This is a genomic window from Paenibacillus sp. FSL H7-0331 (genome assembly GCF_001956045.1).
In genome coordinates this window covers 57,672-173,014 of the sequence record NZ_MRTH01000014.1, presented here as the reverse complement: position 1 = coordinate 173,014, position 115,343 = coordinate 57,672, and the positions used below count along the sequence as shown (strand labels likewise).

The 115,343-nt window shown below is 44.7% G+C and carries 113 protein-coding genes, 1 pseudogene and 2 riboswitches (2 of these 116 cut by a window edge); of the genes and pseudogenes, 110 read left to right on the top strand and 4 right to left on the bottom strand.

Translation table 11 applies throughout. The features are described from left to right. From BK127_RS21530 to BK127_RS21495, 8 genes are all read left to right on the top strand, one after another. A protein-coding gene (locus tag BK127_RS21530; protein ID WP_076233579.1) for a sensor histidine kinase crosses the window boundary here: on the top strand, nucleotides 1–1,391 show its 3' portion. It extends 442 nt beyond the left edge of the window; 1,391 of the gene's 1,833 nt are visible here — the last part of the coding sequence; its start codon lies off the left edge, out of view; its stop codon occupies nucleotides 1,389–1,391. Then, the gene (locus BK127_RS21525) at nucleotides 1,369–2,889 is read left to right on the top strand and encodes a response regulator (protein WP_076233578.1); all 1,521 of its coding nucleotides are present in this window, start codon (nucleotides 1,369–1,371) and stop codon (nucleotides 2,887–2,889) included. Before BK127_RS21530 ends, BK127_RS21525 begins: the two co-directional genes overlap by 23 nt. A gap of 111 nt (nucleotides 2,890–3,000) precedes the next feature. Beyond that, nucleotides 3,001–4,290 (top strand): ABC transporter substrate-binding protein, encoded by a 1,290-nt coding sequence (locus BK127_RS21520; protein ID WP_076233577.1) that lies wholly within the window; start codon nucleotides 3,001–3,003, stop codon nucleotides 4,288–4,290. A gap of 94 nt (nucleotides 4,291–4,384) precedes the next feature. Then, complete coding sequence (locus tag BK127_RS21515; RefSeq protein ID WP_076233576.1) at nucleotides 4,385–5,308, top strand: carbohydrate ABC transporter permease; 924 nt, start codon at nucleotides 4,385–4,387, stop codon at nucleotides 5,306–5,308. Continuing rightward, nucleotides 5,305–6,132 carry a carbohydrate ABC transporter permease gene (locus tag BK127_RS21510; protein WP_076233575.1) on the top strand — a complete coding sequence of 276 codons (828 nt, stop codon included), beginning with the start codon at nucleotides 5,305–5,307 and terminating at the stop codon, nucleotides 6,130–6,132. The genes BK127_RS21515 and BK127_RS21510 overlap by 4 nt, the downstream gene beginning before the upstream one ends. A gap of 17 nt (nucleotides 6,133–6,149) precedes the next feature. Then, nucleotides 6,150–6,884 (top strand): glycerophosphodiester phosphodiesterase, encoded by a 735-nt coding sequence (locus tag BK127_RS21505; RefSeq protein WP_179097558.1) that lies wholly within the window; start codon nucleotides 6,150–6,152, stop codon nucleotides 6,882–6,884. A 182-nt stretch (nucleotides 6,885–7,066) separates the two neighbouring features. Then, nucleotides 7,067–7,357: a hypothetical protein gene (locus tag BK127_RS21500; protein ID WP_076233573.1), complete on the top strand. Its 291-nt coding sequence runs from the start codon at nucleotides 7,067–7,069 to the stop codon at nucleotides 7,355–7,357. 224 nt (nucleotides 7,358–7,581) lie between these two features. After that, nucleotides 7,582–8,340: a class I SAM-dependent methyltransferase gene (locus BK127_RS21495; RefSeq protein WP_076233572.1), complete on the top strand. Its 759-nt coding sequence runs from the start codon at nucleotides 7,582–7,584 to the stop codon at nucleotides 8,338–8,340. Nucleotides 8,341–8,355: 15 nt separating this feature from the next. On the opposite strand, the gene BK127_RS21490 is transcribed toward BK127_RS21495, so the two are convergent. Next, a complete protein-coding gene (locus BK127_RS21490; protein WP_076233571.1) occupies nucleotides 8,356–9,000 on the bottom strand; it encodes a response regulator transcription factor in 645 nt (214 codons plus the stop codon). 2 nt (nucleotides 9,001–9,002) lie between these two features. Beyond that, nucleotides 9,003–10,229, bottom strand: coding sequence for a sensor histidine kinase (locus BK127_RS43805; protein ID WP_179097557.1), 1,227 nt, complete (start codon nucleotides 10,227–10,229; stop codon nucleotides 9,003–9,005). 172 nt (nucleotides 10,230–10,401) lie between these two features. On the opposite strand from BK127_RS43805, the gene BK127_RS43800 reads away from it, so the two are divergent. The 6 genes from BK127_RS43800 (at nucleotide 10,402) to BK127_RS21460 (ending at nucleotide 16,078) form a co-directional block, all read left to right on the top strand. Continuing rightward, the gene (locus tag BK127_RS43800; RefSeq protein ID WP_179097556.1) at nucleotides 10,402–10,614 is read left to right on the top strand and encodes a hypothetical protein; all 213 of its coding nucleotides are present in this window, start codon (nucleotides 10,402–10,404) and stop codon (nucleotides 10,612–10,614) included. A 790-nt stretch (nucleotides 10,615–11,404) separates the two neighbouring features. After that, entirely contained in the window at nucleotides 11,405–11,617 is a 213-nt protein-coding gene (locus BK127_RS21480) for a hypothetical protein (RefSeq protein WP_076233569.1), read from the top strand. Between the two features lie 354 nt (nucleotides 11,618–11,971). Next, complete coding sequence (locus BK127_RS21475) at nucleotides 11,972–13,711, top strand: methyl-accepting chemotaxis protein (protein ID WP_076233568.1); 1,740 nt, start codon at nucleotides 11,972–11,974, stop codon at nucleotides 13,709–13,711. A gap of 101 nt (nucleotides 13,712–13,812) precedes the next feature. After that, complete coding sequence (locus BK127_RS21470) at nucleotides 13,813–14,415, top strand: RNA polymerase sigma factor (RefSeq protein ID WP_256711395.1); 603 nt, start codon at nucleotides 13,813–13,815, stop codon at nucleotides 14,413–14,415. Then, nucleotides 14,412–14,951, top strand: coding sequence for an anti-sigma factor (locus tag BK127_RS21465; protein WP_076233567.1), 540 nt, complete (start codon nucleotides 14,412–14,414; stop codon nucleotides 14,949–14,951). Before BK127_RS21470 ends, BK127_RS21465 begins: the two co-directional genes overlap by 4 nt. After that, nucleotides 14,951–16,078, top strand: coding sequence for a hypothetical protein (locus BK127_RS21460; protein WP_076233566.1), 1,128 nt, complete (start codon nucleotides 14,951–14,953; stop codon nucleotides 16,076–16,078). The genes BK127_RS21465 and BK127_RS21460 overlap by 1 nt, the downstream gene beginning before the upstream one ends. Here the strand turns inward: BK127_RS21460 and tadA are convergent. After that, nucleotides 16,075–16,536 (bottom strand): tRNA adenosine(34) deaminase TadA, encoded by a 462-nt coding sequence (tadA, locus tag BK127_RS21455; protein ID WP_256711394.1) that lies wholly within the window; start codon nucleotides 16,534–16,536, stop codon nucleotides 16,075–16,077. The genes BK127_RS21460 and tadA overlap by 4 nt on opposite strands. Nucleotides 16,537–16,671: 135 nt before the next feature. Beyond that, nucleotides 16,672–17,115, bottom strand: a complete 444-nt coding sequence (locus BK127_RS21450; protein WP_076233565.1) for a thiol-disulfide oxidoreductase DCC family protein — start codon at nucleotides 17,113–17,115, stop codon at nucleotides 16,672–16,674. Between the two features lie 173 nt (nucleotides 17,116–17,288). Continuing rightward, nucleotides 17,289–17,382: riboswitch (cyclic di-GMP riboswitch) on the top strand. A 125-nt stretch (nucleotides 17,383–17,507) separates the two neighbouring features. Here BK127_RS21450 and BK127_RS21445 point away from each other — a divergent pair. The 96 genes and pseudogenes from BK127_RS21445 to argC form a co-directional block, all read left to right on the top strand. Continuing rightward, the gene (locus BK127_RS21445; protein WP_076233564.1) at nucleotides 17,508–18,221 is read left to right on the top strand and encodes a PilZ domain-containing protein; all 714 of its coding nucleotides are present in this window, start codon (nucleotides 17,508–17,510) and stop codon (nucleotides 18,219–18,221) included. A gap of 134 nt (nucleotides 18,222–18,355) precedes the next feature. After that, the gene (ychF, locus tag BK127_RS21440; protein WP_076233563.1) at nucleotides 18,356–19,456 is read left to right on the top strand and encodes a redox-regulated ATPase YchF; all 1,101 of its coding nucleotides are present in this window, start codon (nucleotides 18,356–18,358) and stop codon (nucleotides 19,454–19,456) included. 97 nt (nucleotides 19,457–19,553) lie between these two features. Continuing rightward, nucleotides 19,554–20,627 carry a peptide chain release factor 1 gene (gene prfA / locus BK127_RS21435; RefSeq protein ID WP_076233562.1) on the top strand — a complete coding sequence of 358 codons (1,074 nt, stop codon included), beginning with the start codon at nucleotides 19,554–19,556 and terminating at the stop codon, nucleotides 20,625–20,627. A 4-nt stretch (nucleotides 20,628–20,631) separates the two neighbouring features. Next, nucleotides 20,632–21,663 carry a N5-glutamine methyltransferase family protein gene (locus BK127_RS21430; RefSeq protein ID WP_076233561.1) on the top strand — a complete coding sequence of 344 codons (1,032 nt, stop codon included), beginning with the start codon at nucleotides 20,632–20,634 and terminating at the stop codon, nucleotides 21,661–21,663. A 162-nt stretch (nucleotides 21,664–21,825) separates the two neighbouring features. After that, entirely contained in the window at nucleotides 21,826–22,557 is a 732-nt protein-coding gene (gene spoIIR / locus BK127_RS21425) for a stage II sporulation protein R (RefSeq protein ID WP_076233560.1), read from the top strand. Between the two features lie 108 nt (nucleotides 22,558–22,665). Then, on the top strand, nucleotides 22,666–23,736 hold the full coding sequence (locus tag BK127_RS21420; protein WP_076233559.1) for an L-threonylcarbamoyladenylate synthase: 1,071 nt from the start codon (nucleotides 22,666–22,668) through the stop codon (nucleotides 23,734–23,736). Between the two features lie 84 nt (nucleotides 23,737–23,820). Next, nucleotides 23,821–24,384 (top strand): manganese efflux pump MntP, encoded by a 564-nt coding sequence (locus BK127_RS21415; RefSeq protein WP_076233558.1) that lies wholly within the window; start codon nucleotides 23,821–23,823, stop codon nucleotides 24,382–24,384. A 108-nt stretch (nucleotides 24,385–24,492) separates the two neighbouring features. Further along, nucleotides 24,493–25,071 (top strand): low molecular weight protein arginine phosphatase, encoded by a 579-nt coding sequence (locus tag BK127_RS21410; protein WP_076233557.1) that lies wholly within the window; start codon nucleotides 24,493–24,495, stop codon nucleotides 25,069–25,071. Between the two features lie 85 nt (nucleotides 25,072–25,156). After that, a riboswitch (ZMP/ZTP riboswitch) is annotated at nucleotides 25,157–25,237 on the top strand. Between the two features lie 162 nt (nucleotides 25,238–25,399). After that, nucleotides 25,400–25,858, top strand: a complete 459-nt coding sequence (gene rpiB, locus BK127_RS21405) for a ribose 5-phosphate isomerase B (protein WP_076233556.1) — start codon at nucleotides 25,400–25,402, stop codon at nucleotides 25,856–25,858. Between the two features lie 35 nt (nucleotides 25,859–25,893). Then, nucleotides 25,894–26,463 carry a TIGR01440 family protein gene (locus tag BK127_RS21400; protein WP_076233555.1) on the top strand — a complete coding sequence of 190 codons (570 nt, stop codon included), beginning with the start codon at nucleotides 25,894–25,896 and terminating at the stop codon, nucleotides 26,461–26,463. Between the two features lie 69 nt (nucleotides 26,464–26,532). After that, a complete protein-coding gene (gene glyA / locus BK127_RS21395) occupies nucleotides 26,533–27,780 on the top strand; it encodes a serine hydroxymethyltransferase (protein WP_076233554.1) in 1,248 nt (415 codons plus the stop codon). A gap of 342 nt (nucleotides 27,781–28,122) precedes the next feature. After that, nucleotides 28,123–28,752 (top strand): uracil phosphoribosyltransferase, encoded by a 630-nt coding sequence (upp, locus tag BK127_RS21390; RefSeq protein ID WP_076233553.1) that lies wholly within the window; start codon nucleotides 28,123–28,125, stop codon nucleotides 28,750–28,752. A 56-nt stretch (nucleotides 28,753–28,808) separates the two neighbouring features. After that, complete coding sequence (gene wecB, locus BK127_RS21385) at nucleotides 28,809–29,951, top strand: non-hydrolyzing UDP-N-acetylglucosamine 2-epimerase (RefSeq protein WP_076233552.1); 1,143 nt, start codon at nucleotides 28,809–28,811, stop codon at nucleotides 29,949–29,951. Nucleotides 29,952–30,125: 174 nt separating this feature from the next. Continuing rightward, the gene (locus tag BK127_RS21380; RefSeq protein WP_076233551.1) at nucleotides 30,126–30,347 is read left to right on the top strand and encodes an AtpZ/AtpI family protein; all 222 of its coding nucleotides are present in this window, start codon (nucleotides 30,126–30,128) and stop codon (nucleotides 30,345–30,347) included. Further along, a complete protein-coding gene (locus tag BK127_RS21375) occupies nucleotides 30,348–30,743 on the top strand; it encodes an ATP synthase subunit I (protein ID WP_076233550.1) in 396 nt (131 codons plus the stop codon). It abuts the gene before it with no gap. A 33-nt stretch (nucleotides 30,744–30,776) separates the two neighbouring features. After that, nucleotides 30,777–31,475 carry a F0F1 ATP synthase subunit A gene (atpB, locus tag BK127_RS21370; protein ID WP_076233549.1) on the top strand — a complete coding sequence of 233 codons (699 nt, stop codon included), beginning with the start codon at nucleotides 30,777–30,779 and terminating at the stop codon, nucleotides 31,473–31,475. Nucleotides 31,476–31,549: 74 nt separating this feature from the next. Further along, nucleotides 31,550–31,774, top strand: a complete 225-nt coding sequence (atpE, locus tag BK127_RS21365; protein ID WP_076233548.1) for a F0F1 ATP synthase subunit C — start codon at nucleotides 31,550–31,552, stop codon at nucleotides 31,772–31,774. Between the two features lie 78 nt (nucleotides 31,775–31,852). Continuing rightward, a complete protein-coding gene (atpF, locus tag BK127_RS21360) occupies nucleotides 31,853–32,338 on the top strand; it encodes a F0F1 ATP synthase subunit B (protein ID WP_076233547.1) in 486 nt (161 codons plus the stop codon). Next, the gene (locus tag BK127_RS21355; RefSeq protein WP_076233546.1) at nucleotides 32,335–32,886 is read left to right on the top strand and encodes a F0F1 ATP synthase subunit delta; all 552 of its coding nucleotides are present in this window, start codon (nucleotides 32,335–32,337) and stop codon (nucleotides 32,884–32,886) included. Before atpF ends, BK127_RS21355 begins: the two co-directional genes overlap by 4 nt. Before the next feature lie 16 nt (nucleotides 32,887–32,902). Continuing rightward, nucleotides 32,903–34,420 (top strand): F0F1 ATP synthase subunit alpha, encoded by a 1,518-nt coding sequence (atpA, locus tag BK127_RS21350; protein ID WP_076233545.1) that lies wholly within the window; start codon nucleotides 32,903–32,905, stop codon nucleotides 34,418–34,420. A gap of 122 nt (nucleotides 34,421–34,542) precedes the next feature. After that, nucleotides 34,543–35,403 carry an ATP synthase F1 subunit gamma gene (atpG, locus tag BK127_RS21345; RefSeq protein ID WP_076233544.1) on the top strand — a complete coding sequence of 287 codons (861 nt, stop codon included), beginning with the start codon at nucleotides 34,543–34,545 and terminating at the stop codon, nucleotides 35,401–35,403. A 136-nt stretch (nucleotides 35,404–35,539) separates the two neighbouring features. Then, a complete protein-coding gene (gene atpD / locus BK127_RS21340; RefSeq protein WP_076233543.1) occupies nucleotides 35,540–36,946 on the top strand; it encodes a F0F1 ATP synthase subunit beta in 1,407 nt (468 codons plus the stop codon). A gap of 142 nt (nucleotides 36,947–37,088) precedes the next feature. Continuing rightward, nucleotides 37,089–37,490 carry a F0F1 ATP synthase subunit epsilon gene (locus BK127_RS21335; protein ID WP_076233542.1) on the top strand — a complete coding sequence of 134 codons (402 nt, stop codon included), beginning with the start codon at nucleotides 37,089–37,091 and terminating at the stop codon, nucleotides 37,488–37,490. Nucleotides 37,491–37,776: 286 nt separating this feature from the next. After that, nucleotides 37,777–38,142: an NADH-quinone oxidoreductase subunit A gene (locus tag BK127_RS21330; RefSeq protein ID WP_076233541.1), complete on the top strand. Its 366-nt coding sequence runs from the start codon at nucleotides 37,777–37,779 to the stop codon at nucleotides 38,140–38,142. Further along, entirely contained in the window at nucleotides 38,127–38,645 is a 519-nt protein-coding gene (locus BK127_RS21325) for a NuoB/complex I 20 kDa subunit family protein (protein WP_076233540.1), read from the top strand. The genes BK127_RS21330 and BK127_RS21325 overlap by 16 nt, the downstream gene beginning before the upstream one ends. Next, the gene (locus BK127_RS21320; protein WP_076233539.1) at nucleotides 38,642–39,691 is read left to right on the top strand and encodes an NADH-quinone oxidoreductase subunit C; all 1,050 of its coding nucleotides are present in this window, start codon (nucleotides 38,642–38,644) and stop codon (nucleotides 39,689–39,691) included. Before BK127_RS21325 ends, BK127_RS21320 begins: the two co-directional genes overlap by 4 nt. A gap of 6 nt (nucleotides 39,692–39,697) precedes the next feature. Beyond that, the gene (locus BK127_RS21315; RefSeq protein ID WP_076233538.1) at nucleotides 39,698–40,798 is read left to right on the top strand and encodes an NADH-quinone oxidoreductase subunit D; all 1,101 of its coding nucleotides are present in this window, start codon (nucleotides 39,698–39,700) and stop codon (nucleotides 40,796–40,798) included. Beyond that, nucleotides 40,798–41,808 (top strand): NADH-quinone oxidoreductase subunit NuoH, encoded by a 1,011-nt coding sequence (nuoH, locus tag BK127_RS21310; protein ID WP_076233537.1) that lies wholly within the window; start codon nucleotides 40,798–40,800, stop codon nucleotides 41,806–41,808. Before BK127_RS21315 ends, nuoH begins: the two co-directional genes overlap by 1 nt. Before the next feature lie 46 nt (nucleotides 41,809–41,854). Then, complete coding sequence (gene nuoI, locus BK127_RS21305) at nucleotides 41,855–42,298, top strand: NADH-quinone oxidoreductase subunit NuoI (protein ID WP_076233536.1); 444 nt, start codon at nucleotides 41,855–41,857, stop codon at nucleotides 42,296–42,298. Between the two features lies 1 nt (nucleotide 42,299). Beyond that, the gene (locus BK127_RS21300; RefSeq protein ID WP_076233535.1) at nucleotides 42,300–42,824 is read left to right on the top strand and encodes an NADH-quinone oxidoreductase subunit J; all 525 of its coding nucleotides are present in this window, start codon (nucleotides 42,300–42,302) and stop codon (nucleotides 42,822–42,824) included. Nucleotides 42,825–42,835: 11 nt separating this feature from the next. After that, nucleotides 42,836–43,147 (top strand): NADH-quinone oxidoreductase subunit NuoK, encoded by a 312-nt coding sequence (gene nuoK, locus BK127_RS21295; protein WP_076233609.1) that lies wholly within the window; start codon nucleotides 42,836–42,838, stop codon nucleotides 43,145–43,147. 110 nt (nucleotides 43,148–43,257) lie between these two features. Beyond that, nucleotides 43,258–45,141: an NADH-quinone oxidoreductase subunit L gene (gene nuoL, locus BK127_RS21290; RefSeq protein ID WP_076233534.1), complete on the top strand. Its 1,884-nt coding sequence runs from the start codon at nucleotides 43,258–43,260 to the stop codon at nucleotides 45,139–45,141. Next, nucleotides 45,131–46,753, top strand: a complete 1,623-nt coding sequence (locus BK127_RS21285; protein WP_076233533.1) for a complex I subunit 4 family protein — start codon at nucleotides 45,131–45,133, stop codon at nucleotides 46,751–46,753. Before nuoL ends, BK127_RS21285 begins: the two co-directional genes overlap by 11 nt. A gap of 43 nt (nucleotides 46,754–46,796) precedes the next feature. Next, nucleotides 46,797–48,272 (top strand): NADH-quinone oxidoreductase subunit N, encoded by a 1,476-nt coding sequence (locus BK127_RS21280; protein ID WP_083689463.1) that lies wholly within the window; start codon nucleotides 46,797–46,799, stop codon nucleotides 48,270–48,272. A 342-nt stretch (nucleotides 48,273–48,614) separates the two neighbouring features. Continuing rightward, on the top strand, nucleotides 48,615–51,149 hold the full coding sequence (locus BK127_RS21275) for a S8 family serine peptidase (protein ID WP_076233531.1): 2,535 nt from the start codon (nucleotides 48,615–48,617) through the stop codon (nucleotides 51,147–51,149). A gap of 50 nt (nucleotides 51,150–51,199) precedes the next feature. After that, entirely contained in the window at nucleotides 51,200–51,451 is a 252-nt protein-coding gene (locus tag BK127_RS21270) for a DUF1146 family protein (protein WP_076233530.1), read from the top strand. Between the two features lie 180 nt (nucleotides 51,452–51,631). Next, entirely contained in the window at nucleotides 51,632–52,954 is a 1,323-nt protein-coding gene (gene murA, locus BK127_RS21265) for a UDP-N-acetylglucosamine 1-carboxyvinyltransferase (protein ID WP_076233529.1), read from the top strand. Nucleotides 52,955–53,119: 165 nt separating this feature from the next. Then, nucleotides 53,120–54,187 (top strand): stage II sporulation protein D, encoded by a 1,068-nt coding sequence (gene spoIID / locus BK127_RS21260; RefSeq protein WP_256711393.1) that lies wholly within the window; start codon nucleotides 53,120–53,122, stop codon nucleotides 54,185–54,187. Nucleotides 54,188–54,244: 57 nt separating this feature from the next. Next, nucleotides 54,245–54,982 (top strand): M23 family metallopeptidase, encoded by a 738-nt coding sequence (locus BK127_RS21255; RefSeq protein ID WP_076233527.1) that lies wholly within the window; start codon nucleotides 54,245–54,247, stop codon nucleotides 54,980–54,982. A 171-nt stretch (nucleotides 54,983–55,153) separates the two neighbouring features. Beyond that, nucleotides 55,154–55,441, top strand: coding sequence for a sporulation transcriptional regulator SpoIIID (gene spoIIID / locus BK127_RS21250; RefSeq protein ID WP_076233526.1), 288 nt, complete (start codon nucleotides 55,154–55,156; stop codon nucleotides 55,439–55,441). A 190-nt stretch (nucleotides 55,442–55,631) separates the two neighbouring features. Then, nucleotides 55,632–56,630, top strand: coding sequence for a rod shape-determining protein (gene mreB / locus BK127_RS21245; protein WP_076233525.1), 999 nt, complete (start codon nucleotides 55,632–55,634; stop codon nucleotides 56,628–56,630). A 48-nt stretch (nucleotides 56,631–56,678) separates the two neighbouring features. Then, nucleotides 56,679–57,578 (top strand): flagellar hook-basal body protein, encoded by a 900-nt coding sequence (locus tag BK127_RS21240; RefSeq protein WP_076233524.1) that lies wholly within the window; start codon nucleotides 56,679–56,681, stop codon nucleotides 57,576–57,578. A 119-nt stretch (nucleotides 57,579–57,697) separates the two neighbouring features. After that, nucleotides 57,698–58,564 carry a flagellar hook-basal body protein gene (locus tag BK127_RS21235; protein WP_076233523.1) on the top strand — a complete coding sequence of 289 codons (867 nt, stop codon included), beginning with the start codon at nucleotides 57,698–57,700 and terminating at the stop codon, nucleotides 58,562–58,564. A gap of 29 nt (nucleotides 58,565–58,593) precedes the next feature. Then, nucleotides 58,594–58,845, top strand: coding sequence for a DNA-directed RNA polymerase subunit beta (locus BK127_RS21230; RefSeq protein WP_076233522.1), 252 nt, complete (start codon nucleotides 58,594–58,596; stop codon nucleotides 58,843–58,845). 105 nt (nucleotides 58,846–58,950) lie between these two features. Next, nucleotides 58,951–59,475 (top strand): CDP-alcohol phosphatidyltransferase family protein, encoded by a 525-nt coding sequence (locus BK127_RS21225; protein ID WP_076233521.1) that lies wholly within the window; start codon nucleotides 58,951–58,953, stop codon nucleotides 59,473–59,475. A 174-nt stretch (nucleotides 59,476–59,649) separates the two neighbouring features. Then, complete coding sequence (gene fabZ / locus BK127_RS21220) at nucleotides 59,650–60,087, top strand: 3-hydroxyacyl-ACP dehydratase FabZ (RefSeq protein WP_076233520.1); 438 nt, start codon at nucleotides 59,650–59,652, stop codon at nucleotides 60,085–60,087. Between the two features lie 11 nt (nucleotides 60,088–60,098). Continuing rightward, the gene (locus tag BK127_RS21215) at nucleotides 60,099–61,802 is read left to right on the top strand and encodes a phospho-sugar mutase (RefSeq protein WP_076233519.1); all 1,704 of its coding nucleotides are present in this window, start codon (nucleotides 60,099–60,101) and stop codon (nucleotides 61,800–61,802) included. Then, on the top strand, nucleotides 61,792–63,882 hold the full coding sequence (locus BK127_RS21210; RefSeq protein WP_305954316.1) for a DUF5693 family protein: 2,091 nt from the start codon (nucleotides 61,792–61,794) through the stop codon (nucleotides 63,880–63,882). Before BK127_RS21215 ends, BK127_RS21210 begins: the two co-directional genes overlap by 11 nt. Then, the gene (csaB, locus tag BK127_RS21205) at nucleotides 63,852–64,991 is read left to right on the top strand and encodes a polysaccharide pyruvyl transferase CsaB (RefSeq protein WP_076233517.1); all 1,140 of its coding nucleotides are present in this window, start codon (nucleotides 63,852–63,854) and stop codon (nucleotides 64,989–64,991) included. Before BK127_RS21210 ends, csaB begins: the two co-directional genes overlap by 31 nt. A 47-nt stretch (nucleotides 64,992–65,038) precedes the next feature. Further along, nucleotides 65,039–65,737 carry a WecB/TagA/CpsF family glycosyltransferase gene (locus BK127_RS21200; RefSeq protein ID WP_083689461.1) on the top strand — a complete coding sequence of 233 codons (699 nt, stop codon included), beginning with the start codon at nucleotides 65,039–65,041 and terminating at the stop codon, nucleotides 65,735–65,737. A 123-nt stretch (nucleotides 65,738–65,860) separates the two neighbouring features. Next, nucleotides 65,861–66,961, top strand: coding sequence for a glycosyltransferase family 4 protein (locus tag BK127_RS21195; protein ID WP_076233515.1), 1,101 nt, complete (start codon nucleotides 65,861–65,863; stop codon nucleotides 66,959–66,961). Between the two features lie 474 nt (nucleotides 66,962–67,435). After that, nucleotides 67,436–70,984 (top strand): S-layer homology domain-containing protein, encoded by a 3,549-nt coding sequence (locus tag BK127_RS21190; protein ID WP_076233514.1) that lies wholly within the window; start codon nucleotides 67,436–67,438, stop codon nucleotides 70,982–70,984. Nucleotides 70,985–71,081: 97 nt separating this feature from the next. Continuing rightward, entirely contained in the window at nucleotides 71,082–71,693 is a 612-nt protein-coding gene (locus tag BK127_RS21185) for a hypothetical protein (protein WP_076233513.1), read from the top strand. Between the two features lie 82 nt (nucleotides 71,694–71,775). Continuing rightward, the gene (locus tag BK127_RS21180) at nucleotides 71,776–72,048 is read left to right on the top strand and encodes an alpha/beta-type small acid-soluble spore protein (protein ID WP_076233512.1); all 273 of its coding nucleotides are present in this window, start codon (nucleotides 71,776–71,778) and stop codon (nucleotides 72,046–72,048) included. Between the two features lie 199 nt (nucleotides 72,049–72,247). Further along, nucleotides 72,248–73,456 (top strand): methionine adenosyltransferase, encoded by a 1,209-nt coding sequence (gene metK, locus BK127_RS21175; RefSeq protein WP_076233511.1) that lies wholly within the window; start codon nucleotides 72,248–72,250, stop codon nucleotides 73,454–73,456. Between the two features lie 223 nt (nucleotides 73,457–73,679). Next, the gene (locus tag BK127_RS21170) at nucleotides 73,680–76,277 is read left to right on the top strand and encodes a stalk domain-containing protein (protein WP_076233608.1); all 2,598 of its coding nucleotides are present in this window, start codon (nucleotides 73,680–73,682) and stop codon (nucleotides 76,275–76,277) included. A 128-nt stretch (nucleotides 76,278–76,405) separates the two neighbouring features. Next, nucleotides 76,406–77,560: a sensor histidine kinase gene (locus BK127_RS21165; protein ID WP_076233510.1), complete on the top strand. Its 1,155-nt coding sequence runs from the start codon at nucleotides 76,406–76,408 to the stop codon at nucleotides 77,558–77,560. A 2-nt stretch (nucleotides 77,561–77,562) separates the two neighbouring features. Further along, nucleotides 77,563–78,291 (top strand): response regulator, encoded by a 729-nt coding sequence (locus BK127_RS21160; protein ID WP_076233509.1) that lies wholly within the window; start codon nucleotides 77,563–77,565, stop codon nucleotides 78,289–78,291. Between the two features lie 55 nt (nucleotides 78,292–78,346). Continuing rightward, nucleotides 78,347–78,745, top strand: coding sequence for a glycosyltransferase family protein (locus BK127_RS21155; RefSeq protein ID WP_076233508.1), 399 nt, complete (start codon nucleotides 78,347–78,349; stop codon nucleotides 78,743–78,745). Between the two features lie 24 nt (nucleotides 78,746–78,769). After that, the gene (locus BK127_RS21150) at nucleotides 78,770–80,680 is read left to right on the top strand and encodes an ATP-dependent helicase ComFA (protein ID WP_076233507.1); all 1,911 of its coding nucleotides are present in this window, start codon (nucleotides 78,770–78,772) and stop codon (nucleotides 80,678–80,680) included. After that, nucleotides 80,677–81,561, top strand: a complete 885-nt coding sequence (locus tag BK127_RS21145; RefSeq protein WP_256711392.1) for a ComFC family protein — start codon at nucleotides 80,677–80,679, stop codon at nucleotides 81,559–81,561. Before BK127_RS21150 ends, BK127_RS21145 begins: the two co-directional genes overlap by 4 nt. A 122-nt stretch (nucleotides 81,562–81,683) precedes the next feature. Further along, entirely contained in the window at nucleotides 81,684–82,094 is a 411-nt protein-coding gene (locus BK127_RS21140) for a flagellar protein (RefSeq protein WP_305954315.1), read from the top strand. Nucleotides 82,095–82,200: 106 nt separating this feature from the next. After that, a complete protein-coding gene (gene flgM / locus BK127_RS21135; protein ID WP_076233505.1) occupies nucleotides 82,201–82,473 on the top strand; it encodes a flagellar biosynthesis anti-sigma factor FlgM in 273 nt (90 codons plus the stop codon). A gap of 33 nt (nucleotides 82,474–82,506) precedes the next feature. Then, on the top strand, nucleotides 82,507–83,010 hold the full coding sequence (locus BK127_RS21130; RefSeq protein ID WP_076233504.1) for a flagellar protein FlgN: 504 nt from the start codon (nucleotides 82,507–82,509) through the stop codon (nucleotides 83,008–83,010). A 57-nt stretch (nucleotides 83,011–83,067) separates the two neighbouring features. Further along, nucleotides 83,068–84,654, top strand: coding sequence for a flagellar hook-associated protein FlgK (flgK, locus tag BK127_RS21125; protein WP_076233503.1), 1,587 nt, complete (start codon nucleotides 83,068–83,070; stop codon nucleotides 84,652–84,654). Nucleotides 84,655–84,690: 36 nt separating this feature from the next. Continuing rightward, nucleotides 84,691–85,584: a flagellar hook-associated protein FlgL gene (flgL, locus tag BK127_RS21120; protein ID WP_076233502.1), complete on the top strand. Its 894-nt coding sequence runs from the start codon at nucleotides 84,691–84,693 to the stop codon at nucleotides 85,582–85,584. 21 nt (nucleotides 85,585–85,605) lie between these two features. Continuing rightward, entirely contained in the window at nucleotides 85,606–86,175 is a 570-nt protein-coding gene (locus BK127_RS21115; RefSeq protein ID WP_076233501.1) for a DUF6470 family protein, read from the top strand. Between the two features lie 47 nt (nucleotides 86,176–86,222). Beyond that, a complete protein-coding gene (gene fliW, locus BK127_RS21110) occupies nucleotides 86,223–86,678 on the top strand; it encodes a flagellar assembly protein FliW (protein ID WP_076233500.1) in 456 nt (151 codons plus the stop codon). Further along, the gene (csrA, locus tag BK127_RS21105; RefSeq protein ID WP_076233499.1) at nucleotides 86,678–86,911 is read left to right on the top strand and encodes a carbon storage regulator CsrA; all 234 of its coding nucleotides are present in this window, start codon (nucleotides 86,678–86,680) and stop codon (nucleotides 86,909–86,911) included. The genes fliW and csrA overlap by 1 nt, the downstream gene beginning before the upstream one ends. Before the next feature lie 153 nt (nucleotides 86,912–87,064). Beyond that, nucleotides 87,065–89,905: a flagellin N-terminal helical domain-containing protein gene (locus tag BK127_RS46090; protein WP_076233498.1), complete on the top strand. Its 2,841-nt coding sequence runs from the start codon at nucleotides 87,065–87,067 to the stop codon at nucleotides 89,903–89,905. A 109-nt stretch (nucleotides 89,906–90,014) separates the two neighbouring features. After that, a pseudogene (locus tag BK127_RS46085) lies at nucleotides 90,015–90,434 on the top strand (flagellin N-terminal helical domain-containing protein); the annotation flags it as partial. Nucleotides 90,435–90,908: 474 nt separating this feature from the next. Beyond that, nucleotides 90,909–92,834, top strand: coding sequence for a flagellin (locus BK127_RS45560; protein WP_445667544.1), 1,926 nt, complete (start codon nucleotides 90,909–90,911; stop codon nucleotides 92,832–92,834). 128 nt (nucleotides 92,835–92,962) lie between these two features. Beyond that, nucleotides 92,963–93,547 (top strand): DUF8042 domain-containing protein, encoded by a 585-nt coding sequence (locus BK127_RS21090; RefSeq protein ID WP_076233496.1) that lies wholly within the window; start codon nucleotides 92,963–92,965, stop codon nucleotides 93,545–93,547. Continuing rightward, nucleotides 93,547–95,436: a motility associated factor glycosyltransferase family protein gene (locus BK127_RS21085; protein ID WP_076233495.1), complete on the top strand. Its 1,890-nt coding sequence runs from the start codon at nucleotides 93,547–93,549 to the stop codon at nucleotides 95,434–95,436. The genes BK127_RS21090 and BK127_RS21085 overlap by 1 nt, the downstream gene beginning before the upstream one ends. A 44-nt stretch (nucleotides 95,437–95,480) precedes the next feature. Beyond that, nucleotides 95,481–96,482, top strand: coding sequence for a polysaccharide biosynthesis protein (locus tag BK127_RS21080; RefSeq protein ID WP_076233606.1), 1,002 nt, complete (start codon nucleotides 95,481–95,483; stop codon nucleotides 96,480–96,482). Nucleotides 96,483–96,515: 33 nt separating this feature from the next. Further along, nucleotides 96,516–97,151 (top strand): pseudaminic acid biosynthesis-associated methylase, encoded by a 636-nt coding sequence (locus BK127_RS21075; RefSeq protein WP_076233494.1) that lies wholly within the window; start codon nucleotides 96,516–96,518, stop codon nucleotides 97,149–97,151. 16 nt (nucleotides 97,152–97,167) lie between these two features. Continuing rightward, entirely contained in the window at nucleotides 97,168–97,893 is a 726-nt protein-coding gene (locus BK127_RS21070) for a cytidylyltransferase domain-containing protein (protein ID WP_076233493.1), read from the top strand. A gap of 10 nt (nucleotides 97,894–97,903) precedes the next feature. Next, nucleotides 97,904–98,953, top strand: a complete 1,050-nt coding sequence (pseG, locus tag BK127_RS21065) for a UDP-2,4-diacetamido-2,4,6-trideoxy-beta-L-altropyranose hydrolase (protein ID WP_076233492.1) — start codon at nucleotides 97,904–97,906, stop codon at nucleotides 98,951–98,953. A 4-nt stretch (nucleotides 98,954–98,957) separates the two neighbouring features. Next, nucleotides 98,958–100,013, top strand: a complete 1,056-nt coding sequence (locus tag BK127_RS21060; RefSeq protein WP_076233491.1) for an N-acetylneuraminate synthase family protein — start codon at nucleotides 98,958–98,960, stop codon at nucleotides 100,011–100,013. Next, nucleotides 100,013–100,474, top strand: coding sequence for an acyltransferase (locus BK127_RS21055; RefSeq protein ID WP_076233490.1), 462 nt, complete (start codon nucleotides 100,013–100,015; stop codon nucleotides 100,472–100,474). Before BK127_RS21060 ends, BK127_RS21055 begins: the two co-directional genes overlap by 1 nt. Before the next feature lie 6 nt (nucleotides 100,475–100,480). After that, nucleotides 100,481–101,155, top strand: a complete 675-nt coding sequence (locus BK127_RS21050; RefSeq protein WP_076233489.1) for a WbqC family protein — start codon at nucleotides 100,481–100,483, stop codon at nucleotides 101,153–101,155. A gap of 6 nt (nucleotides 101,156–101,161) precedes the next feature. Beyond that, the gene (locus BK127_RS21045) at nucleotides 101,162–101,827 is read left to right on the top strand and encodes a class I SAM-dependent methyltransferase (RefSeq protein ID WP_076233488.1); all 666 of its coding nucleotides are present in this window, start codon (nucleotides 101,162–101,164) and stop codon (nucleotides 101,825–101,827) included. Between the two features lie 33 nt (nucleotides 101,828–101,860). Continuing rightward, nucleotides 101,861–102,526, top strand: a complete 666-nt coding sequence (locus BK127_RS21040) for a class I SAM-dependent methyltransferase (protein WP_076233487.1) — start codon at nucleotides 101,861–101,863, stop codon at nucleotides 102,524–102,526. A 4-nt stretch (nucleotides 102,527–102,530) separates the two neighbouring features. After that, on the top strand, nucleotides 102,531–103,223 hold the full coding sequence (locus BK127_RS21035; protein WP_076233486.1) for a PIG-L deacetylase family protein: 693 nt from the start codon (nucleotides 102,531–102,533) through the stop codon (nucleotides 103,221–103,223). Nucleotides 103,224–103,263: 40 nt separating this feature from the next. After that, nucleotides 103,264–104,211, top strand: a complete 948-nt coding sequence (locus tag BK127_RS21030) for a dTDP-glucose 4,6-dehydratase (RefSeq protein WP_076233485.1) — start codon at nucleotides 103,264–103,266, stop codon at nucleotides 104,209–104,211. Between the two features lie 91 nt (nucleotides 104,212–104,302). Next, nucleotides 104,303–105,508, top strand: coding sequence for a UDP-4-amino-4,6-dideoxy-N-acetyl-beta-L-altrosamine transaminase (gene pseC, locus BK127_RS21025; RefSeq protein ID WP_076233484.1), 1,206 nt, complete (start codon nucleotides 104,303–104,305; stop codon nucleotides 105,506–105,508). Nucleotides 105,509–105,562: 54 nt separating this feature from the next. Beyond that, entirely contained in the window at nucleotides 105,563–105,958 is a 396-nt protein-coding gene (locus BK127_RS21020) for a flagellar protein FlaG (RefSeq protein WP_076233483.1), read from the top strand. Between the two features lie 21 nt (nucleotides 105,959–105,979). Next, nucleotides 105,980–107,494: a flagellar filament capping protein FliD gene (gene fliD, locus BK127_RS21015; RefSeq protein WP_076233482.1), complete on the top strand. Its 1,515-nt coding sequence runs from the start codon at nucleotides 105,980–105,982 to the stop codon at nucleotides 107,492–107,494. 19 nt (nucleotides 107,495–107,513) lie between these two features. Further along, complete coding sequence (gene fliS, locus BK127_RS21010) at nucleotides 107,514–107,915, top strand: flagellar export chaperone FliS (protein WP_076233481.1); 402 nt, start codon at nucleotides 107,514–107,516, stop codon at nucleotides 107,913–107,915. Further along, nucleotides 107,912–108,253, top strand: coding sequence for a flagellar protein FliT (gene fliT / locus BK127_RS21005; protein WP_076233480.1), 342 nt, complete (start codon nucleotides 107,912–107,914; stop codon nucleotides 108,251–108,253). Before fliS ends, fliT begins: the two co-directional genes overlap by 4 nt. Nucleotides 108,254–108,599: 346 nt before the next feature. After that, complete coding sequence (locus BK127_RS21000; RefSeq protein WP_076233479.1) at nucleotides 108,600–108,797, top strand: cold shock domain-containing protein; 198 nt, start codon at nucleotides 108,600–108,602, stop codon at nucleotides 108,795–108,797. Nucleotides 108,798–109,014: 217 nt separating this feature from the next. After that, nucleotides 109,015–109,560 (top strand): ribosome hibernation-promoting factor, HPF/YfiA family, encoded by a 546-nt coding sequence (hpf, locus tag BK127_RS20995; protein ID WP_076233478.1) that lies wholly within the window; start codon nucleotides 109,015–109,017, stop codon nucleotides 109,558–109,560. Nucleotides 109,561–109,780: 220 nt separating this feature from the next. Beyond that, a complete protein-coding gene (gene secA, locus BK127_RS20990) occupies nucleotides 109,781–112,291 on the top strand; it encodes a preprotein translocase subunit SecA (protein WP_076233477.1) in 2,511 nt (836 codons plus the stop codon). 111 nt (nucleotides 112,292–112,402) lie between these two features. Further along, a protein-coding gene (prfB, locus tag BK127_RS20985) for a peptide chain release factor 2 (RefSeq protein WP_144026519.1) occupies nucleotides 112,403–113,522 on the top strand; the annotation gives its coding sequence in 2 pieces (ribosomal slippage) (nucleotides 112,403–112,474 and nucleotides 112,476–113,522; 1,119 coding nt in all). Nucleotides 113,523–113,798: 276 nt separating this feature from the next. Next, nucleotides 113,799–114,689, top strand: a complete 891-nt coding sequence (locus BK127_RS20980; protein WP_076233475.1) for a YitT family protein — start codon at nucleotides 113,799–113,801, stop codon at nucleotides 114,687–114,689. Nucleotides 114,690–114,963: 274 nt separating this feature from the next. Further along, on the top strand, nucleotides 114,964–115,343 hold the 5' portion of the coding sequence (argC, locus tag BK127_RS20975; protein ID WP_076233474.1) for an N-acetyl-gamma-glutamyl-phosphate reductase. It continues 670 nt past the right edge of the window; 380 of the gene's 1,050 nt are visible here — the first part of the coding sequence; its start codon is at nucleotides 114,964–114,966; the stop codon falls past the right edge of the window.

Here is a 115,343-nt window from a genome sequence, read left to right as displayed (position 1 = left end):
AGAAAATGAGCAGGCAGGAGCTGCTGAATGGCAACCTGGTCATCTCCTCTCCCTACGAGAACAACACGAGAGGCAACAAGGACAAAATCATTTCGATAGTCCGATATTTGACGGATATCAATATGAATAAAACGTTTGAAAGCTATGTGAAAATAGATATTCGCTTCAAAGCTTTGCAAAATATTTTTGGCGGTATTGCCAATACCAACAATGAGCTGGGCACGATTGTCATCGTAGATGGCAAGGTCATTTACCATTCCAACCTTCCGTCTGAAGCTTTGGACAATAAGGAAACTCAGGCAATTGCAGCCCTGTTTAATGATCAAATGAACAATGGGAAAAAATTTCTGAAGCTCAATATGAACCAAGAATCGTATTTATTTAGCGCTCGGGTTAACGATATGACCCAATGGAAGGTTATTCATTATATTCCGACAAGGCTTATTGACCAAGCATTCCTCAATAACACTAGGAACTATATGCTGTTAAGTTTGGTTTCTCTGATCGCGGCCATCATGCTCGCCTTGTTTTTTTCCAAACGCTTTATTAAACCGATTCACAAATTGAACAGCGAAATGAAGCTGGTCGACTCTGGATATTTGGACAGGGTGCCGATGCATGAGAACCGAATTGATGAAATCAGTCGATTGGTCACCAGCTACAACGATATGATTCACCGTCTACGGGAAAGCAGAGAGCTTGAGATTGTTTCCGGGCAGCTGCAGAAGCGGGCGGAAATGAACATGCTTCAGGCACAAATCAATCCGCATTTTTTGTACAATACGTTAAATGCTATACATTCCGTAGCGGAGCTGAACAGAGTCAGCGATATTTCGACGATGGCAAGATCTTTATCCGATATGTACCGTTATAATATCAAAACCGGTGATGAAGCAACCCTGCACAATGAACTGGAGCAAATCAAAAATTATATCAGGATTCAGCAAATCCGGTTTCTCGGCAAATTTCAAGTTGTATACGAAATTGATGAGGTGCTGCTTCCCTACAAAATATTAAAGTTTTTGCTGCAGCCGTTGGTCGAAAACTCGTTCTATCATGGGCTGGAGCCCAAGGGCGGTAAAGGTACGCTGATCCTGTCTATCACTCAAAAGGGGCATCTGCTTCATATTCGCGTCGAGGATGATGGGGTGGGGATGGATGAGCACAAGCTGGGTGAGCTGAACGAGATCTTTTCCAATCCGTTTCAGGCTGCGAGCCTGGATTCGAAGGATAATTTTGCTTTGCGCAATGTGCATGCCCGTATCAAAAATTTTTATGGTGAAGATTATTGGATCAAGCTAAGCAGCCAACAGCAGGCAGGGACCTCTATTGAAATGACCATACCGGTAGTAAAGGAGTTGGAGGCAAATGAGAATACTCGTGGTCGATGATGAATATTTCTCCAGGAAAGCACTGGTTCAGATCGTCCAGGACTGGAACCCGCAGGCTCATGTCTATGAAGCCGAGGATGGCCAAGAAGCGATAGAGCAGCTGCAAAATGTGAATCCTCACCTGGTTTTGTCCGATATCCGCATGCCTATTCTTGACGGTATTGGACTGGCGGCCTACATTCATGAGCACCATGAGGACACCATCAATATCATTATTAGCGGCTATGATGATTTTAAATATGCGCAGCAGGCGATTCGTTACAAGGTGGAGCATTATTTACTTAAGCCTGTAGATAAGGAGCATATATGGTCATTGCTGAAGCAATATAGTCATCAAACGGAGCTGTCCTCGGAAAAAAGAATGGAAGAGGGCTTCGCCGCTTTATTGTATGAAGGTACGACAAGTAAGCTTGATCCGGTAGACATGGATGATATCGGCAGTTATGCCATTGCGATCCTGCGGGTCAATGCGGATTATAAAGAGCCAGTCAAACAGCTCATAAAAAAGACGCTGTCAGCCTGCAGCTTGCGATTTGTTACGATTGTTGACAGGCGGTATTCCGATATGCTCCTCGTATGGATGTATGAGCAGAATCCAGGCTCAGCAGCAGGAGCAGCTGTAAATCAGGAAGGTTTGAAACACATCATTCGAGATGCACTGCATATGGGCGAATGTCATATATGCGTCGGAATAAGTGGAGTACATACAGATATCAAGGAGCTTACGGCTTGTTATAAAGAGGCTAAGAGTGCGCTGCTGTACAGGCTGATCTCAGGGAATAACCGCATTTATGACGCGGAATATGCAGCTATGAACCGGGCCTTCAACTATGGAGCTATCGATGAATGGATTTCGGGCTTATACCACAAGCTGGTGAAGTATCAGACCAAGGAGGCTGTCGAAACTCTAAGCCATTTTTTTGCAAATGTTGTCCAATCCACGTTATCTGTCAATGTGCTCCATGATATGTGCGCCAAAGTAACAACGATGCTCAATTCGGTCATTGAACTGACGAATGCACGAAGCGATACGGCCGAAGCTTATCTGGAGCAGATAGACCTGCATGAAGTTGATGCTGTACAGGACATTATCGATGAATTTACCCAGGTGATGATCAGGCTCGGCGAAAGACTGGCACAGAACCGAGCCAAAACGGATATGATCGAGGACATTCAATACTATGTGCAGCATCATTATCAACAGGACATTATGCTTGAGGATCTGGCAAAAACGATGTATTATACGGACCCGACTTATTTAAGTCGCCTGTTCAAGAAAAAAACCGGAATGCGCTTTTCACAATTTCTGCTCTCGGTACGGATGCAAAACGCCAAAGCCATGCTCGAAAACGATACTTCCCTGAGCATATCCGAAGTATCAAGCGCGGCGGGCTTTAACGATTATTCCTATTTTATCCAAATGTACAAAAAATGCTTCGGGGAAACGCCCGGGAAATATAAAAGCAGCAATCACAGTAATAAGCCTACAGATTGTTGAACGGACTGTAATAGTCATTTTTATCATATTCAAAAAGTCAGCTATCTCCTATTTTACGTGAAAGCCCTTAAGTATACTTGAATGGTCAGACAACGAAAGGGGTCAATAGAAATGAATACAGCAGGAAAATGGACTTCTGTGCTATTAGCTTCAACTTTAGCAATTGTAACCGCTTGCTCGAATGAAAATGCGGGCGGAGCCGGTGCAGGTAAGGATGGAAAAGCTGAAAGTCCGAGCACAACACCCGCAGGACAAAAGGCGAAAATTGAATATTTTCAGATGAAATCCGAAATGGTCGATGTGGTTAATGAGCTCATCAAAGATTTTCAAAGCAAAAATCCTAACATTACCGTAGAGCAGAACAATGTCCCTAATCCCGAAAATGTATGGACTATGCGTGTTTCTACGGATGATGCTCCCGCAGTATTCACCCACTTCCCTCACAATGCGGTGTTCCAGCAAATGTCCAAGGAGGGCAGAGTCGTTGATTTGACTGGCGGCCCCCTAATGGCTAACGTTTCTCCAGCGCTCGCTGATTTAAGTAAAATTGATGGTAAAAACTATTTGGTGCCAATAGCGGTAGCTACTTTGGGCGTACATTACAATGTCGATATGTTTAATGAGTTAGGTCTGAAAATTCCACAAACCTACGATGAGCTGATTGCAACCGCTGACAAAATCAAAGCAGCTGGCAAAACGCCTTTCTACTTCCATGATAAGGATTGGAATGGAATCCGTCAGGAGGTGGTGTCCCGGATGGGGCTGCAAATTCCAGATGTTCAAAACTTCCTGGATAGCGTGATGAAGGGCAAGGCTCATATTACAGATAACGCTGCCTTCAAGCCTTTTGCCCAGAAATTATACGACCTTCGCAAATATTCGCAAAAGGATGCTTTGGGTACGGGGTACGATGACGCGCTTCGTGAGTTTGCCAACGGTAAATCAGCGATGTGGTACACGGGCATCTGGGCTATTCAACCGATCAAAAAGTCCAATCCTAACTTAAAATTCTCGATGTTCCCAATGCCAGCGGCGGATTCAGCCAATACGAAGGTTCAAGTATCTGTGGATACAGCTATTGGAATTCCGACCAAAGGGAAAAACCAGGCTGAGGCCAAAAAGTTCATTGAATATATGTCTTCGAAGGAAGTTGTTCAAAAGTACGTCGATTTGAGTGGTTATCCTGCAGCGATTAACGGAGTTACCAATAATAACAAAGAAATTACCAGCTTGAGCGATCTGATTACTGCGGGCAAGGTGTATCCGACAATTGAAAGGGTATGGCCGCCGGGAGTTAATGGAGATGTAGGCAAGGCCACTCAGGAAATGTTGGCAACAGGTGATATTGATGGTTATCTGAAAGCTTTGGATAAAATCTTTTACAATAAGCTGAATCAATAACAATAAGGGTACAAACGATGACCCCGCGGCGATGGATATACAGTCGTGGGGTTTTCTATCCCTATCATTCAATTAGAAAGCTTGGAGGTGGACTATGGAGATTGTCAATCATACAGGACTCGCTGTAAAAAAGAAAAAGTCGCTAACCGCTAATAAAGCCAGTCTCATTTTCTTTTTGCTTACATTGCCCACCCTGTTGTTATATATCGTTTTCTTTTTATTTCCGGTAGGTATGGGTTTTTACTACAGCATGACGAACTGGGACGGCTTCTCTTTGACTTACCGCTTCATCGGTCTGAAAAACTACATCAATATCATGAAGGATGACCGGTTCCTCGATTCCATGCAATTTACGTTCATCTATACGGCACTGGTCGTGGTCATTAAGCTGTCCATAGCTTTATTGCTGGCTATCCTGCTAAGCGGTAGTCTGAGACTGCGTGGTTTTTTTCGATCTGTATTTTTCTTTCCTGCCGTATTGAGTATGCTGACGGTTGGGCTCATCTTTAATCAAGTCTTTTATGCGGTGCTTCCGCATGTGGGAGAGGCACTTTCACTGGATTGGTTGTCCAAAAATATCCTGGGAAGCAAAAATACGGCGATGTACGGAATCGCACTCACCAACATCTGGCATGGCATTGCAACGCCGATGGTTATTTTTATTGCAGGGCTGTCCAGTGTGCCCAAGGATTTAAAGGAGGCTGCTGTCATTGATGGAGCCAGCCCGCTGCAGCGATTTTTCTCGGTAACGATCCCATTCCTGATTCCCATGTTAACCGTTAACTTGGTTATTTCCATCAAAGGCGCGCTCACTGTATTTGATTATATTGTAGCGATGACAGATGGAGGTCCGGCACATGCGACAGAGTCGATGGGCTTTCTGATCTATAAGCATGGGATGACGGAGATGAAATTTGGTTACGGTACCGCCGAGGCCATTTACGTATTTCTAATGATAGCTATAATTTCGTTTATCCAAATCAAGCTGCTTAATCGGAAGGAGGCTGGACAGCTATGAGAATAAGCGGAATCTCTCGAACGGTTTCCTACCTCGTTCTGGCAATCGGAATGTGCCTGGTACTCGCACCGATGTATTTGACCTTGACCATTGCCATGAAAACACCGGCCGAAACAGCCAAAAACTTTTTTGCACTGCCTTCTGGATTTTATATGGGAAATTTTATAGAGGTCATTCAAAAGGCTAATTTCTTTAAATTTCTCGGCAATTCCGTCTATGTAACGGTTGTTTCTATTCTGCTTATGCTGCTGCTGATCCCCATGGTCTCGTATGCAATATCGCGTAATTTTTCCAAGCGGTATTATAAGCTCCTGTATCTGCTTGTGATGTCCGGTATATTCGTCCCCTTTCAAGCTGTCATGCTGCCAATCTATAGACATATGAGCAACCTGAAGATGCTGGATCAGAATGGTCTGATCGTGATGTATGTGACGTTGGCATTTGCGCAGGGACTTTTCTTGTGTGTCGGGTTTTTGAAAAACATTCCGATGGAGCTGGATGAAGCCTCGAAAATAGATGGAAGTGGTGTATGGACAACGTTTACACGAATTATTTATCCATTGATGCTGCCGATTATAGCTACGGTCATTATTTTGAACAGCTTGTGGATCTGGAACGATTTTCAGCTGCCTTTAATTATTTTGAACCGCCATCCCGATTTTTGGACGTTGCCGCTCTTTATTTATAACTTCAAAAGCGAATATTCGTCCAATTTCAATTTGGCATTCGCCGGGTTCTTTATTTCCATGCTCCCTATTATAATTTTATATGGGTTTACGCAAAAATATATTATTGGTGGACTTACGGAAGGAGCGCTTAAATAATGGTATCATCCAATAGGATGAAAACAAATCGTGTTCTGAACATCGCACATCGGGGAGCTTCAGGTTATGCGCCCGAGAATACAATGGCAGCCTTTGCACGTGCCATTGCGATGAATGCTGATTATTTGGAGCTGGATGTGCAGCTTAGCCGGGATGGACGACTCGTTGTCATTCATGACCAAACCGTTGATCGTACAACTGACGGAACCGGCCGTGTGACTGACTTGACCTTGGAGCAGCTCCGTGGGGTGGATGCCGGCAGTTGGTTTAATAAGAAGTTCACGGGTGAGCGTATTCCAACGCTGGCTGAGGTGCTGCACTTAAGCCGTGGCAAAGCAGGTCTGCTGATCGAAATCAAGTGGGCTTCGCTGTACCCGGGTATTGAGCACAAGCTCGCGGATGAACTAATCGCACATGGTTTGGATAAGCCGAATGCGAGCAAGATTATCGTTCAATCCTTTGATCAGGAATCACTGAAACGGTTCCATGCGATTCTTCCGAACGTTCCCATCGGAGTGCTTGTTGAAAATCAGGCCGATTTGGTCACAAATAAGCTTGTGGAGCTGGCAACTTTTGCCGACTATATCAATCCTTACATGGGTCTGGCAACCAAAGAAATCGTCGAGGACATCCACAGTCAAGGGATGAAGGTATGCTTATGGACGGTCCGTTCACCAGGTGTAGTTAAACCGCTAATAGAGCTGGGAGTTGACGGACTTATATCAGATTATCCGGATTATATTCGCAGTTAATATTACAAGCATATTTTATTTCCCGCGCAATATCCAAGATGAATAACGGGTCGGAGGGTGTAGCAGGAATAAGTTTCAAATCCCATTCATATATACTGGTAATGGCATCTATGTTGAGCCGGAGATCACCTATACCCATAGGGGAACGCATGTAATCATTTAATGAATGGGAGTGGTAATGGATGAAACTGCTTAAAACGAAAGTGGCTGTGCTCGCGATATGCACAGCGGTGATGCTTCCGAATGTAGTGGGTGCTGCGACGGCAGCCGATCCGCTGAATACCCCTAATGTAAGCACAACCCCATCCAAGATTCCCCCTATAACAGGTGAAACGAATGTAAACGGTGTCTATGTTCCGGGATATTATGCGATTAATAAAGACTCGAGAGTGGCTTTCATTTATGGAGGCATCGGTGTTGTGGTTGTAAATAAAGGAACGGCATTACCGAAAGGCTCTTATTACATCAATTAAAATTAGAATTTTCATTGATTGGCATCAGGAGAACCAAGCTTTTAATCAACAGGAAAGACGCATAGTTACGGTTTTAAATCCGTAGCCCTGCGTCTTTTTTGTGCTGAATCGATATCTAGCCCATCTTGTCACTATGCTTCGCGTACGGTAATATATTAACAGATAAAATTGGAATCTTGTACCATTCATATCATCAATAAGGCATTTTCGAAGGAGTCCGAGATATGGAAAAAGGTCAAACAAATGGGGATTTTCAGGGATTTGTAGCGCGTCATTACGATGTATGGTTTAAAGATACATACAATGTAATGGATTATCTTTTTTATAAAGGATATGTGATCGACAATCAGGGACCAGCTTTGGAAGTAGGCTGCGGTACCGGTCGGATGCTGCTGCCCTTTGTGCAGGAAGGTCTGGATGTAGAGGGCGTCGATTATTCGGAAGATATGTTGAAGGTATGTAGAAGTAAAGCAGATCAGCTTGGAATCGTGCCCACCTTGTATCATCAGCCTATGCAGAATCTAGATTTGCCACGGCAGTATCACACCATCTTCATACCTGGGAATACGTTCAATCTACTGACGAAGCATGAGGAGGCGTTAGAGGCGTTGCGGCGTCTGCATACACATTTAGTTGATGGGGGTCAGTTAATTTTGACGCTAACCGTGCCGAGAGAGCATATATTGAACGAACAGCCCTATATATGGAAACACATCGCTGAGGCTCAACGTGAAGATGGGGCTATAATCAGGTTGAGCGAACGGGTTATGTTGGACTATTGGGAGCAGCTCAAAACGAATTACAATAAATATGAAGTGTTCATCGAACATACGCTCGTTGAAGTGCATGAGGACACGATTCAACTGCGTTGGTTTTATCAATTGGAATTTGAGTTAATGCTGAAGGCTGCTGGGTTTAATAGTATCGAGGTCACCTATTCACAAGGAAACCGATCCTACATGATGATAAGCGCACGTAAGTAAGGGTGAAATATCCGATTATCCATTTTTGTCCGAGTCGGTATAGTAGCTGCTTTGAATAAACTTTTCCATTGCCTGAACCCGCGATTTAACTCCTAATTTTGCATAGATTTTTTTTAAATAATTATCGACCGACCGCTTGCTTACGAAAATTTCATTAGCAACCTGCTCTTGGGTCGCCCCTTTGACGACCAAAGTCATAATTTGGATTTCATCTTTGGTTAGCAGTACTTCTTGAGTGGGCAGACTCTTCATCAGCCGCATGCCGCGGTACAGGGACAAGGGGATCATTGTACAGTCGTCCATAATACACCGAATCATATTTTGGATCACACGCTCGCTCGATTCCTTGGAAATGATACCGCTAACGCCAAGCTCAATCAAATGATTATAAAGGTCAGACACATCAATACCCGTAAAAATAACAATGTGCGTATCTGGAGAGATATCCTTAATTTGTTTGGCTACGCTGCTTCCAAATTGATCCGGGAGGTTGTAATCCAGTATGATCATGTTCGGCTTGTGAAGCGCGGTCATCTCCAGACATGACTTGCCGCTCGCTGCGATGCCTATTACCCGAATATGTTCAATTTGCTCCAATATCGTTTGCGTTGCCTTGGCCATAACGGGATGGTCATCGACAATGAGTATACTTCTTTGCATCTTCAGGCTACCTTTCTCATCGGTATGGTCACAGATAGGTAGACTCCGCTTTCCATATCCTTTCTAATGTTCAACTGTCCATTTAAAGAAAGAATCCGGCTTCTCATTTGCTCAAGACCTGTTCCGGAGGATCCAATTTCTCTGCTGGTTTCTGACTGGGCCTGCAGCCCAATACCATCATCCTTATAAACGAGCAGGAAATTATTGCCTTCAGCTGTTAAGGTGATGCTGACTATAGAAGCAAGTGAGTGTTTTTTGGCATTATTCAATAGCTCCTGAACAATCCGGAATACGTGTCTCTTGGCATCCAGATCCCGATCTTCAATCCTTTCGGCTCCTTGGGCCATGAATTCAAGCTGGAATGGACATATGGGAGTCTCGTGCTCTACCAGCTTGCGCAGCGTGTTAATCAGTCCGATTTCATGAAGCAAATGCGGATGCAGCTCAAAGCAGTTTTGACGCAAGTTCGTATTAATAATTTCCACGTAATCGAGAATGCCCTTCATTTGCTCGATGTCTTGTTGAGGGAATTCGGGTTTCTCGATCAAGGAAGCAAATCGCTTTTTGAGAAAAAACAAATCCTGCATGGTCGTATCGTGAAGATCCGTTGCAATCCGCCTGCGTTCGTCCTCTTGAAGTTCAAACATCAGCTTACGGAACCAGACCAATTCCTGCGCACTCTGTTCACTGGGCATTTGTGAAGCCAATTGCTGCAATCTCATATTTAGCTTATGAATCAAATGCATATTTTCCAGACTGACGGCAAGATAAGAAATAATAAAATTTAACCACTGCATGTCTTCCTTGCTTAGTGCTGTATTTGTCTTTTTGTCGGTCATTATCAGATAACTGGTGTACTCCTCATGACGATTAATTTCAAAACGCAGTAAGGAGGGATAATTCCACGCTTCCACATCGGCAGAGCCCTCGATAGCAGGCAAAGAGATTTGGCCTTCAATAACCGTTTCGATCCTATCTTGATACTTGTAAACGATAGCGGCGCCAAATACTTGCAGCGTATTGACGATATCGACCAGAACCATTTCTTTAAGCTCCCGAAAGCTGGAGATCGAACATAGGTTGTTGGCAATCTTTTTCATGGCACGATTCAAGTAATATTTGCGGGGAAATATAATAAACTCCAGCTTTGTCGTAAAATATTCAAACGAATACAAGATGAAGGTGATGGTTATTACTGTAAAAATAAAGCTGAATACAACATGTTGCATAGTAACATGATATTGAACGATAAGAGCATGTCCTGTAACAAGGACAATACTTGGAATGATGGATAGGGCTACATTTAATAAAACGCGACGCAGGACAAGGTCTATATCGTATAGTTTCTTAGCCAAGATTAGGTAAGCGAATGATAAAGGGAAAAACAAAACAAGCCATGAAGTGTATAAGGAATTAACCCAATGTCCTCCAAAAAAAGTTTGGGGAATAATGGACAGGAAAATAAATGGGAAAAAAGAAATTGTTAGTGCCCACCAGACCGTTTTGATAATAATAGAAAGATATGGTTTCTCTTTTCGGTACTTAAAGAAAGCAAATATTAAAAAAAAGAAGCTTATTAATAAACCGATTGAGAAGGAAGTGGCGACAACCTGATTGCTATATTGATAGAAATAATATGAATATTTTGGAATGAAATAAGGTAATGCTAGTAAAGATATGCAACTGAAAATAATATACAGATATTTGATGTAAAGATTTGGAAGCTGGATTTGAGTTCGTTCTTTTAAAAAAGCGAACAGGAAATGAAGAAATACAATAGGTAGCGACAGCATGAACATGATAATGAAAAATTTACCTAACGAATCACCTCGAATGGAGGCGCCAACACTGGAGAAAGTGAGTCCGATATTGAGAAACACTAGAGCCAAGAGTCGTGCTGAGTTGGTATGCCCAGCTTTTTTATAAATAAGAATAGCAAAAAGTATGGCTAAAACTTCACCACAAAAAGGCAAAATACTTGTACTAGCAGCAGCATTTACGTCCACTAGGTTAATGTTAAATTCGTTGCCATCCCTTAGTATTGTTATACTTTGTGCCTGTTCAATGGAATGCCATTTTTGAACGGTTTTATGTAGATGGGGCAGATCATCGTTAATTTTTAATATAGTGTCTCCTCGTTGTACATTCAATTTTAAGCTATTGCTCTCGGAATCTAATTTATTAATTATCCAATGTTTATTTTGATTTTGAATCAACTCTATCCCTATAAATGGAACATTAAAAGTGAGAAAAGAAAACCATATTTGCAGAGATATCAGTATCAATCCACTAATGTAAAAAAAATATTTCTTTCTCACCTAGGTTACCTCCTTGCTTTTTTCAAATTTCTGGTATAATAAAAATGAAAAACTTGTAAATAATTGTAGAAATGGAGGTGATTTCTATGTCGACTGTTTCTTATTCTTCAAATCTGCATCATGCTGTGCGCTCATTAAAAGAATTAGACAGCAAGCAATTAGAACAAATGTTTAAAAATGTAAATTGGTTCGAAATGTGGTCGATCTCTGCCAAAGAAGCACAAACCGTTTTCGATTTATTTTCAGAGACAACAAAAAGCTACATACATAAAACAGATAGAGCAGATATATGGCAATAATTTATTACTTAATTTTACCAAAACATTAAGAGATTGTATATTGGGACTTCCCTATTATGCAGTCTCTTTTTGTGTTTTGTCTTGGGTCTAAAGATGCAAATATCTTTGTATAGTTTTGCAAACGCTTGGTTTTCTTGTCGAATGACCTTGGTAGAGCAGGATCTATTAACAATAAACAGTAAATTTTGTAAGTATATATATCTATGAGTCTTTAGAACTATAAAGGATTGTATTGCGTTTGTCGAAGTAGAAAAGAAGGTAAAATACCCAGTGAAAGAAAGAATCTGTTTCATATAGGGAAATCGATCACAGATCGAACCTTACAAGGAAGAGAGAAAATCGGAGGATGCAGGGATGAAACTTACACTGTTTAAGAAATTGTTATTTAGTTTTCTGCTTGTGCTATTGCTTCTGTCCACCATCAGCATAACAGCGATTACCAACATGGGCAGCATGGGAACCACCTCAAAAAAGACAACTCAGGTGGGACTGCCTAATGTTATTCTACTCAGCAATCTGAATCACGATCTGATGGAGCTTGACGATCTCATTCTGCGTATTCAATTGAATATTGAAGATCGAAGCGCAGATCGGGAGATGGAGAGCATTAATTCCAAGGATTCGGCTCTATCCCAGCCGGATAAGGCAAAAGCGAAGTTTGAAGAGATTCAGGGGAAAGTAAAGTTATTGGAGAACATCGGCTCTGAAACAGCGGATAAGGGCCTTATACAATATTTCAATGACAATTGGGCCAAATATGCGGCTGCGTTCCCCTCACTTTTAACTGAGGTACAGAAACACGGTCAGCAAGGGCTGGATTTGATTCAACAGACGAATCAGCAGGTATCGATATGTACGGTAGTCATCAACGAACTTACCAAAAATAACCAGAAGTATGCGAATGAGTGGGGCGAAGAAATGAACACCTCCTATTATTCGGGTGTCATCTGGGTTATCGCACTAAGTATACTTGCCATTTTGGTAGGCTTGACCGTATCCTTTTTAATTGCACGGCATGTTTCCGTACCGATAAGAGCAATGAGCTCGATTGCCAAAAAGGTTTCTGAAGGGGATTTATCTGTCACACACCTCACATTAATTCGCCAGGATGAGATTGGTGAGCTGAGTGCGGCATTCGAACAAATGACACAGCATACTCGCACCATGATATTGAAAATTAATGAGCATGCTGATCTGGTAACCGTTTCAGCGGAACAGCTCAAATCAAGTTCGGGAGAAATGCAAACAGCATCCCGTCACATCGCTCAAACCGTTAAAGAAGTGGCTACAGGTGCAGGTGAACAAACGCTCAGCATGGAGGAAACCTCACGCTCCATGGAAGAGGTAGGCGCAGGAATCGGACGTCTGGCGGAAAATGCATCCTCGATTGCGGAGACAGTCGAATCATCCAGACAGCAGGCTGAGCATGGCGGTGCTTCCATTCAAAATGCCGTGGAACAGATGGGCTCGATCAATGAATCGGTCGTTCAAACTGACCATATTATTCAACTGTTGGGAGATAAATCGCAGCAAATTGGGGAAATTCTTCATGCCATTCAGGACATTGCCCAGCAAACCAATCTGTTGGCGCTCAATGCGGCTATTGAGGCAGCACGAGCAGGTGATCATGGGTTAGGTTTTGCCGTGGTCGCGACCGAGGTTCGCAAGCTGGCCGAGCAATCGAGCCAGTCATCTGGAGAGATTGCAGCGCTGTTAGGTGAAATTCAATACGGAATCGGGGATTCCGCCAATGCCATGACGAAGGTGAAGGAAGAAGTATTAACAGGGATTGAGCGGGTGCGGGAGACGGAAATTAATTTTGATCATATTTTGCAATCGACCACCCATATTGCCTCGCAGGTTCAGGAAATGGCAGCGACCTCGGAGCAAATGTCGGCAGGAGCCCAGCAAATTACCGCTTCCGTCTTTCAGGTTGCAGAAATTGCGCGGAGATCGGCTTCAGCTTCACAAGGAGTGGCCTCTTCGGCGGAACAACAGCTGCAAGCTACGGACGGTGTAAAATCGTCAGCACAATCTTTATCCGAAATGACGGAAGAGCTGCATCTTTTGTTGTCCCAGTTTAAGGTTTCTTAATCGTCCAGAAGCATATGTTGTGCGTTCATTTAGAGCCTTGTTTCAGCCATTGCTGGAGCGGGCTTTTTGTTATGGAAAAAAATAATTAGGCGCGTAGTGCAGTGTATTTGCGTAAATATGCGTCTATCGTTATGGAGAGGAGGGGGAGAACGATCACAGAAGAAACCCGATGGATCGAACGGATTGTGGCTGGCGACCACGAAGCTTTTCGCTTATTGATGGATAAATACAATACGTATCTGTTTCACGTTGTTTATTCGGTGCTTCGATCGACTACGGACGCTGAAGATGTAACCCAGGAAGTGCTGTTCAAAATTTATGCTTCTCTCCCTCGGTACGAGCATAAAGGTTTGAAAACATGGATGACCAGAATTGCCGTGAACAAAGCGATTGATTACAAACGATCGCTGGAACGAAAGCGGGAGCAGCTGACGGACCAGCTGGAAGAATTGATACCCAACGAGGCTAATGAAACGACAGTAGAGGATGAAGTGCTGCATACACAGCTTCAGCAGCGGGTACGGGACTATTTGCACGAGATGCCGGATAATTACCGCCAAGTGGTGGTTGCCTTCTATATTGAGGATAAAAGCTATCAGGAAATTGCCACAGAGCAAGGCATTGCGTTGAAAACCGTAGAGTCCAAGCTGTATCGGGCCAAGCAATGGATTCGCAAGCATTGGAAGGAGGATGAGCTGATATGAAGCATTATACCGGGGAGCAGTGGATGACTTACGTGGAGCAGGGATTAAATGATGATGATAATCAACAGATGGAACTGCATCTGATTACCTGTGATTCATGCATGGAGCTGTATATGCAAAGCCTTGAAGGGGTAGTCGGCTCGTATCCTACGCTGTCTGATGAAGCAGCTCTGGCAGACAGGGTCATGTTGGCAATAGAAGCAGCGGGTCCCATAAGTCCAAGCTCTACGGCTTCAAGACTAGCTCCATTGGAAGAAGCTGGATTCGGAAGCCAGAAGCTAAGAAACCCGATCACGTGGATGAGAGCTCCGTTGTTCCACTATGCTGTTGCTGCGGTAATCACGCTTGTCCTGATGAGCTCAGGTATATTTCAATCCATAGTGGATCACCCGGTTGGGATAGATAGGGCTTCCAATGGGGATGCGCAGTCGGAAGCAACGCAGGAGCCTGTTTCGGTTTCTAAAAAACTGATGGACAAAACCATCGTCGTGCTGGACTCCATCCAGCCTAAACAAGAAAAAGGGGGAAATCGTTAATGCCGTCCAAACATCCGATAACCGCACTGCTGTTATCTTTAATTCCCGGTCTTGGGCATCTATACATCAACAGGATTATCAGAGCATTTTTCTATGCAGCCAGTTTTTTTGGGCCGTTGCTGTTAGCGTTTCTGATAGTGCTCGCAAAAGGATTACATCGTTATGAAGGGCCGTTGATCATTCTGATCGGTTTCGCTCTTCTGGCAGGGGCAATCAACCTGCTGGATATGTTCATCACGGTTGTGGGGGGCAGAGGGCCGTTCGCAGCGAGGGTCAGGCAGAGCTCGTACGGGGGCGATGCGCAGGAATCTTATTATTCAGATACCGCTCAGGCATCTCATGGTGATAATGAACGTGTAAATACTATATTACTGTCCTTTATCCCGGGGCTTGGTCATTTGCAGTTGGGGATGATGCAGCGCGGGCTGGCTTTTTTGATCGCATTTTTTGGTGCCTTGACGATGATCGTATTCGTTGCGTCTGTCACCAACAGTGACCGTTTTATTGTGTTTCTAGGGGTTTTGCCCATTATCTGGCTATATAGTCTGTTTGATTGCGTCCAACAACTGCAGCGCAAGAGGCAGGGAGAGATGCTGCTGGACCGGACGTTTCTGGAGGATTTTCAAGCAAGTCGTGAGGATGGCAAGAGGAGTAAAGTTATTGCAACCTTCTTATCCATTGTACCCGGAGTGGGACATCTGTATCTCGGCTTGCAAAAACGCGGATTGCAGCTGATGATCGCTTTCTTTTTGAGCATATATATTCTGGATGTGCTGAGGCTTTCCATCTTTTTATTTCTGATTCCGATTCTTTGGTTTTATAGCTTTTTCGATGCGCTTCAGCACATCTCGAAGCAGGGGCAGGAGCCGTTAAAAGATGTCCCGATCGTCGATTGGCTGGTCAATCATCAAAAATGGGTAGGTATGGTGCTGCTCGCTCTAGGGGTCTACTACCTGACCGATGAGATGCTGCTCACTGCATTAGATCGGTGGTTTCCTAAAGAGCAGATTTCGATATTATTTCATCGTTATTTTCAAACTGTAGTCGTCTCGATCCTGCTTATTGGTGGTGGCTTGCGGCTGCTCGCTGGAGGCAACCGCAGACCGTCGGATCACAAGAAACGTTAACCACGTTTCGCCCGCAGCTTGCGGAAAAATTGCGTCAGCAGCAGACTGCATTCATCCTGTAGAACGCCGCTAATAACATCAACCTGATGGTTGAAGCGATCCTCCTGAAGCAAATTCATCAAGGTTCCGGCGCAGCCGGCTTTGGGGTCCACTGTACCGTAGATGACCTGTGGAATGCGTGCCTGGACAATCGCCCCGGCACACATGGGGCAAGGCTCCAGGGTGACGTAGAGCTTACAATCAAGCAAGCGCCAAGCTTGCAAATACTCACTGGCCTGCTTGATCGCAATCAGTTCTGCGTGCGCGAGCGGGTCCAGCGTGGATTCTCGTAGATTATAGCCGCGGCCAATAATCTGATTTTGCCATACAACAACAGCCCCGATAGGCACCTCAAGCAGTTCTTCTGCTTTGCGTGCTTCTTCAATTGCGGCTTGCATATATTCAATGTGCTCTTGCACAGGAAACACCTCTTCTAGCAGCTGGGATGTGAATAAACAGGGAACAAATATTCGGTTGTGAACATGCTGTGGATAAAGCTGTGGATAACCCGGTGGTTATGCACAAATCACTTGAAATCGCTGTGGAAAATGCCATTATCCGATAAACTTGCTGCGAATCTCTGCACTGGGAATCATGCAGCTGTCGTACTTACCGAACCAGCGATACCTGCGCTTGGCAATGAACCGGTAGACAGCGTCTCTAATCGGTTTAGGTATGGCTGTGAACACGGTGAGCAGGCGCCAGGCACCCCCTAATCGTTTGCAAATTTGCAAAACTGCCGAAGAATGGGTGTAGACGGAACGTCCTTCACAGAGTATAACCGAATCCAGTGATTCGTTCTCATTCTTCAATATTCCGGTGGCTAGCAGTTGTATGGCGTAATCGGATTGAAGTGGAGCAAATCTGAACGTATCGTGCTGGTCATGACGTAGAATGAATTGTACCCATCCATTACAAAATCGGCAAACGCCGTCAAACAATACAATTGAATGCGTTTCCAGGGATTGTTCGGGTTTTGGATCATTTTGAGCTGTCATGGCATCACCTTTCTCTTAATTTGGAGCATTATATCACATTTTCATCAAATACAAATGAATTTATTGTAAATTCCATGAAAAAAGCTTGCAGAGATAAAATCGAGAACGTATAATAACAACATCACCTCATATAGGTATTATGTCCTAAAATACTGTGATTTTCATCACCAAATGATACCTATAGGCAAACTTGCTGAAAAGTAAGGACGCAAAGCTCAGGGTCTAAGGTTTCTTACATGAAGAGACTATGACAGCCTAGCCGCCGATGAAGCTTCACTAGCGGTGTGCAACGGCTGTTTTCCAGACTTGATGTCGGAGAACGGCCTTTATAATTATATCGGCATGAATCAGGATTGAATTACAGAGATATCAATGTGAGGAGTGGGATGACGATGCTATCCAGATCTGTAACCTCAGGCATAAGTTACGAATACACGGATGAGATATTCAAAAACCCGTCCACTGTCTTGATTCATAGCCGTACTGTTGTGGAGAAAAACGATTTTGTGTCCACAGGTCTGTTATCGTATGCAGAAGGTGACATTTTGGAAATTGAAATTCCTGAATACAAGGTTTTTGAGTTGGGAGATTCGGTGAAACTGACCGTATATTCGGCGGGAGGTATTTTTACATTCCAATCGACTGTGGTGGCCAAGGATGAAGGCTCGCTTATCGTGATTAACCCTCCGCAAAATCGGCAGCGGTTTATAGAAAAACGCAGCAATCCCCGGATTGAGGTCAGTGAAAAGGGCACAATCCATAAGCTGATCCGTCAGGATACGAATGAAAAGCAAACGTTAAGCAAGGCTGTAGGGCTGACCGTTCAAAATATAAGTGTGAGTGGACTTGGATTTACCGTCCGGGACGAGTTCGATCTTGGGCACGATTCAGTCGTAGATGCCGAATTGGATCTGGGCTTTTCATTTCCTTGCGTATGCGAGGTCATCAGACGTGAAAAGATCGAGGGCGGTTATTATTACGGGGCCCAATACGTTCAGCTGGCTTCAGACAAAGCCAATTCATTACGGGCTTATGTATTGAAAAAACAGGTGGAAGCGCACTTTAGCAAAAAGAATTTGGAAATGATAAAGCGTACATTCAAGTAAATCAATAACGGCATACGCTTGTTTGCTTCCGCCCCTCAGGCGGATTTTTTTGCATAGTGACAATAGTTCTTGAAATGCGATATAATAACTATTTAGGGATACGGAAAACATTTAATTAAGGAGTTGTCCTATACATGGCTTTAAAAGCTGGAATCGTGGGTCTGCCGAACGTAGGAAAATCCACTTTATTTAATGCGATAACACAGGCAGGCGCCGAAATGGCGAACTACCCTTTTTGTACAATTGACCCAAATGTCGGTGTGGTAGAGGTTCCTGATGAGCGTCTGGTTAAGCTGACTGAAATTGTCATACCTAAGAGCGTAGTGCCTACAGCTTTTGAATTTGTCGATATTGCCGGTCTGGTTAAGGGCGCGAGCAAGGGAGAGGGACTTGGCAACAAGTTTCTGGCTCATATCCGTGAGGTGGATGCGATTGTTCACGTAGTGCGCTGCTTCGAGGATGAGAACATAACACACGTATCCGGCGGCATCAATCCGGTTAGCGATATTGAGACGATTAATTTGGAGCTTGTATTGGCGGATATTGAATCGGTTGAAAAACGGATCGAGCGTTCGCGTAAAAATATTAAGGGCGGCGACAAAAAGTATGCAGCTGAGGTCGAATGCCTGGAGCGTGTGAAGGAAGCCTTGTATAACGACCAGCCTGCGCGCAGTGTGGAATTAAGCGCTGATGAGAAGCTGCTGATTCGTGATCTGCATTTATTGACAATGAAGCCGATGCTGTATGCAGCCAATGTAAGTGAGGATGAAGTGGCTACTGCTGATGATAACCCTTATGTGCAAAAGGTTCGCGAGTTCGCCGCGGCTGAAGGTGCGGAAGTGGTGCCGATCAGTGCCAAGGTAGAATCGGAAATTGCGGAGCTGGAAGGCGAGGATAAGGCGATGTTCCTGGAAGAACTCGGTTTGCAGGAATCGGGCTTGAACCGTCTGATTAAAGCCGCTTATCGACTGCTCGGTTTATATACGTATTTTACAGCTGGCGTACAAGAGGTTCGTGCATGGACGATTGTCGAGGGGACCAAAGCACCGCAAGCGGCGGGTGTGATTCATACTGATTTTGAACGCGGCTTTATTCGAGCTGAGGTTGTTGCTTATCAGGATCTGGTCAATGCCGGTTCGATGAATGGCGCCAAGGAAAAAGGCCAAGTACGTCTGGAAGGAAAAGAATACGTCGTGAAGGACGGAGATGTGATGCATTTCCGCTTCAACGTATAGCGAGGCATCGGACGCGGGAACGATGTAAGCATAGTGGTTGGTCATTTGAACCTATACGGATGATGTGGTCTTAACTAACGGATAAGGAGTGATTGGTATGATTGACAAGTTACAGTCGTTGGCAGGTCGCTATGAGAAGCTGAGCGAGCTGCTGTGTGATCCTGACGTAACGAGCGACACAAAGAAGCTGCGCGAGTATTCCAAGGAGCAGTCGGACCTGCAGGAAGCTTATGACGCTTATATCGAATATAAAGGCGTTGTCGAGCAATATGATGCCGCACGGGCAATGCAGAACGAGAAGCTGGATGAGGACATGCGCGAGCTTGTAAAAATGGAGCTGGATGAGCTTTCAGAGCGTAAGACAGAGCTTGAAGAGCGGATTAATATCCTGATGATGCCCAAGGATCCAAATGATGACAAGAACGTCATTGTGGAAATCCGCGGCGCAGCTGGCGGAGATGAGGCGGCATTGTTTGCCTCCGATCTATACCGGATGTATACGAAGTTTGCCGATGTTCAAGGCTGGCGGACGGAAGTTATGGATGTCAGCATGAATGATCTGGGTGGCTTTAAGGAAATTATTTTTTCCATTAACGGCAAGGGTGCCTACAGCAAGCTGAAGTATGAGAGCGGAGCGCACCGTGTGCAGCGAATTCCGACGACGGAATCAGGCGGACGGATTCATACATCGACTTCTACCGTAGCGGTGATGCCGGAGATGGAAGAATTCGATATTGAAATTCATGACAGTGACATCCGTGTCGATACGTTTTGCTCCAGCGGCGCGGGTGGACAGTCGGTTAATACAACCAAATCAGCAGTTCGTGTGCTTCACGTTCCAACGGGGATTATGGCTACTTGCCAGGATGGCAAATCGCAAAACTCGAATAAGGAAAAGGCGCTTCAGGTGTTGCGTGCGCGGATTTTTGATAAGTTTCAGCAGGAAGAAATGAACAAGTATGCGGGCGACCGGAAAAGCAAAGTCGGCACCGGTGACCGCAGCGAACGAATTCGGACTTACAATTATCCGCAAAGCCGTGTGACTGATCATCGTATCGGTCTGACGCTGCATCGTCTGGATGCGGTTTTGAATGGAGATATGGATGAGCTGATTTCCACGCTAACGATTGCTGCGCAATCGGAATTGATGGATCGGGGAGAGCAAGCGTAAACAGATGTCCTTCGAACATAAGTTGACTATTCGTGAAGCCTATGTGGAGGCTTCTTCTTTTTTGTTGCAGCATGGGGCGAGTGAGGCAGCCAGCAGTGCAGAGCTGCTGCTGCAGGATCTGCTCGGGTTAACGCGCAGTGAGATGCTGCTTAGCTGGCAGGAGCCGTTCCCGCAGGAGCATGAAGCGCGCTGGAGAGAGCTTCTTGCTCGCAGGGCGGCAGGCGAGCCTGTGCAGTATATCCTCGGGGAGCAGGAGTTTTACGGGCTCCCCTTCATGGTGACACCAGCGGTGCTGATTCCGCGGCCGGAGACGGAGCTGCTGGTTGAGCAGATCGTGCTGATCGGCAAGCAGCTGTGGCCGGAGATGGCTGTTGGACTGGAAGGAAGCCGCGTGAAATCCGGAGCTGATCGAGATCCGGCCTTGGATGAGCAGCCTGCTCAAGGCGGGGCTACTGGTGAAGTCCTGGAGGCGAAGCATAGGGCTGATACCGAAGGTGCAGCTGCAGGTCGGCCGCTTATCGCCGACATTGGTGCAGGGAGCGGGGCGATCGCGGTGAGCCTCGCTGTGCAGTGCCCGCAGTGGCGCGTCATGAGCTCAGACATATCGTCGGCTGCGCTGACGGTGGCTCAGGCGAATGCGGAGCGCCATGGGGTTGGCGAGCGAGTCACCTTCCTTGAAGGTGACTTGCTCATGCCTTACATTGAGCGCGCACTGCAGCTCGATGTGGTCGTATCCAATCCGCCGTACATACCGGAGGCGGATGAGGTTGGACTGCAGCCAGAGGTGAGGCTGCATGAGCCGCGATCTGCGCTGTACGGAGGCGCAGATGGGCTTGATCTGTATCGTCGGCTGACGGCACAGCTGGCTGAGCTGGAACGGCTGCCTGCACTGGTTGGTCTTGAGGTGGGTATGGGCCAGGCAGACGAGGTTGCGAAATTACTGAGCCAGGCAGGAGAATGGGATGAAATTCGGATCATCCCGGATTTGGCAGGAATTGCACGCCATGTGATTGCGATCCGCTATCCCGTGCGATGATCATCTTGACAGTTGTTTGGTCGACATTAACATAAGAGTGAATCTATCTATGAGAGATAGATTACTAGAATCATAGAATGATAGGTTTAACCTCTCTCGTATCGGTGCATACTGTTACTAGAAAACAAGACGCAGCGAAACTCGAGAGGGAGGGTATCATTCATGAGAAAAAACAACGGTTACCGCCATCATATCTATGTTATATTTGCACTCATCATCCTGATTTGCAGCTGGGAAGCCAATCTTCAGTCCTCTATCATTTTGGCATCAGGAATAGGTTCTGAGGCAGAGCGGGCGAATGGAGCGGGTAGTATTCCTCAGGAATCGATCCGTTTGAGGATTTTGGCCAATTCGGATTCACCGGCTGACCAATGGATCAAGCGCGAGGTGCGTGATGCCATTATCGAAGAGATGCAGCAGTGGGTTACTGAGCCGCAGGGCATGGAAGCAGCTCGTGCTGCTGTTCGTGCCCATTTACCAGAGCTGGATAGAATCGTTGGCAAGACTCTGGGCCAATATGGATTCACTACTCCTTATCAGGTGGATCTGGGTGTTGTACCTTTCCCTGCCAAAATGTATGGGAGTCAAATTTACCCTGCTGGCGATTATGAAGCGCTTCGTGTATCGATTGGGGCGGCAGAGGGGCAAAATTGGTGGTGCGTGCTATTCCCTCCGTTATGCTTTGTTGATTCTGAGGTTATTGCCAAACCATCCAAGGAACTCGCTGCAGACGTTGGATCACCTGTTTCGAAGGTGGGACAAAAGACTTCGACAGATCTAAAGTCTGAAGGAAAAAGCAGTTCGTCGGACAAGCTTGTTCAGTCTCAGACTGAAGCAGTACAGCCAGAGATTCATTTCTTTCTGTGGGATTTACTGAAAAAGATATTTGCTTAAAAGATCACAAACAGGGCAAGCCCCTGAGACCAAATAGATATCATGATGAATACGTCAGGAATTTTGAACCATGAACAATGGATCCTGCACAGATTGGAGGCCTATGCGATGACAAAATTATGGAAAGCTACTGGCGACGATCTGGAGCTCGAGGAGCTGACAGAGCCCGCGCGAATTCTTCGCCAAGGTGGGTTGATCGCGTTTCCTACGGAAACGGTTTATGGCCTTGGTGCCGATGCCAGGCAGACAGATGCGGTCAATAAGATTTTCATGGCAAAAGGACGGCCCTCAGATAATCCGCTTATTGTACATATTGCAAATCGGTCTCAAATGGCAGAGCTGGCAGCTCCTCCGGATGGGACTGTTTCGCGTTTGCTGGATCTTTTTTGGCCTGGGCCTCTGACGGTCGTTCTTCCTATCATACCAGGCGTTCTCTCACCTCTGGTCACAGCAGGCCTGTCTACGGTTGGGCTGCGTATGCCGGACCACCCGGTCGCCTTGCAGCTGCTTAGGGCTGCTGGCTGTCCAGTAGCAGCCCCCAGTGCGAACAGCTCAGGGCGGCCAAGCCCTACAACAGCCGCACATGTGTACGATGATCTGGCCGATCGAATTGACGGTATTGTGGATGGGGGGGCTACAGGCGTTGGTCTGGAATCTACAGTCGTCGAATATACAGCGCCGAACGGGGATGGAGGAGGCGTGCTTCATATTTTGCGGCCAGGTGGTGTATCGGCTGAGCAATTGATTATGGCGCTGCCTGGCATCGAGGTGCGCGAATCCTCTGTACACCCGGATTCATCCTTAGCGCCACGAGCGCCTGGGATGAAGTACGCGCACTACGCGCCTCGCGGTGCGATGACCCTCGTTCAGGGCAGCGCTCCTGAACAGGTGCTCGCTCGCCTCCAGCGCGAGCTCGACCAAGCCCACGCGCGCGGAGAGCGCACAGGCGTACTCACTTATCGTGAGCACGCCGATGCACTGCGCGCGGATACGGTTGTCGCCTGCGGAAGCCTGGGCGACCTTGAATCCGTTGCGCACGGGCTGTACGCCGCGCTGCGCCAATTCGATGAAGCCGGCGCGGACTTCATCGTAGCCGAAGCCTGCCCCGAATCGGGTATCGGGGCCGCTATTATGAACCGGCTGCGCAAAGCGGCAGCCAACCGTATTATCCACGTGTAGCAGCAGCCACAAGTCCAAACCCAGTCATGATTCTCTACTTGTCCGCATATGTTGATGAAGAACAGGACAGGGGGTCGACAGGAGATGGACTGGGCGTCACCACTGATGGTGGGGCAATTCATAACCATACTGGTCATGGCAGTAGCCTTAGGTCTGGATGCGTTATCACTGGGTATCGGAATCGGGATGAAGGGCATTCGAAAGTGGGATATCCTCAAGCTGAGCCTGATGATTGCGGTATTCCATATGGTCATGCCGCTTGCGGGTATGTTTATGGGCAGCTACATGGGTTCGTTATTAGGTGGAGTAGCGACGATAGCAGGAGGCATCCTGCTTGTGATTCTTGGTATACATATGATCTACAATTCCTTGAAAGGGGAGGCGGCGAAATCCGTTGATCATAAAACCTTTCTGGGCATGCTGGTGTTTGCGATTAGTGTCAGCATCGATTCATTCTCCGTCGGCGTATCGCTGGGCATGTTTGCTGGTGACCGTGCGCTGACGGTACTGATGTTCGGTACGGTAGGGGGAGTCATGTCCATTACCGGATTGATGCTTGGCCGTAAAGCGGGACGTTGGGTCGGAGAGTACGGGGAAGCCGTAGGTGGAGTCATTCTGCTGGCATTCGGTGCACGCTTTTTATTATGAATCGGATTCAGGGCTACAGCTACATATCCATTTTTACGTCGTTTTGAGGTACAATAGGAATAGGGCTCAACAGCCAATCATCATAGAGGAGAAAGGTGGGGATTTCTAATGAACCGAATATTGTTTGTGTGTACCGGGAATACGTGCCGCAGTCCGATGGCAGAAGGTATGCTTCGCGCGATGTTGAAAGAGCAGGGGATGAATCACATAGAAGTCCGTTCGGCCGGGACCTCAGCGGGTGATGGCTATCCTGTTTCCACTAATGCAGCAGTTATATTGCGGGAAAAAGATGCTTTGCAGGCGATTAGCTCTTCCTCATTAACAGGCTCTTTGCTGGATTGGGCAGATGTGGTGCTCACCATGACCACGAGTCACAAGCAGCAAGCGATCCAGCGTTTCCCGGCATTCGTAGACAAGATGCACACACTCAAAGAATTTGTGAGTGATGATCCTTCCGCTAAAGCGCGTATGGACGAGTTGGCTGCGTTGATTGCTGAGCTTCAGTTCAAGCAGTCTTTATCCCAGCAGGTGACGATGGAGGAACGAGCGAGAGTGAGGCAACTGGAGCAGTCTTTGCCCGACTACGATATTGCCGACCCGTTCGGCGGATCTTTATCGCTATACAGACAATGCGCAGCAGAAATCGAGGAATGCCTGCATCGGTTGGTACGACGTCTTAAAGCGTGAGATTTTTTGAAAGAAAGTTCAAGGAAATAGGTTTTTTTACGGCTTTACAGCCTTGATCATTTCCGTTATGATAAGAATAAGAAGCAGGACCTGATGTAACTGGCGACGAGTGGGGCTTACCACAATGGAGCATCGGGGCATACGGCCGGTCGCCTGGGCAAAGAGCATTGCAGTGCTGATAGTGGCATGCAGTATGCTCTTTTTTCGTTTAGGATTCACCATATTTGATTTCATTTTTCTGTACGCATTACGGTATAATGGACAAATTGGATGACAATCAAACTCATCATACGATAGTGTCCAGAAAACTTGTCAGGAGGCGCATCAAATGAAGATAGTAATAGGCTCTGATCATGCAGGCGTTCAGTTGAAGGATGGAATTATTAAGCTTGTGCAATCTTTGGGCCATGATGTGACAGACGTAGGCTGTCATAGCACGGATTCCGTGGATTATTCGGATTATGCGATCGAGGTTTGCAATAAGGTTGCCGCAGGAACGGCCGACAGAGGGATCTTGCTTTGTGGGACGGGAATTGGAATGACGATTGCAGCTAACAAAATCGCCGGCATTCGCTGTGCGCTTGTACACGATCTGTTTTCGGCCCAAATGACCCGTCAGCACAATGATTCCAACGTACTGGCAATGGGGGAACGTATTGTCGGACCGGGACTGGCTGAATCCATTGTGAAGGTTTGGCTCGAAACCGAGTTTTCCAACGGTGAACGTCACGTGAACCGCATTCATAAAGTAATGGAACTGGAAGACAAAGTCACTCCTCAATCGTAATCATTCGTACAGCTTGACGAAGGAGGCAACGGGGTATGGACATTCAGTCACAGGTAGAACAAGTGCTGCGTGAGCTGGTACAGGCAGGTAATATCCAGACAGGACAGCTGCTTGTTATCGGGACGAGTACGAGCGAGGTGCTGGGTCATCACATTGGTACTTCAGGCACAGAAACGGCTGCCCAGCCTATCTTCGCTGCGATTGAAGCCGTTCGCGCCGAGGCGGGTTTTTACCCGGTATTTCAATGCTGTGAGCATTTGAATCGGGCGTTAGTCATGGAGCGTGCAGCGATGCTGGCTTACCGGCTGGAGCCGGTGTCGGCGATTCCCGTTCCGCGTGCAGGCGGCTCTATGGCTTCATATGCCTACAAGCATTTGCAGCAGGCCTGTCTCGTTGAAGCCGTGTCGGCCCATGCAGGCATAGATATCGGCGGAACGCTGATTGGGATGCATCTGAAGCCGGTCGCGATACCGCTGCGTCCCTCGATCCGGATCATTGGCCATGCCTCGGTGCAAATGGCTTATACCCGTCCGAAGCTCATTGGTGGTGCTCGGGCTGTATATGTGGTAGATGAGAGTTCTGCTGACAACGGATTTTGTGATTAAACCCAATTAACTATAATGTAGAAGCTTACGAAGTAAGTTTTCTGCGAAAATCTAAAGGAGGATTTTATTATGGAACAATTACGTAAGCAGGACCCCAAAATCGTGGAGGCTATGAATCTTGAAATCGGTCGTCAACGCGACAAAATCGAATTGATCGCATCGGAAAACTTCGTCAGCGAGGCGGTACTGCAAGCAATGGGTACGGTACTGACCAATAAATACGCTGAAGGCTACCCTGGCAGACGTTATTATGGTGGTTGTGAGTATGTAGACATTGTAGAGGACATCGCTCGTGATCGTGCCAAGGAATTATTTGGAGCTGAGCATGCCAACGTACAGCCGCATTCCGGCGCTCAAGCCAACATGGCTGTTTACTTGGCAGCTCTACAGCCTGGAGATACGGTATTGGGCATGAGCTTGGCTCACGGTGGTCACTTGACCCATGGCAGCCCGGTTAATGCATCCGGTATTCTATACAACTTCGTTTCCTACGGTGTTATCGAAAGCGACTCCCGTATCGATTATAATGATGTGCGCAAAGCGGCATTCAAACATAAGCCTCGTATGATCGTAGCTGGTGCCAGCGCATATCCACGTACGATTGATTTTGAAGCTCTGGCGTCGATCGCTAATGATGTAGGCGCATTGCTCTTTGTTGATATGGCACATATCGCTGGTCTGGTAGCGGCTGGTCTGCATCCAAACCCGGTTCCACATGCACACTTTGTAACGACGACTACCCATAAAACACTTCGTGGTCCTCGCGGCGGTATGATCTTGTGCCGTAAACCATGGGCTGCTGCCATCGATAAAGCTGTATTTCCTGGTACCCAAGGTGGTCCTTTGATGCATATTATTGCAGCTAAGGCTGTATCCTTTGGCGAAGCTTTGCAGCCGGAATTCAAAACTTACGCACAAAAGGTTGTCAACAATGCCAAAGCATTATCGGAAGCTCTAATTTCCGAAGGTATCGATCTTGTATCCGGTGGTACCGATAACCATTTGATGCTGATCGACCTGCGCAACACGAGCATCAGCGGTAAAGAAGCTGAGCACTTGCTGGATGAAGTTGGGGTTACGGTTAATAAAAATGCGATTCCTTTCGATCCAGCCAAGCCGATGGTAACCAGTGGTGTTCGTGTTGGTACTCCGGCTGCAACTTCCCGCGGTATGGATGAAGAAGCAATGAAAACTATTGCCAAGATCATTGCCTTGACTTTGAAAAATCCAACTGATGCTGCTGTACATGACAAAGTCCGCGGTATGGTTAAAGATTTGACTGCACAGTTCCCTTTGTATCCGGGCCTGTCCTACTAATACCTGATTATCAGGCTCGCCTCCTCAACTAACGAGTGCGATCTATAGACCATAGCCAAGAGGCTGGAGATGATGTAGAGATCTCCGGCCTCTTCATGATTTCAGGATACGGCCTGGGACCACTCCGAAACTGAGCAGCGATTGACACGCCATGAACGCTCTTCGCATTGGCTTCTATGAGTTCGTACATGAATAGGAACTGTACATTCATTACGTCCAGCCTGCCTTTTTACGCTGGAGCCTGACAGTCGCTGAGTCTGTCGTCAATGCGCGAAACTTGTTGGGATAACATCTCACAGGTGTGGTATAATAGACGAGATTTGGCGTAAAGGGGAATTGTTTATGGGAAAATTATTTGTGTGTGATCATCCGTTGATCCAGCATAAGCTTACGTACATACGGGATGAATCCACACTAACCAAAGATTTTCGCGAATTGGTAGATGAAGTATCGACACTGATGGCGTACGAAATTACAAGAGACATTCCGCTTGAAACCGTGCAAGTCAAAACACCAGTGACCACGACGGATTGCAAAGTGATTTCGGGCAGAATGCTGGGACTTATCCCGATTTTGCGTGCAGGACTTGGCATGGTAGATGGTATTCTGAGATTAGTACCCGCAGCCAAGGTAGGTCATATCGGCTTGTACCGTGATCCAGAGACACTTGAGCCTGTTGAGTATTATGTAAAGCTGCCTACCGATGTACAGGAACGGGAATTGATCGTGATAGACCCGATGCTGGCAACCGGAGGTTCTGCGAATGCAGCAATAACGGCGTTGAAGAGCAGAGGCTGCTCGCAGATCAAGCTGATGTGCCTCATTGCAGCGCCCGAGGGTATTCACGCTGTACAGCAAACGCATCCCGATGTGGATATATATGTAGCAGCTATTGACGACTATTTGAATGACCACGGTTACATCGTTCCCGGACTGGGAGATGCAGGTGATCGTCTGTTCGGTACGAAATAAAAATCAGCAAGCAGATGAATCTATAACAGAAAATGTACATAGGGGGACAGCCGTTCATGGGTAAAACCAAAGTAATTACGATTTTCGGAACCCGGCCGGAAGCCATCAAGATGGCGCCGCTGGTACTTGAGCTTCAAAAGCATTCTGAATTTATCGACTCACGTGTATGCGTTACCGCACAACATAGGGAATTGCTGGATCAGGTTCTGGAAACATTCCATATTACACCTGACCATGATTTAGATGTCATGAAGGATCGTCAAACATTGAACGAAGTGACCGTACGGGTGCTTCAAGGGTTGGACCCGGTATTCCGCGAAGAAAAGCCGGACCTGGTGCTCGTACACGGAGACACGTTAACGACATTCCTGGCAAGCTACGCGGCTTTCTTACAGCAGATCCAGGTGGGTCATGTGGAAGCAGGCTTGCGTACCTGGAACAAAATGTCACCGTATCCGGAAGAAATGAATCGCCAGCTGACCGGCGTATTATCCGATCTGCATTTTGCTCCGACCCAGTTATCTGCCGACAACCTGCGCAAAGAGAATAAGTCAGAGGCAACAATCTTCGTAACAGGAAATACGGTGACAGATGTGTTCCAGTATACGGTGCAGAATGACTTTACCCACAATGTACTGGATTGGGCAGCAGGTAAGCGTCTGATCCTGATGACCGCGCATCGCCGCGAAGCACAAGGTGAGCCACATCGGCAAATTTTCCGTGCCGTGCGTCGGATTGCTGATGAGTTTGACGATATTGCCATCGTGTATCCAGTTCACCCGAGTCCAGCTGTAAGAGAGCCGGCCTACGAAATGCTGGGTGATCATCCGCGTATCAAGCTCGTAGATCCGCTAGATGTACTGGAACTGCACAATTTATATCCGCATACCCACATGATTTTGACTGATTCCGGTGGGTTGCAGGAGGAAGCTCCTTCGTATGGAGTGCCCGTTTTAGTTCTACGTGAAACAACGGAGCGGCCGGAAGGTATTGATGCAGGAACGCTGGAGCTTGTCGGAACCGATGAAGAGCATGTGTATAATCGAACCCGTGCATTGCTGACAGATCCGGTATTGTATGAAAAAATGAGTCAGGCTGCCAACCCCTACGGCGATGGAAAAGCGTCGGAACGGATCGTTCAAGCCATCCTTTACCATTTTGGACATGCTACAGTAAGACCGGAGTCATTCCAACCGTGACAATCCTATGACAAACGTCAGAGCGTGCAGTAGTACTGTTTGGTTTGGAATTGCTAAAAACGTTGATATAACAGCATTTTTAAGAATTTCATCCACAGTTATTTAGAGAGAAAGACAATTGACAAACCCGACGTTGCTTCGTTACAATAAGTGAGGATTCTCAGGAGGGTGTATATGAAACAGCCAAACCGTAATGATAATCCATGGCGTGCAGCTGCTTTAACGACGGCTATCGGAATTGATCTTGTTGTCTGTTTACTGGCAGGGTATTGGTTTGGAGATTGGTTAAGCCAAACGCTTGGCGGGCAGTTGTGGTTACTGGGTGGTTTTTTGCTGGGGCTTACGGCTGGAATCATTAGCATTTATTTTATGATTAAGCAGTACGGAGGGCTATAAATGAACGAGTTTACGGCCCATCTGAAAACGTTTCAAAACGTCTTTCTATTTTTCTTATCCTTTTGTCTGGTTGCTTGGGCTCTTTTCGTGGAATACCGACCCTATTCAGCTGGTTTGATGCTGGGGGCTGCCGTTAGTATGATTAACGCAAGGTATCTGGCCTGGAAAATTCGCAAGCTATCGGATAAGGTTATCACCGCTCCACCGGGGCAAGGGATTCCGAGCAAGGCTAACATAGGCTTTCTGACTAGAGCGGCCATAGGAGGTTTGGCGGGTCTTATCGCAGTCCGGTTTCCGGAGCAATTCGCGTTAAGTACAACCGTCGCTGGATACCTTATCGCTCAATTGGCAACACTTGTATTGGGTATTATTTCTGTCAAAAGATCCAAGAAGTAAATCCATCTGTGGAAAGGGGTGAAATTGGAAAACATGGAGCATCAAGTACCGGGAGTAGAATGGTTTGGATTTCACTTTGATCTGTCAGCGCTTCTCATGATTGGAGTGACCAGTGTTCTGGTATTAATACTCGCGATTGCCGGAACGAGTAAAATTTCGGTAACGAATCCTTCGAAGCTGCAAAACTTTATGGAATGGGTTGTAGAGTTTGTTGAAGGGATCATCGGCAGTACTATTGGTTCTAAACATGGGAAGCCGTTTATAGCACTTGGTTTAACCCTAATTATGTACATTTTCATTGGAAACATGCTGGGGCTGCCGTTCTCGGTCGTAACCTCAGATCACGTGTCATGGTGGAAATCACCGACGGCGGATATTGCCGTTACTGCAGCACTTACGGTTATCGTCATTGCGCTTAGCCACTTTCTGGGTATCACACGCAATACGAAGCACTATTTTGCTCATTACTTTGAGTATAAAGGGGTTATGCTTCCGCTGCATTTGATTGAGGTGGTATCCAAGCCGCTGACGCTTGCTTTCCGTCTATACGGAAATATTTATGCAGGTGAAATTATGATTGGTGTCATTTTGGGAGCGGGTTGGTTTGGAATATTCCCTCTAGCCATATGGCAAGGTTTTAGTGTGTTCGTTGGCGCCATTCAGGCATTCGTATTTACAATGTTGACAATGGTTTATATTTCACAAACGTTGATTCACGAAGAGTCTCACTAAGGTACAAGACTTACCTCGGGAAAGTCTCGAGTTATTTATAAAAAAACTTTACAATTTAAGGGAGGATTTTCTTAATGGGAGCTTTAGCATTAGTAGCAGCAGCAATCGTATTTGGTTTAGGGGCACTTGGTGCAGGTATTGGTAATGGTTTGATCGTAGGTCGCGCTTTGGAAGGTATTTCTCGTCAACCTGAACTTCGTGGTACTTTGCAAACAACGATGTTTATCGGGGTAGGTCTGGTAGAAGCAATGCCGGTTGTTGCATTGGTTCTTGCATTCATCTTGATGGGTCGTGCTTAAGAAATCGTTTGGCGGGGATGGTTGCAAAAGCCTCCACGCCTTCGTTTTGCCTACGCTATGAGAAGGGAGTGACGTTACTTGCATATTGAATGGTCCACGTTTTTTATTCAAATCGTAGCCTTCTTGCTTCTATATTTACTGCTGCAAAAGCTGGCGTTCGGTCCTTTGTTTGGCATGATGGAAAAACGCAGACAGCTTGTTAAGGATCAAATTCAAACGGCTGAAAATAACCGGAAGCAGGCTGAGCAATTGTTAGAGGAGCAAAAGCTGGCTCTACAACAGACTCGCAAAGAAGCACAAGACATTATCGAACAAGCTAAACAAATCAGTTCCAAACAAGCAGACGAAATTACAGCTGCTGCACGTGCGGAAGCGACTCGCGTGAAAGACGAAGCGATTCGTGATATTGAGAATGAGAAACATAAGGCGGTTGCCGCCCTTCGCAGCCAGGTTGGCGCGATGTCTGTTCTCATTGCTTCCAAAATTATCGAAAAACAAATTGATGAGAAATCTCAAGAGCAATTGGTAGAGCATTACCTGAAAGAGGTAGGAGGCAACCAATGAGCCAGGATACCATCGTAGCCAAAAGATACGCAAAAGCGCTTTTTGAGCTAGCCAAAGAACAGAACAAGATTGCTCAGGTAGAAGAAGAACTGAAGTTTATCGTAGCGGTTTTAAAGGAAAACAGTGACTTGCACAAGCTGATCAAGCATCCAGGGATCGGGACTGTATCCAAAACAGCGCTGCTGAAAAACATTTTTGAAAGTCAGCTTTCGGAAATTACCTTTAGCACTTTGCTGTTGCTCATCGATAAAGGCAGGGAAGAATTGCTGGAATCGCTAGTTGGTTACTTTGTAACGATTGCCAGTGAGGCCCTTGGTCAGGCAAAAGCCATTGTTTATACGCCGGTCGTTCTTCAACAAGCTGAGCTTGATCATATTGCTGCAACATTCAGCCAATTGGTTGGCAAACAAATTCGTGTTGAAACGGCTATTGATACAAGCCTGCTCGGCGGAATTAAAGTGCGCATCGGTGATCGTCTGTATGACGGCAGTTTATCCGGCAAGCTGGATCGACTGCAAAAATCCTTGAATTCAACTCAAGCACTGTAGATAGGGGTGAGGAAATATGAGTATCAAACCTGAAGAAATCAGTACGCTGATTAAACAGCAAATTGAACAATATAAATCTGACATTCAAGTCGTTGACGTAGGTACAGTTATCACTGTCGGTGATGGTGTTGCTCGTGCGCACGGTCTTGAGAATGTTATGGCAGGCGAATTGCTTGAGTTCCCCAACGGTGTTCTTGGCTATGCCTTTAACTTGGAGGAAAGCAACGTAGGTATCGTTATTTTGGGACCTTTCACGGATATTCGTGAAGGCGACCAAGTAAAGCGTACTGGTCGTATCATGGAGGTTCCTGTTGGTGAAGAATTGATCGGCCGTGTTGTTAACGCGTTGGGTCAACCCGTTGATGGCAATGGTCCTCTGAATACAACAAACACACGTCCGGTTGAATCACCGGCTCCAGGTGTTATGGCTCGTAAATCCGTATTCGAACCGATGCAAACCGGAATTAAAGCGATTGATGCGATGATTCCAGTAGGCCGCGGTCAACGTGAGTTGATCATCGGTGACCGTCAAACAGGTAAAACGGCTATCGCGATCGATACGATTATTAACCAAAAAGGCAACGGCGTGAAGTGTATTTATGTTGCTATTGGTCAAAAACAATCCACTGTCGTTAACGTAGTTGAAACCCTACGTCGTGCTGGCGCTATGGAATACACTATCGTTGTAACAGCAAGTGCTTCCGAGCCTGCTCCAATGTTGTGGCTTGCTCCTTATGCAGGCTGCGCAATGGGTGAATATTTCATGTACAAAGGCGAGCACGTATTGATCGTTTATGATGACTTGTCCAAGCAAGCAGCAGCATACCGTGAGTTGTCGCTCTTGCTTCGTCGTCCACCGGGTCGGGAAGCTTACCCAGGTGACGTTTTCTACCTGCATTCCCGTTTGCTTGAGCGTTCAGCCAAGCTGAGTGATGCACTCGGTGGCGGATCGATCACAGCTCTTCCGTTTATCGAAACGCAAGCTGGTGACGTATCCGCTTATATCCCAACGAACGTTATCTCGATTACAGATGGTCAGATTTTCCTGGAGTCCGATTTGTTCTACTCCGGTCAACGTCCAGCTGTTAACGTAGGTATCTCCGTATCCCGGGTAGGTAGCTCCGCACAAATTAAAGCAATGAAAAAGGTTGCCGGTACGCTGAAGACTGACCTCGCCCAATACCGCGAGTTAGCCGCTTTCGCAGCGTTCGGATCCGATTTGGATAAAGCTACACAAACTCGTTTGAACCGTGGTTTGCGTACATTGGAAATTTTGAAACAAGGCGTTCATCAACCGCTGTCCGTTGAAAAACAAGTCGTTTCGATCTATACGGTTGTTAGAGGACATCTGGATGAATTGCCTGTACAAGATATTCGCCGTTTTGAAGCTGAATTCTTGGCTTTCGTGGATACGAAGCATCCTGAGATTTTCCAAAGTATCCGTGATACGAAAGATTTGACTACGGATAATGAAAATGCTTTGAAAGAAGCGATCAAGCAGTTCCAAAAAGGCTTCGCTACTACGACTGTATAATGCACAATGAACAAGGGCTTCTCTTTACAGGGAAGCTCGGTGTTCCATTTTAAGTCTTTTAACAGGCTTTTCGAGTGAAGGCTTTTCTTATACAGAGAAGCTTCGAGAGAGAGGTGAGTCAGTTGGCAAAAGGAATGCGCGAAATTAAGCGCCAGATCAAGTCCGTACAAAACACAAAGCAAATCACCAAGGCGATGGAAATGGTAGCTGCATCGAGATTAAGAAAAGCTCAGGCAGCTGCTGAGGCATCACGACCTTACACGGATAAGCTTAAGGAAGTTGTCGGCAGTATCGCTGCAGGCAGCAAAGGTTTGAAGCATCCCATGCTGCAAAATCGTGAAATCAAGAAGACCGGATATCTTGTTGTTACGTCAGACCGCGGTCTCGCTGGTGGCTATAATGCTAACGTACTGCGCAGAGTGATGCAGGAGATCAAGGAAAATCACAAATCACCTAGTGAATATGTGATTTTTGTAATCGGCCGTAAGGGCAGAGATTTCTTCCGTCAACGCAATATCGCGATTGCTGAAGAAGTAACGGGAATTCCTGATTCTCCGAGCTTCGCGGATATCAAATCGATTGCGGCATCGGCAGTGAAAAACTTCGAGAACGGTTCTTTTGACAAGCTGTATCTGGTTTATAACAAATTCGTAAATGCTATCACGCAGGAACCGATGATCAAGCAGCTTTTGCCTATGGAAAACATGGGTGGTGTTGCATCCGTTGCTAACTATGAGTATGAGCCGTCACCTGAGGGTGTACTTGAAGTGTTGCTGCCTAAATATGCGGAAACCTTAATTTATAGTGCGGTATTGGAAGGTAAAGCAAGTGAGTTTGGGGCAAGAATGACGGCAATGAACAATGCGACGAAGAATGCAACCAAGATGATCGGATCCTTGACACTGGTGTATAACCGTGCTCGTCAGGCTTCGATTACACAGGAAATTTCGGAGATTGTTGCCGGTGCAAACGCACAAGCTTAAAACTTGCTAGTAAAGAACGTTTTGCTACAGCAAAACTCAGCACATGCTTACGAAGCAGCTTTATTCAAAAATAAAGCTTTAGGATTTGCTTACGAAGAAAGTTTTGCTTAAGCAAAACTCGAAGGAGGAGAAAACATTGAGCAAAGGACGCGTTGTGAATATAACGGGGCCGGTTGTCGACATTGAGTTCGAACGTGGACAACTCCCTGAGATTTTGAATGCAATCACAATTGAGAAAAAAGCCGAAAAAGCTGGCGAGCAGGATATCAAGTTAACTGTTGAAGCAGCTGTACATTTGGGCGATAATCTGGTTCGTTGTGTTGCGATGTCAACTACGGATGGTCTTGTTCGTGGTACAGCAGCAATCGATACAGGTGCAGCGATTTCAGTACCGGTAGGTGCAGCAACACTTGGACGTGTATTTAACGTATTGGGTAACCCGATTGACGGTAACGAAGAAGTAGACCGTACATTAACGAGCCCGATTCACAAAAGCGCGCCTGCATTTGAGAACTTGTCAACGCAAGCGGAAATTTTGGAAACAGGTATCAAGGTAATCGACTTGATGGCTCCTTACGTTAAGGGTGGTAAAATCGGCTTGTTCGGTGGTGCCGGCGTAGGTAAAACCGTAACGATGCAGGAATTGATTCACAACATCGCATCCGAGCATGGCGGTATTTCCGTATTTGCCGGTGTTGGTGAGAGAACGCGTGAAGGTAATGACTTGTATCACGAAATGAAAGAATCCGGCGTTATTGACAAAACCGCAATGGTTTTTGGTCAAATGAATGAACCTCCAGGTGCGCGTCTGCGTGTAGCCTTGTCCGGTTTGACAATGGCTGAATATTTCCGTGATCAAGAAGGCCGTGACGTGCTTCTGTTTATCGATAACATTTTCCGGTTTACTCAAGCGGGTTCCGAGGTATCAGCCCTACTTGGACGTATGCCTTCCGCAGTAGGTTACCAGCCAACGCTGGCAACTGAAATGGGTCAATTGCAAGAACGTATTACTTCAACTAAACAAGGCTCTGTAACTTCGATCCAAGCGATCTATGTTCCTGCCGATGACTATACCGATCCGGCTCCTGCTACAGCATTTGCCCACTTGGATGCAACTACAAACCTTGAGCGTAATATTGCTGCAATGGGTATTTTCCCGGCTGTTGATCCACTCGCATCCTCTTCCCGTATTTTGACTCCTGAAATTGTTGGTGAAGAGCACTACAACGTAGCACAAGGCGTTAAGAAAACATTGCAACGCTATAAGGAATTGCTGGATATTATCGCAATTCTGGGTATGGATGAGTTGTCTGAAGAAGACAAGCTTACCGTATACCGTGCAAGACGGATTCAATTGTTCTTCGCTCAACCGCTTCACGTTGCTGAGGCGTTTAACGGGATTCCAGGGCTTTTCGTTCCGATTAAAGATACTGTGCGCAGCTTTAAGGAAATTCTTGAAGGTAAGCATGACCATCTTCCGGAACCGGCATTCCATAACGTGGGTGCAATTGAGCAAGTTATCGAAAAAGCAAAAACCATGTAAGTTCGCATTAGCGAATTGAATGTATGCTACAAATTGAGTTTGCATTCGCAAACCATATGAAGTAGAGCTTTCCATATGGAAAGCTCAGATGATGCTTACGAAGTAAAGCTTTCCTTACGGAAAGCTCTTAGGAGGAGTCCAAGTGAGTACTTTCTTGCTGGAAATTGTTACCCCTGAGCGTAAAGTGTACACCGATCAGGTGGACATGATTAGCGTGAAGGGTGCAGAAGGAGAGCTTGGTATTCTGCCAAATCACATCCCTTTGGTCACTCCATTAAAAGTGGCGCCGGTTATCGTGAAACAGGGCGGTAAGCAGCATTATATCGCCGTGAATGGTGGCTTTATGGAGGTACGTAAGGATAAGGTGGTCATATTGGCGGAAAGCGCCGAGCTGCCGGAACAAATTGATGTCGATCGTGCTAAAGAAGCCAAGACGCGTGCTGAACAGCGTATGTCTTCCAAACAGGATCAAGTCGATTTCAAACGCGCTGAACTGGCTTTGCAAAGAGCGGTTAATCGGATCAACGTTTCCAGTAAATCTTAAGGAAACGAACATAAACGGAGGGACACATGTTCCTTCGTTTTTTTGTGTTTTATAAAAAATGTGATATGGAATATTGATTAGACACCTAAACACCCATTTGATATAATTGTGGGGCATATACGAACAGAAGTTATGTGCATGTTCTGATTTGCAAATGAGGGAAGGCTTCGCGATTGCAACTTGGGTGCGCTTACAAGCTTACATGAACTGGACTTTTCTTATAAATCTCACAGCACATTTCCATAAAGCTTAACTATTTATAGCATGGGGAGGCGAGTCGTTCACGATGTATATGAACAATTACGTTGTCGTAGCCATTTTTCTCATTCTTGGTGTATTGCTTCCTGTTGTAGCACTTACAGCAGGCCGTTTCTTGCGTCCTTACAAGCCGCTGGATGAGAAGTATACTACTTATGAGAGTGGTAACGAACCGGTCGGCGAGAGCCATGTGCGCTTCAACATCCGGTATTACTTATTTGCGCTGATGTTTGTCATTTTTGATGTGGAAACTGTATTTTTGTACCCATGGGCCGTTGCTTTTAAGCAACTGGGCTTGTTTGCTGTTGTTGAAATGGCGATTTTCGTAGGACTGCTTGTGGTTGGATTAATTTATGCTTGGAAGAAGAAGGTGCTGCAATGGACTTCAATCTAGAGTCAATTAGTCCGGAAGAAAGAGAAGAGCTGGAGCGCAATGTGTTTATGACAACGCTTGAGCAGGTAAAAGCTTGGGCAAGAAGTAATTCGTTGTGGCCTTTAACCTTTGGATTGGCATGCTGTGCGATTGAAATGATGGGTGCCGGAGCTTCTCACTACGATTTGGACCGTTTTGGCGTTATTTTTCGGACTTCACCAAGGCAATCCGACGTTATGATCGTGGCAGGCACCGTAACCAAGAAGATGGCTCCATTGCTGCGCCGCCTGTACGACCAAATGCCAGAACCCAAATGGGTAATTGCTATGGGCTCCTGTGCCACCGCCGGTGGACCTTACGTCAAATCTTATGCCGTTGTTAAAGGCGTGGATCAGGTCGTACCGGTTGACGTCTACATTCCAGGCTGTCCGCCGAATCCTGCTGCTCTGATTTATGGAATTAACAAGCTGCAGGAAAAAATTCGTTATGAGGCGAAAACCGGCAAGCAGGTGACTAATCGATGAGTGATGAGCAAAAGAAAGATGAATTGGATACAGATAAACGGAATACGGATAAGCTGAATACAGATAAAACTCTGAAGGAACCACAACTGAACGAAGAACCACCGAAAGCTGCTGCCGATGCAGCGGCAGATCCATCCACTGTCACCAAGGAACCAGATTCAGCTGTCAGATTACCGACGTCAGGGGAATCGCAATCAGCAGCTTCTGATAAGAGGGGTAACCCAAGCACTGAGAGCCCCTCAGCCGAAGCAGCAGATGCTTCAGGCGCAGCGCCTGGGACTGATGCATCTACAGTAGATGCAGAGCAGGAAGCAAAGGCCAAGGCTGACGCGGAAGCGCGAGCTGCCAGGGCCATCGCGCGAGCCAAAAGGGCTGAGGCGGCAGCAGGAGCGTCTCCTGCTGCAACACCAGGCGCAGCTTCGACAGAAGCTCCTGCGGGTGACCCAGCGGCAGCGGATGATGAGAAGGAAGCGAAGGCGAAGGCTGCCGCAGAAGCACGCGCTGCTCGTGCCGCTGCCAGAGGCAAGAAAACAGAGGGTGAAGAGGACGCAGGGCCGAAGGTTCCTTCACCATTACAACCGCGGCTGGATCATTGGGTTAAACTGATCAAGGAGCAGGTGGGCGAGGCTGCAATCGAAGAAGCCTTTATTAATGAAAGAGATGCACATCTGCCTTATGTGATCATTAAGAACGAGCACTGGTCTGGAGTTGCGTTATTGTTGAAGCAGCATTGTGAGCTGAAGCTGAACTATTTGCGAAATGTTTCAGGTATTGATCAGGAAACTCATATGGAGGTTGCCTATCATTTGCTTAGTCTGGATACGAAGGCTGAAATGTGCGTGAAAGTGAAAACGTCTCGTGAAACACCATCCATAGACTCGGTCACACCGATATGGCCAACCGCCAATTGGAATGAGCGTGAGATCTTTGATCTGCTCGGTATTGATTTTCCCGGACATCCGGACTTAAGAAGAATAATGATGTCCGACGATTGGGTCGGCCATCCGCTGCGTAAAGATTATGAAGCGCTTGATCCGGAGGTGTAGAAGCTTTTGATTAGAACGGAAGAATTGCTGTTGAATGTTGGACCTCAGCATCCTAGTACGCACGGGGTGTTTCGAATTGTAGTCAAGCTGGATGGTGAGATCATCACCCATGCTGATCCTGTTATGGGCTATCTCCACAGAGGGACGGAGAAGCTCGCAGAAAATTTATCGTATACCCAAATCATTCCTTATACGGATCGTATGGACTATGTTTCGGCGATGACCAATAACTATGTGCTTGTACACGCAGTAGAAAAGCTGATGGGATTGGAAATACCGGAAAAAGCTGATTTTTTGCGACTTATTGTGATGGAACTGCAGCGGGTTGCCAGTCATTTGGTATGGTGGGGAACCTATTTGCTGGATATTGGAGCGATGAGCCCGTTTTTGTTTGCATTTCGCGACCGGGAAATTATTATCGATCTGTTCAATGAATTGTGTGGTGCCCGTTTAACCTATAATTATATGAGGGTTGGCGGCGTGAAGTGGGACGCTCCCGAGGGCTGGATCGAAAAAGTACGCAAATTCATACCCTACATGAGAGAAAAATTGATTGAGTATGGTAATTTAGTCAGCGGCAATGAGATTTTTCTGGCACGGATCAAGGGTGTTGGTAAGTATGATGCAGAAACAGCGATTGCTTATGGGTTGAGCGGGGCTAATTTGCGCTGTACGGGAATCAATTGGGACATCCGCAAGGATCAGCCTTACTGCTTGTATGACCGGTTCGAATTTGATGTGCCTGTAGGTACCAAAGGGGACTGCTATGACCGTTATTTACTGCGTTTTGAAGAGATGAGACAGTCGCTGCGGATATTGGAGCAGGCCGTCGAGCAGTTTCCTGCAGAGGGTGAGATTATGGGTAAGGTACCTCGTGTGCTTCGTGCTCCTGAAGGAGAGGTATATGCCCGAATTGAGTCGCCTCGCGGTGAAATCGGATGTTATATCGTGTCCAGGGGCAAGGATAAGCCATATCGATTGAAGTTTCGCAGACCTTCCTTTGTAAACCTGCAAATATTGCCCAAATTATTGGTTGGAGAAACAATGACCAATCTCATCACGATACTCGGAGGCATTGATATTGTCGTCGGGGAGGTGGACTGCTAATGGCCCAACTGTTAAATGAGCAGTTGACGTGGATCAACTTTGCGATTTTTTTCGCATGGGGCGTCGTACTGCTGATGGTTGTATTAGGCTTCGTTACGTATGCCATTTATTTTGAGCGTAAGGTTATCGGATGGATGCAAATGCGTATTGGTCCCAATCGGGTAGGGCCGCTCGGGCTCTTGCAATCGGTAGCCGATGTACTGAAGCTGTTAATCAAGGAGGATACGATTCCTCATAAGGCGGAGCGGGAGCTGTTTATTCTGGCTCCGGTCATCACGTTTATACCGGCATTTGTCGTTATCGCAGTCATCCCGTTCAGCGATAAGCTGTTCAGTACGAATCTGAATGTTGGGCTGCTGTTCTACGTGGCACTATCGGGAATATCAACGATTGGCATTGTGCTTGGAGGCTGGGCTTCCAACAATAAGTATGCATTAATCGGCGGTATGCGTTCCGCGGCACAGATGATCAGCTATGAAATTCCGTTGGTCATTTCCGTTATCGGTGTTATCATGATGTCAAGCAGCTTGAACCTGAATGTAATTGCACAGGCGCAGGCGGGGGGATTCTGGCATTGGAATTTCCTTCCCCAAATTATTGGTTTTGCTGTGTTTGTAATTGCTGGAGTGTCAGAGCTGAATCGAACTCCATTTGACCTTCCAGAGGCGGAGTCAGAGTTGGTGGCGGGTTATCACGTAGAGTACAGCGGTTTCCGGTTTGCGTTCTTTATGCTTGCGGAATATGTTTATGTATTCGCTATTGCCGGTCTTGCAACTACGCTGTTCCTGGGCGGATGGCATGCACCTTTTGCTTTTCTTGATTTTATTCCAGGCTTAGTCTGGTTCTTATTGAAATTCTCAACCATCGTTTTCTTCTTGTTCTGGATTCGGGCTACACTGCCGCGGATTCGCGTCGATCAATTGATGGGATTGGGCTGGAAGGTCCTGCTTCCGTTAGCGTTGATCAATGTGCTCGTAACTGCTGTTTATATGAGCATTGGCAGGTCATAAGCCCTTGCAGTCGGTGTATTTCTTCAAATAGGAAGGGTGAGAATTGATGAAAGGAATAATTAAAGGGCTTGGAGTTACCCTCAAAAGCATGACACAAAAAAAAGTAACCTATGCGTACCCTGAAGTACCGATAAAGATGCCGGACCGGTTTCGGGGAATTCAACATTTTGATCCGGAAAAATGTATTGTGTGCAACCAATGTGCCCGTATTTGTCCAACCGAATGTATTACGTTAACAGGTAAAGCCAATCCGGATCCGGAGAAAAAGGGCAAGGTCATCGATACGTACGATATTAATTTCGAGCTTTGTATTTTGTGCGATTTGTGTACAGAGGTATGCCCGACAGAGGCTATTGTCATGACCAATAACTTTGAGCTTAGTGCTTACAGCCGTGACGATCTTTTTAAAAATATGGCATGGTTAAACGAAAACAATGTGAATGTGCGGAAGGAAAACAATTCAGCGCTTCCGAAAGGCGGGGCTAAGTAGCATGTTGAGCAATATGGGGACTTTTTTGTCCAGCGGCGAGAACATTGCCTTTTTCATCTTTGCTTTAATGGCTATCGGCGGTGCGATCTTTATGCTGAGCTTCACAAAGGTTGTGCATATGGTCGTAGCTATTGCAATGACGTTTATTAGTATGGCTGGGTTGTATGTCATTCTGAATGCCGAGTTTGTCGCTTTCGTGCAGGTGTTGATTTATGCAGGCGCCATTTCGATCCTGATGATATTCGGGATTATGATGACCAAGCATCAGGGTGAAGAGATCGAACCGAAACGGCCTGTGTACAATACGCTGCTCTTCATCGGGGCAGCAGGGTTGTTCGGTGTCCTGTTCTACGCCATCCAAAATACAATGATGCCCACAGGTGAATTCAAAGACGTAGCAGACAACACGCTGGAAATCGGGAGGCTGCTGTTCACGCAACATGTCATTCCGTTCGAAATTATGTCTGTGCTGCTGACGGTGTCTTTTATCGGAGCTATTGTTGTAGCCAAAAGGGAGGAGGATTAATCGTGAGTGGAATGAGTGGATTAGCGATACCTTACTTGACACTGGCGGCTATTTTGTTCTGTATAGGGCTCTATGGCGCTTTGTCCAAAAAGAATGCGTTGATCGTGCTGCTGTCGATTGAACTGATGCTCAACGCGGTCAATTTAAATCTGGTCGCGTTCTCCAAGCTCGGGATACATCCTAACTTAACGGGACAGATTTTTTCTTTGTTCAGTATATCTGTCGCGGCAGCAGAGGTTGCGGTTGGCATAGCGATTTTGATCACGTACTATCGCAACAGAGGCACAACGGATGTTAATGAAATGAATTCGTTAAAACGATAAGACGTTGTTAATGGGGTTCATAACGCTTTCGACGTGAGCTTGCTAAAGCAAGCTTGAAGTAACGCTTTCGATGTAGCTTGCTGTGCAAGCTTGAAGGAGGACTTAAATTCATGGTATCGGCCTACTCACAGTACGCCTGGCTTATCCCGTTGTTTCCGTTGCTTTCTTTTTTGATTATGACTGCTGTTGGTCGTCAATTGAAAGATGCAGGAGCCTACATCAGTATTGTTGCCATCTTCGCTTCCTTTGTAGTTTCCCTGATGATTTTTATCGAGCGTTTGGGTGGCAATATCGAAGATTATACGTGGAACAAGCTGCAGTGGATTAAGCTCGGAACGGGTTCCCTCACAATGGGATTCGAAATCACAAATTTAAATGCGCTAATGCTGGTTATTGTGACCTTGGTTAGCTTGCTTGTGAACCTGTATTCCAAGGGATACATGCACGGTGACGAGCGAATAAATGTATTTTTTGCTTACATAGCGCTGTTCACCTTCTCTATGCTGGGTCTGGTCATTTCGGAAAATCTGATCGAACTGTACATATTTTGGGAGCTTGTTGGGGTATGTTCGTTCCTGCTTGTCGGTTTCTGGTACTTCAAACCGGAGGCGCGCGCTGCTGCGAAAAAAGCTTTTATCGTTACACGGATTGGCGATGTCGGGCTGCTGATCGCGATATTGCTGTTATTCTGGGCAATGCCAAATCACGCAATGGATTTCACCTCGATTCATAATGCATTTACTACTGGTAAAATTTCCGGTGGCACAGCTACACTGATTGCCATTCTGATCTTTGTGGGTGCTGCGGGAAAATCGGGGCAATTTCCATTTCATACTTGGCTTCCCGATGCTATGGAAGGGCCAACGCCAATCAGCGCCTTGATTCACGCGGCGACGATGGTTGCAGCCGGTGTATATTTGGTTGCCAGAACGTTTGACATATTCCAGGCTTCGCCAACAGCGCTTCTGGTCGTGGCATGTGTCGGTGGCTTTACGGCTATTTTTGCCGCAACTATTGGTACAGCGCAAAATGATATTAAGCGTATTCTTGCTTATTCCACAGTCAGCCAGCTCGGATATATGATGATGGCTCTTGGAATCGGAACGTCAGTGGCTTATACAGCCGGTATTTTTCATTTACTGACGCATGCCTTCTTTAAAGCCCTATTGTTTCTTGGGGCTGGAAGTGTCATTCATGCTGTCCATACACAAGACATCCATGAAATGGGCGGAGTCGGCAGTAAAATGAAGGTTACCGCATGGACGTTTGGGATCGGAACGCTTGCGCTATCCGGTATTCCTCCTTTGTCTGGATTCTGGTCGAAGGATGCTATATTGTCCGAAGCGTACTCGCACAATATGCCATTATTTTGGGTAGGGCTTATCGCTGCGTTTTTCACCGCATTCTATATGTCAAGATTGTTCTTCCTTGTATTCATGGGCAAGCCACGGAATCAAACCAAGCTGCATGAGTCTCCTACAAGTATGACGCTGCCATTGATTGTTTTGGCTGTACTGGCTGTAGTTGCCGGATTCGTGTTTACACCATTCAGTCCATGGCTCGGTACCTGGCTAAGCGGACATGCAGAGGCGGAACATGCCAATATCGTCGTGATGGTGCTGTCCACGCTGGTCGGTTTATTGGGGATCGGACTTGGTTATTTGGTCTATATCAAGCGGTCGATTCCAAGCGATGCCGTATCCAGCCGCGCGCCGTGGCTCGTTCGTTTACTACAGCGTAAATATTATATCGACGAAATTTACCATGCTGTATTCGTAGAGCCGCTCAAAAGCCTTGGCAGTCTGCTCCACCTATTTGATGTGTATGTGGTAGATGGTATTGTTCGATTGATAAGCTTTTCGGTGGTCGGCGTAGGCAGGGTAGGCTCGCGTCTACAAAACGGACATGTACAAACCTACGGGCTTGCAACGCTGTTGGGTCTGCTTATCTTGATCCTGGCTATAGCCGGAAGGAGGTTCATTAATGCCGGATAGCTTGCACCTCTTATCGCTCATTGCTTTTTCACCACTGATTGGTGTTCTAATACTTCTATTTGTGCCCAAAAATCAAGGGTTTTGGATCAAAACCATTGCGATCATCACGACACTTATCCCACTGGGGTTGTCCGCGTGGTTGTACGCGGCTTTTAATCAACAGGTGGCGGGTATGCAATTCAAAGAGGAATTAAGTTGGATTCAAGTACCGCTAAATCACGAGGTATTAAACGGGATCACTTCATTTTTCTTTGAATTTAAGTATGTGATGGCGGTTGATGGTCTTTCCTTGCCGCTCGTCTTTTTGACAGCACTGGTTGCCTCGATGGCCGCACTTGCTTCGGTGTATATCAAAAAACGTTGGAAGTCGTATTATATTTTATTTTTGCTGCTCGAGACCGGGATGTTCGGTGTGTTTATGGCTCAGGATTTGTTCTTGTTCTTCGTGTTTTTTGAGATTACGATTATTCCGATGTTCTTTCTTATTGGGATATGGGGATACATGGATCGCGAAAGAGCGGCTAATAAATTTCTGATCTACAATGGGGTTGGCTCAGCCATCATGCTGATTGCTTTCCTGATTCTTGTCAGCACGGCGGGCTTTGGACAGATCTCGAATGAGACAGGGACTTCCATATATTACAGCGGGGATATTAGCGTCATCACGAATCATCTGTTCGAATCTGCAGACTCTCCTGTGAACCAGGCGGATATAGAGGCTAATCCGTTCTATATGGGTGCTGGCATGAAATGGACCTTGTTCATTATGCTGTTGGTTGCGTTCGGCATTAAGCTGCCGATTTTCCCTTTCCACACCTGGATGCTCAAGGTGCATACGGAGGCACCACCTTCTATTGTCATGATCCACTCCGGTATTTTGCTGAAGATGGGGGCTTTTGGGCTAATCCGCTTCGGGATTCTGCTCTTTCCGGAGCAGGCGACGGCATGGGCGACAGTGCTGGCTGTGCTCGGCGTCGTTAACATTTTGTATGGGGCTATTCTGGCTTTTGTACAAAAGGATTTCAAGCTGGTGCTGGCCTACTCGAGTATAAGCCATATGGGTATTGTGCTGCTCGGTATCGCTGCGTTTAATACGATTGGGATGGAAGGCGCAGTTTTTCAACTGGTGTCCCATGGCTTGATCTCGGCGCTTATGTTTCTACTCGTGGGTGCTATCTATGAACGAACGAAAACAACGATGCTGGATGAGCTTGGCGGCTTGGCGAGAACGGTGCCCTTTATATCGGGAATTTTGTTAGTATCCGGTATGGCTTCACTCGGTCTGCCAGGATTATCTGGTTTTATCAGTGAATTTCTTGTGTTTGTCGGCTTATTTCAAACAGCGAAGATTCTTACCGTGGTTGGAACGCTGGGTGTTATTTTTACGGCTGTTTACATTTTACGAGGGGTTCTGGGTATTACCTACGGCCCGACCAAGGTGTTGCCCGAAGGTATTCGCGATGCGCGGTTAGTGGAGGCAATCCCGATGATCACGCTGGTTGCTTTTATCGTCGTATTGGGCATTTATCCAGCCGTGCTCAGTGAACCTCTGCATCAAACCGTTAATGGCTTCGATCAATTTATCCATACAATAGCAAAGACAGGGGGCTAGACCGGTGGAACAACTACATCTCCAATGGAGCGATCTTGGATATATGACACCGGAGTTGACTCTGGTTATTGCTGCGGTGGTATTATCGTTGCTGGATCTGGTGCTGCCTAAGCGAATCAATCGAACCATGCTGGGCTGGTTATCCTTGGCGAGTATCCTCATTTCTATAGGCTTTGTCATTAGCTTCCTTCAGCCTGCAGAACCGAAGCAGCTGCTTGGTCTCAGCTATAGAATTGATGATTTTGCCAATATCATTAAGCTGATCCTACTTACAGGAGCGGGCTTTGTTACCTTTATGAGTATCGGCCTGATCAAAGAACGTGAAATCCCGCATATTGGCGAGTTTTTCTATTTGCTGCTTCCGGCAACATTAGGTGGTATGATCATGGCCTCCTCAGGGGATCTGATTACCCTATTTGTCGGCCTTGAACTGCTGAGCATTACCTCTTACATCTTGGTCGCGATGCGCAAAAAAGATCTACGGGCCAACGAAGGTGCCTTTAAATATATGGTACTTGGCGGAATTTCCTCGGCTATTATTTTATACGGAATGTCTTTTTTATACGGGATGTCCGGATCGACCAATATTGTGGAAATTCGCAATGCAATCGGTCAAAATGCGGCAGATCTGCTGCCATTGATCTATGTTTCATTTTTCCTGCTGCTGGCAGGCTTTGGATTCAAAATCGCCGCGGCACCCTTTCATATGTGGGCTCCTGATGTGTATCAAGGGGCGGCTACGCCGGTTACAGCTTTTCTCGCTGTCGTGTCGAAGGCTGCTGCCTTTGCCATCACCTTCCGCATCTTGTATGTGGTATTTGCAGTAGGGCCTTTGAGTCAACTGCCGATTCATGGAGATGTGCTGCTATCGTTAATGGTGGTTGCAGCGCTTGCGATGGTCATGGGTAATTTTACAGCGCTTCGTCAAACGAATATGAAGCGACTGCTGGCATATTCAGGCGTTGCCAATTCCGGTTATCTGTTGGTACCGCTGGCAATCTACTTCTCTGATGTCCATTTCTCCAACTTTTCGGAGTTCACCTTTTACTTGATTGCCTACCTCTTTATGAACATCGGAATCTTTGCTGTCGTGATGATTATCGAGCATTCTACAGGTGATGAGACAACGAGTGGTCTTGCAGGGTTGTACTATCGGGCACCAGCGACGGCAGTGGGTACTGTGTTTCTCGTGCTTAGTTTGGCGGGACTGCCGATATCGGGTGGATTTTTCGGAAAGCTGTACATTTTACTTGGAACCTTGCAAACACACAATTATTGGCTGGCCGCGGTGATGATCGGGACGAGTGTCGTCTCCTATTACTATTACTTCGGATTGATTCGTCAAATGTTCATGCGTGGTGATATGGAATCACGTGAGGTATTCATTACATGGCCGCTCGGTATTACGCTGTGGCTGTGCGTTGCAGCCAGTATTGTCATGGGGGCTGTGCCGCAATGGGTACTGAACTGGATTGAACAAATATTTACGCTAACTCAGGATTTGCTGTTCATAGGCTAATCCTGTCTGGTTAGGAATTCAAGCCCGGTAGCTGCGCAATTTGCGCGCTTGCCGGGCTATTTTTTATTGCTTGTATATGGACCAATTCGTTGTTCATTTCAGAGCTTTCATCTCCATAAAAGCAGAGACATTAGGTACTACCTGGAAAGAGCATTAACAGCTGTAAAGATAATTCGAGTCCACCTGTTTGCTGAAGGAGTCTCTTGGGTAATTACCAGCATGTAATGTTCATAAAACCTCCACTATTTACTATCCCTTTTTCTTCAATCAAGGCAGGTAAATCATATCTCACTATCGAATACAAGAAGGCTACACCATAATGAAGGAAAAGGAATCAAGGATATGCTTCTTAAACAAGTCATCGTGAAGCTGCTACATTGTATTATTGGAGTTGCTCTGTTCACCTCATTCTCAGGTATTATTCATGGAGAAGAGCAAGCTGTCACCATTGCTGCTAGCGGTGATGATCCTTTAGCGGTAAAGCAGTCCTATTTAAAACAAATCCACGCTGAGGAAGCCTGGGACACAGTTAAGGAGAACAATACCATTACAATTGCTATTGTCGATACAGGTGTTGATTTAAAACATCCTGATCTCGTGTCTAACCTTGTTCCTGGAGTAAATCTGATCAATAGTAAACGAACACCGCAGGATGATAATGGTCATGGCACGAATGTTGCAGGGGTAGTTGCTGCAGCAGGAAATAATGACATGGGAATTACCGGTATTTTGTGGAAAGCTCAAATCATGCCGATTAAAGCGTTGGAGTCGGATGGTTCTGGCGGCGAGGCTAAGCTTGCTGAAGGGATTCGATACGCAGTTGATCATGGTGCCAAGATTGTCGTGTTATCTCTCGGATTAAATAAGTATTCCACCCTCATGAGCGAAACTGTCAAATATGCGGAGGAACATGATGTACTACTGGTAGCGGCAACGGGGAATGAAGGTAACAGTGTCAAGTATCCGGCTGCCTACGCTACCGTATTGGCTGTTGGGGGGATGACAGCAGACCGTGTAGCAGATGCCCGTTCTAACAAAGGAATGGAGATTGATCTGGTAGCCCCTTGGGATGTGTTTACAACAGCTCTTGGAGGTTCGTATGAATATAAGGATGGTACCTCCATGGCTGCGCCTCAGGCAGCAGCTGTTGCAGCTCTGGCGTGGAGTCGGCACCCTGAGCTGAAAGCTTACCAAATTCGTCAGCTGCTCAGACAGACGGCAGATAATCTGGGATCACCTGGCTGGAACGCTTCCACAGGTTATGGCTTGCTGCGTGCGGATCGTGCTGTCAGTGAAGCGCCGCTGCTGGATATGTATGAGCCCAACAACCGCAAGGATCAGGCTAAATCGATATCCATAAGCAAGATGCTGACGGCTTCCTTCTCGGACGGTTCCGATCCGGATTGGTTTTACTTTGATGCTCCTTATGATGGAACTGTTCAACTGACGTTTGATTTAGCTGCGGACCAGCAGGTTGCTGTACAGCATACAGATGTTACCGGCGCCTTTACCAGTGTGACGGCGGTTCCGGGTACTCCAATTGATCTGAAAGTAAATAAGGGTCGCAGCTATGTGCTGCTTCAGCTCGCTAATCGCAATTGGAAGCAGGAGGTTCCTTACAAGCTTACAACTGCTTTTCAAATTTATCGTGATCAATTTGAAGATAATGACCGACAGTTCAAAGCTTACGTGCTGCCATCCAAAAGTCAGAGTCTGACCGGCACCTTTCATCAAAATGAGGATCAAGACTGGTTTGAATTTCCTGTTGAGCAATCAGGTAGCTTGAGTATTGAAGTCAGCGCGGATACGGCAAGAATGGATCTGGTGCTGTTCGTGCAAAAGCAAGGCGAAAAAGCCTATACGGTGGACGAGAACGAGGATGGGGGCTCGGAATCCTTGATTCTTCCTCAAGTATTTCCGGGAAATTATTATATCCGGGTTACGAACGTGAAGGACTACGCATTTCCTATTGCAGGCGAATACACGTTGAAAATTAACTATGATGTCAAGCAAATGGATCCGAATGAGCCGAACAATCGATCTTATCAGGCAACGACGGTTTCCTTAGGCACAGCCTATTATGGTTTAATTGATAAAGTGGATGATCTGGACTGGTTTCAATTCAAGCTGGATGAGGAGAGCACGACCCAGATCGAGCTCACGGATATTCCGGATGGCTCGACGATGTTTTTATCCCTATTTGATGGGGCCTTGAAGCCTGTGTATAATACGGATGGAACACTTGAAATTAGGGCAGCACAGCGCTTATCAGCGGGAACGTATTATGTGAAGCTGAGTGCGAACCAACCATTTGACCGCAGTCTCTACCAATTCATTGTAAATGCTAAGCCGTTAACAGGAGGATTTTCAGATATTCGCGGACATTGGGCACAGGATGCAATTCTTTCTATGAGCGCCAAGCAGATCGTCAATGGTTATGATAATTACACATTTCGACCGGACCAAACGATCACACGTGCTGAAGCGACCGCGATATTGGGGCGTGCCTTTCAGCTAACGCAGTCCAAAACTATTGCTTATACGGATCTTACAACTAAACACTGGGCATATGATTGGATCGCTCGTGCAGCAGGGCGAGGCATTATCGATGGCTATCCGGACCGTTCGTTTGCTCCTGACCAACCGATCAGCCGAATGGAAATGACCTCTATGATGGCGCGGAGCATGAATATAACGGGCAATCAGCGAGGTGCAGTGCCTTTTACCGATGTGGACGACCAGTATTGGGGCGTCGGCATATTGAGGCAAATGAAAGCTGGAGGATGGATTGGTGGTTACGCTAATGGTTCCTTTCGTCCTGACCAACAAGCCACACGTGCTGAGTTCATCACCATGCTGACGCAAATACTACGGTAACCGTTCTTAAGCGAATGAATAGATCTAGATTGTAATAAAGGAGTCCTCACATGGATTATGTGGAACAAATGAATTCTTCACTTGGTATGAATGGCTTACTGAACATCTTTATTGCTTTGTTCTGCATAGGATTCTCCTGGTGGGCGCTGCAAGAGCTGCAGTTGGAACGAATATTGAAAAGACCCAGAGGCATGCAGGCCAAGCTGCTGCAAATTTTACTTTCTATTGCATTGGGCTATCAGGTTGCCAAATTTATTATTGATTATTTCCATTGGTCCACCTGGCTTCCAGGGATGTTTTGAGTCGAATTCCGCATAAACAAGGTGGAATTTGTCAACAATGGTTAGTATAGCGACCTTAAATTTTTAGTTGGTTTCGAATCCTATCTTACAGATCAGATAGATAAATCAAATTTACACGCTGCAGGTTCAATGCTAAACTAGACAAAGCTTGCATAGAAAACAGCGCAGAGGGGGACCATGATGAACAGAATTATTGTCCGCGGCGGCCGACGATTGTCAGGCAGAGTCAAAATACATGGGGCTAAAAATGCCGTCCTGCCGATTATCGCAGCCTCAATTCTGGGTATAGAGGGAGATAGCGTTATCCATGATGCGCCTCCTCTTGATGACGTTATTGTGATTAATAGCGTTCTGGAAAGTATCGGAATTGAAGTTGAATACCATAACGAAACGATACGTATTAATGCACAAAATATTCGTACTTGTGAAGCATCCTATGAACTGGTACGTAAAATGAGGGCTTCATTTTTGGTCATGGGTCCTTTATTAACCCGCATGGGACAGGCGAGAATTTCACTCCCTGGCGGATGCGCGATTGGTACGCGTCCAATCGATCAGCATTTGAAAGGCTTTGAAGCGATGGGGGCGGAAATTGAGCTTGGTCAAGGCTATATTGAAGCCAGAGTGCAAGGAAGACTGAAAGGCGCCAAAATTTATCTGGATGTAGCCAGTGTAGGAGCTACCGAGAATATTATGATGGCAGCAACCTTGGCTGAAGGGACAACAACGATCGAGAATGCGGCCAAGGAGCCTGAAATCGTTGACTTGGCTAATTATTTAAATGCGATGGGTGCAACGATTCGTGGTGCTGGTACCGGATTGATCCGGATTGATGGCGTGGATAAGCTTAAAGGCGCTGTACATACGGTAATTCCGGACCGGATCGAAGCAGGTACATATATGGTCGCTGCGGCTATTACACGAAGCGATTTGTTTATTGAAGGAGCCATTGCCGATCATTTACGTCCGATCATCTCCAAGCTGCAAGAAATGGGAGTCCAGATTGAGGAAGACGAGAACGGATTACGTGTATTTACCGACAAGCCACTCAGGGCCGTAGATGTGAAAACATTGCCGTATCCAGGATTTCCTACCGATATGCAGTCCCAGATGATGGCCTTACTACTAACGGCTGATGGTACGGCCATTGTTACAGAAACTGTGTTTGAAAATCGTTTCATGCATGTTGAGCAGTTGGTTAACATGAACGCTCAAATCAAGGTGGATGGACGAACCGCTGTTATTAGCGGAGGCAGTAGACTGCAGGGAGCCAAGGTTTGTGCGACTGACCTGCGTGCCGGAGCTGCTTTGATTCTGGCAGCGCTTGCCGCAGATGGAGAGACGGAAGTTACAGGAGTCCATCATATTGATCGGGGTTACGTGGATATCGCCTATAAGCTACAGCAGCTGGGTGCCGATATTCAGTGCTTATCCCATAAAGTAGTTCCTGTAGAGGAAGAAGAAGAGCTGCAGCTATTCTCAGTCAGCCCGATATTAGCTTAATTGCGCATAGCGTTTACGAAGTGAGACTCTTTCCGGTTTAAGGAGAGGGTCTTTTCTTTGCACAAGGCTTGTTCTATTCTATCTTTTTGATTCATACAATGAGGTGACTAAGCAGAGTTTCAGGCTCAGTGATCTTGGAGTTGACAAAAGATGGAGGGACAAGCCTTGGACCCAAAGAAAGCAATTCGCCTAGCGCTCCTGTGTTTGTCCAGCTTTGTTGCAGTAGTCGTAGCGGCGCCTTCTATCCTCTGGAAAAATAGTGCGTCGGTGTCGATGCCATCTGTCATATCGGCTAATCCAACTGCCGAGACTGACCCATCGATGCCATCCGTCTATCGACAGGGATCGTCGTCGCTGTATATCCCAGTCTATCTCACAAAGGAGAAAAAGGTAGAGTCACTGCCGCTAGAAACATATGTACGAGGGGTATTGGCTGCGGAAATGCCCATAGAATTCGAGTTAGAGGCGTTAAAAGCTCAGGCGATGGCTGCTCGTACCTATATTATTCGCAAGCAGGTTGAGCAGGAGATGGGCAACCTGCCGCCCGGTGAAGCTCTGGTAACCGATACGATCAATCATCAGGTTTATGTGAGTGATCTCGAGCTCAAAGCACGCTGGGGATCACTGTATGAGGGTAATTCGGACAAGCTCGACCAGGCCATTCGGGAAACAGAGGGAGTTATTCTAACCTATGATGGGAAGCCAATTGAAGCCAATTTTTTCTCTACCAGCAACGGGTATACGGAAAATTCGGAAGATTACTGGAATTCGTATATTCCCTATTTGCGCAGTGTGCCAAGCCCGTGGGACCGAACGCTCTCACCACGTTTCAAGGAAACCGTCGAGATGTCGGCGGCTGTTTTAAGAAGTAAGCTGGGCATTAGCAGCACACTCTCTGTTTCTACGGGTAGTGGCAGCGGCTTGCAGGTTGTAGAGCTGTCCCAAGGGCACCGTATCAAGAAGCTGCGGATTGCAGGCAAGGCGTTGAGCGGGCGTGAAGTGCGCGAAAAGCTTGGATTGAATTCATCCCAATTCCAGTGGAGCTGGCAAGGGGAGCGCTTGCAGATCACGACTTTTGGTTACGGCCATGGCGTGGGTATGAGCCAATGGGGGGCACAAGGGATGGCCCTTGAGGGACGTAAGGCCGAAGAGATCGTCAAATACTTTTATACCGGAATTGAACTGGGCGAAGCTGCAAACTTCTCAAAAGGAAATAATTCGCAAAAAAAATAGTAGTCTCGCGTATAAAACTCGCAACCGTGGCAACAATGGTTAGCGAGGTGATAGTCTATGAGTGATCAAAAAAGAGATTTACAGACCAAGCAAGAAGCTCCTAAATCAAACACGGGAGCGCAAGGCAATGCAGCATTTTCGTGGAAAAGATTGTTGTCCAAAAAATGGGTATTTCCAGCAACCTACATGGCAGCGGCGGCAATTATCTTAACGTTAATGTGGGTTTATCAAGACGCCGGCAAATCGGTTCTCAAAGGCGAGTTCGGGGTCGGGCAGGATATAGCCAAATCGACAGTAACCGAAAACGTAATGAAGCCTGAAACGCTGCCAGTCAACGTAGCCACAGAAACGATGCAGAGGCCTTTTAAAGAAGCGGGCGAGCTGGAAATAACCCTGCCTTTCTTTGACAGTAAAGCTTCTAGCGAAGTGCGCCAGGCTGCTATGGTTGAGTACGGGGATACCTTCACTCCACACATGGGTATCGATTATGCCCAACCCGACAATCAGCCCTTTGATGTAGTCGCAGCTATGAGCGGCAAGGTAACGGCAGTAGAGAAAAATCCAATCGTCGGCAACCTGATTGAAATTACGCACAGCAATGGCCTTGTGACCGTATACCAAAGCTTGAATGAGTTGAAGGTCGCTAAGGATGCTGACGTCAAAAAAGGCGATGTCATCGCCAAGGCAGGCCGCAATGAATTGGAAAAAGATCAGGGTGTGCACCTTCACTTTGAAGTTCGTCAAGGCCAGGGCGGCCCTGCTGTGAATCCGGATCCCTTCTTTAGCGAGCATTAATTCCCAGCATAAATGAGTGTTTCTTGGAGCGCAATTGCGCTCTTTTTTTATTTTTAGCGCTTTTTTTGAAAATAATGGTCATATAAAGCTTGTCACGCTTGGAAACAGAGAATATAAGCTAGCTCCCCTCATATAATGTACCAAACTGACTCGAGTAGGGAGGCGAGGGGAGTGCACGATTACATCAAAGAGCGAACCATTAAAATCGGACGTTGCCTAGTGGAAACGAAGCACACGGTTCGCACCATTGCAAAGGAATTTGGTGTTTCAAAAAGCACGGTGCATAAAGACCTGACAGAGCGTTTACCAGAGATTAATCCCGATCTGGCTAATCAGGTAAAACACATTCTGGAGTATCACAAATCGATTCGTCACCTGCGGGGAGGAGAAGCCACCAAGATTAAATATCGCAAAACCCGTAATCCGAAATCGCATGACAAGCTTGTAACAGCCAAATAATCAGGGAACTGAAAGTCATGAAAAACCTCCCAAAAACACGTCTAATAAAAGAAGCAGGTTTTGTCGATAAAAATGATATAAAAAAAGAGGAATTTGCAATTTAATAGCGAAATTAGTTGAGATAACGGTTATAATAGGAATACCGCTTCTTTTCGAGGATGGACGGTTTTGTTTAGGGAGGAACTTTTCAATGTTAAGCAAGGATATTGGCATCGATCTAGGGACAGCGAACGTCCTTATTCATGTGAAGGGACGCGGAGTTGTGCTGGATGAGCCGTCTGTCGTCGCAATAGAAAGCGATACAAAGCGGGTGTTGGCTGTCGGTGAAGAAGCATTCCGCATGGTGGGACGTACACCAGGGAATATTATCGCCATTCGCCCGCTTAGGGACGGCGTTATTGCCGATTTTGAAATTACAGAAACCATGTTGAAGCATTTTATTAATAAAGTAGGGGGCAAAAAATGGTTCAGTCATCCCAGAATCCTCATTTGTGCCCCTACCAATATTACATCTGTAGAGCAAAAAGCGATTCGTGAGGCCGCAGAACGAAGTGGAGCTCGCGAGGTGTTTTTGGAAGAAGAGCCGAAGGCAGCAGCTATTGGAGCAGGCATGGATATTTTTCAACCCAGCGGCAACATGGTTGTGGATATTGGCGGCGGAACTACAGATGTTGCCGTATTATCGATGGGAGACATCGTTACCTCTTCTTCGGTGAAAGTAGCAGGCGACATGTTTGACTCGACGATTATGAAGTATGTGAAGACCAAGTACAAACTCCTCATAGGGGAACGTACTTCAGAGGATATTAAAATCAGAATCGGAACTGTGTATCCAAGCGGCCGCCGGGAATCGATGGATATACGTGGCAGAGACATGGTCAGTGGCCTGCCGTTAACCATTACTATTAACTCGGAAGAGATTTACGAGGCACTATGGGATCCGGTTTCTTCGATTGTTGCATCGGCAAAAAGCGTGTTAGAGCGAACGCCTCCAGAGCTGTCGGCTGATATTATTGATCGTGGCGTCATTCTTACTGGCGGTGGGGCACTGCTGCATGGTATTGATCAATTGCTGGCGGACGAGCTGAAGGTTCCTGTTTTGATAGCTGAGGATCCTATGCATTGCGTCGTCAAAGGGACGGGTATTATGCTGGACAACCTGGATAAAGTAGTCAAGCGTAAATTTTGATCGAAATTGCCTTCACACCAAATTGCCAGCCTATAAGGGGGAGCCTCGATGTTAAGAGGACTATACACTGCTGCATCTGCCATGATCTCGCAGCAGCGGAAACATGATATTGTGACCAATAACATCGCGAATATCAATACGCCAGGCTTTAAGCAAGGGTACGGAATTAATCGTTCATTTCCCGAGATGTTGATTTCGCGAATCAATAATGGCCTGGGTGAGCCCGGTGCTGTACCTGTTGGTCGTCTGAATACAGGTGTGATGGCAGAGGAGAATATCGCCTTGCACACACAGGGGGATATGCAGGAGACGAACAATCCGTTTGACTTTGCGCTGGTTTCGAACATTCAATTGCCAGGAGCGACGTTCGATGCATCGGGTAAATACGTAGATGCCAACGGACAGCGGACGATTCAGCCACAAGCCTTCTTTACAATCCTTAACGATAACGGTGAGCAGCGTTTTTCACTAAATGGGAAGCTGTCTGTAGATGGGACAGGCCAACTCATTACCCCGGATGGTTATCGGGTATTGGGAGGAGATGGGCAGCCAATCCTGCTGCTGGATCCTGCAACACAAACGCCTGTAACCAATTTTCGTATTACGAAGCTTGGACAGTTCACAAATTCCGATGGTTTGTTATTGCAAAATGCAAATAATCAACCGTTGAATCTACTAATTAGCCGTGTTGAGGACCCTAACCAACTGGTACGTGAAGGAAATGGCTTGTACCGACTTAATGCAGGCAGCGAAGGCTTGGCCAGAGCCGTTAATCCGGATGATCAAGTAGAAGTACGTCAAGGATTTGTTGAGCGTTCCAATGTGGATGCAAGTCAATCAATGGTGGACATGATGGCGGCATCACGTGCTTATGAAGCGAATCAGAAGGTTGTTCAATTTTATGATCGAAGTATGGACAAGGCAGTTAATGATGTAGGCCGTGTATAATCCATCCTTATGAGGATGTGTCAACAAGCCAGCTTTTATCACGAGGCTTCACAGAAAGCATATTCGGTATCGAATCCTGCAATCAGGTTCGAAGCGCGGTGCCGGTAGGAGGAAACAAGATGAACAACTCCATGATTAATTCATCCGTATCCATGCATGGGCTTCAGCAAAAGCTGGACATGCTGGCTAATAATATCGCCAATGTTAATACGACTGGTTACAAACGTAAGGAAGCTTCCTTTCAAGATGTTCTTACCAGTTTGAAACAGCAGCCTAAGGGCTTTGAGAAAGAAGGCAGACTTTCCCCCTTGGGTTATAACCAAGGCTGGGGCTCACGGCTCGTACAAGCTCAAATGACAATGCTGCAGGGCTCCCTGAAGGCTACGGAGAACCCTCTGGACACAGCGATTGAAGGCAATGGTATGTATGAAATTAATACTTTTGCGAGAGATGCCAACAATAATTTGATTCCACAGACGGCATGGACCCGTGACGGCTCGTTTGAGCTTACCCCCTCTGGTGCGGACCCTAACACCTTGCTGTTAACCACCAAGGATGGACATTATGTAATGGGCGCAGATGACCAACCGGTTCAGGTTCCGAGCAATCACCGCGTGAATATTCAACCGGACGGCAGAATCATGGCATACGATGATGCTGATAAAACAGCGCCACCTATTGAAGTAGCTCAAATTAAGCTTGTGCGTGTCATTCGTCCACAGCTGCTCCAGCAATTAGGAGATAATTTGTTTACTTTGCCAACAGGTCTGGCCAACCAGCAGGATGTGCTTCAAACTGTTGATGCTGCTAATAATATGGTTGATCCTATTACAATCAAACAAGGCTTTTTGGAACAATCCAATGTAGTTCTATCTGAAGAGATGACAGACTTGATTCAAGTACAACGCGCGTTCCAATTAAATTCCCGAGCCGTTACTTCTTCGGATACGATGATGGGCATTGCGAATAACTTGCGCAACGGCTAGCAGGAACCCTTGAAGTGAGGTTGGTAAATATGGCGGAAGCAAATGATGAAAAGGCTCCAGCACCAGCGCCAGCTCCCAAAAAGAAAGCGAAAGTGCGCAAGAAACGAAGACGCTGGGTTGTTCTTGCCTTGCAATGGATCGGCATTCCTTTATTGTGTATAGTCGCTCTTGGCATTGGTTTGGTCATCGGTTACGTATATATAGGTAAACAACCGATGGACGAGGTATACGAGATTGATACTTGGCGCCACCTGTACGATTTGGTATTTGCCGAGACTTGAATAGCTTGACTTCTGACTCCCTAGCCAGGGAGTTTTATTTTTGTTGCAACAACGGTATAATAAATGGAAAGGATCAACGTCTTGTGGGGGGAGGGCATCATTTACGTGCGGAACTTACCGAACCTGTTAACACTATGCCGTTTTTTATTAATCCCCCTGTACATACTGGTTTTTGAAGCTGGTTATATGCGTACAGCTTTTCTTGTCTTGCTGGTCGCAGGCTTGACGGATGTATTGGATGGCTACATAGCACGCAGCCGCAATCTGGTCACCCCACTCGGCAGCATGTTGGATCCGCTTGCGGATAAATCGATGATGATTACCGTACTTTTATCATTGGTTTACTCTGGAATGATTTCGTTAGAAGCAGCTATTGCCATGTTTGTACGTGAGGCGGGAATGATTATCGGCTCGGCCATTTTCCATTTTCGTGGCAAGCAGACCGTTCCGGCTAACGCTATGGGTAAATTAACAACGGTTTTATATTATGTGGCTATTATGCTCATCATTTTTGAATTACCCTTGGCAGAGCTTTATTTATGGTTAGTCATCGCGGTATCCTTTTTAACATCGATCATTTATATTTTCCAGTTTTACAAACTGAATAAACGAGAATTTGAACGTAAATGATGATGGGATCGTTTAAAAAGAGCTTATGTAAGGGTAAGCATAGTTCGAAAGCATGCAAACCGATACATAAGCTCCCTTATATCAACCTTCAATACTGCAGATCATGAAGGAATGCTGTTAGTGTAAGTTAAATCGGTACATTTTATACCACACCTTGGAGAGGAGTAATGAACTGTGTTAGATGTCGTACAAATTCAAGCGATTATACCCCATCGATATCCTTTTTTGTTAATAGACCGAATTTTAGAGGTAGAAGCAGGTGTCAGTGCCAAGGGGATCAAAAATGTAACGATCAATGAACCGTGGTTTGCGGGACATTTTCCATCATATCCGGTAATGCCGGGCGTGTTGATCGTTGAGGCGCTCGCTCAGGTTGGAACGGTTGCCATGCTGTCTTTGGAAGCCAACAAAGGAAAGCTTGGCTTTTTTGCGGGAATTGATGAGTTTCGCTTTCGCGGACAGGTCGTACCTGGAGATACTTTGACGCTTGAGGTTACCATTACACGATTAAAAGGCTCTATCGGCAAAGGTAAGGCTGTTGCCAAGGTAGGCGATAAGATCGTAGCTGAAGGTGGATTAATGTTTGCGTTATCGGATGCAGCCAAAGAATAGGAGATGAATTTATGACGGTACATAATCGAGTTCAAGAATTATATGAGCAATGGATAACAGATCCGGCAATTGATGAGAGTACAAAGGCAGAGCTTAACCAAATTAAAGAGCAGCCGAAGGAAATCGAGGACCGCTTCTATCGTGATCTTGAATTCGGTACGGGGGGGCTGCGTGGTGTTATCGGGGCAGGAACCAACCGGATAAATCGTTATACAGTCGGTCGGGCCACACAAGGACTGGCTGCCTTTGTCAACGCATTGGGAGCAGAGAATCCATCCGTGGTCATCGCCTACGACTCCCGCAATCAATCTCCGGAATTTGCACTGGAAGCTGCCAAAGTATTGGCTGGTAACGGCATTAAAGCCTATGTATTCGAATCGCTGCGGTCAACTCCGGAGCTCTCCTTCTCTGTAAGAGCTTTGCAGGCTTCTGCTGGTATTGTGATCACAGCAAGCCATAATCCACCTGAATACAATGGATACAAGGTGTATGGCTCCGATGGAGGGCAGCTCGTTCCCGATCAGGCGGAACAGGTCATTGCCGCTATCCAGCAGGTACAATCCTTCGCAGATGTGAAACGTGAGAAACGGACGACAGCTGAAGCCAAGGGTCTATTGGAGTGGATTGGTCAAGATATCGATGAGCAATATATCAAGGCCGTAACCGCCGTGAGCCTTAATTCAGATATCGTGAAGCGGAGTAGCAATCTGTTTAAAATCGTATTTACGCCGCTGCATGGTGCCGGAAATCTGGCCGTTCGAGCAGCCCTAAAAACCATAGGTTTTAGTCAAGTCGTGGTTGTAGCGGAGCAGGAGCTTCCAGATGCCAAATTTTCTACGGTGAAGTCTCCAAACCCGGAAGAAAAAGAAGCATTCACATTCGCTATTCGCAAGGCCAAGGAAATTGATGCAGATATTATTATTGGTACGGACCCCGACTGTGATCGGATGGGTGCGGTTGTAAAAGATGAAAAGGGTCAGTATTTTGTCCTGACGGGAAATCAATCGGGCGCGATTATGGTCGATTACCTGCTTAGCAGCCTGAAAAAGCGTGGCCAGCTTCCCGACAATGGTGTTGTCATCAAGACGATTGTGACGAGCGAAATGGGAGCGGCTGTAGCCAAGCATTACGGTGTCGAAACCATTAACACGTTAACCGGATTTAAATATATTGGTGAAAAAATGTCGCAGTTCGAAGCATCAGGCGAATCGACCTTTTTGTTTGGATATGAAGAGAGCTACGGATACCTCGCTGGTGATTATGCCCGAGATAAGGATGCAGTCATTGCCTCAATGCTGATCTGTGAAGCAGCTGCCTACTACAAAAGCAAGGGGAAAACGTTGTATGACGTTCTTCAGGAGCTTTATGTTCGACATGGCTATTTCCTTGAAAAGCTGGAGTCTCGCACCTTGAAAGGCAAAGATGGCGTTGAGCAAATTCAAGGCATCATGAACAACTGGCGTAATCAACCGCCTACGGAAGTGAATGGGCAAACCGTTACTAAAATCGAGGACTTTTCACAAGGGCTATATGGATTGCCAGTTGAAAATGTGCTGAAATATACATTGGCTGATGATTCGTGGTTTTGCTTGCGGCCATCAGGAACAGAACCGAAAATAAAAGTGTATTTTGCTGTCCGCGGTACAAGCGCAAAAGCAGCCACTGAAGCCATCCAGGGATTAGTTAGCTCCGTGATGAGCAGAGTTGACCAATAATACGGCAGGAGTGAATGTATTGATCGGGCGTTACTTACAATGGAATAAGAAAAGCATGAAGTGGTTATGGTGGCTGGTTATCCTCGGGATGCTGGCCTCCATTCCTGTTGCTTTTGAAAGGTCGCAAACAGAGGAAGGCTCGGGTCGTAAGGTTGAGTTTGTGTTTGATTATCGGGATTTGCTGGAGATAGCAGACCTGCAGACAGACCCGCGGCAATTTGTGAACACACAGCTGAAGGAATTGAAAAAAAGCGGTGTGCATTCAATGGCACTTTATGAAGCGACATTGAACGAATTGCGATTGAGCCGCCGTATCGAAATCTTCTCATCACACGAAGCGACTGCGCTTACGCAAAGTCCGATATCGCCTAACGAGAATTTCACCTATATTTTATTTGCTGAAAAAGAATCGCAGGACAAACTGGAAGCGTTGATTACCAAAGCATTTACGAGTCTGAATGCCAAAGTACGTCCGTGGACCTTCAAAAATCAAAATGGGCTTATTATAGAAATGAGTCGTGATGAAGCCGGACTGGTCACGATGGACCCGGATCCGATTGCATTGCAAACACTTAAGGAACAAGGCTTTCATATCGTTGTTCGCATGTCCAATCGCCGACCTTTCAATGCGGAGCAGATGGAAGTGCTGCTAGCTAATTTGCAAAAGTACGGTGTGACACGCTTCATTGTTGATGGAGAGACTGTGCCTGGTTATGTAAGTGACACTAATCTCAAAAATCTGGACACGATGGCCGAGCTTATGAAGAAATATCAAATTGGGCTGGCGAACATCGAGCTGCAAAAAACGCAGCAAAAGGGCTTTAATCGCTTGGCGAAAATGATTCAATATGATGTCGTCCGTCTTCACTCCTTTACTGAACGAGACGGTGAGAAGCTGACTGAAAACCTGACAGAAGCTGAATTAGCGGATAGAATTCAAGGGGTATCTGACAGATTCGTACTTGCGGTCAAGGATCGCAACATTCGTATGGTTTTTCTGAATGCACGTGCTGTTAAGAACCTTGATAAGGGCAAAATCCTGAATCCTCTTGATTCCCTTTACGAAAGCTTAACGGGTACGGATGGAGCTATCAAGCGTATCGAGGCAGCTGGTTATGTAATGGGACCTGCAGGGAAATTTATATTGGTGCATTCTAACTGGCAATCAGGAGCCAAGCTGCTGCTCTGGATCGGTGCTGTGGCCCTAATTGCACTGACGGTTTCTTATTTTGTTTCCGAACTTACGCTGCTCGTATTTTTACTTGGAATGGTGGGCTCTGCCGGATTATTTGTACTGTCATCCAGTTTATTCGCCCAAGGACTCGCTTTAGGAGCAGGCACATGTGCGCCGATCGTGGCTATGATTATGGCCGTAAGATCTGTTCGCAGCAAATATCAGTCACGCATGGGGTCACAGTTGGGATATGCGATTTGGCTGCTGCTGAAAACTTCGGCAATATCCGTCATTGGGATCTTTTTTATAGTGGGTCTGCTGAACCAGATTACGTATTCGCTTGTACTGGAGCAATTCCGGGGTGTTAGCCTGCTGCATTTGCTTCCAATAGTAGCGCTCGCTTTCTACTGGCTGCTATTCAATGATAGTCTTTCTCACAAGGATAAGCTCAATAAGGCTAAAAAGCTGCTTGCTTCTTATATCAGCGTCCTATGGATTATCGGGGCCGCGGCCATTGCTGCTGCCGGGTTCTATTATTTATCACGAACAGGTAACGAGGGACAGGCCTCAGCCTTTGAAAAGCTGTTCCGTTCCTTCCTGGAAAATACATTGGGCATTCGCCCGCGCACGAAGGAATTTTTAATTGCCCATCCTTTGTTTATTTTGGGTGCTTACCTGGCGGTCAAATATCGTAATGCGGTATTGCTGGTCTTGATTGGGGTCATTGGTCAGGCATCTATCGTAGATACCTTTGCCCATCTGCATACGCCGCTGCTTATTTCATCCGTCCGTATTGTGTACGGTCTAGCATTTGGTATATTGATTGGGATCGGTTATATCGCAGTTTGGGAAATTGTCATAAGGAGTTGGCGTCGTTGGACACCCTTGCTGCTAAAAAGATCGTAATATCAGGGTACTACGGCTTCGATAACAGTGGGGATGAAGCGGTATTGCAATCGATTTTGCTTGCTTTGGAGGAGCAGGGTCGCCAACAGGGTATTCGTTTTATTCCTGTGGTGTTGTCTGCCGATCCAGCCAAAACGAGTAAAACCTATGGTGTCGAATCCGTGCACCGGATGAGTCCGGGTGCGATGCTTCGAGCGATTCGCAGTGCCGATGGTTTAATTAGCGGAGGTGGCAGCCTGCTGCAGGATGCCACGGGAGCGAAGACGATTCCGTATTATTTGGGAGTTTTAAAGTTAGCACAGTGGCTTGGGAAGCCGACATTTATTTACTCGCAAGGTATTGGGCCCGTTTATCGCGGCATGTTCTTTGGGTGGATACGTTCTGTATTTAATCGCTGCCGTCTCGTATCCGTACGTGATACAGAATCGAAGCAGTTGCTGTTAAATATGAAGGTTTCAAGTGAAATTATCGTTGTGCCGGATCCGGTAATGGGGATGCCGCTTAGTGATGGAGAACAGGGCCAAATCGAACCTTTGCCAACGGATAAGCCAATCATAGGTATATCGGTTCGATATTGGAATCAGGATCGGTCAGAGTTAAAGGCGCTTGCAGAAGCTGTCTCCACGATTTTGAAGCAGACGGATGCGCATATTCGCTTTTTACCCTTTCACCTGCCTTCGGATGAAGAGGCATCCAACGTTATAAAGGCTCAGCTGGGCAGCAGGCATGATGATCGGATTTCGATTTCTCACGGAGCTGCACATCCCCAGCAGATGCTGGCCGAGGTAGGTCGCTGCGATTTGTTGATCGGCATGCGTCTGCATTCCTTGATATACGCTGCGTCACAGCAAGTGCCCATGTTGGGGATTTCCTACGATCCAAAGATTGATCAATTTTTAAATCGTTTGGATATGCAGGCAGTGGCACATACGACTTCGATTCATAATGAGACAGGTGCCAGCATAGCCGCTGAGGCTGTTAAGCTCTTGGAGCAGCGAACGAAGTGGCAGGCTGATAAGCAGCCGCTTATCGAACGTTTGAAAAATGAAGCACAAACTCCAGCGAAGCAAATCGCTTTATTTTTTAATAAAGGAAGGGATCATCATTGACTATACCTAAAGTATCGATATTCGGTGTTCCCTTCTCCAAATTAAGTATGAATGAGACCGTTAATTTGATTACACATATGATTGAATCCCGGGAACCCCATCAAATTATTACGGCCAATCCGATTATGGTCATGTCGGCTGTGGATAGTTCTACCTATATGCAGCTTCTTCAAGCGGCTGATTTGGTTGTGCCGGATGGAGCAGGCATCGTATGGGCTGCCAATTATGTGGGGAACCCCGTTGCTGAGCGGGTAACCGGTTTTGATTTACTTCATCGGATGATGCAGCTTGGAGAACCGAAAGGCTGGAAAGTATATTTGCTGGGGGCTTCTCCGGAAATGATAGAAGCAGCTGCCAGTAGTTTAAAACGACAATATCCTGCATTGCAGCTTGTTGGTTACCGTGATGGTTACTTTCAAGCAGATGAGGATGCTGCTGTTATTGCGAATATTCGGGAGCATGATCCGGACATCCTATTGATAGGTCGATCAGCCGATAAGCAGGAGCCGTGGATTGCACAATACAAACAGCAGCTGCGAGTTCCGGTTATTATGGGCGTAGGAGGAAGCTTCGATGTGCTGTCGGGTAAGCTGAAGCGTGCGCCGGTGATGTTTCAAAGGCTCCGTTTGGAGTGGTTTTATCGTCTTCTACAAGAGCCGTGGCGTTACAAAAGAATGCTTGTACTGCCGAAATTCGTAATGAAAGTGATCCGCGAAAAGAAAAATGTGCAAAACATGGGAAAATAGCGTAATTAAGACTGGAAATCAACAACTTTCATTTAAAATGAAGGTAGTAATATGCGCCCGGACGGAGTATAATTTAAATTGCTTTCTGGGCTTTTATAGATACAAAGGGGCTGTGTAAATAGAATGAACGTATTGTACGGAATTGGCTTTGTAGTGGCCTGCTTGATTGCCTTGCTGATGACGCCTTTGGTGAAGCGCTTTGCATTTTGGGTAGGGGCTGTGGATGCACCCAATCACCGGAAGGTACATAGTCGGATCATGCCTAGACTAGGTGGACTTGCTATTTTCATTGCATTTGTAGGAGCGTATTTCGTGGTTTCACCTGCGGTTCAATCCGATGTAGCATTGGGTCTGTTGGTAGGTGGAGCGATTGTCGTGCTGGTGGGAGCCTTGGATGACCGATTCGACCTTTCCCCAAGAATCAAGCTGCTTGGACAAATTATTGCAGCCTGTGTCGTTGTGTACTCAGGGGTCGTTATTGATTTGGTTAATGTGCCTTTTGGAGATACGATGATTTCCTTGACGTGGCTGTCTGTACCACTTACGATCTTCTGGATTGTTGGCGTAACGAATGCAATCAACTTAATTGATGGCTTAGATGGTTTATCAGCCGGTGTCTCTGGCATTGCGATAACTACGATTCTTGTGCTTGCTTTAATGATGGGGAATGTGACCGTAGTTCTACTCAGTGTCATTCTGCTTGGCAGTATTATTGGTTTCTTATTTTATAATTTTCATCCGGCCAAAATTTTTATGGGGGATTCGGGCGCACTGTTTTTGGGATTTGCGCTGGCCACTTTATCCATTCTAGGGTTTAAGCAATCGATCGTGCTATCTCTGCTAGTTCCTATTATGATACTTGGTGTTCCGATTTCGGATACGCTATTTGCGATATTAAGACGTTGGGTCAATAAGACACCAATCTCCAAGCCGGACAAAAGCCATCTTCACCATTGTCTGCTCCAATTGGGCTTTAGCCATCGGCTTACGGTTTTAATCATCTATGGAATTGCATCGATATTTGGTGCGTCAGCGGTTCTTCTATCTTATATGTCAGAGCAAGAAGTTATCTGGGGAATGGTTTTACTGATTGTCGTTTTGATTGCCATTCTCGTACTGGGTGCGGAAGCGATCGGAATCATCAGCCAAACGAAAAAGCCGGTTTTACGATCACTGCAAAAAATCAGAGTACTGTTAAGCGCACGTTCACGTATGACCAAATAAAATGAAAAATAAGCCTCGAACCCATTAGGTTCGGGGCTTTTGCTTGTGTAACAGTTCGGTCGAAATCAAGATATGTACATGGAAAATAATACGTGATGACGTAAGCGTATAGTTCGTTGTATACTAAGTTTCGTAAGAGAGGCAATACGAAATTGATAGACAACCTGATATACGATATCAGATGAAATGAGTTGATCAAAAAATAAAAAGTTTTTTTAGAACAGCGCAACTTTTTATACAACGCCGCGTTTAATACATTGAAACACAAAACAGCAGGTTGGTAAGCAAGAGGTTGGATATATTTTGCAACGCACCTCTTTACCTTACTAGGATTGCAGTGTATAATGTACAAGGGTGTACGATTGGCTATCTTTTCATTCTATTGTTTACTAGTTTCTGCAAACTTATACGTTGCAGACCTTAATAAATAAAAAATTCATTTCGCTCAACTCTGGGAAGGGGGTGAAACGGCTAATGAGTGCATCGAGCTATAATCCATCTAAACAGAACTCTAAAAAACCGAAAGATATTCGAGGAGGAGAACAAAAGGTTATGAAGAAAAGTTTATCTACGATTTTATCCCTTGCTATGGCATTCTCGATGTTTTCATCTGTAGCACTTGCTGCAGAAGCTGACGCTACTAAAACATCCGCTGATTTTACGGATCTTAAAGATCTGGACGCAGCTACAAAATTAAAATTTGATGCATTGATTTCCGCTGGTGTGTTTGACGGCGTAAAAGAAGGTACTTTTGGTCTTAAAGACGAAATGAACCGTGCTCAATTCGCTAAAGTAGCAGCTTTGATCTTTGGATTGAAAGTTGACACTACTTTGAAAACTTCATCTTTCACTGATGTTAAATCCGATGATCCAGCTAACGGCTACGCGCTTCCTTATATCGAAGCAGTTAAAGCAGCAGGCATCACTGATGGTTATGCACCTGGTCAATTCAACCCAGCTGGTAAAGTAACTAAAGAACAACTGGCAGCTTTCTTGCTTCGTGGTCTTAACAAAGACGCAGCAGCAAAAGCAACTCCAGGTGTTACTGACACTACTGTATCCGATTGGGCTAAAGGTTATGTAGCATTAGCTCTTCAATTGAAATTGCTGAGCAATGGTACTGACGGTAAATTTGGTGGTACTTCCAATGCAACTCGTGACTTGTTGGTTCTTAGCTCTTCAGAAGCTAAATCCCAATACAAAGGCGCGCCTTTCAATGGTAAATATGCTATCAACTCCTTCAAAGCAACTGACGCTGACAAATTGGCTATTCAATTGAATGGTGCTTTGACTGACGATGCTGCGAAAAACCTGAAGATTGAAATTAAAAATGGCAATGGTGCAGTTGTAACTAACTACACGACTAAATGGAGCGACGACAAAACAACTGCAACGTTGACTTTTGATACGAAGTTCCAAGATGGATCTTTTGTAGCTACAATCAGTGGTTTGACTAACATTGACGATACTGCAAAAACTCAAACAGTTGCAGTAACTAAAGAAAGAATTGCTAAGATTGAATTCTTGACAGCTGCAGAAACATTGCCAAGAACAGTTAACAAGTTGAAAATTGAGTTCAAAGCTACTAACCAATATGGTGCTAAATCCAGCTTGACTTACAACAACTTCTCTATCAACACAGGAAGTGATGTAACTGCTGTTGGTGTATCTGGTGAGCAAGCATTTACTCTTCAACAACGTTTGAAATCAAATTTAGCTCCAGGCGCTACACCTGAAAGTGCTCTGGAAAGAAATGACCGCGTTTCGGTTACTATTATCCATGAGGATTCAGGCGTAACTGCAAATAAAGTGTTTGCAATCGGTGAAGCTCAAAACGTAGCTAAAATCGAAGTTGGAGATTTGAAAAACAGCTCTAACGTAAAAATCGATTCCGTAGAAGCACAAAAAGACACTTACCTTGACATTAAAGCTATTGACCAATATGGTATCCAAGTTCAAGATTATGATACACTGAACAAAGGTGTAACATTCTATTCAACTGAAGGTAACGTTAAGAAAGTGGCTAAAGATGGTAGCAATGATGTATGGTTTACAACTTCAAGCGAAATCGGCGACGATGCAGCTGACCTGAAATTCCGTTATGACAAAAATGAAGCAAAAGATTCAGTTACTTTGAACATCATTGCTAATGGTTCCGGTCAAGCGGTAACTAAAACAGTTAAAGTAACAGCGTCTAAAACTCCAGCAACTGTAGAATTTGGTGCTTACAGCTATACTTTGGCTGAAGGCGATGATGTAACAAAAGTTAATAATGATACAGACCTTCAAAAGAAGTTCTTTGTACCAATTATCGTTAAAGACGCTAAAGGTGAAGTGTTGACTAAGCAAGAAATTGCTGATAAAGCATACAAATTCAATATCTATTCTACTGGCAGCATCAATCTTGCTTCTATTAATGTACCTGATGACAACGGTGGAACAAGATCAACGCCTATCGTACAAACTGGTGAGCATAAAGGTGAAATTGCAATTACTGGTGCTAACTCCAAAGGTAGTTCGAGTATCGTAGTTTCTCTGCAAGATGCGCCTACTGTGAGAGTGTCGCAAAATATTTCTGTTGGTGAAAAGCGTAAAGCTGATAAAATCGCTTTCTCCGCAGCTCCTAAGAAGTATCAAGTTAATGGAACTGATAATGAATTGAAATTGAAGATTTACGATCAGCATGGTGGAGAGTTAAAACTGAACGACAACACTTATAAAGTGAAGTTGGAGTTGCAAGCTAACACTACATTATCTGCTGGAACTCCTTACGGTTTGAGCTTGAGAAGTAACGATGTTGCTCTTGCAAATGGTGGTCCAGTATCTACAGGCGATGTAACTTCTAAGAAGAGATTTGATCTTACACCTGTAAATACAACTACAACAGTAACAAGAACTGTATATGCACAAGAGTATGTGAGTGGTGCTTATACACCTAGAGAGTATTTGCCTCTAGAAGATGTGTTTGACAAATCATTCAAATTCTTTACAAACACTGGCGTTACTGCACAACCTGCTTCTTATACATTTACAGCTAGATTGATGGATATGAGCGGAACTACTCCTAAAGAAATCAACACTGTAACAACTACTTTAGAGGTACTTGATACAAACGATAGCAAGAACAAATTGAAATACGAAGCTTACATTGACAAAGGTGTTAACAACACGATTCTTGCTGTTGAAGATTACCTGAACAATGGAATCAACGGTACAGTAACAAGATCAACTTATGCTAAGCTTACTAAAGAGCTTAAAGTAAGAGCGAAAACAAATAGTGGTGAAGATGTTGCAGTACCAAACACTATTCAATCTGTTACTAGTTCCAACCCAAGTGTTGTTGCCGCTGTTGGTGATACAGCTACATCAACTCCAAACAAATTTATTGTTGGTTTAGATGCAGGAACATCGAAATTGCAAGTAGTTTACAAAGATTCCAAGGGTGATGTTTATACTACACCACTTGATGTAACTACGAAGAATGAAGGTCCTGCTGTTGCAAGCATTGCTGTATCAAAATCAGGTAACAAAATTGCTAGCAGCCGTATTACTACCAACCTTGCAGCTGGTAAATTGTATGCATGGGATGATCAATTGTTTAAAAAGGTAACAATTAAAGACCAATTTGGTAATGAGATTGTTTCCGATCGTCATCCACTTACTCATAAAGATGATAACGGTACTGCATTAACAGATCAATTTGTTCAATCACACGCTAGTATTCTTGGTTTGACTTTCTATGCAACTGATATTAAGTCTAGCGCAACCTCTTATTTGGATAACACAGGTGCGACTGTCAATGTTCCTGCAAACGCAGCGGTATCCGTTGACGCTTCTAAAACTCAAGACGGTGTAGCAAAAACTTTTGGAACTATCGTTATTGGTTCCAATGGTCAAATTACAACACTTAGTGCGAATATAACTGAATTCACATTGAATGTTATTGCTCCAAGTGGAGTTACTGCATCAAGTGCGATTACTGTTGATCCCGCTAATGCAAATGTTGGCCCAATTTACAACTAATATTTAAACTAAAGAAGACCTTTCGGGGTCTTCTTTTTTTTTATGCTTTATTCAGATATACTTAAAATCATATTGTCTTATGATTAGGAGGAATTGAATGTTTAAACATACCTTAAAAGTTTCGGTAATGGCTGCAATGCTTTGGACAACTTCTATTGTAGTTACTAACGCTGATGGAGTTTCAACCAACCCTCAAGCAGGAACCATTGACGACCCCGTCATTACCAAGAGTTATTTTGAACAAAACATTAAATTAAAAGTTGCTGAGGAATTGAACAAGCAAACCATTACGGAAGAAAAAGTTAAACAAATTATTGCAAGTGAACTTTCATCATTCAAGCCAAATCCAGCTGATAGTGGTAAGACCACACCTACTCCCGTAGTGGACGTTCCCAGTCAGACGGGCAGTTCAAACTTATCGGTAATCAAGCTGGAACCAGGTCAATCCATCTACGGCGGAGCAGGAACAGAAATCATCGTTCGTATAGGTAAAGTAACTATTGTCAGCTCAGACGATAATGGGATCCCCGATGTAACCTCAGGTAAAGATATAGCAGCAGGAGCGGTTGTTGACTTAAATCATCTGCTTATAGTTCCTCGCGATGGACGAGGTATTAAATCAGACCCTAAACTTAAGCAAGATATTTATGTGATGATACGTGGTTCGTATTTGATTACTAATGCTGACGGCAGTAAAGTAACTACATAAATTTTGCCCTATATGACAATAGTTTATACGAGTGCTGATCCGTGTAATGGCCATACTACGATTATCACGGATCGGGAGGTGAATGACTGTGGCTAGTCGTAAGAAAATTGTGCCGGAAAGCCATCAAGCCCTTGATTTACTTAAATACGAAATTGCAGCTGAAATGGGATTGCCGGTAGGTAAATCTTTGGCTGACATGAATGTTGAATTTGCAACGGAACTAGGTGCAATATCATCAAGTTCAGTCAAGGAAGATTATTGGGGACACATCACATCCAGAGATGCTGGAGCTGTAGGCGGAGCGATTACAAGCAGGTTAATTAGAAAAGCCGAAGAAACGATGTTTAGTTTATAAAGACTTATATTAAGATTAATTAGAACTCATGCAATTTTATTGACAGTACCCTGCAAATCCAGTAACATAGCTAAAGAAGGTCATATTGAATGTAACCTTTTCCGATAGGAAAGGGTTGATTTTTTTGTCCAGGCTTCATCTCATCATAGGATTAAGAAGAAGCAATTTTCTACGAAAATTTTAAGGAGGTCGATAGTATATGTCATCAACACCACGCGGTCGACGCTTATTTACATCAGAATCAGTAACAGAAGGACATCCAGATAAAATTTGTGATCAAATTTCTGATGCTGTACTTGACGCATTTTTAGCTAACGACCCCAATGCTCGTGTTGCATGCGAAGTATCTGTTGCAACAGGCTTAGTGTTAGTTATTGGAGAAATCTCAAGTCAATCCGAATATGTAGATATTCAATCTATTGCTCGTCAAACGATCAAGGATATCGGTTACACTCGCGCTAAATTTGGTTTCGATTCCCAGACATGCGCTGTGTTGGTTTCTTTGAATGAACAATCTGCTGATATCGCACAAGGTGTTGACCGTGCTCTTGAAGCGCGTGAAGGTTTAATGTCCGATGATGAGATTGAAGCAATCGGAGCAGGAGACCAAGGAATGATGTTCGGATTCGCGGTGAATGAAACTCCTGAGTTAATGCCGCTTCCTATTTCTATTGCCCATCAACTTTCACGTAGATTAACAGAGGTTCGTAAAAATGGTACTTTGCCTTACTTACGTCCTGATGGTAAAACTCAAGTAACAGTTGAATACGATGGAGATACACCTGTACGTGTAGATGCTATTGTAGTATCCACCCAGCACAGTGAAGATACAACGTTGGAGCAAATCCAAGCAGATATTAAAGAACATGTCATCAAGCCGATCGTACCTGAGAAATTCCTTGATGCAGATACTAAATATTTCATTAACCCAACTGGCCGCTTTGTAATCGGTGGACCACAAGGGGATGCTGGTTTAACAGGACGTAAAATTATCGTAGATACATACGGTGGATATGCACGTCATGGCGGCGGAGCCTTCTCCGGTAAAGATCCGACAAAAGTAGACCGTTCAGGTGCTTATGCTGCACGGTATGTTGCCAAGAACATTGTAGCAGCAGGTTTGGCTGATAAATGCGAAGTTCAATTGGCTTATGCCATTGGTGTTGCGCGGCCGGTTTCGATTGCTGTTGATACATTCGGCACAGGAAAAGTTAGCGAAGAAAAGCTGGTTGAAGTGGTTCGTGCACATTTTGATCTGCGTCCAGCTGGTATTATTAAGCAGCTTGAACTTCGTCAGCCTATTTACAAGCAAACTGCAGCATACGGACATTTTGGTCGGACAGACGTCGATCTTCCTTGGGAGCGTACGGATAAGGCTGAGTTGTTAAAACGCGATGCACTTGCATAATATTATTTGAGACAAGCTCTGAATAAGCTGTAGAAGAAAAGGCAGGTGGGATGATTCCCATCTGTTTTTTGTTTGTCAAGGATCATCATTATTACATATTTGGACACCTTTATATATTTTACGATGCGAATAACGTAACTTTTTGGCTGTTTATAGAGTCTATAATGAGTAGAACGGGAATAAGAAGGGAGAACGCAGCGTGGTTAAGCACAATAAATTAGCAATGAAAGCCATAACAATCGCACTATCCGCTATGATTCTTTTATCACCAATTATAACAACTGACAAGGTTTTTGCAGATGAGCCAACGGTTACAGAGGTTAGTCAAGAGATACTAACTTCGGGTGCCATTATGAAAAAATATGTTTGGAAATCGATTCGCAACAAAAAGGAAGTAACTGTGAACGGAAATGTCGTTGAGGTGGATTTGACGAATCCGCTTGTAAAGCTTGATGTCATGAGTGGTACAAACAATCAATTCACGAAGAAACAAAGTGTTCTTGGCATGACAACGGAAACCGGGGCCGTTGCCGGTATTAATGGCGATTTTTACAACACGCAAGCTGAAGGTGTCCCGATGGGCCCTGAAATAGCGAATGGACAATTGATGGCAACCCCGCCGTATTTACCGGGTTTCTATACATTTGCATTATCCAAAAATAATGAGCCTATCGTCGATTTATTTACGTTTCAAGGCAGTGTAACCGCTAAGGATGGATCTAAATTCACATTAGGCGGTATTAACAAAACGTATTACTGGTTCGAGCCAGGTGGTGAGCACAGCCATATTGATGCAATGTTTATGTATACCAATGCGTGGGGACAGGCAGACCGATCCAATGATGGGACAACCGTACCTACCGAGGTTTTGGTTGAAAACGGAATTATTAAGCAAATTGCAGAAAATACGATTATTAATGTCATAGCGCCGAAAGATGGTTATGTATTGAGATCATCCGGTTTGGCCGCGGATTTTGTTAAGCAGCATATGAAGGTTGGCGATCCACTTACTGTCGATTATTCTGTACTTCCACAGGATGCAAGCAAAACGTATGATACGAAAAACTTTAAAATGATGATTGGCGGCCATACGATAATGGTCGATGAGGGCAAGCCGGCTGAATTCTCGCGCGAAGTCGACAGTTTATGCTGCAACCGATCAAGAACAGCCATCGGCTATTCGAAGGATCAAAAAACAGCTTACCTTATTACTGTTGATAATGCAGGTGATAGCAAAGGGTTGTCTATGACCGAACTTCAGCAATTTATGATCAAAGTAGGCGTGTGGAAAGGTATGAATTTGGATGGAGGCGGATCTACACAGCTGGCCACACGTCCTCTCGGCGAAACGACACCAGTTCTTACTAATAAAACAGAAACCGGTATCCAACGTAAGGTTGTGAATGGCGTAGGCGTCTACTCAACAGCGCCGAAGGGTGCGGTAAAAGGTCTGGTCATACAAGCACCAAGCTTTTTGTTTGTGAATGAACAGGCAGCATTGGGCTTTAAAGGCTATGATGAGTATTACAATCCACTAGTGGATACCGATAAAATACCGGCTACATGGTCTATTAGCAATGATGTGGGTACTTTTAAAGATAATATTTTTACACCGAGTAAGCCTGGAACTGCGCAAATTAACGCGTCGTCAGGAACAGGTAAGCAGTCGATTGCCATCGAGGTTGTCGGGAGAGATCAAATTGCCAGTTTGAAAATCAATACCCCTAATATGGTACTGTCCCAAGGGGGCAGCTACAAACTGCCGGTTATAGCCAAAACGAAATCTGGCAAAACCCGAGAGGTGCCTGCTGAATCCATTCAGTGGGAAGTGCTGGGTATGAAAGCAGAAGTTAAGAATGGCATTCTGAATGTCATTGATTTGGCAGGAACGAATCAGGCTCAGCTCATTGCTCGATACGATGGTTATAGCACCATGCTGACAATCGCCGTAGGCAAGGACAAGGTTTGGTACGATCTGGAGAAGAATGCGGTCATGACGATGTCGCGGAGTAAGCCTGAGGGCGTAACCTCCTCGGTTTATATTAAAGAGGACACGAGTAAGAATCATTATTTGGAATTAAACTATGACTTCACGCAAGGTAAAGGTACCAAATGGGCTTTTGCCGATTTCGATGCCGGAATTCAAGTCGATGGCCAGCCTCAATTTATGAAGCTTAAAGTAAATGGGGATGAAAGTCTCAATGCTTTGAAGACGGAAATTCGGGATAGCGCAGGCAGCGTATTTTATGTGGAGCTGGCACCGATCTTGAATTGGAAAGGCTGGCAGGTTGTTACTGAGGACTTGAGCAGCTACAATTTTAAATACCCGATCACGGTAAGAAGCGTTTATGTGGTCAATGAAGAAATTGGACAGGATGAGCGAGCGGCTAAAGGGAAGATTGAGCTGGATGACATAACATTTACGTATAAGGGTGATATTGTAACGCCTTCTAACAATCAGGTTAATCTGACCATTAATAAAACAACCGTAGCTGTGAATAAGAAAAATATGACGCTCGAGCAAGCACCCGTCATTGTAAGTGGAAATACGCTGATTCCGATTCGTTTTGTCGCGGATGCATTGGGCGGTACGGTGAAGTGGGATGAGAAAGAGCGTAAAGTGACTGTGATCCGTGGAGATAAGCTTATCGATTTATGGATTGATAATCCAGAGCTTATCATTAACGGGCAAAGAGTAACGGCCGAGGTTGCGCCCAAAATCATGAATAATGTGACCGTCGTTCCACTCCGTATTCTCTCTGAAAATATGGGTTGGAAGGTGACTTGGGACGAGAAAACGCAGCAAATCACTTTACAATAATTAGTTCGTTATAACTTCTTACAAACGCGTCGAAATATGGTACTATATTGCATAGGAGTCTGTTCGGGACTGCACATTTTGACGAGCAGACTTTTGTGTATGGAATCGCTGGAAGGAGTCTGACTGGCATGCAAGTGGATGCTTTGGATCGCGTTATCAAAAATGCGATTGATGTCATGGAAAGTAGCAAATATCAAATTTTCGAAATCTGTGAAAGTGTTCGGTCAGAACGACAAGCTCTGAACAGCGAATTACAGCAGGTTATGGAAGAAACAACAAACACGATTAATAAAGTTGACCGATTTGAAATGGAGTATCGCCGGGCACGCGTGCGTCTTACCGAAGTCAGCCGTGATTTTAAGCGGTTTAAGGAAGACGATATTCGTGCAGCTTATGAGCTTGCGACTCAAATGCAGACTCAGCTTGCCATGCTCAGAGAAAAAGAACTGCATTTGAAGGCAAGACGGGATGATTTGCAAAAGCGAATCAAAAATGTAGATAAGCAGCTTGAGCGTGCAGAGTCGGTCGTGTCCCAGGTTAATGTGGTGCTGGAATATTTGGATGGTGATTTGGATCAGGTTACGCGTTTATTGGAATCAGCCAAAAATCGCCAACTGATTGGGTTAAAAATTATTTTGGCACAAGAAGAGGAACGAAAGCGGATTGCACGGGAAATCCATGATGGATTAGCGCAAACACTGGCTAATGTCGTGCTTCGAACCGAAATAGTTGAACGTATGCTGAACAGGGATACGATTAGTTCCGCCAAGGAAGAGCTTGTCGATTTGAAGATTCAGGTTAGAAGTGGGATCGAAGAGGTTCGTAAAATCATTTTCAATCTTCGTCCGATGGCTCTGGATGATTTGGGCCTTGTCCCGGCACTACGAAAGTTCATTCAGGATTATGAAGAAAAAACAAAAATACGCACCAAAATCGAACTGGCTGGGAAAGAAGCACGGTTGCCTTCGGGAATGGAAGTTGCCATTTTTCGAGTTGTGCAGGAAGCTTTTTCCAATGTACTGAAGCACTCTCAAGCCTCCCATGTAACTTTGGAGCTCACCTATCAACAGCAGATGGTGAAAGTAACCGTCAAGGATAACGGTATTGGTTTTGTAGTCGAGCAGATCGATAAAAAAATCGATAAAGGCAGTCATTACGGACTGATGGGAATGCGTGAACGTGTTGAACTGCTGGAAGGCAGAATGGAAGTGGAATCAGACGTAGGTGCAGGGGCCAAGGTCTCAATGCTAATTCCTATCAAACTAGAATCGAAGGAGGGGTAATTATGGAGTTAACAGCAGGGAGTACGAAACGCAATATTCGATTAGTTCTTGCCGATGACCATCAGTTATTTCGCGAAGGTGTCAAGCGGATCTTAAACATGGAAAACGACCTTGAGGTTGTAGGCGAATGCGGTGATGGGATTCAAGTCATCGAACTGTGCAACACGCTCAATCCGGATATCGTCCTTATGGATATTAATATGCCTATTGAAAATGGTGTAGTAGCGACTGGCAAGCTGAAGGAAATTTTTCCGGACATCAAGGTTATCATTTTGTCGATTCATGATGATGAGAGCTATGTGTTTGAAACGCTGCGCAAAGGCGCGTCCGGTTATTTGCTGAAGGACATGGAGGCTGAGTCGTTAATTAACGCGATTCGCTCTGTAGTTGCAGGACATGCTTATATCCATCCCAAGGTGACAGGGAAGCTGATCAATCAGCTGCGGCGTATGACCTATCTGGATGAGGTTGGTGTAGCAGGTGCGGGCATCGTCTCCAAAGAAGCAGGGGTCAAGTACATACATAGCGACAGCAGTCCACTGACAAGAAGAGAAGCGGAAGTATTGCGTTTAATGGCTGAAGGCAAAAGCAATAAGATGATTGGCGAATTTTTGTTTATTAGTGAAAAAACAGTCAAAAACCATGTAAGCAGTATTTTACAGAAAATGGAAGTTGATGATCGTACGCAAGCTGTTATCGTTGCGATCAAAAACGGCTGGGTCACGTTGTAGCCTTAGGAACCAACCAACTCGTCGCGGCATATAATGGCTTAAGGAGGGAGCCGCGATGATGGTGGGGTTATTATGGATTGTGGGCAGTTATGCTGCCAGTATCGTCTTGATGCATTGGTATTATCGGCGGGAGCTGCAGACAAACCCGAAAAAAGTATATGTCTGGTTGATCACGTATAATAATCAAACACAGGTGGAATGGTTCATTCGATCCTTGCAGTTCTTCTCCAAGCTAAAGGGTAGAGATATTCAGATGATTATAGCGGATCAAGGCTCCACGGATGAAACTTTGGCGATTGCTGAACGGTTACGGGTTACCTATCAAATTGAGATACAAAGCTTTGACGAACAAAATACGCTGGATGAATGGATAGCACGACACGAAGATCAGCAGGTTATGGTAATTCGGCTCGGGCATCAAGAAATTTTAGAAACCGCTTACAAAATGCTGTGAAAATTCAAGTGGTAAGGGTGAGAGATGAAGACGGTCATTTATGCATTAATTAACGATAAAGCTTATTCGTGGCATTTAACTTTGGATGTAAGGGCTGATATGGCCTATTGGTTCGGCGAGCATCCGAATTCTTTGAAAATTTGGGTGCTTGAACCTGCTGTTTCATTTGGACAAGCTCTTACGTTGACTGCCAAGCTGAATGAAATGCAGAAAAGCACCAAGCATGCCAAGGGTTGCTCACCAGACCTTCTGCTGAAGACGATACAACAACAGGCAGAACGCTTGGACATACCATTAGCGAGACGAGCTGGCAGCCACCAGGGGCTTCTGCTGGAGTGTGACTCCCTGCAATGGGAAGGGTACAGGCAGACGGTGGAAGGAAGTGCCACAGTTCGACAGGACGAGCTGGATGGGCTTGTCAGCATCTTGCAAGGTCGCAGCTTACTTGTAGAGGAAACAAATCAATTGATGGAGCACCATGCGCTGCAGGAGGCTATGAAGGACCCGTTACTCTATATGCAAATGGGTTATTTGCAGGGTAAGCTGCAGTTGAGTCAAGGCATCAGCTTGCACTATACGCGAACCTTTCCATCCTTAAGCCAAAAGCTGATCTACGAATGCCGACGCTGTGGAGCGGATGCCAAGCACGTGGTGATGACGGATTGTTTGTTTTGCGGGACCTCTTGTCCTTATTGCGAGCAGTGTCTGACGATGGGCCGCTCACGCTACTGTTCTATTCTGATTAGTGCACCTGCTAACCCAAATATGGATCAGGAGACGGGTTCGAAGGAAGAAGAAGAGCATGATTTCCAAACCTATATCGAACCTTGGGGATTGAGTAATGTGCAGGCGGAAGCCTCTTATTTAGCATTAACATTTTTGAAAGGAAATGAATGGAAGGCCGGTGCCGAATCCAAATTACATAATAAACCGCAGCAATTTTTGATATGGGCGGTTACTGGCGCTGGTAAGACCGAAATGATTTTTCCGATGATTCAATATATGCTGAGCCGAGGCAAATGCGTTGTAATCGCTACTCCCAGACGTGACGTGGTGCTGGAGCTCAGGCCAAGACTGGAAAAAGCTTTTGCTCCGCTGCCTGTAGTCACATTGTATGGGGGAAGCGAGCAGCGTTGGGATACAGGAACTCTGACGATAGCCACCACACATCAGTTGCTGCGATTCGAGCGGGCTTTTGATCTGGTTATTATTGATGAGATCGATGCGTTTCCTTATCACAATAGCCCTATGCTTGAATATGCGGCGCGTAAGGTCTGCACGATCGATGGTGTAACCCTGCTGTTGTCAGCAACACCTCCCAGACAGCTTCAGAGAGCCGCTGAGCGCGGTAGACTTCCTCATGTGAAGGTGGCAGCAAGATATCATCGTCATCCTCTGCCAGTACCCGTCCTGCTGCCCACACCTTCCTTGTCACAGCAGCAAAAACGTGCAGCTATACCGCGCAGCCTTCATGATAAACTCAGCATTTCGTTGAACAGGGGCGCCCAAATTTTTATTTTTGTACCGAAAATCCAGCTTATAGAGCCATTTGTGCAGCTCCTGAGACGGATATTTTCTGGTATTGTCATACAAGGCACCTCCTCCAAGGACGAGCTGCGCGCGCAAAAGGTCATCGATTTTCGCAATAAGCACATTCGTATGTTGGTGACAACGACGATTCTGGAGCGTGGGGTGACGATAGCCAAATCGGATGTATATATTATGGATGCCGATGCCCAGCTATTTGATTCGGCGTCACTCGTGCAAATGGCCGGTCGCGCGGGTCGTTCTGCAGATGACCCGGCAGGTCTGGTATTCTTTGCAGCCAAGGAACGAACACGAGAACAAGTGGAAGCCGTTCGACAAATCAAGGCGATGAACGCCTTAGCCAGAAAGAAGGGATATTTACGTTCGAAGGGAGAACAGAGCCCATGAATACACCGGGAGGAAGATTAACGGGGCGGCACGAAGGACGACATGGCGGTAACCAAACACAAGAAAGTCCCAATAACCCGCGTAATCAAGGTCCGGCTTCGGTTAACAGTACTGGAGCACGTATAAGTCAATGGTTATCAGATCGTCTGAAGCAAGCAGAGCGCCTGTTGTCGCCTAGCCGTTATTCGTGCATCGCATGCAGCGGTTCCTATACCAAACGTGGAGAGCTGCCTCTCTGTCATACTTGCAGCGCCTCCATCCCATGGATCTTGCATGTTGAATGCGAATGCTGCGGTCGCCCCGAGATCTGCGGGGATTGCAGTCGGCGCCGAGAGACCTATTTTGTGCAAAATCGCAGTGCTGTCAGCTACAATCCTCTTATGAAGGAATGGTTGGGAATTTTTAAGTACCGAGGTCATGAAAAGCTACGGGCTTTGCTCGGCAAAATGCTGCTGCACGCCTATCACATGCATCATAGACAGACTGATCCTCAAAGCGCTGCAGGTTCTTATGTTGAGCTGTTGACCTACGTGCCTTTAAGTGAAAGGCGATTAGCCGAGCGTGGCTTTAATCAAGCTGAGCAGCTAACCGAGGAGCTTGGCCGGCTAACTGGTATTCCGGTAATTGGACTGCTCGAAAGAGTGCGCCATACGGATAAACAAAGCTTCAAGACACGCGGGGATCGCTTGGCCGATTTACAAGGGGTATTTGCGCTGAATCCTGCTGTCCGCAGCAGCTTGCAAATGATGGCGGCACGTAAGGCCGTAAGACTGTATGTTATTGATGATGTATATACCACTGGGAGTACATTGAGTGAATGTGCAAAAGTGATCACAATGGAGCTGGATGTAGCCGTATACGGGATTAGCTGGGCAAGATAAATATTTATTTCCATAAACGTTCCAAATTATAGTGTACAAGCGTTTGACTTGTAAGCTACACTAGATGTAACATGATGCTATTTTTTGATGTTTCGGAAGGGGATAAAATAATGACTTTAAATGTGGCTAATTGTCAACGTTGTGGGAAAGTCTATTTAAAGAATATGTATGGCATGTGTGGGAATTGTATCAAGGAAATCGATTTGCAGTATGATAAGTGCCTGAAGTATTTAAGAGAGTTTCGTTCCTGCTCAATCACTGAATTAAGCGAAGCCACCGGGGTATCTCATCAGCTCATCACCAAATTTATTCGTGAAGGGCGCATCTCCATCAAAGGCAACCCGAATATGACCTATGATTGTGAAGTATGCGGTACCGCAATTCGTGAAAATACGATGTGCGAACCATGTCGCTCCAAGCTTGCTAAAGAAACCAATCAGATGCATGAGGATGAAAATCGCAAAAAGCTGCGGGAAGCACAGGAGAACCACAACACATTTAAAATCCAGGACCGTTTAAAGGATCGTTTCTAAAACAAGGCATTCTCAAAACTTAATATAAACTTTTGCTGTAACTTCACCGATAAAAGGTATAACGCTTTATCGGTGAAGTTATTTTAATTGAAAGAAGGTGTTTTTCATGAAGATAAATGGAACTAATCGGATCGGTGCCGTTAATCAATATCAAAAGAACCATGATGCTCTGTCTGTCTCCACAACCGGTAAATCCGGTAAGAAGAAAGATCAAGTGGAGATATCGAATGAGGCCAAGGAGCTGTTAGGTTCATTGAATCCTTCAAAGGTGGAACACTCGAAAGAAAAGATTGAATCATTAAAAAATTCAGTCGCAGCAGGAACTTACAAATTGGATGCCAGGACACTTGCAGAAAAGCTTTTTCCGTTTATAAATTAATACTGAATCTAAACAACTAGGTGGATGAGTAGTATGGCATTTCAGGCTTTGATTCAAACAATGACGGCATTCAACGATGTACACGATGCATTGTGCGAGTTGGCTGAAGAGAAGAAGCAGGTGCTCATCCACAACAATGTGGAGAGGCTGACACAAATCGTGGCCAAGGAAAACAAACTGATCAAGCAGCTTGGTGAGTTGGATCAGCAGCGTTTGAAAGTGATTGGAGAATTTTTAATGGAAAAGGGCTACAAGCCTAATCCCAAAGTGACCGTGAGCGATTTAACGAAAATTATTTTTAATATGGAAGAAAAGAAAACATTGCTAGCGCTGCAAAAGCAGCTTCTGGGTACGATACGAAAGCTTAGGGAAATGAATCAATTGAATCAACAGCTAATCGAGCATTCGTTATCTTTCATCGATTATTCTTTGGATCTAATCGTGGGACCACCCGATGATGAAGCCTTTTATCATAAGCCTCATCACAATGCTCGTGGCAACAACAAGCGACTTGGCATTTTTGATACCAGAGCATAACAGGCACAAGCCTCATACTATACACGAGCACGATCAATTGGAAGGAGACCTCGCGCTATGCGGTCAACATTTGGTGGAATAGAAATATCGAAGCGTGCCTTATTTACACAACAAGAGGCATTGAATACAACTGGTCATAACGTTGCCAATGCCAACACACGGGGATACTCCCGGCAGGTAGTTAACATGGTGGCGGCAAAGCCGATGGAAGCCATTGGATTGCAGAGGAGCACAGTGCCTGGACAGATGGGGCAAAGCGTTGAGTTTTCCTCCATTACACGAATTAGGGAAAAGCATCTTGATTCCCAGTTCTATAATGAAAATAAATCATCCGGCGAGTGGACGGTACGTCAAGATACGCTTGATAAGCTCCAGGGCATTATTAATGAACCATCGGATACAGGGGTTCGTCAAGTTATTCAAAATTTTTGGAATGCATGGCAGGAGCTAAGTAAAGCGCCGGATAATTTGACAGGCCGTGCCGTTGTTAAGGAGAGTGCCTTGGCAATGGCTGATGCATTCAATTTTACCTCTAAGCAATTGTCCGATCTTTCTCGAGATTTGACTGATAATATTAATGTAAAAACGACCTATATCAATTCAACAACAGATCAAATTGCTAAGCTTAATAATGAAATCTACCGTATTGAGGGTCTGGGTAATAATGCGAACGATCTTCGGGATCAACGCGATGTATTGCTGGATGATTTATCGAAAACCATTAATATAACCGTTAAAGAGGATGATAGCGGCTATACGGTATCCATGGGTGCTCAGGTTCTGGTAGATGGTTTTAACGTGGCGTCTACGGTTACCGCAGCCTCGCTTCAGGGAAGCTATGGTGGTGATTTAAGCAGCGGAGAAGTGTATGGCATGATCCAATCACGAGATGTCTTGGTAACTTCTTATCAGAACGAAATCGACACTATGATTAAAACGATGGTCGAAGGCGATGTAACAGTTACCTTGCCAGCGGGGTCCGTTGTACCGGAAGGAACCGTTGTGGGCGCGAAAACCTATTCGGGTACAGTGGCAGATAGAACGCTTAAGGAATCGGATGATAGAAATATTACCGTTAAGGGCTTTAATGGACTGCACAAGCTTGGTTATGTACTCAATAATGGTACGTTTGCCACGGGTGAGGATTTCTTTAAGAGCAGCGATGGTGGTGCTATCACTGCAGCTAATATTATCGTGAATCCTACTATTGAACACAACGTTTCCAATATTGCTGCAGCACTCAGAACCTATGTGGATCCGGTAGATAATGTGGAGAAAGTGGTTCGGGGCAATAACGATATGTCACTGCTCATAGCAGGGCTTCGTCAGCAATCTTTCAAATTCGATCCAACGGGCACGGGGACTGTCGTTTTGAAGGATGGCACGCTGGATGAATTTTTCCGAGCTGTAGTTGGACAATTGGGTGTGCAGGGACAAGAGGCTGATCGGCAGGCTGCGAATCAAAAGGTTCTGGTTGAGCAGGTAGATGCCAGAAGACAATCAGTAAGCGGAGTTTCCATGGATGAAGAAATGTCGAACATGATTAAATTTCAGCATGCTTATAATGCAGCGGCCAGAGCGATGACCGTCTACGATGAAGCGCTTGATAAAGTCATTAACAGCATGGGTGTTGTAGGCAGATAGTAGACGTTAGTTTCATGAAAGAAAGGAGAGGTCCAGATGCAAAGAGTTACCCAAGGGATGATGAGTACCCAATTCCTGCGTAATTTAAATAATAATCTCAAAGGTATGGACAATATGCAAAATCAGCTGGCTACAGGACGGCGGTTGAACAAGCCATCCGATGATCCTGTAGGCATCAGCTTTTCAATGCGTTATCGCAGCGAGTTATCCACTAATGAGCAGTTCCAGTCTAATACAAATTCGGCTACCTCATGGATGTCGTTTACAGATACCGTAATGGGTCAGGCAGGAGAAGTTATACAAAAGCTGCGTGAGATGGCAGTTAAGGCTTCGAATGGAACGAACCCACAAGCAGCTCTAGATACAATGAAGGCAGAATCCTCTCAGCTGTATGAACAGATTGTTGATATTGGAAACAGTCAATTCAACGGTAAGTATGTATTTAACGGTGAGTTGACCAATCTAAAACCTTACACTTTGGAAAATGCAGTAACCGAACAAGCCGACACAGGGATGATTGATTTCGAAATTGGCGCTGGGGTTAAAATACCTGTGAACGTTCCCGGCAATCGTGTGTTCGGTGAACTGACGGACACAGATAATATGTTTAAGATTACACAAGACTTTGTTACGGCGCTTGGTGCAGGTGACTTCACTGCAATCAATAAGGCCATCGGGGATTTTGATTCACGAATGAACAAATTTCTGGATGTGCGTGCTGATATCGGAGCCAAAATGAATCGAATTGAGCTTACGGATGAGAGGTTGAAGGATATTAGCTTAAACGTAGAGAGTCTCCAATCCAAGACAGAGGATGCCGATATGGCTGGTGTTATTACGAATCTGAAGGTTGCAGAAAATATTTATCAGGCGTCTTTATCAACTGGAGCGAAGATCATTCAACCGAGTTTGATGGATTTCTTGAGGTAATTATGAAGGAGGCAGGTTGAGATGTTTCCTATTCCTCAGCTTCAATTTCGCTCAGAGAATGCAAGCTATCGGATTGATTCGGATTCTGCAGAACAGCAAATCAGGCAGCCTCGTCCAACGCAGGAGATTGAGCAAGTACCTGCGCAAATGGATATCAAACAACCAAAAGGGACTATGGATATCGACCAAAGCAAAGCGTGGGACGCATTGGGCAAGGCTAACAATTTGGAAGTCATGCTTCGCATTTATTCCGGCGCGCGTGATGTTTGGTTGCAGGGCATAGCCAAAAGGGTAGAGGACGGCAATCGGATGTGGGCGATTCATGAGGGTGGAAATCCTATCGCCGATATGGGCAAGGATTTCCGAGTCAGCTTTCCAGAAATGAATTTTGCCGGGGAGCCCTCTTACGATAATGTCGACATTCATTATGAAGCGGGTAAACCGGATATTCAAGTACAAGAAGGTGGAGCGAAGATTACAGCCAGAGTCAATCCACCAGAGATCAGCGCTCAACGAGGTAAATTCGACTTTCAGATGTTGAGCTATGCCAAAATTGAGTTTACTCCACCGCAAATTGATACTAAACTATAGACTAACACGTCTATAGTTTTTTATTTTTCGGGAGGGACTACAATATTATGGAAATAAGCACGGTTCGTTTTGGCAAGATCGAGATTCAGAATACAGAGATCATTACTTTTCCTCAGGGAATACCTGGGTTCGAGCAATTGCACCAATTTGTTATTATTAAGCCGAACCTGGAGCTGCCCTTTTCTTTCCTCCAATCCGTTGAGGATGGGGATGTTGCATTCATAGTTGTAAGTCCATTTGCCTTTTATCCAGAGTATGAATTTGAAATCTCTGAGGACGTAAAGCAGGAATTAACCATTGAGGAAGAAGCAGATGTACTGGTTTGGAATATCGTATCGATTCGTGAAAGCCTGGAGGATGCGACAATCAATCTGCTTGCGCCCATCATTCTAAATAATAAAGACCTTCTGGGTAAACAAATTATTCTGCAAGGAACGAAGTATACAGTTAAGCAAAAATTAATTCCCATTGAGCACTCCATTATGGAAGGGGGAGATCTGTAATGCTCGTCCTTGCCAGAAAAAAAGGTGAATCCATTATCATTGGTGATCAGATCGAAGTCATCGTGTTGGGAGTAGAAGGAGACGTTGTCAAACTTGGTATTCAAGCACCTAAGAATGTGCAGGTGAATCGTAAGGAAGTGTATGAGGCGATTAAGCAGAATAACCGAGAGGCATCCTTACGACTGCCTGATATGGAGCAGCTTAATAAGCTGTATGCGAAGCGGGAAAAATAAAATCTGGAATATTTTAAAATCACTATTCATATTTGCAGTTGAAAGTTCGATATAGTCTATAGGCACTATTCGACAGGAACGGCCGACCTGTTGGAGTAGTATGTCAGAACCCCCACATGGAAGTGGGTAACCCATTCAAGGAGTGAAAAGACAATGAGAATTAATCACAACTTAGCAGCAATGAACACGCACCGTCAGTTGACTAGCAACACAGCAAGCACAGGAAAATCTTTGGAGAAATTGTCCTCAGGTTACCGTATCAATCGTGCAGGCGATGACGCTGCCGGCTTAGCAATTTCTGAAAAAATGCGTGGTCAAATCCGTGGTTTGGATCAAGCTTCCCGTAATGCTCAAGATGCAATCTCTCTTGTTCAAACAGCTGAGGGTGCAATGAGCACTACTCATAACATTCTTCAACGTATGCGTGAACTTTCCGTTCAATCCGCGAATGATACTTCGACTGACTCTGACCGTGCACAACTTCAAAAAGAAGTTGAACAGTTGAAATCCGAAGTTGACCGCATTGCATACACTACAGAGTTCAATACTAAGAAATTGTTGAACGGTAGCTTGACAGCAACTAAAGCATTGCAAGGAACTGCTGCTAATTCTGCTAAAGTAGACGTAGCGGATGTGGCTGCAAGTGCGGGTACAGCTGTTGGTGGAACTTCAATTACAGAGCGTGGTTCGGTTCAAACTGTAACAGGTACAGGCTACTCAGTAACAGCATTTAACGCTTTAGAAGAGCGCACTACTGTTCAAACCGGCGTTAATGATGATTTTGCATTCAAAATAAGCGGTGCCGCTGCTAGTACTGCAGCAGTTTTCTCTGGGGTAACTATAGCGGCAAGTACCGGATCTGGGTATACCAGAGAAGAGTTTGCTAAAGCTGTGGAAACTGCGATCAATACTCAGTTAAACGTATCCGGTAAAAATGTTCAAGAAAACCAAATTAAAGTTTCGATTTCCGCTGATAATAAATTGGTGTTTACTTCAGCAGAAGTAGGAAAAGGAACTAACTTCTCCATAATTTCGGGTGCTGCTGTTACCAGCGGTACTGCACTCTCAACTTTGGGTGTCAAAGGTTACCAAAACTCTATTAAGAGCACAATTTCTATTAATGGCGGTCTGGATCTTGTTGCTGCAGCTTCAGGTGCCTTCGAAGTCACTGTAGGGAACAAAACGGCAACTATTGCCCTAGCCATTACACCTTATGACAAACCAGGACTTCTTAATGATATTAACACTCAACTTAGCGCCACATTTGGTAATGCTGTAACTGTAAGCGACGATGGTACTGGTAAGCTTCAATTTAATACTAGTATTCGTGCTGACTACTTTGTTGTATCCGGTGCTGCAGCGGTAGATGCATTTGGAATTGTTGCTGGAACATCTGGTGGTTTAATTAACTCTGGTTCTACCGTGAATATTGCTGGTACTAACACTACTCTAGGTTACGGTAACGGAATTAATATTGCTGCTGGTGTAAATGATCAGTTCAATCTTGCGGTTGATGGTGGAGCTGCAGTAACTTTGAGCTTGTCAGCGAAGCTGTATGCAACTAAATCCGATCTGGTGAATGAAATTAACAACCAAATTGGTAGTAATACCCAATTGACGGGTAAAGTCCAAGCAAGCTTGGGCGCAGATAACAAAATTTCATTTACATCTATAGCAACTGGTTCCAGCTCATCCGTGGTTGTATCTAATCCGGGCGCTGCTGCTCAATCGGCACTTGGTGCTTTAGGTTACGGTCCGTCTGCAGGCAGTATTACTGCTAGCGGCGGTATAGACATTGTTTCAGGATTCTCGTTAAGCGGTACGGCAGCTACTCCTGATCATTATAAATTGAATGTTACATTGGGCAGTAAAACAGCAACTCTTAATTTATTGGATCAACCTAACATTATCCAAAGTACGACAGTTGCTAGCGGACTTACAACCAAAGACGCCATTATTAAAGGTCTTCAAGCAGAATTGGATAAAGCATTCGGCAAGGATGCCATTAATGTAAGCATAGTTCTTAGTGGAACTGCGGAAACGTTGAAACTTAACACAATCACAGCTGCCTCCACATTTAAGATAACAGGTGTTGGTGCTGCGGGCGCAGCTGGAGAGGGTGTGTCTGCACTCTTTACTAGCGCAGGTTCAGGAACGGCACTTCTCGGCACAACACCTACGAATGTGACAACAACAGGTACTGATGCGGTTGATAACACGCTTGCAACCAACTCGTTATTGAAGGATTTGACAGACTCTGACAACAATAAGCTTGGTTTAAGCAAAGGTAATGTTATCTCGATTGCTGGTACTCAAGATGGTAAAGAGTTTAAGGCATCACTTACTTTGAATGATAGCTCAACAATTGGTGATTTGCTAGGAGCTGTTCGTTCCATAGATGCATTTGCCGGAGCTTCGGTTGCTCTTGATATTGCCAAAGGAACTATCAACATTGTTGGTAAGAACGGCGAGAAGTACGATATCAGCAACCTGAACTTCTCCGCTCAAAAATCAGCTACGGATACAACTGCTGTAGGTAACTTCAACAGAACATTCGGCAGCTTTAAAGTAACGCAACAAGCACAAGATGCAGCAACGGACGCTTCCTTGTCCATGCAAATCGGTGCTAACCAAGGTCAAACGGTAGCTCTGGACATCAATAACGTCAGCGCTGCTTCATTGAAAATTTCCAATGTTGATGTAAGTACAAAAGATGGTGCACAATCCGCTATCAGCGTTGTTAACAACGCCCTTGAGTCGGTTTCTGCAGAACGCGCTAAGCTTGGTGCTATCCAAAACCGTTTAGAGTACACGATCAACAACTTGGGAACATCTTCGGAAAACTTAACAGCTTCCGAATCCCGTATCCGCGATGTAGACATGGCGAAAGAAATGATGGATTTCACAAAGAACAACATCCTTTCCCAAGCTGCTCAAGCGATGCTGGCTCAAGCCAACCAACAGCCGCAAGGCGTACTGCAACTGCTAAGATAATTCATCTTTCACATCAGGGAAAAGACTCTAGAATTTCTAGAGTCTTTTCTACTATAAACCATCCAGGTGGACATCCGGAGAGGTCGAGTGAAGGAAGGAGGAGAGTTGCATGAGAATCAATCATAATATGTCGGCGATCAATACTCATCGACAGTTTACTGATAATAATACGGCTGCATATAAGTCTATTGAAAAGCTATCTTCTGGCCTTCGTATTAATCGTGCAGGTGATGATGCGGCTGGATTGGCCATATCAGAAAAAATGCGTGGTCAAATCCGAGGGTTGAATCAAGCATCTCGCAATGCTCAGGACGGCATATCACTCATTCAAACTGCAGAAGCGGCGCTTAGTACGACGCATAATATTTTGCAGAGGATGCGTGAACTTGCTGTGCAATCGTCTAATGAGTCCTACACGGATTCCGACCGGATGCAATTGCAGAAAGAAGTGCAGCAGCTTAAAGCAGAAGTGGATCGGGTTGCTTATACAACTGAGTTCAATACGAAAAAGCTGTTAAATGGAAGTTTAACAGCATCCAAGGAGCTACAAGGGTCCACAGTCATTTCTAATGTTGTAGATGCTGCAGATATTATTGGGACCGCTGGAAGGGCATTAGGTGGAAGCTCTATCACTGAAAGAGGTTCCGTTCAAACCGTTACGGGAGTTGGGTACTCGGAAACTTCGTTCAATACTTTGGATGAGAGGGTTAGAATTATTACGGGAGTCAATGACAACTTCACCTTCAGCATTAATGGTACCACGAATGTATCCGGTGCTTTTATCGCGGCTAGCACAGGGAGCGGGTATACACAGGCTGGATTCGCTAGCGCTGTAGAGCAAGCAATCAATGCTGCATTAATACAATCCGGCTTCTACGTTGAGAAAAGCCAAGTGCAAGTTTCTGTAGTAGACGGCAAGCTTAAAGTTACTACTAAAGAGGCGGGAGATAAGACGGTATTTTCATTCGGCTCCGGCACAGATAACCGTTCCGCGCTTTCTGCAATGGGGTTTAGAGGATACCAAGATAAAATTGCAGGGGCTTTGGATATAAGTGCTGGAATTAATATTACGAATGGTGTCACTTCAGGTCAGTTTGCTGTGAATCTTGGCAGCGGAAGCGCGACAATTACGTTGTCTAACAGCACAAGCTATTCTTTAAGTACTCTTAAGATTGAGATTCAGAGTCAATTGGATGCTGCATTTGGCATTAGTGCTGTGAGCGTAGATGACAACAATGGCAAATTGAGTTTAAAATCAAATGTAAAGACCAGCGTGTTTCATGTTTCTGCTTCCGCCGGCTTAACTAATATTTTTGGTCTTGCTGCCGATACATCTGGTGGCATTATCCTATCCGGTTCGACGGTAACGGCACAAGGAACCAACAGCTTGATGGGTTACTCCGATGGCATACTTATTGCAGCAGGAGTAAATGACCAATTTAGACTGTCTGTAGATGACGGAGAGTTGAGAACCATTTCGTTGTCATCAAAGCTCTATACAACAAAAGCAGATCTTGTTAATGAAATCAACAACCAAATTGGGAGCGACGCGGTTGTAAATGGCAAGGTTCAAGCTCGCCTGACAGAAGATAATAAGATCGAATTTGAATCTGTATCAACAGGGTCCGCATCCTCCGTCAAGATTCTTGATTCGACAGCATCGGATCAGAGCGCTTTAGGTGCACTAGGATTTGGTGGTGCTGCCGGAAATATCTCCGGTGTTAATAATATTGCAGCCGGAGTGAATTTAAGTGGTACAGCGAACAACCTGGATCAATATAAGCTTACTGTTGTTCTTGGGAATAAATCAGCTGTTATCAATTTATTGGATCAACCGAATATTGAAATGGCTACACCTACTGGATCGGGATTGACGACACGAGACGCGATAGTTAAAGGCTTGCAGGCAGAGCTAGATAAAGCTTTCGGTATCGGTGCTATTCAAGTTTCCACGAAAGTTAGCGGTCTTGGTGAGACTTTACGGTTGACAACATTAACAGCAGCATCCAAGTTTTCAATCAGTTCAATAACCGGTGCTTCTGGTGTTAGTGCTTTGTTTGATGCCTCCTTGGCTCCAGGTGCTGCACTAACGGCTGTGAAAGGAACGACACCTACCAATATTTCAACTACTGGTACGGATGCAGAGAATCGTAATCTTGCTAGCAATACTCGATTGTCTGAATTGACGGATCATGATCACAATACTCTTGGATTGACGGCAGGGAACATCATCGCTTTTACCGGCACTCAAGACGGAAAAGGCTTCAGCGCTTCGATGGAAGTTCGAGAAGAATCAACGGTTGGGGATCTTATGGCGCTGATGCGTTCAGTGGATGCGTTTCAAGGAGCTTCTGTTGGTCTAGATCTGATGAAAGGGACGATTCGAGTTGAGGGCAAGAAGGGTGCTTTATACGATATAAGCAACTTGAAGCTCTCTGCATCGAAGTCTGCGACTGATTCAACATCCGTGGGTGGTTTCAATCGGCCGTTCGGGAGTTTTAATGTTACTCAACAGGCACAAGACGCGTCTCGAAACTCAGCTTTATTGATTCAGACTGGAGCTAATCAACGAATAACAGATGCTATCGATATCAATAGCGCCGATACAGTATCATTAAGATTGACGCACATTGATGTCAGCACAGCCTCACAGTCTCGTTGGTCTCTGGCAGTTATCGATAATGCGATGGAACGTGTATCGGATGAACGTGCTAAACTCGGTGCGATTCAGAATCGTTTGGAAAATACGATTTTTAATCTTAGTGTTTTTTCCGAGAATTTGACTGCATCCGAATCACGTATTCGCGATATTGACATGGCAAAGGAAACCATGGCTTATGCCAAGAACAGCATTCTCTCGAAAGCTTCTCAGGCGATGTTGGCCCAGGCGAATCAGCAGTCCCAGCAAGTTCTTTTATTAATGCAATAAACCCATATTGAGGAAACAGGTCCCGATTGAGAAATCAACCGGGGCCTGTTAATATTATCTATACAGAAAAACAAAATCAAAGCCGATAATAGAATTAGAGTTGCAATATTTGATGGGGGTTACAACATATGATTCTGGAGTTACTAGGAAAACAATATGAATTTGCAAATGAAGTCAATCAGATTCCCAATCTACTTCAAACGGTTGAGATCAGTCTTGCGAACAGCGGGTTATATGTTTTAAACTATCAGGTCGACGACCAGGAAGTAATAGGATCTTTAGAGGAATATATTGAAAGTCATATAGAATCCATCGATAGGGTTCAGGTAGTTACAGCAAGTATATCTGAGTTGCACAGTTCTTTAGTTACTGAAGGATCTGAGTATCTGCTAAGGGCTACACCTTCTATGAATCGATTAGCTGATTTATTCTATCAAGGTCCTGGCAAAGAAGCGTGGGCTGAACTGGAACATCTTCTCGAAGCATTTGAATGGCTTGATTCCGTACTAAGATCGCTCAGAACTGTTTACACAACTGAACAGATTTTAGATGAACTTAAAAGAGAACTTGAAGATAAATTAGGTGATTTTCAAGAAGCTTTAATCAATCAAGATTCCGTTCTAATTGCAGATATGATTGTCCATGAGTTTATTCCCTTATTTGATAGGCTTCAAGTGTATCTTGACTCTAAGAAGAATGAGGTAGAAATTTGATGATACTCATAGATAATGTAGCTTTTCTAAAAAAAAGATACCCTAGCATTTTAACATTTTTCAACGCAGTGCAAGACCAAATAAATGCTGAAAATTATGAAGTAGCGGCAGGTAAATCAGGACTTCCTTATTTGAAAATAACTAAGGATAACAAGGAGAATTATATTCATAGTAAATATAACCCTGTCGAAGAAGCTGAGCGTTGGGTGCAGCAATATGAAGAGGACATAGCCAATTATGATCATGTATTCTTCTATGGCGTTGGATTGGGTTATCAGGTGGAGGCATTGATGAACCGGCACTCAGATAAGGGGTACTCACTTTACGAGCCTGATCCTAATGTGTTTTATCAATTGCTCTGTAATAAGAAACTGGAAAATCTTCCAACCAAAAATTTTAAGAACCTCTTTGTTGAATATATGGATGTCTTTGAAGCAATAGCTATACAACAAATGGTAGAACTAATGCTGAAAAATGTTTTGATCATTGTGCACCCGGTTTATGATCGATTGTATGCGGAGAAAACTAAATCGTTTTTGCAGGCATTTAAAAATGCGCTTAACGTGAAACGAAGTAGCCAGGCAACGAATAAAGCTTATGAACGACTATGGACTGTAAATAGCTTGCATAATTTCACAAAGGTATTGGAAACTCAAAATGTAATTCGTGAGAAAAGGAGTGTTTTTGCTGGTAAACCGATTATAATGGTTGGGGCAGGACCATCTCTTGAGGATGAAATTGAGAATCTTAGACGAATTAAGAATGAAGGATTGGCTTATATATTTTCAATTGGATCGGCTAATAAAGCGTTGATAAAGCATGGTATTTATCCGGATGCAGTTACCTCATATGACCCGAATACTTATAATCATCTTGTTTTCGAAGAAATTATTACTGAGAAAATGGATATTCCGATTATTTATGGTACGACTGTGGGGTTTAATACAGTAAAATTATATCCTGGTCCAATGTTATACATGTTGACAAGCCAAGATACAATATCTTCCTATTATTTAAAAACAGAACCTCACGAAGTGGTATTAGATGCACCCACTATTGCTACTGTAACCTTAGAATTAATATACAAGCTGGGTTGTGAGCTTGTCATAATGGTAGGACAGAACTTTGGTTACCGCAACGACCAGTATTATGCAAAGGGTATAGAATATTCATACCGACAAAGCGAGGACTTGTCTGATAGTGAAAAACAAAATACTATATTAGTTGATGGTGTAGATGGACAGCAAATCCAATCAGATTTTGGCCATAATTTAGGAAGACGCCAAATGGAATCTTATTTGGAAAATATGACAACCATGCGAACCATTAATACCACCAAAGGTGGAGCGAAAATTAGGGGAACCGATTATGTAGCGCTCGAAGAAGTGATAGAGCAATATTTAGATAAGAAAGTGGTTGATCCGAATTGGCACGAAGGAACAAAAACAATAAATGATTTAGAGGTGTTAATCCAACAGGTTAACAAAATGAAGTCTGAATACGATAACTTTACGAATTTATTTAACAAAGTAACAAGTGCACTGCGTAAAATGGATGCCTTATCGAAATTTAATGAGTTGAACCAACTGCGCAAAGAGTTTCCGAAATTCGATAATGCGTTCAAAAGATTGTCTGATAATGACTTTTTTCAGGTTTATATAAAACCGATGATCAAGGCAGATCTGGATATATTGCAAAGACAAACTCAGGTTATAAGGGAGACAGGAGACATACAGGAAAAAGTAAAACTTACTGTTCAAGCTTTTGCAGGGTATCTTTATGCTGTAGAAGAAGCTTTCGTAACTATTGAGGATCTTTTTCTGAAAATACAGCAATACATCCGATTTACTGTAGTTGAATTAAGAGAAGAGCAACAGGCACATTTATAAGCTGCATACTGATGAATTTGCGGAGGAAACTATCGGTGAATGAAATGTTTAAAGGTGCTAAAATTTTAATTATTGGTGGAACCGGAACTATAGGAAAGCATGTGTTAAACATGCTGCTAAAAGCAGAACCATCCATAATCAGGATATTTAGCCGCGATGAATATAAGCAATTTGAGCTTCAGCAAACGCTGGGGAATCTTGAAAACGTAAGATACCTTATTGGCGATATTCGAGATTACAATAGATTGCTAAGAGCTATGGAAGATGTGGATTATGTGTTCCATGCCGCTGCGATGAAGCATGTCCCAGCATGCGAATATAATCCCTTTGAAGCAGTACAGACTAATATTATTGGGACACAGAACGTTATCCAAGCGGCTTTACAGAGCAAAGTTAAAAAAGTGCTCTTCACGAGTACAGATAAAGCTATAGCTCCAACCAATGTATATGGCGCATCAAAACTTACGGCTGAGCGGTTAATCTCAGCTGCCGAAATTCAAAAGGGTAATAAAACCACAGTTTTTTTCTCTGTGAGATTCGGTAATGTCATGGGGTCCAGGGGTTCGGTTATCCCATTATTTCAACAGCAGATTATGAACAATAGACGCGTAACAGTAACCGATCTCAATATGCTGAGGTTTATGATGACACCAAAACAGGCTATTTCATTAATGTTTAAGGCAACATCTCTGGCTCGCGGTGGTGAAGTATTTGTACTTAAAATGCCAGTGATCAAAATGTCTGTATTAACAGAGGTTCTTATTGAAGAAGTTACTTCAAAATATAACATTTCGGATACCATCGCTATTGATAATATCGGGTTGCGTCCGGGTGAAAAAATGTACGAAGAATTAATGACCGAGGATGAGGCAAGATTCGCTTTGGAAACATCGGATATGTATATCATTCCCTCCTCCTTTACCGACAAGATTCATCTTTATGCCGATTCTGAAAAATTGAAGGATTTTAGTCATATTAGAGACGGTAATACAACAATCGATAAAGAAACATTGAGGCAGTGGTTAAGAAACGAACAATTGATTTAACAACAGGAAATGAAGGGGAAGGGGAATGATAAAGTGATAACTGAAGAAATGGAATTTTGGAAAGGGAAGTTTGGGGAGGAGTATACTGAACGAAGCATTTTCTCCCCAGAAGAGTTGGATGCGTTTTATCAAGATCAATATGGTGTTTCTCGAACAGATATGATTACGTTCATTTTTAATAATACTTCGATTAATAGTGTTTTAGAGGTAGGGTGTAATATTGGCAATCAACTAAACCACTTGCAATCGAATGGATATAACAATTTATATGGAATAGAATTACAATCCTATGCTGTTGAGAAATCAAAAGAATTAACCCGAGGAATTAATATCATACAAGGGTCGGCTTTTGATATCCCCTTTAGAAACAGCTATTTCGATGTCGTATATACATCCGGAGTGTTGATCCATATTTCACCTAAAGATATTAATCAGGCACTTACAGAGATATATAGGACGAGCAACCGTTATATATGGGGATTTGAGTACTTTTCGGAACAATATGAAGAGATTAATTACAGAGGACACAAGGGTAAGCTATGGAAAACCAATTTTGCGGAATTATATTTAAAACTGTTTCCTGATTTAAAATTAGTTCGAGAAAATAGATACAAGTATTTAAAAGAAGATAACGTGGATCAAATGTTCCTGCTTGAAAAAGTAAAATGATTCTGGAGTTGTTACTATGAAAGTAGTTACAGTTATACAGGCTAGAATGGGATCTACTCGTTTACCGGGCAAAGTTATGCTTCAATTAGAAGGAAAGACGGTGCTGGCTCATGTCGTTGAAAGATGTAAAGCAATTAGTCTTTCCTCCGAAGTAGTTGTCGCTACAACTACGAAGGCTCAAGATAACATAATTGAAATTGAGGCCGATAAGCTCGGTGTTTTATGTCACAGGGGTAGTGAGGACGATGTACTAAGCAGATATTATGAAGCCGCTGTAAGCAGAAATGCGGATGTTATAGTGCGAGTTACTTCAGATTGCCCTTTATTGGATCCCGACATTTCCAATCTTACAATTGAAAAATTTTTGTCGATTGCAGGTATGGACTACTGCGATAATGTGACAGAGAGAACATTTCCAAGGGGATTAGATACGGAAGTAATATCATTTTCCGCTCTAGAAAGAGCTTATAATGAAGCTCAACGAGAAGACGAGCGGGAGCATGTATGTCATTATATTTATGAGCATCCCGAATGGTTTAAGTTGACAACTTTTTCTGGAGAGGATAATCTCTCTAGTTACCGTTGGACCCTGGATACCGAAGAAGATTGGAGATTGATTCAAGAGATATATCGTCAATTGTATATTCCAGGGGAAATATTCTCTTGGAAGGAATGTATTAAACTGATGGAGCGGAACCCACATCTTATAAAAATTAATGCTAATGTGGAGCAAAAAGTATAAGGGGAACTGTATGAAAGTGGAACGACCAACTATTTTATTTCGGTGCGATGCTTCTGAACAAATAGGCTCGGGACATGTCATGCGTTGTATCACCCTGGCTCAAGAGTTGTCCCGAAAAGGGGCTTCTGTTGTTTTTGCTACTAATTCGGGTGGTCATGAAGTGATTCAGCGTTTTGCTATCTCACCCATGAAGACAGTCCCGATTCATAATAACTATAGCGAAGTGAATCAATTAAGGGAGATTATCGTAGGATTAGGAATCGATTATCTAATTTGGGATTCGTATCGAATTGAGCTTGATCATTTTAATTATATAGCAGATCTGGTGCCAACTATGTTAGTCGATGATATATATTTATTTTCCCAATTCAAATGCGATGCGGTTCTTAATCAGAATATATATGCGACTGCCGATAGGTATTCTCAAGTAAATACTAAGCCTACCTTGTTGATGGGTACAGATTTTAGTATGCTACGTGATGCTTTTCAACTGTATGCTCCTTATATAAAGTCGATATCTGATCAAGCTGAGAAAGTTTTGCTTACATTTGGCGGGGCAGACCTTGAAAACAATACAATACATTTTATTAAGGAACTTTTAAAGTTTCAAAAGTTCAGCTTGCAGATATCAATAGTATTGGGTGTTCATTATCCTTATGAGCATCAATTATCTCATTTTATAAATCATGAAAAAGTAACGGATATTCATTCTGTGCAAATGTATAGAAATGTAACGAATATGGCGGATTTAATATGGGAACAGGATTTGGCTGTAACAGCAGGAGGTTCCACTATGTATGAACTAGCCTGTTTAGGAGTCCCATCACTTTGTGTTATAACTGCAGACAACCAAAGGGACCTAGTTGGAACGTTTCATTCGAAAGGTATAAGTATAGAGATAAATCAAGATGGAGATGATTTTCTTAATAAATTTTCAACTTTGGTTGAGTCATCCGCATCCCGTAAGGAAATGAGTCGTATCGGCAGACACACCATTGATGGAAAAGGTAAGCATAGAGTAGCTGAGTACATACTTCATACTGTAAGAAGGGCGCTGTAATCGAATGAGCGAACAAATTAAAATCGGTACGCGGATTGTTGAAAGGAATGGTGCTCCGTTCATTGTTGCCGAAGCTGGAATTAATCATAATGGAGATGTGAACACTGCATTTCGTATGATAGAGGCAGCGAAACAAGCGGGGGTTGATGCGATAAAGTTTCAAACTTTTAAAGCGGATGAATTTGTCGGTGACCCAAATCAAACCTACACGTACAATTCTCAAGGAAAAGAAGTAACGGAATCCATGTTGGAAATGTTCCGAAGATATGAGTTTTCACGAGAAGAATGGTTCGCAATCAAAGAGAAGTGTGATGCAGAGAAGATATTGTTTTTATCAACCCCACAAAATTACTCCGATCTAAAGTTGTTACTTGAACTGGGTATTACCGCCATTAAGGTGGGGTCAGATGACTTCACCAATCTTCCTTTGCTCAGAAGTTATGCAGACACAGGGCTTCCATTGATAATTTCCTGTGGTATGGCCGATTTAGCAGAAGTATATACTTCATTAAACACGGTAGGTGCCTTTAACGGATATCCTGTCATTTTGCTATTGTGTACTTCACAGTATCCTACGCCCGAAAACGATGTTAATTTATTAAAACTTAGAACCTTATCAAATGCATTTCCCCATTTATCACTTGGTTTCTCCGATCATACTCAAGGGAGTTTAGCCTCTTCGCTAGCTGTTTCTTTTGGTGCTTGTTTTTTTGAAAAACATTTTACTTTGAACCATGACTTGCCGGGACCCGATCACTGGTTTTCAGAAAATCCAGAAAGCCTCAAAGTATGGTCAGATTCAATCCGCTCAGCCTTTAGAATGCTTGGGGATCCAATTGTGAAACCTACAGCTGCTGAAGAGAAGATGAAGGTGCTTGCACGTCGAAGTATAATCGCCCTTAAAGATATTGAAGAAGGCGAAGTGCTGAGTGTTAGATCTATTGGCTTAAGAAGACCTGGAAATGGAATGGAACCTGCCTTTTTTAATGACTTATTGGACAAAACGTCAACTCGCTCTATTCAAAAGGGATCATTACTTCAGTGGGGTGATTTTAAATAATGGGTAAAACCAATCAGTTCCGCCAACAATTTGCCGAATTAAGCAATTTTAAACTCAATGAGTTTCACCCATTAGTTTGGATTAATGGAGATCCAAGGATTGGTGAAAATGTTTATATTGGCGCCATGTCTGAAGTCAATGCAAAGGGAGCCAATGTGACGATTGGAGAAAACTGCGATATCGCATCCTTTGTATCAATCAATTGTGCGGATTCACATAAAAAATGTATTGGGCTCTCTACAGAGATTGACCGTAAGGATATACACATTGAACATAACGTTTTTATTGGATCGCATAGTTTCATTAAGGGTGGAGCTGTAATTGGGCATCATTCGGTAGTTGCTGCAGGCACTATTGTTGAGGGTGTTCAGATTCCACCATATTCTCTTGTAAAGGGTAATCCTATGGAAGTAAAAGAAGGTTATTATAAACAGAGACTTGAAAATGAGAAAAGGGATTGATTCCATTTGATTATTACCGCGCACCAGCCTGCTTATCTTCCTTGGTTAGGATACTTTGATAAAATAAAGCGAAGTGACGTCTATGTTTATATGGATAATGTACAATACGAGGTGCGTAGTTTTATTAATCGTAACAAAATCAAGACCTCTAATGGAAGTCTATGGGTGACAATCCCTGTTAAATCGAAAGGCCATCGGGATTTACCTTTAAATCAAATTCAAGTGAGTGACGAAGTAGATTGGAGAAAAGACCATTTAAAGACAATCTATCTTAATTATAAGAGGGCTCCGAGATTCGAAGAAAAATATGAAATTTTAGAACGGCTTTATTCACAAGAATACATATTTCTAACAGATTTATGTATGGAACATACCAAATTTTGGTTTAAGCAATTAGGTATAACGACTCCAATATATCGACTTGCAGACCTTCCTATTGACAGTAAAAAATCAGATTTAATTTTAGATATATGCAGATACTTTAAGGCGGATCAATATATTTCAGGTGCACTAGGTATAGATTACTTAGATGAAGCTCAATTTAAAAATGCAGGAATCATAATTGAATATCAGGACTATAAACATCCCGTATATCCACAATTGTGGGGGGAATTTGTTTCTCATTTAACTATTCTTGATTTTTGGATGAATTCAGACCAGTATGGGTTAATTTGGGGGTAGTTAAAAATGGGGTTTTCTAAAGAGTGGGAAGATACTTATGCTAAAAATGCGCATTTGAGTAAGTGGCCCTGGTCAGATCTTGTTTCTTATGTTTATAAATATGCGAGGCCTACTGTTGACTCTTATACAGTTTTGGAATTAGGGTGCGGGGCTGGGGCAAATATTCCCTTTTTTAAATCTTTAGACGTTAAGTATTTTGCGATTGAAGGCAGTGAGTCTATTGTTAAACAATTGAAGGAGATTCATCCTGAGATAGCTGAACAAATACAAGTGGCTGATTTTACCGAAAGTCTATATTTCGATTTGGAATTTGATCTTATTGTTGATCGTGGTTCTTTAACATGCAATGCGACCGGCGACATTCGGAAAAGTCTACTTTTAGTGGCGAAAAGTTTGAAGAAAAATGGAAACTTCATAGGAATTGATTGGTTTTCTACGGAGCACTCAGATTATAATCAAGGAGTGTACGTTGAAGACAAGTACACCAAGAGGGATATTCAACGAGGGCATCTTGCCGATATTGGAAGAGTCCATTTTGCAGATAAAACTCATCTTTTAGATTTATTTAAAGATTTTAAAATTTCTCACATGGAGCATAAGAGAATTAAAGGGGAAATGCCCGACAATAGTTTCACTATTGCTTCTTGGAATTTTGTGGCGGGAAAAATTTAGATCAATACGAACTGAAATGGAGGTATTAAAAAAATGGGTTTTTCTAAAGAGTGGGAAGAGTCATATGCTAATAACACACACATGAGTAAATGGCCTTGGTCGGACCTGGTTTCTTATGTGTTTAGGTATGCGCGGCCGAATGGGGATTCTTTTACCGTGTTGGAATTAGGATGTGGGGCTGGCGCGAATATTCCTTTTTTTAAATCTTTGAATGTTACTTATTATGCGTTAGAAGGAAGCCAATCTATCGTGAAGCAGTTGAAACAAACACACCCTGATATAGCTGACCAGATACAAGTAGGCGATTTTACTAAAGATCTTTATTTTGATTTAGAATTTGATCTCATTGTCGATCGAGGCTCTCTAACACATAATGCGACAAGCGATATACGGAGGAGTCTGCTGTTAATACAGAAGAAATTAAAGAAAAATGGAAAATTTATTGGAATAGACTGGTTTTCAACAGAGCATTCAGATTATAAGTTAGGTGTTGTTGTTGAAGATGAGTTCACCAAGACAGATATCAAGCAAGGACATCTTGCTGATACCGGTAGGGTGCATTTCTCTAATAAACCCCATATTTTGGAGTTATTCAAGAGCTTTAATATTACCCAAATGGAACATAAAGTAGTTAAACGAGAAGTACCCGATGACAATTTCAGCTTCGCTTCTTGGAATTTTGTAGCAGAGAAGGTGTAATGTAATGTCAAATACTATTCTTGTTATTGCTGCTCATCCCGACGATGAAATATTGGGATGTGGTGGAACAATAGCGTGGCATAAGCAGCAGGGTGACAAGGTTCATGTAGCTATATTGGCTGAGGGACTGACAAGTCGTGATAAACAACGTGACAGAAATAAACATGAGGCAGCTTTTTATGCATTAGCCGATGCAGCCCGAGAAGCTAATCTGATTGTGGGAGCTACATCATTAGTCCTTCATAGTTTTCCTGATAATAGAATGGATTCGTTAGATCGGCTTGATATAGTAAAATACGTTGAAGAGTTAATAGAGGAATATCGTCCGGATATCGTATATACGCATCATAATGGGGACGTAAATATTGATCATCGTTGCATTCACGAGGCGGTTGTTACAGCCTGTCGACCAATACCTGGAAATCAACGAATTAAGTCTCTTTTATTTTTTGAGGTTGCCTCCAGTACTGAATGGCAGACGCCGGGCTCGGCAGTTCCTTTTCTCCCCAATTGGTTCGTCGATATATCAGAAACACTGACATTGAAGTTGACCGCGTTAGAGGCTTACTCTTCAGAAATGAGAAATTGGCCTCATGCTCGATCTGTTAAAGCTATAGAGTATCTGGCCAAGTGGCGAGGAGCCACTATAGGGGTAGATGCTGCTGAAGCTTTTATTTTGGGCAGACAAATTAAATAACCTATTATAATCATATTATTCGAGATGAGGTAACCTCGTTATGAACATTTTACTCACTGGCGGTGCCGGGTTTATTGGCAGATGGGTCGCCAAACGGCTTCTTGAAGAGGGACACAACCTGACGATTCTGGATGATTTGTCTAATGGTCGTAAGGAGAATCTCGATGAGCTTATTAATCACATAGGATTGAAGCGTTTTGTCGTTGGGGATATCAAGAACGAGACTCTATTAGCTGAGCTTTTTGACGAAACAGCATTCGATATTTGCTACCATCTTGGTGCTTCCATCAACGTCCAGGATTCTATCGATGACCCGCGAACCACCTTTAATAACGATACAATTGGTACATTTTCTGTGATGGAACAATGCCGCAAGCATAATACAAAAGTTGTTTTTATGAGCACATGTATGGTCTATGACCGTTGTGTGGAAGAAACCGGTATAACTGAGCTGCATCCTATCAAACCCGCCTCTCCTTATGCTGGGGCCAAAATTGCCGCGGAGAATATGGTGCTCTCCTATTATTACGCGTATGGATTGCCGACGGTTGTCATTCGTCCGTTTAATACATATGGTCCGTTTCAGAAAACAGGTGGTGAAGGCGGAGTTGTTGCCATTTTTATCAAAAACAAGCTTGCAGGTTTAGACGTGAATATATATGGAGAGGGCACTCAAACCCGCGATTTACTATATGTAGAGGATTGCGCACGATTCGTTGTTCAAGCCGGTTTCACGGATCAAGTTGACGGGCATATTGTCAATGCTGGATTAGGTCGAGATATTTCGGTGAATGATTTAGCTATGTTGATAGTTGGAGATAAGTCGCGTATCAAGCACGTTGAGCATATTCATCCGCAAAGCGAGATTCAAAAACTGTTGTGTAACTCCAGTAAAGCCAGGCAATTATTAGGCTGGGAGCCGCAAGTATCGTTGGAAGAGGGAATCGCTTTGACCGAGAATTGGATTCGGACGAGCTATTTAATGTAAGCAGAAGAACAGTTATGTATGCTGTCTGGTGAACGGCGATTAGATTCACTGTGCTTATTAGGGAACAATACGATGAACGGAGGAAGGTCGCATGGAAAAGCTGGCGCTGCATGGAGGTCAACCGGTACGCAGTCAAATGCTATTTTACGGTCAGCAGTGGATTAATGAAGACGATATACAAGCCGTAGTCAGCAGCCTGACAAGTGGTTATATTACGCAGGGTCCTGAAATCCCGAAGTTTGAACGAGCGGTAGCCGATTATGTTGGTGTCAAGTATGCGGTTGCGTTCTCCAGTGGGACCGCGGCACTGCATGGGGCTTGCTATGCTGCCGGTATAGGTGCAGGTGACGAAGTGATTACAACACCGATTACTTTCGTTGCTAGTAGTAATTGTGTTTTATATCAAGGTGGCACACCTGTATTTGCCGATATTGATCCGAATACCTATAATCTGTGCCCAGAAGATACGGAACGTAAAATTACAGACCGTACCAAGGCGATTATTCCTGTTGATTTCTCTGGACAACCTGTTCAAATGGATCGTTTTCGGGAATTGGCCGATCGTCATGGTCTGGTTATTATTCAAGATGCCGCTCATTCACTTGGCGCTAATTATGAAGGTAAGAAGATTGGCACGCTTGCCGATATGACGATGTTCAGCTTTCATCCGTTGAAGCATGTGACATCTGCTGAAGGCGGAATGATCGTAACAGATAATGAAGCTTATTATCAGAAGCTGCTACTATTCCGAAGTCATGGCATTACGAAGGAACCGGAGCTGCTGCAGCAGAATGAAGGCCCTTGGTACTATGAAATGCAGGATCTGGGCTATCATTATCGAATGACCGATTTACAGGCAGCGCTCGGTACATCCCAAATGGGCAGGTTGGACACGTTTATTGCAAGAAGAAGAGAAATCGCGGCTTTGTATACGGAAGCATTTCGCGATATTTCGGGCATCACTGTGCCTTATCAGCATCCAGAAGCCCATTCGAGCTGGCATTTGTATGTCCTGCGTTTCGATACGAATGCATACCCCGCGGGTAGAAAAGAGCTGTTCCAAGCGTATCGTGCAGAAAATATTGGGGTTCATGTTCATTATATTCCTGTATATAACCAGCCTTATTATCAACAGCTTGGTTATTCTAAAGCACAGTGTCTGAACGCCGAAAATTATTACGAGGAAGCCATTACGCTTCCTTTGTTTCCAAAAATGTCGAACGAAGACGTAGAGGATGTTATTAAAGCTACGAAAAAAATAGTTGGATTTTTTAGAAAACTACCAATTTCTATCTAATATAATTTTCTTTTTAAGCCGATATACAATATAAAGTGTGTTGGAGGGATTAGCATGGAAGCAAATTTCACTACAACAGGGATGTCGAATTACGGAACAGCAGCAAGCGCCCCGGCGCCAGTCAAAAGCTCAAATGATGATGTTATTGTGGATTCATCTTTGGCAGCTATTCAATCGATCAAGGATATGAAAACTGCCGAGTCTAGAGGAGAGCATGTCTCCATCAGCGATGAGCAATTGATCAGGACGATCGACCGCGCCATTAAAGCCGTAGAAGGAAGCGCAACATCTCTGGAATTCTCTGTACATACCAAAACCAATCGGATTATGGTGAAGGTACTGGAGAAGGATACGGGTAAAGTCATTCGTGAAATTCCACCCGAGAAAACGATGGATATGGTAGCGAAGCTATGGGAGATGGCAGGCATTCTTGTAGACGAAAGAAGATAAAGTAAAGGTAGGTGAATGATTATGGTGACGCGAATTAGCGGTTTGTCGAGCGGTTTTGATACAGAGGGAACTGTTGCCAAGCTGATGCAAGCTCAAAGAGTTCCTTATGATAAGCTTGGTCAGAAGAAACAGACAGTTGAATGGCAGCGGGATGCCTATCGGGATATCAACCTGAAAATGACAGAATTTCGCAACACGAAATTGTTTAATTTTAAGCAGGAAAGCACGTTTAATGCTAAAATCGTGAATGTAACAGGAAATACCGATGCGGTTACAGCGAAGGGAACTGCGAGTGCTACCAATACGAATCTGCAAGTCCAGGTAATTGGGTTGGCGGTTACGGCATCGGAGCGAAGCAAGGTGGAGATTGCAAAGGCTGAATTTGATCCCACCGCACCACTCGCGAGCCAGAGCGCCAATCTTACCGGGGGTACGGTAACAGGCACTGTGACGTTTAAGATTAACGGAAAACAGATTCAAGTCGATTCGTCTAAGGAATCCTTGAATGATGTGCTCGCCAAAATTAATAAAGATACGAATGTTACCGCGTTTTATGACTCAACTCAGAAGAAGATTGCTTTTATGGCGGATAATAGTGGTGTAACTAATGGAGTTGGCGGTGACCAGGCTAATATCACGTTTGAGGGAGATTTGCTTAAAAAAGTGTTCCAAGTGGGCAACCAAGACTCTTCTACACCTGATGACCGTACAGCAGGTGCTAACGCATCAGTGAAGATTAACGGCTTAACTACTTCCAAAACTAGCAATACGTTTACCGTAAATGGAATTGAGGTGACTCTCAAAAAGGAAGGCGGAGTCGCATCAACAATCTCGACGAAATCCGATACTGACAAGATAATGGAATCCATCAAGGGATTTGTTAATGATTATAACGATATCTTAAAAACCTTGAATGATAAAAGAACGGAAACCAAAAATCGGGATTACCAACCGCTGACAACGGAACAAAAAGAAGCACTATCAGAAAAGCAAATCGAAAGCTGGGAAGCCAAGGCAAAGGCGGGAGTTTTACGGAACGACCCTATCTTGGACAGCATGACTCGGACTCTAAGAACGGATATTACAGCTGTGGTTGACTCAGGCTCCAGCAAATACAATTCTTTGGCTTCTATTGGTATCGATACGGGACAATATTATGAGAATGGAAAGCTGTATATAAACGAGGACAAGCTGCGGACAGCGATTGAAGCTAATCCAGATGCGGTCAAGGCTATATTTACAGGGGATGCGACCAATGACAAACCTTCATTAGCTGGGGTAGGGGAAAGACTGTATACTCACTTAAATGATGGGCTTACTTCATTAACGAAGAAAGCGGGTCTTGGTAATATTTCATATGACGATAGTCTGTTGTCCAAACAAATTTCTGATATGGATGTTGAAATGAGTGCTAAGCTTAAGCGATTGGGCACGATAGAGGATAACTATTATAAGCAGTTCTCTGCTATGGAGACGGCACTGAATAAATTGAACTCTCAAGGTTCGAATCTGCTAAGCCAACTTGGTAGCAAATAGGCTTCATTAGGAGGCATCCATGATTAATAATCTGCAAGTAAATAAGTATTTGGAAAATGCCATTCAGACAGCATCACCTGCTCAATTATTAATCATGTTGTGTGATGGAGCCATGCGGTTTAGCAAGCTGGCTATACAAGCTATACAGAAACAGGATTATATTGACGCTAACATCCAAATTGGTAAGGTCCAGGATATCATTAACGAATTTGTCATCACACTCGACCCTAATTCTCCTGTAGCTGAGGGATTACTCAAACTATATGATTATTTTCTGTACAGATTGGTTCAAGCCAACACCAAGAAAGAAGTCGAACCGATTGAAGAAGTGATCCAATATTTTGTTGAGCTGAAGGAAACCTGGATTCAGGCAGCGAAAGCCAATAATGCACTGCGTCCTAGCACGGGGAATCAGGCATGAGTAAGGTTGAAGAAATCATGAACCGGATCGAGAACGTTACCAATCAAATGATCACGGATCTTGAATCAGCGAGCTACATAGATTTAGCGGATTTTGTGGACGAACGTGATCAATGGATAACTGAACTTCTGGCAGTTCATGAATCTCAGGACCTTGTGCCTTACGAGTCGAGAATATTGAGAATTCTGGAACAGGATAAGCTGCTTAGCGCCAGGATGATAGATTTCAAAGAAGAAGCACAAAAGGCCATTCAAAAGTTTCAAGCGGCAGAGAAGTACAAGCAGGTTTATGATAAGGAATATACGTTAGATAGTGTGTTCTTTAATAGAAAAAAGTAAGTTATTTACCTGCAAGAGCCCGTACAAAATAATTGTACGGTTTTTTGCTATTTCTTCTAATGAGAGTCGACTGGCAAAAGGATACTTCTACTTTTAACTAATTAACAACTGAAATTGTGGACAATGTGGATAACTCTGTGTATAACTTTATTGAAAATAGCTATGTAAGCTTATTTCTATTGCATTTGTGCCTGTGAATTAGTTATTAACGTAATGTTAATACGTGAATTTTCTAAATATTTGGCTAACAAACCGTGGATAGAATTGACACCTGGAAAGGGAGGGTGATATATTCAAATTGTGGGTACAATGCGTACTGATTCAATCATAGAGGGGAATGTTTGGCATGCAGGGTAAAGTGAAATGGTTCAATGCAGAAAAGGGATATGGTTTCATCGAGCGTGAAGATGGCGGGGATGTATTCGTGCATTTCTCTGCAATCCAAACAGAAGGTTTCAAATCTTTGGATGAAGGCCAGGCGGTTGAATTTGATATTGTCGAAGGCGCTCGCGGTCAACAGGCTGCTAACGTTACCAAATTGTAGGTTTCGGTCTCTTTTGCCAATATGGCATAGATCATGATTGGATGTAGAGCATTCTTTTATCAGACAGCACCTCGCGGTTTTGTGCGTGGTGTTTTTTAATTGTCCGATTTGCTTGAACTTTATGGATTAAGGTTAATTGTGGAAGAGGATTGTAAAGATTCTTTGAAGAATATCGGGGATTATAGTATACTGGGTTCATGAAAGGAGGAGAAGTACAATGAAATTCAACATCCGTGGACAAAACATCGAGGTAACCGAAGCGCTGAAAGACTATGTTGAGAAAAAGCTGACCAAGCTCGAAAGGTACTTTGAAACTCCCCCTGCTTCAGAAGTAAAAGTAACGTTAAATGTAATTAAAGGATTACAAACCGTAGAGGTGACCATTCCATTAACGGGTGTCGTACTGCGGGCAGAAGTGAAAAACGCCGATATGTATGCTTCCATTGATCTGGTAACGGACAAGCTGGAAAGACAAATTCGCAAGCACAAAACCAGAGTGAACCGCAAGATCCGTCAAGAGGGCGGCCTCCAGGATGCATTACGGGTAGATTCACCTGTACTGGTTGATGAAGAAGACGAAGATTACGAATTGGTGAAGACCAAGAGCTTTTTAATGAAACCGATGGATATTGATGAAGCCATTCTGCAAATGAATATGGTGGGACATAGCTTCTTCGTATTTTCCAATATGGAAACTGAACAAGTGAACGTCGTCTACAAACGGGATGACGGTAAATACGGCTTGATTGAGCCGGCAAGATAAGACAATGAACCGGGAGCTTGCCTGAATAGGGCAGGCTCCTATTAGATTGATAGAGCTTGAATAGATGAATGCCAGCATATATTGCCAAGGATGGTCAGGGAGAGCTTCTGGCGGTCCTTTTTGCGTAGAGGACGATGACAATTTTCAAGCTTCCTTGCGACTCGCGCTGCAAACTGCTACAATTTAAGGCAAACCGTTTTATAAAAAGGGAGATGGGCCCATGTTAGGACTCGTTAAAAAAATATTCGGCGATTCCAACGAGCGCGAAGTTAAGCGGCTGTGGAAAACTGTCGAAGTCATCAACAAGCTGGAGCCGAGTATCGAAGTATTAAGCGATGAAGAGCTGAGAAATAAAACTGTGGAGTTCAGGGAGCGTCTGGAAAAGGACGAAACTCTGGATGATTTGCTGCCGGAAGCTTTTGCCGTCGTGCGTGAAGCGTCCAAGCGTGTATTGAACAAGCGTCACTATGACGTCCAATTAATCGGGGGTATGGTGCTCCATGAGGGCCGTATTGCGGAAATGAGAACCGGAGAAGGGAAAACCCTTGTTGGGACCCTTCCGGTGTATTTGAACGCTCTATTAGGCAAAGGCGTCCACGTGGTGACGGTAAATGATTACCTTGCCCAACGGGATAGCTCGGAAATGGGTAGAATTTACGAATTCCTCGGTATGACGGTAGGTGTAAACCTGAATACCCTGGAGCATGATGAAAAGCAGGCTTCGTATGCTCAGGACATTACCTATGGAACGAATAATGAGTTTGGCTTCGATTACCTGCGTGACAACATGGTGCTGTATAAAGAACAAATGGTACAGCGGCCATTATATTTTGCGGTTATTGATGAAGTGGATTCAATTCTGGTCGATGAAGCGAGAACGCCGTTAATTATTTCGGGACAAGCTGCCAAATCGACAGACATGTATTATATGGCGGACCGCTTCGTGAGTCGGTTAAAGGATGAAGATGATTATATTATCGATGTAAAAATGCGCTCTGTAACCTTAACGGAAGCGGGTGTTACCAAGGCCGAACAAACCTTTAACATCGAAAATTTATTCGATCATGCGAATGTGACGATTAATCACCATATTACGCAAGCCTTGAAAGCTCGTGTCATTATGAAACGTGATGTCGATTACGTGGTTCAAGAAGAAGAAGTCGTGATCGTTGATGAATTTACAGGTCGTATGATGACTGGACGCCGCTACAGCGAAGGTTTGCACCAAGCGATTGAGGCAAAGGAACAGCTGAAGGTTCAGAATGAATCTATGACATTGGCTACAATTACGTTCCAGAATTATTTCCGGATGTATCGCAAGCTGTCCGGGATGACAGGAACGGCGAAGACAGAGGAAGAAGAGTTCAAAAAGATTTACGGATTGGATGTTATTATCGTTCCTACGAACCGTCCGATGATTCGTCAGGACAACGCGGATATTGTATATAAATCAGTGAACAGCAAGTTCCGTGCCGTTGTAGAAGAAATTGTGAAGAGGCATCAGAACAATCAGCCGATGCTCGTAGGTACGGTATCTATTGAGAATTCCGAGCGCTTATCCGAGATGTTGAAGCGTAAGGGAATTCAGCATAAGGTACTGAATGCCAAATTCCATGCAGAGGAAGCGGAAATCGTTGCTCGTGCGGGTCAGCCGGGTTCGGTGACAATCGCCACCAATATGGCGGGACGCGGTACGGACATCATGTTGGGCGACGGCGTACCAGAAGCGGGCGGATTGCATATTATAGGTACGGAGCGTCATGAAAGCCGTCGGATTGACAACCAGTTGCGCGGTCGTGCAGGTCGTCAGGGCGATCCGGGCTCTTCACAGTTCTATCTATCGATGGAAGATGAGCTAATGCGCCGTTTCGGTGCGGAGAACATCATGGGCATGATGGATAAGCTTGGTTTTGAAGAGGACCAGCCGATTGAGAGCAAGCTGATCTCCCGTGCGGTTGAATCGGCACAGAAGCGTGTCGAGGGTAACAACTTTGACGTGCGGAAGGTCGTCCTCCAGTACGATGATGTGATGAATCAACAACGGGAAATTATTTATAAGCAGCGCCGCGAGGTACTTGAATCGGAAAACATTCGTGATATCGCGCTTGGGATGATTTTGCCGGTTGTGGAACGTATTGTAGAAGCGCATTGCCCTTCGGACCTGGTGCCGGAGGAGTGGGATTTGCAGGCTATTGTTGACTACGGAAACGGAACCTTCCTTCAGGAAGGTCAACTGACAGCTGAAGAGCTGTGGGGCAAGGAACAAGATGAGATCACGCAGTACATCAAGGATCTCGTTCAACGTATTTATGAAGAGCGCGAGCAGATGATTGGTGAAGAATTTATGCGTGAGTTTGAAAAAGTGGTTGTGCTGCGTGCGGTGGATTCGAAGTGGATGGATCATATCGATGCGATGGACCAGCTGCGCCAAGGGATTCATTTGCGTGCCTATGGCGGTACCGATCCATTGCGTGAGTACCAGTTTGAAGGCTTTGCAATGTTCCAGGAGATGATTCAAAGCATTCAGGAAGAGGTTGCTACCTACATCATGAAGGCGCATGTGGAAATGAATCTGGAGCGTCAGCAGGTCGTAGAAATTCAGGCGGTACCGACGGACGGAGAGATTTCCCTAAAAAAACCGGTCGTTAATGACGCTGACAGGATTGGTCGGAATGATCTTTGTCCTTGCGGCAGCGGCAAAAAATATAAACAATGTCACGGTGCTTCGTAAGCACAGTTTAGTAACAGCTACAATAAGCTACAAGGTGCAGGAAAGGGATGCCGGTGGAATGAACCCGGCTCCTTTTTTTGAAATGATCACAATTATAAAGGAGACAACCCTATGTTGGAACCAGAAATAAAGCAGGATTTACGAGAAACAGCGGTGCGTTTGGCTGAGCTTAGGGGGTCTCTTTGACTTAGATCTGAAGCTGGAGCAAATCGCCAACTATGAGGAAAAAATGTCGGCTCCTGATTTTTGGGATGATAATGAGCAGGCACAGAAGCTGATTGCCGAGATGAATGCTATTAAAGGCGATACGGATCATTTCCTGCGGATGGCCGCTGAGTTTGAGGATCTGGAAATGCTGGTAGAGCTGCTTCAGGAAGAGCAGGATGACAGCATGGCAGCTGATATCGTGAAGGGAATCACTTCACTCGTTAAGGAACTGGACAGCTTTCAGCTGCAGCTGCTGTTAAGCCAGCCGTATGATAGGCTAAATGCGATTCTTGAGCTCCACCCGGGAGCAGGGGGTACAGAATCGCAGGACTGGGCTGAAATGCTGCTGCGTATGTATCGGCGTTGGGCGGAGAAGCGTAACTTCAAGGTCGAAGTGCTCGATTATTTGCCTGGCGATGAAGCAGGTGTCAAAAGCGTGACTCTATTGATCAGTGGGCACAATGCCTATGGCTATCTGAAGGCTGAAAAGGGTGTTCACCGATTGGTGCGGATTTCACCATTCGATGCGTCGGGACGCCGCCATACCTCTTTTGTATCCTGTGATATTATGCCGGAAATCGATGACGATGTGGAAATTACGATTCGTACCGAGGATCTGAAAATTGATACGTATCGAGCGAGCGGCGCGGGCGGACAGCATATTAATACGACGGATTCGGCAGTACGGATTACGCATATGCCAACCGGAGTTGTAGTGAGTTGTCAGCAGGAACGCTCGCAAATTAAAAACCGCGAGAAAGCCATGAAGATGCTCCGTTCCAAATTGTACGAAAGAAAAATCGAAGAGCAGTTGAAACATCTGGCCGAGATTCGCGGTGAGGTGTCCGATATTGCCTGGGGCAGCCAAATCCGCTCCTATGTGTTTCATCCTTACAGCATGGTCAAGGATCATCGCACTTTGGAGGAGTCTGGCAATATAGGTGCGGTGATGGATGGCGATTTGGATGCCTTTATCGATGCGTATTTGCGTCAGCAGATTAAGCCGAAGGCAGCAGAACAGTAAAATCAGTAATCGAAGTTTGGATAAACAGAGCAACTTGTCGTGTAAGTGACTGACAGGGTTCATAATTCATGTATGTTCAGTAAATCCTACACATAACCCATACCAAAACTTGAAAGCAGGGTTGAGGGCAGTGCAGCTGACTAAGAGCTGGAACTTATGCCTAATACAAGGCTTGATGAATAGGTATGGGAAGTGTGTGGATTTTTTGTGCTTTCAGCTGAAATGGTCAAAGGTTCGATTGTGTCATTCAGATGAAGACAGACAGGGGTGTGAGCGATGAGAGTGCAGCGGCGGGAGCGGAGAGTGGAGAAGCTCAGGCGCAAGAGCAGGCGTGATATCGTGGTTGAGTATGGACTGCTGTTGTTGGGGTCCATGATCATAGCAGCCGGATTTAATATGTTTCTGAGTCCGAATCAGGTTGCATCCGGAGGGACTTCGGGTATCAGTATTATTGTACAGTCAGTTTTTGGCTTCGAGCCGGCAATAACCCAATGGGTTTTGAATATCCCTTTGGTGATGTTAGGAACGTATCTGCTGGGTCGTCAACACGGGGTCAAAACAGTAATTGGTGCTGTACTGCTGCCGCTGATTATTTTGCTAACCCGAAATTTGCCTGCTTTGACTAATAACCTACTGCTGGCCAGCATCTATGGAGGTATTTTGCTCGGGATCGGAGTGGGTCTTGTTTTTCGTGGTAAAGGATCTACGGGTGGATTGGATTTGGCTGCACAAATATTGCATAAGTATACAGGACTGAGTCTTGGGTTGGCTATGGCGCTGCTGGATGGCTTTGTCATATTGACTGCGGGAATAGTGTTGTCGCCAGAAAAAGCTCTGTATGCACTCATCGGTCTGTTCGTGACGAGCAAGACCATTAATATTGTGCAGATTGGACTCAGCTACTCCAAGGTTGCCTTTATCATTTCGGATAAATCAGAGGAAATTCGTCAGCAAATTTTATTGGAAATGGATCGCGGGTTGACACAGCTGCAAGCTACAGGAGGATATACGGGACAGAATCGAATGGTATTGATGGTGGTAGTTGGGCAAACCGAGGTCAACCGTCTGAAAGAATTAGTACAGAAGACAGACCCAACAGCTTTTGTCATATTGAGCGATACACATGAAGTACTTGGGGAAGGCTTCAAATTCAATGGTCATGTATAAATGAAGGGGATATGAGGAAAGAAGCAACAGGATGACGCCATAAACGTAACATAATCGTAAGAAGCTGAATATATACGAGCACAGTGTAACATGGTAAAATTCATAGGGGCCTATAACATCTGAATCGCTGTTGTCTATCTTCAGGGAAGCAAGATTTATATATACGATCCTGCAGTTGAGGATTATTTGCAGTGGATTAAGTTTGAATAATTCATTGAATTATTATTCTTTTAAATGTATAATAATACATACTTTATGTTTGGAGGATACGGCTATGTCTATGAAATTAAGAGCTGCTATAATCGGGGCAACAGGATACGGTGGGGTTGAATTAATTCGACTGCTGCTAACGCATCCGCATGTGGAAATAACATCGGTTATTTCTTCATCCAACGCCGGTGCGCCACTTGCCGACGGATACCCGCATTTGAACCAGATTGTACTTGATAAATTGGATGCTATTGATGTGGAGCTTATTAAACAAAAATCCGATGTTGTCTTTCTGGCGGCACCTCATGGAGTTGCAAGTGAATTGGCACCGCAGCTGATCGACGTTGGACTGAAAGTTATTGATGTATCAGGGGATTTCAGACTGCAATCAGGAGAAACCTACGAGCGATGGTATAAGCACAAGCCAGCTGATCCTGCTTATTT

Coding starts and splice junctions, on each gene's coding strand:
- BK127_RS21230 (WP_076233522.1), top strand. CDS start 58,594: ATGGCGGAAGCAAATGATGAAAAGGCTCCAGCACCAGCGCCAGCTCCC.
- BK127_RS21505 (WP_179097558.1), top strand. CDS start 6,150: ATGAAAACAAATCGTGTTCTGAACATCGCACATCGGGGAGCTTCAGGT.
- BK127_RS21515 (WP_076233576.1), top strand. CDS start 4,385: ATGGAGATTGTCAATCATACAGGACTCGCTGTAAAAAAGAAAAAGTCG.
- BK127_RS21030 (WP_076233485.1), top strand. CDS start 103,264: ATGAACATTTTACTCACTGGCGGTGCCGGGTTTATTGGCAGATGGGTC.
- BK127_RS46090 (WP_076233498.1), top strand. CDS start 87,065: ATGAGAATTAATCACAACTTAGCAGCAATGAACACGCACCGTCAGTTG.
- BK127_RS21035 (WP_076233486.1), top strand. CDS start 102,531: ATGTCAAATACTATTCTTGTTATTGCTGCTCATCCCGACGATGAAATA.
- wecB (WP_076233552.1), top strand. CDS start 28,809: ATGGGTAAAACCAAAGTAATTACGATTTTCGGAACCCGGCCGGAAGCC.
- BK127_RS21240 (WP_076233524.1), top strand. CDS start 56,679: ATGTTAAGAGGACTATACACTGCTGCATCTGCCATGATCTCGCAGCAG.
- atpB (WP_076233549.1), top strand. CDS start 30,777: ATGGAGCATCAAGTACCGGGAGTAGAATGGTTTGGATTTCACTTTGAT.
- nuoK (WP_076233609.1), top strand. CDS start 42,836: ATGAGTGGATTAGCGATACCTTACTTGACACTGGCGGCTATTTTGTTC.
- flgK (WP_076233503.1), top strand. CDS start 83,068: ATGCGGTCAACATTTGGTGGAATAGAAATATCGAAGCGTGCCTTATTT.
- fliD (WP_076233482.1), top strand. CDS start 105,980: ATGGTGACGCGAATTAGCGGTTTGTCGAGCGGTTTTGATACAGAGGGA.
- BK127_RS21450 (WP_076233565.1), bottom strand. CDS start 17,115: ATGACAGCTCAAAATGATCCAAAACCCGAACAATCCCTGGAAACGCAT.
- BK127_RS21080 (WP_076233606.1), top strand. CDS start 95,481: ATGTTTAAAGGTGCTAAAATTTTAATTATTGGTGGAACCGGAACTATA.
- BK127_RS21190 (WP_076233514.1), top strand. CDS start 67,436: ATGAGTGCATCGAGCTATAATCCATCTAAACAGAACTCTAAAAAACCG.
- nuoI (WP_076233536.1), top strand. CDS start 41,855: ATGAAAGGAATAATTAAAGGGCTTGGAGTTACCCTCAAAAGCATGACA.
- BK127_RS21285 (WP_076233533.1), top strand. CDS start 45,131: ATGCCGGATAGCTTGCACCTCTTATCGCTCATTGCTTTTTCACCACTG.
- BK127_RS21420 (WP_076233559.1), top strand. CDS start 22,666: ATGACAAAATTATGGAAAGCTACTGGCGACGATCTGGAGCTCGAGGAG.
- csrA (WP_076233499.1), top strand. CDS start 86,678: ATGCTCGTCCTTGCCAGAAAAAAAGGTGAATCCATTATCATTGGTGAT.
- BK127_RS45560 (WP_445667544.1), top strand. CDS start 90,909: ATGGGGTTTAGAGGATACCAAGATAAAATTGCAGGGGCTTTGGATATA.
- BK127_RS21085 (WP_076233495.1), top strand. CDS start 93,547: ATGATACTCATAGATAATGTAGCTTTTCTAAAAAAAAGATACCCTAGC.
- BK127_RS21375 (WP_076233550.1), top strand. CDS start 30,348: ATGAACGAGTTTACGGCCCATCTGAAAACGTTTCAAAACGTCTTTCTA.
- metK (WP_076233511.1), top strand. CDS start 72,248: ATGTCATCAACACCACGCGGTCGACGCTTATTTACATCAGAATCAGTA.
- upp (WP_076233553.1), top strand. CDS start 28,123: ATGGGAAAATTATTTGTGTGTGATCATCCGTTGATCCAGCATAAGCTT.
- fliS (WP_076233481.1), top strand. CDS start 107,514: ATGATTAATAATCTGCAAGTAAATAAGTATTTGGAAAATGCCATTCAG.
- BK127_RS21055 (WP_076233490.1), top strand. CDS start 100,013: ATGGGTAAAACCAATCAGTTCCGCCAACAATTTGCCGAATTAAGCAAT.
- BK127_RS21155 (WP_076233508.1), top strand. CDS start 78,347: ATGATGGTGGGGTTATTATGGATTGTGGGCAGTTATGCTGCCAGTATC.
- mreB (WP_076233525.1), top strand. CDS start 55,632: ATGTTAAGCAAGGATATTGGCATCGATCTAGGGACAGCGAACGTCCTT.
- BK127_RS21170 (WP_076233608.1), top strand. CDS start 73,680: ATGAAAGCCATAACAATCGCACTATCCGCTATGATTCTTTTATCACCA.
- BK127_RS21380 (WP_076233551.1), top strand. CDS start 30,126: ATGAAACAGCCAAACCGTAATGATAATCCATGGCGTGCAGCTGCTTTA.
- BK127_RS21060 (WP_076233491.1), top strand. CDS start 98,958: ATGAGCGAACAAATTAAAATCGGTACGCGGATTGTTGAAAGGAATGGT.
- BK127_RS21130 (WP_076233504.1), top strand. CDS start 82,507: ATGGCATTTCAGGCTTTGATTCAAACAATGACGGCATTCAACGATGTA.
- BK127_RS21195 (WP_076233515.1), top strand. CDS start 65,861: ATGAACGTATTGTACGGAATTGGCTTTGTAGTGGCCTGCTTGATTGCC.
- BK127_RS21280 (WP_083689463.1), top strand. CDS start 46,797: ATGACACCGGAGTTGACTCTGGTTATTGCTGCGGTGGTATTATCGTTG.
- BK127_RS21145 (WP_256711392.1), top strand. CDS start 80,677: ATGAATACACCGGGAGGAAGATTAACGGGGCGGCACGAAGGACGACAT.
- BK127_RS21270 (WP_076233530.1), top strand. CDS start 51,200: ATGGATTATGTGGAACAAATGAATTCTTCACTTGGTATGAATGGCTTA.
- atpE (WP_076233548.1), top strand. CDS start 31,550: ATGGGAGCTTTAGCATTAGTAGCAGCAGCAATCGTATTTGGTTTAGGG.
- BK127_RS21510 (WP_076233575.1), top strand. CDS start 5,305: ATGAGAATAAGCGGAATCTCTCGAACGGTTTCCTACCTCGTTCTGGCA.
- BK127_RS21275 (WP_076233531.1), top strand. CDS start 48,615: ATGCTTCTTAAACAAGTCATCGTGAAGCTGCTACATTGTATTATTGGA.
- BK127_RS21430 (WP_076233561.1), top strand. CDS start 20,632: ATGTCCTTCGAACATAAGTTGACTATTCGTGAAGCCTATGTGGAGGCT.
- BK127_RS21115 (WP_076233501.1), top strand. CDS start 85,606: ATGTTTCCTATTCCTCAGCTTCAATTTCGCTCAGAGAATGCAAGCTAT.
- BK127_RS21070 (WP_076233493.1), top strand. CDS start 97,168: ATGAAAGTAGTTACAGTTATACAGGCTAGAATGGGATCTACTCGTTTA.
- atpA (WP_076233545.1), top strand. CDS start 32,903: ATGAGTATCAAACCTGAAGAAATCAGTACGCTGATTAAACAGCAAATT.
- BK127_RS21215 (WP_076233519.1), top strand. CDS start 60,099: ATGACGGTACATAATCGAGTTCAAGAATTATATGAGCAATGGATAACA.
- BK127_RS21525 (WP_076233578.1), top strand. CDS start 1,369: ATGAGAATACTCGTGGTCGATGATGAATATTTCTCCAGGAAAGCACTG.
- BK127_RS21045 (WP_076233488.1), top strand. CDS start 101,162: ATGGGGTTTTCTAAAGAGTGGGAAGATACTTATGCTAAAAATGCGCAT.
- flgL (WP_076233502.1), top strand. CDS start 84,691: ATGCAAAGAGTTACCCAAGGGATGATGAGTACCCAATTCCTGCGTAAT.
- BK127_RS21520 (WP_076233577.1), top strand. CDS start 3,001: ATGAATACAGCAGGAAAATGGACTTCTGTGCTATTAGCTTCAACTTTA.
- BK127_RS21330 (WP_076233541.1), top strand. CDS start 37,777: ATGTATATGAACAATTACGTTGTCGTAGCCATTTTTCTCATTCTTGGT.
- BK127_RS21040 (WP_076233487.1), top strand. CDS start 101,861: ATGGGTTTTTCTAAAGAGTGGGAAGAGTCATATGCTAATAACACACAC.
- BK127_RS21235 (WP_076233523.1), top strand. CDS start 57,698: ATGAACAACTCCATGATTAATTCATCCGTATCCATGCATGGGCTTCAG.
- BK127_RS21475 (WP_076233568.1), top strand. CDS start 11,972: ATGAAACTTACACTGTTTAAGAAATTGTTATTTAGTTTTCTGCTTGTG.
- BK127_RS21410 (WP_076233557.1), top strand. CDS start 24,493: ATGAACCGAATATTGTTTGTGTGTACCGGGAATACGTGCCGCAGTCCG.
- BK127_RS21500 (WP_076233573.1), top strand. CDS start 7,067: ATGAAACTGCTTAAAACGAAAGTGGCTGTGCTCGCGATATGCACAGCG.
- BK127_RS21445 (WP_076233564.1), top strand. CDS start 17,508: ATGCTATCCAGATCTGTAACCTCAGGCATAAGTTACGAATACACGGAT.
- BK127_RS20980 (WP_076233475.1), top strand. CDS start 113,799: ATGAGAGTGCAGCGGCGGGAGCGGAGAGTGGAGAAGCTCAGGCGCAAG.
- nuoL (WP_076233534.1), top strand. CDS start 43,258: ATGGTATCGGCCTACTCACAGTACGCCTGGCTTATCCCGTTGTTTCCG.
- BK127_RS21200 (WP_083689461.1), top strand. CDS start 65,039: ATGAATGAGACCGTTAATTTGATTACACATATGATTGAATCCCGGGAA.
- murA (WP_076233529.1), top strand. CDS start 51,632: ATGAACAGAATTATTGTCCGCGGCGGCCGACGATTGTCAGGCAGAGTC.
- BK127_RS21480 (WP_076233569.1), top strand. CDS start 11,405: ATGTCGACTGTTTCTTATTCTTCAAATCTGCATCATGCTGTGCGCTCA.
- prfA (WP_076233562.1), top strand. CDS start 19,554: ATGATTGACAAGTTACAGTCGTTGGCAGGTCGCTATGAGAAGCTGAGC.
- BK127_RS21255 (WP_076233527.1), top strand. CDS start 54,245: ATGAGTGATCAAAAAAGAGATTTACAGACCAAGCAAGAAGCTCCTAAA.
- BK127_RS21355 (WP_076233546.1), top strand. CDS start 32,335: ATGAGCCAGGATACCATCGTAGCCAAAAGATACGCAAAAGCGCTTTTT.
- BK127_RS21150 (WP_076233507.1), top strand. CDS start 78,770: ATGAAGACGGTCATTTATGCATTAATTAACGATAAAGCTTATTCGTGG.
- BK127_RS21490 (WP_076233571.1), bottom strand. CDS start 9,000: ATGCAAAGAAGTATACTCATTGTCGATGACCATCCCGTTATGGCCAAG.
- BK127_RS21300 (WP_076233535.1), top strand. CDS start 42,300: ATGTTGAGCAATATGGGGACTTTTTTGTCCAGCGGCGAGAACATTGCC.
- BK127_RS21495 (WP_076233572.1), top strand. CDS start 7,582: ATGGAAAAAGGTCAAACAAATGGGGATTTTCAGGGATTTGTAGCGCGT.
- BK127_RS21160 (WP_076233509.1), top strand. CDS start 77,563: ATGGAGTTAACAGCAGGGAGTACGAAACGCAATATTCGATTAGTTCTT.
- BK127_RS21465 (WP_076233567.1), top strand. CDS start 14,412: ATGAAGCATTATACCGGGGAGCAGTGGATGACTTACGTGGAGCAGGGA.
- ychF (WP_076233563.1), top strand. CDS start 18,356: ATGGCTTTAAAAGCTGGAATCGTGGGTCTGCCGAACGTAGGAAAATCC.
- BK127_RS21415 (WP_076233558.1), top strand. CDS start 23,821: ATGGACTGGGCGTCACCACTGATGGTGGGGCAATTCATAACCATACTG.
- flgM (WP_076233505.1), top strand. CDS start 82,201: ATGAAGATAAATGGAACTAATCGGATCGGTGCCGTTAATCAATATCAA.
- BK127_RS21400 (WP_076233555.1), top strand. CDS start 25,894: ATGGACATTCAGTCACAGGTAGAACAAGTGCTGCGTGAGCTGGTACAG.
- spoIIR (WP_076233560.1), top strand. CDS start 21,826: ATGAGAAAAAACAACGGTTACCGCCATCATATCTATGTTATATTTGCA.
- BK127_RS21090 (WP_076233496.1), top strand. CDS start 92,963: ATGATTCTGGAGTTACTAGGAAAACAATATGAATTTGCAAATGAAGTC.
- pseG (WP_076233492.1), top strand. CDS start 97,904: ATGAAAGTGGAACGACCAACTATTTTATTTCGGTGCGATGCTTCTGAA.
- hpf (WP_076233478.1), top strand. CDS start 109,015: ATGAAATTCAACATCCGTGGACAAAACATCGAGGTAACCGAAGCGCTG.
- BK127_RS21000 (WP_076233479.1), top strand. CDS start 108,600: ATGCAGGGTAAAGTGAAATGGTTCAATGCAGAAAAGGGATATGGTTTC.
- BK127_RS21320 (WP_076233539.1), top strand. CDS start 38,642: ATGAGTGATGAGCAAAAGAAAGATGAATTGGATACAGATAAACGGAAT.
- secA (WP_076233477.1), top strand. CDS start 109,781: ATGTTAGGACTCGTTAAAAAAATATTCGGCGATTCCAACGAGCGCGAA.
- BK127_RS21020 (WP_076233483.1), top strand. CDS start 105,563: ATGGAAGCAAATTTCACTACAACAGGGATGTCGAATTACGGAACAGCA.
- BK127_RS21460 (WP_076233566.1), top strand. CDS start 14,951: ATGCCGTCCAAACATCCGATAACCGCACTGCTGTTATCTTTAATTCCC.
- fliW (WP_076233500.1), top strand. CDS start 86,223: ATGGAAATAAGCACGGTTCGTTTTGGCAAGATCGAGATTCAGAATACA.
- BK127_RS21325 (WP_076233540.1), top strand. CDS start 38,127: ATGGACTTCAATCTAGAGTCAATTAGTCCGGAAGAAAGAGAAGAGCTG.
- rpiB (WP_076233556.1), top strand. CDS start 25,400: ATGAAGATAGTAATAGGCTCTGATCATGCAGGCGTTCAGTTGAAGGAT.
- BK127_RS21180 (WP_076233512.1), top strand. CDS start 71,776: ATGACTGTGGCTAGTCGTAAGAAAATTGTGCCGGAAAGCCATCAAGCC.
- fliT (WP_076233480.1), top strand. CDS start 107,912: ATGAGTAAGGTTGAAGAAATCATGAACCGGATCGAGAACGTTACCAAT.
- nuoH (WP_076233537.1), top strand. CDS start 40,798: ATGGCCCAACTGTTAAATGAGCAGTTGACGTGGATCAACTTTGCGATT.
- BK127_RS21185 (WP_076233513.1), top strand. CDS start 71,082: ATGTTTAAACATACCTTAAAAGTTTCGGTAATGGCTGCAATGCTTTGG.
- pseC (WP_076233484.1), top strand. CDS start 104,303: ATGGAAAAGCTGGCGCTGCATGGAGGTCAACCGGTACGCAGTCAAATG.
- glyA (WP_076233554.1), top strand. CDS start 26,533: ATGGAACAATTACGTAAGCAGGACCCCAAAATCGTGGAGGCTATGAAT.
- BK127_RS43805 (WP_179097557.1), bottom strand. CDS start 10,229: ATGCAACATGTTGTATTCAGCTTTATTTTTACAGTAATAACCATCACC.
- BK127_RS21165 (WP_076233510.1), top strand. CDS start 76,406: ATGCAAGTGGATGCTTTGGATCGCGTTATCAAAAATGCGATTGATGTC.